This window comes from Pseudonocardia sp. ICBG1293 (assembly GCF_020131355.1).
In the GTDB taxonomy this organism is placed as follows: Bacteria; Actinomycetota; Actinomycetes; order Mycobacteriales; family Pseudonocardiaceae; genus Pseudonocardia.
Map to the genome: position 1 here is coordinate 227,217 of NZ_JAHLEL010000053.1, position 113,339 is coordinate 340,555.

Sequence of the window (113,339 nt, forward strand, 5' to 3'; positions counted from 1 at the left end):
CGGCGTCGCGGTCGGTGGCGCGGTCGGTGGCGCGGTCGGTGGCGCGGTCCCGCCGACGGGCAGCGGCTCCGCGGTCACCGGCGTCGAGGTCACCGGCGTCGAGGTCGTCGTCGGGGTCGTCGGCGTGGGTGAGGTCCCGGGCGGCCGGGCCGGTGTCGTCGTCGGTTCCGTCGTCGGCGCCGTCGTCGGGGTAGGGGAAGAACTCCTCGTCCCCCGCGACGTCGGCGCGACGGGCGGGTGCCCCGCCGGTGCGCCGGCGCTCGACCAGCTCCGCCACCGTCGACACCCGGCGGCGGTCCCGGGCGGCACGGGCCCGGGAGACCGCGTTCCGCGAGCGGTCGGTGCCGCCCACCGGAACGTGCCGGGCGAGCTCGGTCCCGGCACAGGTCAGCACCGCCGGTATCCCGACCAGCAGCAACGCGGACCCCAGCACCGCCCACGGGTGCAGCGACACCGGGTCGTAGGGCCCGCCCGCCAGCGCACCGCCTGCGAGCGCGGCGGGCACCGCCGCCCCGACCGCGACGACCACGGCGGCGGCCGCCGGTGCCGCGACCCGGTCCACGACCGGCGCGTCCTCGCCGAGCGCCCGGCGGCAGGCGATCCCGCCGAGCACCCCCGCGACGACGGGCAGCAGCACGACCAGCACCGCGGCCGTCGGGACGGTGGTGACGGGCAGCACCGCGGCGGGCGGGAACGGCGGGAGCGGTCCGGGCTCGGCACCGAAGGGACCGGACCGGGCGATCCCGACCGACACCCCCGCGCCCAGCGCCCAGGACAGCGCTCCGAGCAGGGCGTTCGGCAGGTACCCGACGCTCAGCACGAGCACCCCGACGCCCGCCCAGGCACCGGGTGCGATGCGCTCGGCCGTGTCGGCGACCTCCGAGGCGCTCACGAGCAGCCCCGTGGTCAGCACGAGCGCGGCGACCAGCAGCAGGGCGGCGGCCGCGACCCTGGCCCCGGCGAGCGCGGCGCCGGGCCATCCGGACAGGACCCGCTGCCAGGCCGCCGGGGCTCCGCAGGCGTGCACGACACCGATCCCGGCGGCCGTGCCGGCGACCAGCCCGGCCCCGACCATCGCCGCCCACGGTGCGGTGACGGCCATGTCCCGCGGCAGCAGGGCCCCGGCGAGCACGGCGACCGCCGCGGCGGCGCCGGCCTGGGACGCGACGACGGCGCCCGCGTCGTGCCGGACCCGCCCGCCCAGGCGGAGCACCGCCCAGCGGGAGCAGAAGGCCACCAGCGCGACGCCGACCAGCGTCGGCAGCAGCGGCAGCACCCCGAACGGCCGCCCCTCCACGGCGACCGGGATGAGGTGCGCGGCCAGCCACAGCGGGACGGCGGTGGCGAGCGCACCGTCCGCGGTCACCGCGACGCCGCCGGTGCCGGTCAGCAACGCCGCCACCGGGACGAGCATCGTGTACCCGGCGAGGACGGCGCCCATCGTGGCGACGAGCAGGATCCGCAGCCGGTCCAGCCCGGTACCCGACGCCCGGTCGCGGGACGGTGTCCGGGCGGGGCGGCGACGTCCCCGCTCCGCGACGGCGGCCGCGCGCCCACCGCGGGACCGCTCCGGGTCGGACCCGGTGTTCCGGGTCCGGGGGGCCGGGCGACCGCGGGCGGGACGGGGTGGTGCTCACCCGGTCAGCGTCGCAGCGAACGCCCCCGGACCGGGCAGGCACGCCGCGACGTGCCGGGGCCCACGCCCGACGGCAGCGCGGCCGCCGTGACGGGTGTCCGCCGTGGGTCCCGGTTCCGGCGTGCCCGGGTCAGGCGGGGCCCGGGTCAGGGGGCCCGGCTCAGGCGGGGCCGTCGCCGCCGGGTCGGAAGGTGCGGGTCGCCTCGTCGTCGCCGGAGGCCGGGGACGCGGGACGGTCGGTCCGCTCGCCGGAGGCCGGCACCGCGGAGGGACGGGTGGTCCCCGCGTCGTCCGGGGTGCCGGCCGGGTGTGCGCCGGCCGCGGGCGGGGCCTGTCCGGGGTCCGGCGTGCCGGTCACCGCGGCGGCGCGATCGCCGTAGGACACCCCGGAGAACGCACCGCCCGTGCCGGACGGGGCGTGCGGGTCGGCCGGCACGGGCGGCACGGGCGGCGCGGTGTGGCTGCCCACCGCGTGGCGGCCCACGTCGTCGCCGGTCCCGTCCGGTGTCCCGGGCACGCCGGCCGAGCCCGGCTGCCCGGACTGGTGCTGCCCGGCGGGCTGCGGCGTGGGGACCGCACCGGAGGCGCCTCCGTACGGGGCCGCACCCGCCTGGTCCGCGCCGGGCTGCGCCGCACCGTGGGCACCGGGCTGCTCGGCACCGGGGCCGCCGTACCGGCCCGCACCGTGGGGCCCCTGCCCCGCGCCGTACTGACCCGCACCGGGCTGCTCCGCGCCGTACTGACCGGCGCCGTACTGGCCCGCGCCGGACTGGCCGGCTCCGTACTGGCCCGCTCCGTACGGCTGCACCGCCGCGTACTGCGCCGCCCCCGGCTGCCCCGGGGCGTACGGGACGGCGCCGGGCTGGGCGCCGTAGGGGTTCGCGCCGTACTGGCCCTGGCCCTGTGCGTCCGCGCCGTGGGGCGTCGCCCCGGAGGCTGCCCCGTACGGGGCCCCGGCACCGGGCCTGCCCGCGCCGTAGGGCTGCTGCGGCGTCCAGGGCGGCTGCTGCCCGGGCGGGACCTGACCGGGTCCCCAGCCGGGCTGCGCGACGTGCGACGGGCGGGGCGCCCGCGGGGCGGGGGCCGCGACGACGCCGGACAGCAGGAGCTGGGCGTAGAGCAACGCGGCGGCGAGCAGCGCGACCACGAACACGACCCAGCCGAGCGTGCCGCCGACCGCCCCGGTGCCGGTGCCGGCCAGGAGCAGCAGCATCTCAGCGCGCCCGTCGTCGACAGGACCACGCCACCGACCAGGGTGCGCCCGGTACCGGGCAGCAGGGTGAGGGCACCCGCGACGCCGCCGGCGACGACCATCGCGACCGGGAACAGCCCGGTGGTGACGTCGAAGAAGGTCAGGACCAGCGTCAGCAGGGCCAGCACGGCCCCCGCCAGCACGGCGACCCGCACCGTCGGGGCAGGCGTGGCCTGCTCCGGAGCCGGGGCGGCCCCGGGCTCGTTGCTCGACATGACGACCACTCCCGTGTGACGGACGGACTCGCTGCACCGCACGCTAGCCGATGCCCCCGACCCGACCGGGTGAGGCGCTCGGGTGCACACAGCACGACGCGCGGGCACCCGGGAGGAGTTCCCGGGGCCCGCGCGTCGGACGTGCGGAGAGCGTCGCCGATCAGGCGGAGAGGATCTCCTTCATCAGGGCGGCGGTCTCGGACGGCGTCTTGCCGACCTTGACGCCGGCGGCCTCGAGGGCCTCCTTCTTCGCCTGCGCGGTGCCGGCCGAACCGGACACGATCGCGCCGGCGTGGCCCATCGTCTTGCCCTCGGGGGCGGTGAAGCCCGCGACGTAGCCGACGACCGGCTTGGTGACGTTGGCCTTGATGAAGTCCGCGGCGCGCTCCTCGGCGGCGCCACCGATCTCACCGATCATCACGATGGCCTCGGTCTCGGGGTCCGCCTCGAACGCCTCGAGGGCGTCGATGTGGGTGGTGCCGATGACCGGGTCACCGCCGATGCCGATGGCGGTGGAGAAGCCGAACTCCCGCAGCTCGTACATCATCTGGTAGGTCAGCGTGCCGGACTTCGACACCAGGCCGATGCGGCCCGCGCCGGCGATGTTCGCCGGGATGATGCCGGCGTTGGACTTGCCGGGCGAGATGATGCCGGGGCAGTTCGGGCCGATGATCCGGGTCTTGTTGCCGGTGGCGACGGCGTGCGCCCAGAAGTACGCCGAGTCGTGCACCGGGATGCCCTCGGTGATGACCACGGCCAGCGGGATCCCGGCGTCGATGGCCTCGATCACGGCGTCCTTGGCGAACTTCGGCGGGACGAAGATGACCGACACGTCGGCGCCGGTCTCCTTGATCGCCTCCTCCACCGTGCCGAACACCGTGACGTCCTTGTCGCCGATGGTGTGCGTGGTCCCGGCCTTGCGGGCGTTCGCACCACCCACGATGTTCGTCCCGGCGGCGAGCATCTTGGTGGCGTGCTTGGTGCCCTCGCCGCCCGTGATGCCCTGGACGATGACCTTGCTGTTCTCGTTGAGGAAGATCGACATGTCTCAGGCTCCAGCGTTCGCGAGCTCGGCGGCCTTGGCGGCCGCGTCGTCCATCGTGCCCACCACGGTGACGAGCGGGTGGTTCGCGTCGGCGAGGATCTGGCGACCCTCCTCGACGTTGTTGCCGTCCAGGCGCACGACCAGCGGCTTGGTCGCGTCGTCGCCCAGGATCTTGAGGGCCTCGACGATGCCGTTGGCGACCGCGTCGCACGCGGTGATGCCGCCGAAGACGTTGACGAAGACGCTCTTGACCTCGTCGTCGCCCAGGATGACGTCCAGGCCGTCGGCCATGACCTGCGCCGAGGCGCCGCCGCCGATGTCGAGGAAGTTGGCGGGCTTGACCCCGCCGTGTGCCTCACCGGCGTAGGCGACGACGTCGAGGGTGCTCATGACGAGCCCCGCGCCGTTGCCGATGATGCCGACCTGGCCGCCGTCGAGCTTGACGTAGTTGAGGCCCTTGGCCTTGGCCTTCGCCTCGAGCGGGTTCTCGGTGCGCTCGTCGACCAGGTCCGCGTGCTGCGGGTGCCGGAAGTCGGCGTTGGTGTCCAGGGTGACCTTGCCGTCGAGAGCGATCACCTTGTCCTGCGGGTCCCGGACCAGCGGGTTGACCTCGACCAGCGTCGCGTCCTCGGAGACGAAGGTCTCCCAGAGCTTCACGATCACGTCCGCGGTCTCGTCGGCGACGGCGACCGGGATCTTGCCCGCGGCGACGATCTCGTCGGCCTTGGCCTTGTCGACGCCGGCGATCGGGTCGATCGCGATCCGGGCGAGCGCGTCCGGGCGCTCGACGGCCAGCTGCTCGATCTCCATGCCGCCCTCGGCCGAGCACATGGCCAGGAAGGTGCGGTTGGACCGGTCGAGCAGGAAGGAGAAGTAGTACTCCTCGGCGATGTCGCTGGCCTCGGTGACCAGGACCTGGTGCACGGTGTGGCCCTTGATGTCCAGGCCCAGGATGGCCTCGGCCTTCTCCTTGGCCTCGTCGGCGTTCTCGGCCAGCTTCACGCCGCCGGCCTTGCCCCGACCACCGGTCTTGACCTGCGCCTTGACCACGACGGCGGTGCCCAGCTCGGCCGCCGCGGCCGCCGCGTCGGCGGCGTTGTCCACGGTCCGGCCCGGCAGCACCGGGACTCCGTGCGCGGCGAAGAGGTCCTTCGCCTGGTACTCGTAGAGGTCCACTCGGCTCTCCCGCTCCACTTCGCTCTCGCCGCGACCGGCACGTCCCCGGCTCGTTCTCCGGGCGCGCCCCGCACAGGTGGCGGGCGGCAGCGGTCGCGGACGTCGGTGATGCTGCGCCCGGGAGCCTAGCCACGCCGTGCGCACCGGTCCTGACCTGGGCCGGTGACCGCTGTCACCCCGTCGGCCCAGTGCTCGATTCAGATGGACCGTCCGAGTGATCGGGGCCACGCGCCGCCCCGTGGTGCAGCGGAATCCTGTGACCTGACTTACCTTTCGGACATGGCGACGTCGCTACCCGGAGGCGCTCGCCTGCGCGCGATCGCCGACGGGGCGCTGTCGACAGTGACGGCCGCGACGTCCGACCTCGGGCAGGCGGCGGGCTACGCCGCGCGGACGTTCACCTCGCGGGCCGGGCTGCGCGGGCTCGCGCTCGAGGGTGCGTGGCTGGCGGCGCACCTCGCGCTGTACCCGATCGGGCTGGCCGGGGAGACCGTCCGCCCGCAGGGCCACTGGCGCACCGACACCCTCCCCCCGGTCAAGCGGAGCCTGGTCGTCGCCGACCCCACCGCGGCCGGGACGCCGATCCTGCTGGTGCACGGGATCATGGACAACCGCTCGGTGTTCACGGTGTTCGCCCACGAGCTGCGGCGGCGCGGCTTCGGGGTGGTGCACGCCATCAACTACAGCCTGCTCACCGACGACGTCCGCACCGCGGCGCACGAGCTCCGCGGCCACGTCGAGCGCCTGCGCGAGGCCACCGGGTCGGACCGGGTGCACATCGTGGGGCACTCCCTCGGCGGGGTGATCGCCCGCTACTACGTGCAGCGGATGGGCGGCGACGCCGTCGTCGACACCCTGGCGACGCTGGGCAGTCCGCACTCGGGGAGCAACCTGGCCCGGATCGCGCCGCTCCCGCTGTGCCGCCAGCTGTGCCCGGGCTCGGCGATCCTGCGCGAGCTGGACGAGCCCGCCCCCGGCTGCCGGACCCGGTTCCTGGTGGTGTGGTCGCGGATGGACGAGATCATCGTCCCGCAGCGGAACTCCCGGCTGCGCCACCCGGACCTCGACGTACAGGAGCTGGAGCTGGACGACGTCGGCCACCTGGCACTGCCGGTGGACCGGCGCACCGTGCACTTCGTGGCGAGCACGCTGGCCCGCGGCGAGCAGGAGCGTCGCGAGCACGACCGGGTGCGCGACCGGAGGCTGCGGGGATCCCTGCCGCTCGTCGGCCGGCACACCGCCGAGGGCGCCTGAGCCCGGTCGGAGCCGCGGAACGCTCCTGGCCCGGACGGAGGAACGGGGCGCCCCCGTTCACCGCTCCCCGCGCGATCGCCCGACCGGTCGTCGACGAACGACGACCGTCCGCAACCACACAGCGGCCCGCCGTTGCCGCTCGGCGAGGCCCGGGTTAACGTCGCGTCGTCCACGTCACGGACCGGTCACGGTGATCGGTGTCGCCCCGAACGACGCCATCCCCCGACGGAGCCCCCACTCCGACGATCACCGCCGGTCGGCCCGCGGCGCCCTGAACACCAGAAGGGCAGTCTTGTCGCGCCACCGCTCCCCCAGCGGCGCCACGCGACCGGAGGCCCGGCCCGGCACGCTCCCCCCTGTGTCGCCGGCCGGTCACCGGCTCCCGGCGCTCCCGGCTCCCCCGCCGGCGGTCTCGCGTACCCGCATGACCGTCGCCGCGGCGGCCGGCGGTGCCCTCGTCGCGGCAGGCCAGACGGTCGCCGGAGCCCTCGGGGTGCCCGGCTGGGGCGGTGAGGCCTCGGTCGAGGAGTCCTACGCCCGGCTCGCCGCGTCGGCGATGCTGCCGGTGTCCGGCGACACCCGTCCGGCCGACACGACCGCCCCGATGGACACCTCCGCGATCGGTGGTGAGCAGCTCAGCGCGCAGGCCGCATCCCTGCCCGACCTGGACTCCACCTCGAAGGTCGACGTCGCCAACCTGACGAAGGCAGCCCGGATGGGCCGCGAGGCCGCCAAGCTGGAGCGGGCCGTGACGACCGCGATGTCGCACGGCGCCCCGAAGGCGGTCATGTACAACGGGGAGGCCCTGGTCATGCCGACGGCCGGACGGTTCACCTCCGGCTTCGGCGCCCGCTGGGGCGTGCAGCACAAGGGCATCGACCTCGCCGCCCCGATCGGGACCCCGATCTTCGCCCTGACCGACGGCGTCGTGGAGAAGTCCGGCCCCGCCAGCGGCTTCGGGATGTGGGTGGTGCTCAAGCACCCCGACGGCACGAGCACCGTCTACGGCCACATCAACCGGTCGTTCGTCCAGGAGGGCCAGCAGGTCAGGGCAGGCGACGAGATCGCCGAGGTCGGCAACCGCGGCCAGTCCACCGGTCCGCACCTGCACCTGGAGGTGTGGGAGTCCGACGGCACGAAGGTCGACCCGCTGCCGTGGCTGGCCGCACGCGGTCTCGACGTGACCGCCGCGACGGGCTCGCTCGACGCCTGACCGCGGGCACCACTGCCCCGCTCCGCCCGGAAGGTCCAGAATGGCCGGGTGGCGGACGATGCGGCATACCGGGTGGGGGACGGCGAGCGCCGGGCGGTCGACGCCCGGCTGCAGCGCGCGCACGGCGAGGGGCGGCTGTCCCTGCCCGAGTACGAGGAGCGCTCCGCGAAGGCCTGGTCCGCCCGTACCCGCGCCGACCTGGAGCCGCTGACCCGTGACCTGCCGGCCGACACCGCCGGGGCACCCACCACCGCCGTCGAGCGGACACCGTCCGCGGACGCCCCGGCCCCGGCCGGCGAGTTCGCCGCGGCCGCCGGGCGCCGGGCCGGCGGGATCCTCGCGACGGCCGCGCTCGTCGTCGCCGCCGTCTGGGGCGGGTCCCAGGTGCTGCCGGTGACCGACGGCGTCACGGTCTTCGGGTCCCGCACGATCGGGGTCCAGGCCGACACCCCGCGGGTGGGCGGGGTGCTGCTGTTCGGCTCGGTCGAGGTGGTGGTGCCCGACGGCGTCCGGGCGGACGTCTCCGGGTTCACGGTGTTCGGCTCGACGGAGTGTCCGACGGCGTGCGCCACGCCCGGGGACCGGACGGTCGACGTGCACGTCGCCGGGGCGTTCGGGTCGGTGAAGGTCCTGACCCCGGCTGAGGCCGCGACGCAGGACCGCGACGACGACTGAGGTCTACAGCTTCTGCATCGGGACGCCGCCGATCAGCATCAGCCGGACCGTCCCGCCCGAGCCGAAGTCGATCGTGACCGTCGCACGCGGACCGACGCCGTCGGCGGCGACGACCGTGCCCAGGCCGTACTTGTCGTGGTTGACCCGGTCCCCGACGTCGAGGTGCAGCGACTGGTTGTTCAGCGACCGCTCCGGGACCTTCCAGGACCCGCGGTCGGTGGCCTGCGGACGCTTCCCGAACCCGAAGCGCCCCACCGGCGCCGACGGTCGCTGCGCGGCCAGCTGCTCCTCGGTGCGCCGCCAGTCCACCAGCGACGGGGGCACCTCGTCGAGGAACCGCGACGCCGGGTTGGTGCTGGGCTGCCCGAACGCGGACCGCACGATCGCCCGGGACAGGTAGAGCCGCTTCTCGGCGCGGGTGATGCCGACGTAGGCCAGCCGGCGCTCCTCGGCGAGCTCCTTGGGGTCACCCAGGGTGCGCAGGTGCGGGAAGATCCCGTCCTCCCAGCCGGTCAGGAAGACCACCGGGAACTCCAGCCCCTTCGCGGTGTGCAGGGTCATCATCGTGACCACACCCGAGTCGTCGTCGGGGATGGAGTCCGCGTCCGCGACCAGCGCGACCCGCTCCAGGAAGGCGGCCAGCGAGCCGGGCTCCGGGACGCCGTCGGGGGTGTCGTCATAGGTGTCGGCCTCTCCCTCGGGGGCCGCGCCGTCGGGTGCCGCGCCGGATCCGATCGCGCACCCTCCGTCCGTGGCGAGGTCGGCGACCGCGGCGTCGCCCGCGAACTCCCGCGCCACCGTGACGAGCTCGGCGAGGTTGTCCATCCGGGTGCCGTCCTGCGGGTCCTCCGAGGCCTGGAGCTCCTCGAGGTAGCCGGTGCGCGCGTAGACGGCCTCGAGCACCTCGGCGGTGTCGTCGCCGCGCTCGACGAGCTCGCGCAGCTCGTCGAGCATCCGGACGAACCCGGCGATGTTCTTCTGCGAGCGGGTCGCCAGCGCCGGCAGCCGCTGCGGCTCCTCGGCGGCGGCGCGGAGTGCTCGGGCGAACGAGGTGCGCTCGCGCTCGGCGTACTCGGCGACGACCGCCTCGGCCCGGTCCCCGATGCCGCGCTTGGGCACGTTGAGGATCCGGCGCAGGCTGACCGTGTCCTCCGGATTGGACAGCACGCGCAGGTAGGCCAGCGCGTCCCGGATCTCGCGACGCTCGTAGAACCGGACCCCGCCGACGACCTTGTAGGGCAGGCCGACGCGCAGGAACACGTCCTCGAAGACACGGGACTGGTTGTTGGTCCGGTAGAACACCGCGATGTCGGAGTTGCGGTACTCCCCGGTGTCGACGAGCCGGTCGATCTCGCGGGCGACGAACGACGCCTCGTCGTGCTCGTTGTCCGCGACGTAGCCGACGACGCGCTCACCGTCGCCGGAGTCGGACCAGAGGCGCTTGTCGCGCCGCTCGGGGTTGCGGGCGATCACCGCGTTCGCCGCGGACAGGATGGTCTGGGTCGAGCGGTAGTTCTGCTCCAGCAGGATCGTCCGCGCGTCCGGGAAGTCCTGCTCGAACTCGATGATGTTGCGGATGTTCGCGCGGCGGAAGGCGTAGATCGACTGGTCCGAGTCCCCGACGACGCACAGCTCGCCGGGGCGGCCGTTCGCCGTGGCCGGGGCGACGAGCTGGCGGACCAGCTCGTACTGCGCGTGGTTGGTGTCCTGGTACTCGTCGACCATCACGTGCCGGAAGCGGCGCCGGTAGTACTCGGCGACGGCCGGCAGCCGGTCCAGCAGCGAGACCGTCTCCATGATCAGGTCGTCGAAGTCGAAGGCGTTGGCCTGGCGCAGCCGCGACTGGTAGACGCCGTAGACCTCGGCGATGCGCCGCTCGTGGTCGGTGGCGGCACGGTCGGCGGCCTCGTCCGGCGAGACCAGCTCGTTCTTCAGGTTGGAGATCTGCGCGGCGAGCGCCCGCGGCGCGAACTTCTTCGGGTCCAGCTCCAGGTCGCGCCCGACGATCCCGACCAGGCGACGGGTGTCGTCGGCGTCGTACACGGAGAAGGCGCTGCGCACCCCCAGGTGCTTGGCCTCGCGCCGCAGGATCCGTACGCACATGGAGTGGAAGGTGGACACCCACATCGGCCCGGAGCGACGCCCGACGAGGGCGTCGACGCGCTCCTTCATCTCCGCGGCGGCCTTGTTGGTGAAGGTGATCGCCATGACCTCGCCGGGGTGCACCCCGCGCTCGGCCAGCAGCCAGCCGATCCGGTGGGTCAGCACACGCGTCTTGCCCGACCCCGCGCCGGCGACGATGAGCAACGGCGAACCCGCATGGGTCACGGCCTCCCGCTGGCGGTCGTTGAGACCCTCCAGCAGTCGGCGGCCCTGGGCCGTCGTCGGCTCGGCAGCGGCGGCGGGGCCCGTCCCGGGGAGTTCGAACAGCGCACTCATCGTGTCGAACACGGTACGCCGGGGGTCCGACGATCCCGCTCCGGCGTCGCCGGGCGGCCTCCCCGGTCCGGGGGAAACGCGCCGGCGCCCCGCGCACGGTGGTCTACACTCGCCGCGTGGCTCACGACGGTCGATTTCGCTACGGGTACCGGACCCCGGTTCCCGCTGCGCCGCCCGTCTGAGCCCAGACGCCACCCGCACGCCCCGGAGTCCGACGGACCCGGGGCGTTCGTACGTCCTCGGTCCCGACGGCCCGTGACCGAGACGAGGAGACCATGACCGTGACCGACCCCGCCGCCCCGCAGCCGAGCTCCGGCACGAGCACCGAGGTGCGCACCGGAGCCGACCCCGAGATCGAGCAGCTGCGCCAGGAGATCGACCGGCTCGACTCCGAGATCCTCGACGCGATCCTGCGCCGCACCGAGGTCTCGAAGCGCATCGGCGCCGCGCGGATGGCCGCGGGCGGGCCGCGCATCGTCTACAGCCGCGAGATGGCGGTGCTGGACCGCTTCGCCGACCTCGGCCCCGAGGGGCGCGAGCTGGCGATGATGCTGCTGCGGCTGGGCCGCGGACGGCTCGGCGGTCGCTGACCCCCGGCGACACGCGGTCACACCCGGTGGGCGCCGCCGAGGTGACGACCGTTCGGCGATTCACGCGCAGTGCACAGGGCGGCACACCCGCAGGGGCCCGACCTGGGACTCCGACCCGGGGGTGGTCGCAGGATGGTTGCCTTGCGGGGCAACGAGCAGGGCGAGCGGTCGGATACGGCCGATGAACGGGAACCACCCGATCGGGTGATCTGCGACGAGCGGAGGGTGATCACTTGGGGATCGAGGGCACTTTCCGGTACATCTTCCCGGGTCGAAATGACTCGAAGGAGGACGTGCGGCCGTGACCGACACACCTGGCCGAGCCCCGCTCCCCGGCGCCCCCGGCGCCACCGGGCGCCGCGACGTGGTGAGCGTCGCCGAACTGCTGGCGCGTCACTCGCGTGCCTCCCACGCCTCCTCCGACGGGACCGGTCCGCTGACCGGGCCGGTGCTGTCCGTCGGTGACCTGCTGCGCCGCGAGGGTCGTCCCCCGGTGGCCGAGGGTGCGTCCGCCGAGGCCGCCTCGGCAGGGGACATCGCCGCCGCCGGCGCCCCGGGCGGCTGGCCGGACATCGACCTCCCGCAGCCCCGCACCGCCGAGGGCGCCGAGGGCTGGGCCGGTCGTCAGGGGTCCGGTCGTCGTCGCGCCGGTGCGGTCGCCGGCGCGCTGCTCGCCGCGGGCTCCGTGCTCGGCGCCGCCCTCTACAACGGCGTCGGCACCGAGAACTCCGACGCGCGTGCCGCCGCCGACGGCCTGTTCCCCGGCTTCGGGCTGCCCACCGCGGGCACCCCGGACACGCTGCCCGCCCAGTACCTCCCGGCCAACGTGGCGCTCAGCTCCCCGCTGCCCGACGTCCCTGCCACCGCCCCCGGTGCCACCGACTGGATGGCCGTCGCCTTCGGTCCCCGGCAGCCGGCGCAGGCGGTCGCCGCGGGCGTCGCCCCGGGTACCGCCACCGGGCCCACGGTCCCCGCGCCGCGTACGCCCGCCACCCCGCCCTCGACCGGCGACCCGGGCACCGGTTCCCCGTCGGTCCCGGCGCCGCGCGGACCCGGCGGGACGGGGTCCCCGCTCGCCCCGATCGTCGCGCCGATCAACAACCCGGACCGGCCGCCCGCGGGCAATCTCCTCGAGCCCGTGACCGGCACCCCGCCGTCGCGCGGCGGGACCAGCACCGGCCCGATCCAGGACGTCACCGAGAACGTCCGCCCGGTCGGCGACGCCGTCGGCGGCGTCGTCGGCGGCGTCGTCGCCCCGGTCGCGCAGGTCGCGGCACCGGTCGGGCGGACCCTCGGCGGTGCCGTGTCCCCCGTGACCGAGGCCGTCCGCCCGGTGACGGACGCGGTCAAGCCCGTCACCCGGCCCCTCACCGACACCCTCGAGCCGGTGACGACGCCGGTGCTCGGCGCGCTGTCGCCGGTCACCGAGCCCGTCCTGAAGGGCACCGAGCCGCTCACCGGCCCGGTCCTGAAGGCCGCCGAGCCGGTCACCGGACTCCTCGACACCTCGGCGAAGAAGGCCACCGGGAACACCGGCTCCTCGTCCTCCGAGGCCACCCAGCCGCTGCAGGCCGTCACCGAGCCCGTGGGCCAGGTGGTCGGCACGGTGACCGAACCGGTCGGGGCCGCCCTGTCCGGCGTGACCGAGCCGGTCGGCGGAGTGCTCGGCGGCGTCACGAAGAGCGCGGGCGGGCTGCTGGGCGGCTGACGCCCGGCACGAGCCTCCTGCGGTACCGACGCTCCCTCCGGCCCGCTCCGGTCGCCGGGGCGACCTACACGAGCCTCCTGTCGGAAGCCCAGCGGGACAGCTCGTGCCGGTTGGACGTCTGCGTCTTGCGCAGCACGCTCGACACGTGGGTCTCCACCGTCTTCACCGAGATGAACAGCTCCTTCGCGATCTCCTTGTAGGCGTAGCCGCGGGCCAGCAGCCGCAGGACGTCGCGCTCCCGCTTGGTCAGCTGGTCGATCTCGGGGTCCACCGGCGGGGCCGCCCCCGGACGGTCGGAGAACGCGTCCAGCACGAACCCGGCCAGCCGCGGCGAGAAGACCGCGTCGCCGGCCCGCACCCGTCGTACGGCGTCGGCCAGGTCCCGGCCGGAGATCGTCTTCGTGACGTAGCCGCGGGCACCGGACCGGATCACCGAGATGACGTCCTCGGCGGCGTCGGACACCGACAGCGCCAGGAACACCGACTCGGTGCCGGCCGCCCGCGCCCGGCGCAGGATCTCCGCGCCCCCGCCACCGGGCATGTGCACGTCGAGCAGCACCACGTCCGGGGCCAGGTGCCCGACGCCGGCGACCGCCTCGTCGACCGAGCCCGCCTCACCGACGACCTCCAGCACGGGGCTGCGTCCGTCGCCGCGGTCCAGCTCGGCGCGCACGCCGGACCGGAACAACGCGTGGTCGTCGACCAGGTAGACCCGGATGCCGGTGCCGTCCGGCCCGGCCGGGGTCCCCGGTGCGTCGGCGGTGGTCATGCCGTCTCCTTCTCCGTCAGCGGCATCGACAGCCGCACCTCCGTACCCTCTCCGGCCCCGGTGCGGATCCGCACCGTGCCGCCGTGGCGACGCATCCGGGCGTGCACCGAGTCCGCGAGACCGTGCCGGTCGTCGGAGACCGTGTCCGGGTCGAACCCGGTACCGCGGTCGCGCACGAACACCTCCGCCGCGCCCGGGCCCTCGTCCGAGGGGGGCTCGACCTCGACGTAGACGTCGACCTCGGAGGTCCCCGAGTGCTTCGCCGCGTTCACCATGGCCTCGCGCGCCGCCAGCACCAGGGCCCGCAGGTCGTCGTCGAGATCGACGTCACCGACCAGCACCGGGCCGACGGCCACCGCGTAGGTGTCCTCCACCTCACCCGCGACACGGGTGATCGCCACCGACAGCAGCGTCTCGACCGCGTCCGGCCCGCCGCTGCCGCCGCGGGCCCGCCCGTCGGGCCCGTAGAGCCACGCGCGCAGCTCCCGTTCCTGTCCGCGGGCCAGCCGTTGCACCTCACGCGGGTCACCGGACTGGCGCTGGATCAGCGCGAGGGTCTGCAGCACCGAGTCGTGCAGGTGCGCGGCGATCTCGGCGCGCTCGGCGGCGACCGCCCGGGCCCGGCGTTCCTCGCCCAGGTCACGCACCAGCCGCACCCACCAGGGGACGGTGAGGACCGCGACGCCGAGCAGCGTCGCGAACGCGGCCAGGACCCCGAACCGCACCTGTCCCAGGTCCAGGTTTCCGAGCAGGAACACCGCCAGCCCGGTCAGGACCAGGGCGGCGCCGAGCAGGGTGCGGGCCAGCGCCGCACGGCCGCCCACCACGCGGCTGCGTGCGTCGCGCGCCCACCGCCGCCGCTGCGCCTCGTCGGCCTCCCGCCACACGACGGCCGCACCGACCGTCGCCAGCCCCAACGGGCCGGCGATCCAGCCCAGCACCGCCGAGCCGGAGGTTGCCGCGACCAGCGACAGCCCCAGCCCGAGCGTCAGCAGACCGGCCGCCTGCAGCCGCTCGGACCGGGTGACGGTCCGCTCGACGCCCGTGGTCTCCTGCCGCACGAACACCCAGAGCAGGCCGTAGGCCAGCACTCCGGCCCAGCCGAGCAGGGTCAGGACGACGAAGGCCGCCCGGATCCACCGGACGTCGACACCGAGGTGGTCGGCCACGCCGCCCGCGACGCCACCCAGCAGACGTCCCGAGCGACGACGGGTCAGCGGGGCGGTGCGTGCTCCGGACCGCGGGGGCGCGGGGCCGCCCGGGCGCGGCGACGCGGGCGGGCCGGCCGGCACGGGCACCGGGCCGACCGGGACGGTCGGTCCCACCGCCCCGGCGGCGTCCCGCGGCTCGACGGCGGCGGGCACGGCGGCGGCGGGCACAGCAGCACCGGGCACAGCAGCACCGGGCACAGCAGCACCGGGCGGTGCCGCGTCGTGCGGCGCCGCGTCGTGCGCCGCGGCCGCCCGCGCGGCGGCGGGAGCGGCCGGTGGCGGGGCCGACACGGTCCCGGCGCGCCCACCGTCGGTGCCGGACCGGGGCGCGGTCGGCCGCGTCGGCGCGTCCGCCGACCACGGTGCGACGCCACCGGTCGAGGAGTCCGAGCTGTTCACGGGTCCATCGTCACACGAGGCGCGCCGGATCCCCTCCGGATCCGGACCGGGGTCGTCTCGGGGTTGTCCCCGAGACGCCGGGCCCGCCCGGACGGCAGGCTCTCCACCATGAACCAGACGCAGCTGCCCGGGCGCGGCAGACCGCCGACCACGTCGTCATCGACGGCCCGGGACACCCTGCGCGACATGTGGGACTCCCGGCCGCTGCGCCCGCGCGACGACCGCAAGCTCGCCGGTGTCTCCGCCGCGATCGCGCGCCGCTACGAGATCGACCCGACGCTGGTGCGGGTCGGGTTCGTCGTCGCGGCGGTCGTCGGTCCCGGCATCCCGCTCTACCTGGCGGGCTGCGCGGTGCTGCCGGACGCCGGCCCGGCCGGCAGCCCGGCCCCGCCGCGCAGCGGGCCGTCCTCCGCGCTGTCGGTCACGCTGCTGGTGCTGGCCGCGCTGCTCGCCGTACCCCTGGTGCTCTCCGCCGACCGCCTGATCCCCGCGGTCGTCACCCTCGCGCTGCTCGTCGCCCTGCACATGACCCGCGGGAACCGGCCCGGCGCCCGGGAGGCGGCCGCGACACCGACACCCGCGGTGCCGTGGGTCGCGGACCCGGCGCAGGCGCCCACCACCGCGCTGGGGACGCCCCCGGCCTGGGACCCGCTCGGCGCCGCACCGTTCGCGTGGGACCTCCCCGAACCGGGCCCGGAGCCGGCTCCGCCCCCGGCACCCCGGTCGAAGCTGACACCGGTCACGCTGGCCGTCTCGCTCGTCGTCGCCGGAATGGTCGGGGTGGTCGCCCTGGCCGCACCGGGCGCGGTACCGGCGTCGGCGGTCCCCGGGGCCGCCCTGGCCGTCGTCGGGATCGGGCTGGTCGTCGGCGCGCTGCGCCGGGCCGGGCGCTGGCTGGTGCCGTTCGCGGTGCTGCTCGCGCTCCTCACGGCCGCCACCATCCCGCTCAACGACGCCGTCGGCCCCGACGGCTGGGCCGTCCGCGGCGGCATCGGGGAGACCCTCGAGGCGCCCGCCACCGTCGCCCAGCTCGCCCCGGAGTACCGGCGCGGCACCGGAGCGGTCCAGCTCGACCTGACCCGCCTCGACCTCGCCGCGACGCCCGGTGCGGACGGGCCCGTCCGCACCCGCGCCGAGGTCGGCGCCGGGTCGGTGGAGATCCGGGTCCCGCGCGACGCCGACCTGCTCGTCCGCAGCTCGGTGGGCACCGGCGACCTGACCGTCGACGGACAGAGCCGCTCCGGGCGCGACGTCGACCTGACCGTGGACGACCCCGGCCCGGACGGACCCGGCGGCCGGGTGCTGGAGCTCGACCTGCGGGCCGAGCTGGGAACCGTGGAGGTCACCCGTGGATAGCTCGCTCGCCCGTCGCGCCGACCCGTTCGCCCTGGTCGCCGGGGTCCTGTCCCTGCTGGTGGCGGTGTGCGGGGTCCTCGGGATCGCCCCCTGGGAGGTCGTCGACCTGCGCTGGATGCTCGCCGGGACCGCCGTTGTGGCGGGGATCGCATTCCTGATGGCGAGTCTGCGTAACTCCCGGGCCACAGCGGACGACTGAACGGTCATCACGGGAGCCGGCGGGCTGGGGAGCACCGCCGGGCCCGCGCCGCCCGCGTGGCAGCGCTGTCCGACGGGGGTCGGACGGCGCGGGCCCGGGCCGGTGGGGGCGGGGCCGGGACATCGGCCCCGCCCCTGCGTGTCAGGCCCCGGTCACTCCCACTCGATGGTGCCCGGGGGCTTGCTCGTCACGTCGACGACGACCCGGTTGACCTCGGACACCTCGTTGGTGATCCGGGTCGAGATCCGCTCGACGACGTCGTAGGGCAGCCGGGTCCAGTCCGCGGTCATCGCGTCCTCGCTGGACACCGGCCGCAGGACGATCGGGTGGCCGTAGGTGCGGCCGTCGCCCTGCACACCGACGCTGCGGACGTCGGCCAGAAGCACCACCGGGCACTGCCAGATCTCGCGGTCCAGACCGGCCGCGGTGAGCTCCTCCCGGGCGATCGCATCCGCGGCGCGCAGGGTCTCCAGCCGGTCGCGGGTGACCTCGCCGATGATGCGGATGCCCAGGCCGGGGCCGGGGAAGGGCTGGCGGCCGACGATGACCTCGGGGAGTCCGAGCTCGGCGCCGACCATCCGGACCTCGTCCTTGAACAGCGCACGCAGCGGCTCGACGAGCGCGAACTCGATGTCGTCGGGCAGGCCGCCGACGTTGTGGTGGCTCTTGATGACCGCGGTGCCGTCGCCGCCCCCGGACTCCACGACGTCCGGGTAGAGGGTGCCCTGGACGAGGAACCCCACGTGGTGGTCGGCCACGACGTCGGCGGTGGCCGACTCGAAGACCCGGATGAACTCCCGGCCGATGATCTTGCGCTTCTGCTCGGGCTCGGTGACCCCGGCCAGCGCGTCGAGGAAGCGGTCGGCGGCCTCGGCGACGTGCAGGGTGGCGCCGGTGGCGGCGACGAAGTCCTTCTCGACCTGCTCGCGTTCCCCGGCCCGCATGAGCCCGTGGTCGACGAACACGCAGGTCAGGCGATCGCCGATGGCGCGCTGGACGAGTGCGGCGGCGACCGCGGAGTCCACCCCGCCGGACAGCCCGCAGAGGGCCCGGCCGTCGCCGACCTGGGCCCGGATCGCCTCGACGGTCTCGTCGATGATCGACGCCGTCGTCCAGGACGGACGGATGCCCGCGACGTCGTGCAGGAACCGGCGCAGCACCTCCTGGCCGTGCGGGGAGTGTCCGACCTCGGGGTGGTACTGCACGCCGGCGAGGCGCCGGTCGGTGTCCTCGAAGGCGGCGACCGCGACCCGGTCGGTGGAGGCGGTGACGGTGAAGCCGGCCGGCGCCGCCGTCACCGAGTCGCCGTGGCTCATCCACACCGGGTGCGTGCGCGGCAGGCCCTCGTGCAGGGTGCCGGGGGTGCCGGTCAGCTCGACCTCGGTGCGGCCGTACTCGCGGGTGCCGTCGTGGGCGACCTCGCCGCCCAGCGCCCGGGCCATCGCCTGGAAGCCGTAGCACATCCCGAACACCGGGATGCCGGCCTCGAACAGCGCCGGGTCGACCGCCGGGGCACCCTCGGCGTACACGCTCGCCGGGCCTCCGGAGAGGATCACCGCGGCGGGCTCGCGGGCCACGATCTCGGCGACGGGCAGGGACGCGGGCACGATCTCGGAGTAGACGTCCGCCTCGCGTACGCGACGGGCGATGAGCTGCGCGTACTGGGCGCCGTAGTCCACGACGAGGACGGTCGGGGTCTGCACACGACCAGGGTAAACGGGCGGCGCAGGTCACCCGCCGTCCGTACCGCCTCGTCGATCCTGATGATCCCGACCGGCCGCGGGCGGACCGGGGTAACGACGGGCACCGGCTGCTCCGATGGGGGGATGACGGCACCGCACGACCTGGAGGCACCCCCCGATGGCCACCACCCCGCCCGGCCGCACGACCGGCACCGGCGGCTCCCCCGCCGGCCCGGCCGTCGACGACGCCCCCACCACGACCGCCGTGCCGTTCGTCCCCGCCCAGCGCCCCGTCCCGGAGAAGGAGACCCGTCCGGCAGCCGGGGCGCTCGGCACCGACGCGCTCGGCGTGGACGCCCTGGGCCTCGGGGCGCTCGGCACCACCGGGCTGCTGGGCGGGACACCGGGCCCGGTCGCCCCGGCCCGGGCACCCGCCGCGTTCCCCGTCCCCGAGCCCGCGCTCGCGGAGCCGGTCCGGGACGCCGCGGGCCCGGTCGTCCCCCGCGCCCGCGCGTTCCGGGCCCGGATCCTGCCGGTGTTCCTCTGCGCCGCCGCCACCGGTACCGCCGCGATCGCCGCCGCCGGGCTGCTCATGACCCCCGCCGCGGTATCGCCGCTGCCGACCCCGACGACCGTGACCGCGTCCGGGGCGACGGTGCCGCAGGGCCCCGCGCAGCCGCCCACGGTCGTCGCGTCGCTGGTCGCCTCCGCCGCCGGGACCGGCATCCACGCCGGGGACCCGGTCGTCGCCATGACCGCGTGGCGCGACAACGGCGGCCTCACCCACCTGACCGCGATCGGCGACGGCTTCACCCGCGTCGCCGACGCCGCGGGTCGTCAGGACGCGGTCGCGCTCGCCGTCGCCTGCGGACGGCTGCAGGCCGCCGTCGATGCCGCACGGGCCCACGACGCCGTGCCCGACGCCGTCGCGCAGAGGTCGTGGGCCGCGCTGCTCGACCACGGCTCCGCCGCCGCCACCGCGGGGACCTCCGGGGCGCTCGCGCTGGACCCGTCGCAGCTGTCGGTCTTCACCACGCAGGCCGACCTGGTGCGCGAGGACCTGACCGCTGTCACCGACCGGGTCCGGACCGTCCTGGCGGGCTGAGCCCGCTCCTCGCGCCGCGACCCCGGCCGGTGTCCCGGCGGTGACGCCGTCGCCGCGGTCAGGCCCCGTCGACCGGTGCGCGGTCCAGGACGTGGATGCCGAAGTCCTCCAGCCGGTCCAGGTGGTCGAAGTCCTCCCGGCCCTCGGCGGGACCGACCCCGAGGAAGTAGTCCTCGCTGCGGGGCGGGCTCACCAGGACGGCGACCCGCCCGACCGGGTCGAGCACCTGGAAGGTGTGGGCCACGCCGCGGGGGCCGTAGACGATGCTGCCCGGGCCGACGTCGTGGGTGCCTGCGGTGTCCAGCGACGTGCCGCCGATCCAGAACCGGAAGGTGCCGGACTCGACGACCCAGATCTCGTCCTCGCGGGTGTGGACGTGCAGCGGGGGCGCGTCCGCCGCCGTGAGCTCCGCGACGTGCAGGTAGAACTGTCCGCCGGTCTGGACCGATCGCAGTGCGACGGCGAGCTCCGTCCCGTAGTAGCGGACGAGTTCGCGTTCACCGGGCCGGGAGATCACCGGGACGCCGTGGGTGGTCGTCGTGTCGTGCTGGGTCATGGTCGAACCCTCCGGTCGGGAGACATCGAGGTCCTCCCCACTGTCGGGTCGCGACGGTCGCGGCGTCCAAGTCCGGATCCGCGTCGCCCGATACGTTCCGGGCATCGGACCGGCCGGGACGGCCGTGGCCCTGGGTAGGGTCCGACCGGTGGCGGACGAGGTGACCCCGGTCGATCTGGACCTGCGGTTGGTGCGGTACTTCCTCTGTCTCGCCGAGCACGGTCACTTCGGCCGCGCGGCGGCGGAGCTCTACCTCGGCCAACCGGCCCTGAGCCGCAGCATCCGCCGGCTCGAGGAACAGCTCGGTGTGGCGCTGTTCCGTCGCACGTCCCGGGGCGCACGGCTCACCGCGGCGGGCGAGGCGTTCCGGCCGTTCGCCCGGGACCTGCACCGGGAGGCGTCCCGCGGGGTGGCCGCCGCACGGGCCGCCGCGCGGCCACGCCGGATCCGGGTCGGCTACACCACCAACCTGGTCGTGACGGCCGCACTGGTGCCGCTGCGCCGCCGCCACCCCGACGCCGAGGTGCAGACCCGGCACCTCGGCTGGGACGAGCCGGTACGGGCGCTGCACGAGGAGCTCGTCGACGTGGTCGTCGCCCGGCTGCCGCTGCCGACCGCCGGGCTGTCGGTGGCGCCCCTCCACCGGGAGGGCCGGGTGCTGATGGTGTCGACACGGCACCGGCTGGCCGGCCGGGCGAGCACGACCTTCGCGGAGATCGCCGACGACCCCGTCCCGGTGTTCCCCGACCCGCTGTGGAACGCGTTCTGGCGGGTCGACCCACGCCCCGGCGGCCGCCCCGCGCCCGGCGGCCCGCTCGTGGAGCGGACCGCGGACAGCAACGAGTGGGTGGCGTCGGGGACGTGCATCTCGTTCATCCCCGCGGGCGCCGTGCCGCACCAGGTACACCCCGGCTGCACGACCGTCGCGATCGACGGGGTGCCGCCCTGCGAGGTGGTCGCCCTCTGGCGGTCCGACGACGACTCCGAGCTCGTGGGCGACTTCGTGACGGCGGCCCGTGCCACCCTGACCGGCACCGGCAGTGCCGCCGCCCGGGAGGCGCACCCGCACAGCGACCCCGGTCCCTGAGCGACCGGTTCCGGACGAGGTGGCGGGACGGGGCTCAGTCCTCGTGCCGCCCACGGGACCGCAGCGGCGGCGGCTGAACCGACCCCAGCAGCGCACGCAGGTCCGCCGCACTCGCCGCGCGACGCCCCAGGTCGACCGCGACCGTCGGCGCGATGTCGCGCAGCCGCCCGAGCAGGGCCGGGTCGGCGAGGTCGTACCGGCCCCCGGCCGTCCCGGTGACGATCGCGTCCGGGCGCAGCGCCCGCACCGCCTGCGGGTCGGGGCTGCGCTCGTCGCCGACGGGCTCGACGCCCTCGAGCGTCCCCGCGCAGCCGACCAGCTGCGCGCCCAGCTCCTGCAGCAGCGCCCCCACCCCGGGGTCGGTCGCCACCACCCGGACGACCGGACCGCGCAGCGGCACCGGCGTCCCGGTCGCGTCGACGAAGGCACGTCCACCGCCCATGGCGGCTCCGGCGGTGGGGCGGCTCATCGGGTTCCTCCCGGCTGACGACGGCGTCGTCGTCGAACCTACCGCTGCGAAACCCGCTCGACCCGCGCCGCGGCGGGGCCTAGCGTGGCCCGCCGTGACCAGCCCGACCGAGACCCGGATCCGCAGCTCCCTGACCAACTGCTCGCAGGGGGAGGCGAAGCGGATGGTCCTGCCCGCGTGGGTCCGTGACCCGGACCCGGACCGGCTCGAGGACGTCCGCGGCTGGCGGGACCCGAAGGCCCCCGACCGCGGGGTGCTGCTCGTCCCGACCGACGACGGACCGGCCGGTGTCGTCCTGCGCGCGACCTCCGGCGGCGCCCGGTCCGCGGCGATGTGCGCGCTGTGTCGGACCACCCACACCGTCGGCGGGGTCGCGCTGTTCGCCGCACCCCGCCGCGGCGCGAAGGGGCGCCAGGGAGACACCGTCGGCACCTACATCTGCGCCGACCTGGCGTGCGCCGAGCACGTCCGGGTCGAGGCGGCGACGGCCGCGCTCCGACCCACCCCCGGCACGACCGTCGACGAGCGGCGGGCCGGGCTGCGGGAGCGGGCCGCGGAGTTCGTCTCCGCCGTCACCGGCTGACCTCCCCGCGCACGGGACCCGGGCCCCTCGCCACGCGCGAGCTCGCAACCCCCTCCACGCACGAACGGGCCCTTCGTACGAAAGGTTCGTACGAAGGGCCCGTTCGTGCGACGGAGGAGGGCTCAGGTCCGCAGGTTCAGCCCGACCCGCTGGAACTCCTTGAGGTCGGAGTAGCCGGTCTTCGCCATCGCCCGGCGCAGCGCTCCGAACAGGTTCGTGGTGCCGTACGGGCTGTCGGTCGGCCCGAACAGCACCTGCTCCAGGGTCCGTCCGGACCGCGCGAGCCCGGTCACCTCCGACCGCGGCAGCGACGGGTGCGCGGCCGAGGAGGTCCAGTAGAGCCCGCCGGCCGGGGACTCCGCGGCCTCGGCGAGCTGCTCGCCGAGCATGACCGCGTCGGCTCCGCAGGCCACGGCACGGGCGATGTCACCGGAGGTGCCGATGCCGCCGTCGGCGATCACGTGCACGTACCGGCCGCCGGTCTCGTCGAGGTAGTCGCGCCGCGCCGCCGCCGCGTCGACGATCGCGGTCGCCATCGGGACGCCGACCCCCAGCACCTCGTCGGTGGTGGTCGAGGTGGACTGCCCGTACCCGACGATCACGCCGGCGGCGCCGGTGCGCATCAGGTGCAGCGCGGTGCGGTAGTCCCCGACCCCGCCGGCGACGACCGGCACGTCCAGGTCGGCGATGAAGTCCTTGAGGTTCAGCGGCTCGCCGTCCGAGACGTGCTCGGCGGAGACGATCGTGCCCTGCACGACGAGGATCTCGACGCCCGCGGCGAGCAGCGCCGGGGTGAGCTCACGGGCGCGCTGCGGGCTGACCCGCGCCGCCACGGTGTGCGAGCTCTCCCGCAGCGGGCGCAGCGCCTCGGTGATGAGGTCGTGCTGGATCGGGGCCTGGTGCAGCTCCTGCAGCAGGGCGACCGCGGAGTCCGGCTCGTCGCCGGTGGCCGCCGCGACGACGCGCTCGAGTGCGCCCTTCGGGTCGGCGTGCCGGGCCCACAGACCCTCCGCGTTCAGCACCCCCAGCCCGCCGAGCTCGCTGATCCGCACCGCCGAGTCCGGCGACACCACCGCGTCGGTGGGGTGGGTCATCAGCGGGATGTCGAAGCGGTAGGCGTCGAGCTGCCAGGCCGTCGAGACGGCCTTCGAGCTGCGGGTCCGCCGCGACGGGACGATCTCGATCTGGTCGAGGTCGTAGGCACGACGGGCCTCCCGGCCCATCCCGATCTCCACGAGGTCACGCACGGGCACCACCCTAAGCGGCGCCACTCAGGGCGGTGCTGCGGCCCCCGTGACGAGCCGGCGGCGCCGACGGACGCTACCGCGCCGCGTAGTTGGGTGCCTCGACGGTCATCGTGATGTCGTGCGGGTGGCTCTCCTTCAGACCGGCCGCGGTGATCCGCACCAGGCGTGCCTGCTGCAGGTCCGGGATGGTCTGCGCACCGACGTAGCCCATGCCCGAGCGCAGCCCGCCGCCGAGCTGGTGCACGACCGAGGACAGCGGCCCGCGGAACGGGATCCGGCCCTCGATGCCCTCGGGGACGAGCTTGTCCTCGCTGAGCACGTCGTCCTGGGCGTAGCGGTCCTTGGAGTACGACCGGCCCGCGGCACCGGCACGGCCCTGCATGGCGCCGAGCGACCCCATCCCCCGGTAGGTCTTGAACTGCTTGCCACCGACGAGCACGACCTCACCGGGCGACTCCGCGGTACCGGCCAGCAGCGAGCCCAGCATGACCGTGGACGCGCCGGCCGCGATGGCCTTGGCGACGTCGCCGGAGTACTGGATGCCGCCGTCGCCGATGACCGGGACGCCGGCCGGGGCGCACGCCCGGGTGGCCTCGTAGATCGCGGTGATCTGCGGGGCGCCGACGCCGGCGACCACCCGGGTGGTGCAGATCGAGCCCGGGCCGACCCCGACCTTGACCGCGTCGGCACCGGCCTCGACGAGTGCCTTCGCACCCTCGTAGGTGGCCACGTTCCCGCCGACGACGTCGACGTGGTCGCCCACCTCGGCGCGCAGCTTGGCGACGGTCTCCAGCACCCGGCGGGAGTGGCCGTGCGCGGTGTCGACCATCAGCACGTCCACACCGGCCTCGACGAGCTGCATCGAGCGGGCGTAGGCGTCGTCGCCGACACCGACCGCGGCGGCGACGACGAGCCGTCCGTCCGGGTCCTTGGTCGCCAGCGGGTACTGCTCGGTCTTGTTGAAGTCCTTGATCGTGATGAGGCCGCGCAGCATGTCGTCGCCGTCGACGATCGGCAGCTTCTCCAGCTTGTGCCGGCGCAGCAGCCCCAGGGCCGCCTCCGCGGTGACGCCGACCTTGGCCGTCACCAGGGGCGCGCGGGTCATGACCTCGGACACGGGCCGGTCGGTGTCGACCTCGTAGCGCATGTCGCGGTTGGTGATGATCCCCACGAGGTGGCCGGTCTCGTCGGTCACCGGCACACCGGAGATCCGGAACTTCGCGCACAGGGCGTCGACGTCGGCCAGGGTCGCGTCGGGACTGCAGGTCACCGGGTCGGTCACCATGCCGGCCTCGGACCGCTTCACGACCTCGGCCTGGGCCGCCTGGGCGTCCGGGGACAGGTTGCGGTGCAGCACGCCGAGACCGCCGGCACGGGCCATCGCGATGGCCATCCGGGACTCGGTCACGGTGTCCATCGGGGACGACACCAGCGGCACCTGGACCCGCACCCGGCGGGTCACCTGGCTGGACGTGTCGGCCGAGCTGGGGATCACGTCCGACTCGGCGGGCAGCAGCAGCACGTCGTCGAAGGTCAGTCCGAGCATCGCGAACTTGTCCGGCAGACCGCCCATCTCGCTCGTCATCTCTCCCGGGCTCCTCTTGCGGTCGAAGCAGTGTTGTCGAGGCGGTGCGGTCGACGCTGACGGCGGGCTCCCGCCGCAGGCAGCCATCGTACGTCCACCACCCCGGGGTGGGCCGGGGCCCGACCCCCCTGCACCGGTAGCGTGTACGCCGTGTCACCAGAGGCGCTGCCACCGGACCCGTTCGCCGGAGACCCGGATGACCCTGCGCTCTCGATGCAGGCCTACGACGACCGTGGTGACGGCCCGTGGCCGGGTTCCGGTGACTCCGATGTCCCCCCGTTGGACGAGACCGACCGCGGCGAGATCCTGGCCGACCTGGCGGACCTGGCCGTGTACCAGGCGCTGCTGGCGGGCCGCGGGGTCCGCGGGATCGTCGTCGACTGCGCGGACTGCGGCGAGCAGCACTTCCACGAGTGGAACCTGCTGCGCGCCAGCCTGCAGCAGCTGCTCGACGAGGGCCGGATGCGACCGCACGAGCCGGCCTTCGACCCGGACCCGGCGCACTACGTCACGTGGGAGTACTGCCGCGGCTACGCCGACGCGACCCTCGCCGACTGAGCGCGGGGCGCCGCACACCGCACACCGACGACGGGCCCCGGAGGAGATCCTCCGGGGCCCGTCGTGCGTCCTGCCCTGCCGGGTCAGTTCGGCGTGCTGCTGACCGCGCCGGTCGTCGTCGAGGACGGCGGGTCGGTCTCGTCCGACGGGTCGCTCTGCCCCTCCCCGGCCGCCGTGGGCCGGGTCGAGGGCGTCGGCGTCGGGGTCGTCGGGTCCGCCTGGCCCTCCGTCGTCGGGGAGGTCTCCGACGGCGACGGCGGGGTCGTCGTGGGCGAGGACTCCCCCGGACCACGCAGCACCGACGGGTCGCCGGGCGTGCGCTCGGGCGAGGTCGAGCTCTCCGGGGAGGTCGGCCGCTCCGACGGACGTGGTTCCCGCGTGGGGGTGTCCTCGTCGCCCTCGGACACCGGCGGCGGCGGGGCCGGGGTCCCGTCGCGCAGCGGTGACCGCGGGTCGGTCGGTGTGCCCGGCGGGGTCTCGGCGACCTTCTGGCTCAGGAAGCGGTTCTGCTGCTCGAAGTCGTCGCGCAGGTCCGGTGCGGTGCGGTCCACCAGCGGACCGAGCGCGGCGAGCTCCTGCTGCGCACCGGCGGTGTCGCCGGCGGCGAGCTTGGCGTTGACCCGCTCGATGCCCTCGCGCAGCGTGGTCGCGGCCTGCACCTGGTCGGCGCGCTCGCTGTAGAGCACCCGGGAGACCCCCCACAGGGCGTCGCCCGGCTGCGCCTCGTGCGCGCTGATCGAGACGACGGCCAGCGCACAGGCCGCGACGGCGGCGGCGGCGATCAGCGGGCGCAGGAAGGAGACCTTCCGCGACGGCGTCGCCGGCTGCAGGATCTGCACGGCCTCGTCCACGTCGACGAGCTGCGGGACCGGGGCGCGGTCGACCTCGTCCTTCCAGGACGAGAGCATCGCGGCCAGGTGGTCGTCGACGTCGTAGCCGCGCCGCCCGGGGCCGGACACGCCGAGCCCGGAGGACAGTGCGTTGATCAGCTCGTCGTCGGCCTGGAGCTCGACGAGGTCGATCGGCCCGTCGTCCTCGAGGCCGTCCAGGTCGTCCCAGGCGTCGGCGCCCGCGGCGTACCGCGGCACGGCCGGCTGCGGGACGGTGCGCCCGTCGAACGGCATCGGGTGGCCCTGGTGGCCGAGCGGGCGGGAGTGGCCGTTGGTGCGGGGCGGGCGGGGCTCGCCGAAGCGGCCACGCGTCACCGGCGCGGGCGGACGCTCCCAGCCCTCACCGGGCGGTGGGGGGGTGCCCGGACCGTGCGGACCCTGGTCACGCATCCCGGACCACCTCCTCACTCATCATCTTCCTCAGCCTGCCCAGCGCCCGGTGCTGGGCGACACGGACGGCTCCCGGTGTGGAGCCGACGGCCGCCGCGGTCTCCTCCGCGGACAGGCCCACGACCACGCGCAACACGATGATCTCCCGATGCTTGTCCGGAAGGACCTCCAGGAGCGCGGACATCTCCTGCGACAGTTCCACCTGCAGGGCCCGGGACTCGGGGCCGTCGGACGACTCGATGCGGTCCGGCACGTCGGCCATCGGCTCGGAGCGGTTCCGGGACGCAGCCCGGTGCGCGTCGATGACCTTGTGGGACGCGATGCCGTAGACGAAGGCGAGGAACGGGCGACCCTGCACCCGATACCCCGGCAACGCCGTGAGCACGGCCACGCAGACCTCCTGGGCGACATCGTCCGCCGAGACGGACCCTCGGTCGGTCCCGAGCCGGGCGCGGCAGTAGCGCACGACGAGGGGCCGAATCATGGCGAGAACGCGCTCGACCGCGGACCGATCGCCGGCCATGGCCGCTTCGATCCACTCGTCGGGAACGTCTCTTGATTCACTCATCGTGGGGAACCGCCCAGGCGTTACGAGCATCCAGCAGCGTCATCCGATCGTGGAGGCAACCCACGTTCTCGCAGGTGGGATCGGCTCGGATCCACCGTATCCGAGTGGGGCTCGCCTGCGGGAGTCGCTCCATGCGGGGTCAGACGATCGTGCACGGTCCCGGGTTGCGCGGTGCCGCACCGCGAACCGCCCACGGGGCGACCACGGTCGGCGAGCGGTTCGTCACCCACCGCAGAACGCGACCACCGGACGGAGTGGAGATCATCGGTGTCCGATCACCGGCGGTGGACCGCCCGGCGCGGGTCGCACCCGGTTCGGCGCGGGACCCGGACGGGTCGCCGTCGGCGCCGTGGGGCGGCGGTGACGGATGTGGAGCCCGGGACGCGAGGGACACGGGGTGACGACTCCCGGCGCCCTGACGACCGTTCGTCGGCCGTGGTCCGATCGGGGGCGGGCGTACCGACGTCCGGCGGATCGGATGGCCGCGGCGGGCACGGCCCCGGCGGGGTCCGGTCGCGGGGAGCACGACCGGCGTCCCGGGCCGGGGCGCCGTACCGGCCCGGGACCGGTCGGGGCGGGAGGGCGGGCGTGACGCCCGGACGGGCGCCGCGGGTCCGCGGCGCCGGAGGAGTTCGGGGGTGCGGACACGGGGTGTCCGGAGCGTGGAGCCGGACCGCGGGGGTCGGTCCGGCTCACGATGCCCACCGCGTGCGGGTGGGGGGTGGAGCGGCCGGTTCGGGGTCGGTCGCTCGCCGGGGTACTCGTGTCGTTCCGGGTGGTGACCCGGTCAGGACACCAGGCCGCGACGGAAGCCGTGGGCCACGGCCTGCGCGCGGTCACGGACGCCGAGCTTGCGGAACAGCCGGCGGGCGTGGGTCTTCACGGTGTCCTCGGACAGGTAGAGCTCGCGGCCGATCTGGCCGTTGCTCTTGCCCTGGCTCATCCCGCGCAGCACCTGGAGCTCCCGCTCGGTGAGCTGGACCCCCGGGTCGGTGGGGACGCGCGGGGTCGGCACCGAGGTGCTGGCCAGGGTGTGTGCCAGCGCGGCGACCAGCTCGGGACGCGAGGCGTCCCAGCGCAGGTAGCCACGTGCCCCACCGGCGATGGCGGCGGCGATGCTGCCGGCGTCGTCCGGGGCTCCGAAGACGATGACGTTGGCCTGCGGGTGGGCGGCCACCAGTCGCCGGGTGGCCTCCACCCCGGTGGGCACAGCACGCTGCGTCCCGACCAGGACGACGTCGACGGACTGGCGGGCGTAGCGGGCGAGGAGCTCGTCCCCGTGGGCGACGCAGTCGATGCGCTGGACCCCCGGGACCGCGGACATGACGCGAGTCAGTCCCTCGCGGACGCTGCGACGATCGTCGCAGATGAGTACCGTCGTCACGACGATTCCTTCCTGCAGCTTCCTGCAGCCGGGTGATGCTTCACCCTCCGAATCGGCGGGTGACACTCTCACCTTGACACGGTCGGGGCGATTTTGTGCCCTCCGTTCGGCGCTCTGACCCACGTGCCTCAGCGTCATGTGGGTGAAGTGTCGCCGAATGGAGTAGTCCATACGGTACATCGTCGGGCGCGGACTCCGGGCACTACTCCCGCAGCAGGTCCCGCCCACTACGGTCACTTCGCGTAGAGAGGACGCTCACCGTGTGCAACACCGCATGTCGGCGACCCTCCGCATCCGCTCGGCGACTGCGCGTATCGAATGGTGACGCTCCGGCGTGTCGCGCTCCGACGACCGGTCCGGAACCGGCGTCCGGCGTCCCCCGATCGGCCCCTGGACGCCCGTGACGCGGGCGATCGGGTACGACATCCGGGCCACCCCCGTCGCACACCGGCACGTCCTGCGGCCCGGCGAGATCGGCCCGGGCCAGCAGGGCGGGGCGGTGCAACGGCAACAGGCCGTGTGCAAGCGCGTCCGCGGCGACCGCGTCGAGCTCCGCGCCGACGGCCGTCCGGTCCGCGCCCGCGACCCCGGCGGCGACCGCCCGGACCAGGCGGCTCTTCAGCACGTGCCGGGCCGAGCCGAGTGCCACGGCGCCCGCGAGGGCCGCGTCGGCGGCGGCGAGCGCCCCGGCCACGTCCCTCGCCACCAGCGCCGTCTCGGCGGCCACCCAGCCGTACCGCACCCGGGTCCGGTGCCCCGGCGGCCCGCACCACGGCTCGGCCCGGCCCAGCAACAGGGCCGCCGTCCCGGCGTCGAGGCGGCCGAGCGCGTCCGCGGCGAGCCCGGTCAGCGCGTCGGCGACGGCCGCGGCGCGGTGCAGGCCCCACGGCCCGGGATCGGCCGGGTGCCCGGCACCGGGCAGCATGAGCCGGAGCGCGTCGCCGTCGAGTGCCGCCGCGGCGCGGTGCCCGCCGAGCTGGCGCAGGTGCGACGCCCGGGTGAGCGTCGCGTGCGCCCGCACCACGACCCCGGCCGCGGGGTCCCGTCGCACGCCGTCGAGCAGCGACGCCGCGGCCGCGTAGTACCCGGAGCCACCCCACGCGACCGCGGCTGCCCACCGCAGCTCCGGGGGTCCACCCGCGCCGGCCGCCGCGGCGACCTCCCCGGCCGCCGCCGTCCCGGCGAGCAGGGCCCGGACCCGCGCTGACGGTGCGTGGCATGCGCCACCCTGTCGGACGTGCACCATCGTTCACCTCGAATCAGGTTTGCGGCCGCCATGGCCAGGGAATCTGAGCGACGTCAGGTTCGATAGCGAAGGCAGGTGACGAACATGGCGGACATCCGGAGGCTTCCCGGCCCGGTCGCCGACATCTACGACTGGCAGATGGAGGGAGCCTGCCGGGGGATGGACAGCGCGTTCTTCTTCCATCCCGAGGGTGAGCGCGGTCCCGCCCGGGCCCGTCGTGAGACCCGAGCCAAGCAGGTCTGTTCCGAGTGCCCGGTGGTGCAGCAGTGCCGCGAGCACGCACTGAAGGTGCACGAGCCCTACGGCATCTGGGGCGGCCTGTCCGAGTCCGAGCGGGACGCGATCATCCGCGGTCCGCGCCGCACGCTCAAGGTCGCCGCCGAGGCGACCGTCCAGCCGGTGGAGATTCCCGTCCACACCGCCTGAGAGAGCCCCGACCGGCGGGGGGCTCCCATCTCCCACCGGACGGTACGTCCTCCACCTGCCCCGCAACGCACCACGGCGGGCGACCCTCGGGTCGCCCGCCGTCGTCGTGCTCGGGGTGGCTCGGTCCCGGGTCCCGGTGTCGGGTCCCGGTCCCGAGCCTCGGTGCCGGGTCTCAGTGCCCGTGACCGTGCCCGTGGCCACCGGCCGGAGCCGGCTCCTCCTTCTCGGGCTTGTCCACCACGGCGCTCTCGGTGGTCAGCACCATGCGCGCGATGGACGCGGCGTTCTCCACGGCCGACCGGGTCACCTTGACCGGGTCGATGACGCCGTCGGCGATCAGGTCGCCGTAGGAGCGGGTGGCCGAGTTGTACCCGGTCCCCCAGCCGCCCTCGGCGACCTTGGACACGACGATCGCGCCCTCGTCGCCACCGTTCTCGGCGATCCAGTACAGCGGCGCCGAGAGCGCCTTGCGGACGATCGCGACACCGGTCGCGGCGTCACCGGTCAGGCCGAGGCCGCCGTCGAGTTCGGCCGCGGCGTGCACCAGCGCGGAGCCGCCGCCGGGGACGATGCCCTCCTCGACCGCCGCACGGGTCGCCGCGACGGCGTCCTCGATGCGGTGCTTGCGCTCCTTGAGCGCGGTCTCGGTGGCGGCACCGGCCTTGATGACCGCGACGCCGCCGGAGAGCTTGGCCAGGCGCTCCTGGAGCTTCTCCTTGTCCCAGTCGGAGTCGGACTCCTCGATCTCGCGCTTGAGCTGCGCGATACGACCCTCGACGTCGGCCTTGGAGCCGGCGCCCTCGACGATCGTGGTGGCGTCCTTGGTGACGACGACGCGGCGCGCGCGACCCAGCAGCTCGAGCCCGGCCTCGTTCAGCTTCAGGCCGACCTCGGGGTTGATGACCTGACCGCCGGTGGCGACCGCGAGGTCGTCCATGAACGCCTTGCGGCGGTCACCGAAGAACGGCGACTTGACCGCGGCGACCTTGACCGTCTTGCGGATCGAGTTGACGACCAGGGTGGACAGCGCCTCGCCCTCGACGTCCTCGGCGATGATCAGCAGCGGCTTGCCCTCGCCGAGCACCTTCTCCAGCAGCGGCAGCAGGTCCTGGATGGACCCGACCTTGTCGCGGTGCAGCAGGATGTACGGGTCGTCGAGCGCCGCCTCCATCGACTCGGAGTCGGTGACGAAGTACGGCGACAGGTAGCCCTTGTCGAACTGCAGACCCTCGGTGATCTCCAGCTCGGTCGAGAGGGTGGAGCCCTCCTCGACGGTGATCACGCCGTCGTTGCCGACGGTGTTGATCGCCTGGGCGATCAGGTCGCCGATCTCCTGCTCGCGCGAGGCGATGGCGCCCACCTGCGCGATGTGGCTCTTCGCGTCGACCGGGGTGGCCTTGGACAGCAGCACCTCGGACACCTTCGCCGAGGCGGCGGCGATGCCCTGGCCCAGCGCGAACGGCGCCGCACCGGCGGCCACGTTGCGCAGGCCCTCCTTGACCAGCGCCTGGGCCAGCACGGTGGCGGTGGTGGTGCCGTCACCCGCGACGTCGTTGGTCTTGGTCGCCACGGTCTTCGCCAGCTGGGCGCCGAGGTTCTCGTACGGGTCCTCGAGGTCGACCTCGCGGGCGATCGTGACGCCGTCGTTGGTGACGGTCGGACCGCCGAACTTCTTGTCGATGACGACGTGACGGCCGCGCGGGCCGAGCGTCACCTTCACCGCGTCGGCGAGCTGGTTCACGCCGCGCTCGAGCGCGCGACGGGTCTCCTCGTCGAAGCTGATCTGCTTCGCCATGTCTTGTTCTCGCTACCTCTCGGGATCTCGCTCTGGTTCTCGGGGGAGAAACGCGACCGCCCCGGCGCGGACCACCGTGGGGTGGACCACCCGGGGCGGTACGTCAGGCGATGCCTCGCGTCAGTTGACGACGGCCAGCACGTCGCGCGCGGAGAGGATCAGGTACTCCTCGCCGTTGTACTTGACCTCGGTGCCACCGTACTTCGAGTAGATGACGACGTCGCCCACGGCCACGTCGAGCGGGACGCGGTTCCCGTTGTCGTCCACCCGGCCCGGGCCGACGGCCAGGACCTTGCCCTCCTGGGGCTTCTCCTTGGCGGTGTCCGGGATGACGATGCCGGAGGCGGTGGTGGTCTCCGCATCGCTGGCCTGGACGACGAGCTTGTCCTCGAGCGGCTTGATGTTCGCCACGACGATGACCTCCCCTTCCTGGGGTGAATCCGGTGTCACGGGTTCTGTAGCGGTGTCACACAGCACGCACGTGGCGATCCCGCCCCGCCGTCGCGGGTGCCGGAGCGGACTCGTCCGCCGCGCGCGTTGGCACTCTATCCATGAGAGTGCCAGAAGCCGAGCGGGGGCTCAACCGTGCCACCGGGGTGTGTCCGGAGTACCCGGTCGTCGCCGGTTGTTCACCCGGGCGCCGCCCGGAGGTCCGGTGTCACTCGATCGGGACCGTTGCACTGCACATCGTGGTCACCTCCCGCCGTTCGCTGCTGCGCGCCGGACTCACCGCCGCCGCCGTCACCGCCACCGCACCGCTGCTCCCCGCGACCGCCGGGTCCGCTCCGGCACCCGCCCGGCCGCCCGGCGACCCGTTCGGGCTGGGCGTCGCCTCCGGCGAGCCCGCACCCACCTCGGTCGTGCTCTGGACCCGGCTGGCGACCGACCCGGTCGCCGAGGACGGTCTGGGCGGGATCGGGAACCGGTCCACCGACGTCGAGTGGGAGCTCGCCGAGGACGAGCGGTTCACCCGCGTGGTACGCCGGGGCCGCGAGCGCACCGGCCCGGACCTGGGCCACAGCGTGCACGTCGAGGTCGGCGGCCTGCGCCCGGGCCGCGACTACCACTACCGTTTCCGCGTCGGCAGCGCCGTCTCCGAGGCGGGCCGCACCCGTACCGCGCCCCCACCCGCCGCGATGACCCCGGTGCACATGGCCTTCACCTCGTGCTCGCAGTTCGAGCACGGCTTCTTCACCGCGTACCGGCGGATGGCCGAGGAGCGCCCGGACGTCCTGCTGCACCTGGGCGACTACGTCTACGAGTACCCGGCGGAGGACTACGTCGCGCCCGGCGGGAACGTGCGCGACCACGCAGGCCCGGAGACGACCACGCTGGCCGGCTACCGGCAGCGCCTGGCCCAGTACCACGCCGACACCGACCTGCAGGCCGCGCACGCCGCCGCGCCGTGGCTGGTGGTGTTCGACGACCACGAGGTCGAGAACAACTGGGCGGGCGACGTCCGGGAGCTGCCGATCGACCCACCCGGCGACTTCACCGCCCGCAGGACCGCCGCGTTCCGCGCGTACTGGGAGAACATGCCGCTGCGCGCCGCCCAGCGCCCGCGCGGTGCGGCCATGCGGCTGTACCGGCGCGTCGGCTACGGCGGACTGGTCACCTTCCACATGCTCGACACCCGCCAGTACCGCGGCGACCAGCCGTGCGGGGACACCTTCCGCAGCGACTGCGCGGAACGGACCGACCCCGCCCGCTCGCTGCCCGGCTCGGCTCAGGAGCGCTGGATCGCCGACGGCTTCGCCCGCTCCCGCGCCCGCTGGGACGTGCTCGGCCAGCAGGTGTTCTTCTCCCAGGTCGACTTCACCCCCGGCGCCGGGCGCGGCTTCAACCCCGACGCCTGGGACGGCTACCCGGGCTCACGCGACCGCGTCGTCGACTCCTGGGTCGCGGCGACCCGGCACGGCCGGGCCCGCAACCTCGTCGTGCTCACCGGCGACGTGCACGCCCACTGGGGCGCCGACGTCAAGCGCCGCTTCGACGACCCGGCCGCGCCGGTCGTCGGCACCGAGCTGGTGTCGAGCTCGATCACCTCCGGCGGCGACGGCTCGGAGGCGCAGGCCGGCTCCGCCGCCGTCCTCGCCGAGAACCCGCACGTGCGCTTCCACAACAACCGCCGCGGCTACGTGAGCACCCGGTTCACCGCGGAGCGGATGGAGGCGGAGTTCCGGGTCGTGCCGTTCGTGCGGCAGCCGGGCGCCCCGGTGCAGACCCGTGGCCGCTTCGTCACCGAGGACCGGCGGCCCGGCCTGCAGCCCGCCTGAGGGGTAGGTTCGGGCACGTGGCTGACCTGGTTCTCGGCGCGAACGTGTTCGGCTGGACGGCAGACAGGGAGACCTCGTTCGCGATCCTCGACGCGTTCGTCGCCGCCGGCGGACGGAAGATCGACACCGCGGACTCCTACACGTGGCGGGCACCGGGCAACTCCGGCGGCGAGTCCGAGACGCTGCTCGGGGAGTGGATGGCCGCCCGCGGCAACCGCGACGCGCTGCACCTCGCCACCAAGGTCGGGGCGCTGCCCGGCCGCGAGGGGCTGTCGGCGGAGAACATCGCGGCCGCGGCCCGGGACTCGCTGCGCCGGCTGCGCACCGACCGGATCGATCTCTACCACGCCCACCGCGACGACGAGGCGACCGCGCAGGAGGAGACCCTCGACGCCTTCGACGCACTGGTCCGCGAGGGCCTGGTCCGCGAGATCGGCGCGTCGAACTTCTCCGCCGAGCGGCTGCGCCCGGCGCTGGAGATCTCCGAACGCGACGGGCTGACCGCGTTCACCGCGATCCAGCCGCACTACAACCTGATGGAGCGCGACGACTTCGAGGCCGCACTCGCCCCGCTCGCCGAGTCCGCGACGCTGGCGGTCTACCCGTACTTCGGTCTGGCGAAGGGCTTCCTGACCGGCAAGTACCGGCCGGACTCCCCCGCACCGGAGGGCCCGCGGGCCGAGGGGGCGGCGGCGTACCTGGACTCGCGCGGCCGGGCGGTGCTGGCCGGGCTGGACGAGATCTCCGCCGGGTACGGGGTGCCGGTCCCGGCCGTCGCGCTGGCGTGGCTGGCCGCCCAGCCCACGGTGACCGCGCCGCTGGCCAGCGCGCGCACCCCCGAGCAGCTGGCCCAGCTGCTGCCGATGCTCACCCTCGAGCTCACCCACGACGAGCTGCGCCTGCTGTCCTACCTGTCCGCCACGTCCTGACGCCCGGCCCGCTCGCGGCGCATCGTGTACGCGTCGGCCATCGAGGGCCGGTAGTAGCGCTTGCGCACCCCGACGACGGTGAACCCGGTGCTCTCGTAGAGCGTGCGCGCCGGCTCGTTGTCCGTGCGCACCTCCAGGAACACCGTCGCCCGCAGCTCGTCGGCGACGGCGAGCAGGCCGTCCAGCAGGGCCCGACCGATGCCGTGGCCCTGCCAGGCCGGGTCGACGCCGATCGTGTGCACCTCCGCCTCGGCCATCGGCAGCCCGGCGACGACGGCCAGCCCGGCGTAGCCGACCAGCTCGTCCCCGGCGCGGGCGGCGAGGTAGAGCTGCCCGGAGGTGACGGCGTCGCGGAACGCCTGGGCGCTCCACGGGTCGTCGCCGGGGAACAGCAGCCGCTCCAGCTCGGCACACCGCGGGGCGTCGGCGCGGTAGAGCGGGCCCAGCGCGACCGTGGCGGTCATGCGGTGACGCGCTTGCGCCCGGTCGGCTCGACGGCGTCCGGGCGGCGCAGGTAGAGCGGCTCGACCGGGGCCGGGGACCGGCCGGCGAGCAGGTCCGCCGCGGCGACGCCGACCAGCCCGTCGACGGTCGGGGCGCCGGGTCCGCCGATCTCGCGGCCGAGCCGCTGCGCGAACGCCGGATCGCCCACCACGGTGCCGATCGCCAGCGCGTCCAGGCGGGCGGCCAGCGCCTCCGGGGCCTCGACGGCCGGGCCGGTCAGCCTGCGGACCGAGTGGGCGTCGGCGGGGTCTGAGGCGTCGTAGGCGGCCCAGTAGACCTCCTTGCGCCGGGCGTCGGTGACGACCAGCAGGTTCCCGCCGGTGTGCAGCCCCCACGCGAGCGCGTCGTGGGTGACGACGCCGTGCACCGGCACGCCGAGGGCGTGCCCGAGCGCGGCGGCCGAGGCGATCCCGACCCGCAGGCCGGTGAACGGGCCCGGCCCGGCGCCGACGACGACCGCGCCGACCTCGCCGAGGCCGTGCCCGGCCTCGGCGCACAGCGCACGCACGGCGGGCATCAGCAGCTCGCCGTGCCGGCGGCCGTCGTGCGCGCGGGCGGCGAGGGTCCGCGGCCCGCCGTCGGGACCGAGATCGACGAGACCGGCGGTGACGACGGTCGTCGCGGTGTCCAGGGCCAGTACCAGCACGACCGCGAGCCTACGGACGCGCCGTGCGGCGCAGCGTCGCGACCCGGGTGTCGTCGTCGCGGCGCTCCAGCGCGATGGTCACCGCGGACCCGGAGAGCCGCTCCGCGACACCGACCCCCCACTCGACGGCGACGACCGCGCGCGCCAGCTCGGTGTCCAGGTCCAGGTCGTCCAGCTCGGCCGCCACGTCCACGCTCCCGTCGGGGCCGCCCAGCCGGTACGCGTCGACGTGCACCAGCGCCGGGCCGTCCCCCGCGGACGGGTGCTCGCGGGCGATCACGAACGTCGGCGAGGCCACCGCGCCGGTCACCCCGAGCCCGCGGGCCAGGCCGCGGACCAGCGCGGTCTTGCCCGCCCCGAGCGGGCCGGCCAGCAGCACGACGTCACCGGCCACCAGCTCGCGCCCGACCGCCTCGCCGAAGGACTCGGTGTCGGCGACGGTCGGCAGCTCCCGGACGACGCCGTCCGCGCCGGGGGCGGGGATCACGGACGGTCCTTCCTGCGGGACCGGCCTGCGCGGGCGGGGGCGCGGCCGCCCCGGCGGACCCGGCCCGCGCTGCGCAGCAGCCCCTGCAGCGCGCCGCCAGCCGCCGCGGCCTGCTCCTCGTCGACCGCGCCGGAGTGCTGCGGCGGACGCTTGGCCCGCAGCTCGCCGCCCGCGGTGCGCTCGGTGGTGCGGGCGATCAGCGCGTCCAGCTCGGCGTCGACGACCTCGGGCTGCTCCAGCATCGGCATGTGCCCGACGCCGGGCAGCCGGACCAGCCGGGCGGTCGGCACCGCCTCGGCGATGACCTCGCTGTGCCGCCACGGGATGATCCGGTCGCCGTCGCCTGCCAGGACGAGCACCTCGCAGCCGGACAGGCCGGGCAGCGCGGCGAGCCGGTCGTGGGTGCCGAGGGTGTCGACGAAGTCGGTGAGCGCACCGACGGCGTTCGAGTCGATCATCGTGTCGACGAGGTCGACCATCCGCGGGTCGACCTGGCGGTCACCGTAGGCGAAGCGCTTGGTGAACACCCAGATGATGTCCCCCAGCGCCCGCCGGCCCGTCTCGACCAGACCGGGCTGCCACGCGGCCAGCCCGCCGAGGGTGCGGATGATCGGGTTGCGCCGGGACAGGAACGTGCCCGGCAGGCCCGAGGACGCCATCTCCCCCGCCGAGGTGGACACCAGTGCCACCCCCGCGACCCGGTCGTGGAACAGCTCCGGGTGCTGCTCGGCCAGCGCCATCACCGTCATGCCGCCCATCGAGTGCGACACCAGCACCAGCGGTCCCTCGGGCGCCAGCGCGCGGATGACGGCGTCGAGGTCGCGACCGAGCTGGTCGATCGTGCAGGACTCGGCGGGTGCCCGCTCGGACCGGCCGTGGCTGCGCTGGTCGTAGAGCACCATCCGCACCGCCGGGCCGGTCAGCCCGGCCAGGTGCGGCCGCTGTTCCTGCCAGGTGCGCCGGTCGAGGGCGAAGCCGTGCACGAGCACGACCGTCAGGGCGGGCTCGGAGCCGTCGGCCGGGGCGACCACCTCGCAGGCGATCCGGACGCCGTCGTCGGCCGTCACCGACATCTCCTCGCCGACGGTGCCCGGCGGCGTCCCGGTGTGCGCGGACATCTCGGTCGCCAGGCTGCGACGGGTGGCGGCGATCTTGCGTCGCTGTGCGGCGACGCCGACCCCGGCCGCGGCTCCCGCCGCGCCGACCACACCGCCCGCGATCCCGGCGACGGTCCATCCCCTGCGGCTCATGCGACTCCCCCGCGCCCGTCGGTGACCGTGCGGCGCACCCGCCCCCGGACACCCGTGACGATCTCGTAGTGGATGGTGCCCAGCTCGTCGGCCCACTCGCGGACGGTCGGTCCGCCGTCCGCCCCGGTGCCGAAGAGCTCGACCGGGTCGCCGATCGCGACCGGCAGCGCCCCCGGCCGCCCGCAGTCGACGACGAACTGGTCCATGCAGACCCGCCCGGCGACCGGCCGGACGGTGCCGCCGACCCGCACGCGCATCCGGCCGCCGTCGTTGAGCCGGCGCGGGACGCCGTCGGCGTAGCCCAGTGGCACCAGGGCGAGGGTGCGCGGCTCGCGGGCGACCCACTCGTGGCCGTAGGACACGCCCTCGCCCGCCTCGACGGTCTTGGTGAGCGCCACCCGGCCGCGCAGCGTCATCGCGGGGCGCAGCGGGCTGTCGGCGGGCCGGGCGATCGGGTCGAGGCCGTAGACGGCGATCCCCGGCCGGACGAGGTCCAGGTGCAGGTCGGGGCGGGTCATCAGGCCCGCGGAGTTGCACAGGTGCAGCTGCGGGGTGAACCCGCGGTCGCGGACGAGCGCGGCGGCGGCGTGCAGCCGGGCGGCCTGGCTGTCGACGGCGGGCTGGCCCGGCTCGTCGGCGGCGGCCAGGTGCGACCACACCGCCGCGACCTCGCAGGTGCCGTCGGCGACACCGTCCGCGACGTCGTCGAGCAGGTCGGGCCACTGTCCGGGCGGGCAGCCGTTGCGCGACAGGCCGGTGTCGGCCTTGAGGTGCAGCCGGACCGGGCGGCCCGCGGCGCGGGCCCCGGCCAGCACCGCGGCGAGGTGCTCGCGGCCCGACACCGACAGCTCCACCCCCGCGGCGACGGCGGCGGCGAAGTTCTCGTCGGGCAGGTGCAGCCAGGACAGCAGCGGCGCGTCGACGCCCTCGGCACGCAGCGCGAGCGCCTCGTCCAGGGTGGCGACGCCGAGACGGGTCGCCCCGGCCGACAGCGCCGCCCGGGCGACCGCGGCGGCGCCGTGGCCGTAGCCGTCGGCCTTGACCACGACCATCGTCTCCGCGCCGGACGCGAGACCGGACAGGTACCGGGTGTTGTGCCGAACGGCGTCGAGGTCGACCACCGCTTCGGCCGCCGGTGCGGCCGGTCCGGGCCGGGGCCGCGGGCCGGGAGCGGGTTCGGTCGTCGGTAACACGGCCCCGATCATCGCATCCCGTCCCGGCGCCCCCGGTCCCTCGACCCGGCTCAGTCGGTACCGGCCTCCATCGCGGCGCGGTCGAGGGACTCCTCTGCCTGCTCGGCGTCGGGGTCCGACGGCGTCGCGGTGATCTCCGCCGCACGCCCGGCCTCGACCTCGCCGACGAAGGTGCCGAACTCGCCGCCCAGCATCCCGGTGGCCGAGTACTGCTCCAGCTTCGCGCGGGAGTCGGCCAGGTCCAGGTTCCGCAGGGTGAGCTGGCCGATCCGGTCACCCGGGGTGAACGGGGCGTCCTCGACGCGCTCCATCGACAGCCGGTCCTCGGCGTAGGCCAGGGCGGGGCCGCGGGTGTCGAGCACCGACCAGTCGTTGCCGCGGCGCAGCCGCAGGGTGACCGACCCGGTGACCGCGTTGCCGACCCAGCGGGTCAGGGACTCGCGCAGCATCAGCGACTGCGGCTCCAGCCAGCGGCCCTCGTAGAGCAGCCGGCCGAGGCGACGGCCCTGCTCCTCGTAGGCCGACAGCGAGTCGTGGTTGTGGATCGCCGACACCAGCCGCTCGTAGGTGACGAACAGCAGCGCCATCGCCGGGGCCTCGTAGATGCCGCGGCTCTTGGCCTCGATGATCCGGTTCTCGATCTGGTCGGTCATGCCCAGGCCGTGCCGGCCGCCGATCCGGTTGGCCTCGGCGACCAGCGCGACCGGGTCGTCGTAGCGGACACCGTTGATCGCGACGGGGCGTCCGGCCTCCCACTCGACGGTGACGTCCTCGGTGTCGACGGTGACCGCCGGGTCCCAGAACCGCACACCCATGATCGGCTCGACGATCTCGATCGAGGTGTCGAGGTGCTCGAGGCGCTTGGCCTCGTGGGTGGCGCCCCAGATGTTCGCGTCGGTCGAGTACGCCTTCTCCGCGGAGTCCCGGTAGGGCAGCTCGCGCTCGCCGAGCCAGGCGCTCATCTCCGCGCGGCCGCCGAGCTGGTCGACGAACGCCTCGTCCAGCCACGGCTTGTAGATGCGCAGCGCGGGGTTGGCGAGCAGGCCGTAGCGGTAGAACCGCTCGATGTCGTTGCCCTTGAAGGTGGACCCGTCGCCCCAGATCGAGACGCCGTCGTCGGCCATGGCGCGGACCAGCAGCGTGCCGGTGACCGCGCGGCCGATCGGTGTGGTGTTGAAGTAGGGCATCCCGCCGGCGCGGATGTGGAACGCGCCGCAGGCGATCGCGGCGATGCCCTCGTCGACCAGCGCGCGGCGGCAGTCGACGACGCGGGCGGCCTCGGCGCCGTACTCCAGCGCGCGCTCGCGGACGGCCACGAGGTCGGGCTCGTCGGGCTGCCCCAGGTCGGCGGTGTAGGCGTAGGGCACCGCGCCGTTCTCGCGCATCCACGCGACCGCGACGGAGGTGTCGAGGCCACCGGAGAAGGCGATGCCGACGCGCTCGCCGACGGGGAGGCTGGTCAGGATCTTCGGCACGCGCGGAACGCTAACAACCCGCTGCCGGTGCCGCCGACGCCGCCGCCCGGACCGCCCGCAGCGCGACCGGGATCGCCGCCTGCATGGCCGACGCCGGGGCCGGCACCGGTGGCAGCCCGTGCTCGCGGGCGGCCTCGGTCGCGGCGCGGGCGTGCACCAGCGTGGCGCAGCCCGCCGCCCACCACGGGTCGAGCCCGGCGGCCAGCAGGGCTCCGATCATGCCGGTGAGCACGTCGCCGGAGCCCGCGGTCGCGGCCCAGGAGTCCGCGGCCGGGTCGACCAGCACCCGTCCGTCCGGGGCGGCGACGACGGTCGCGTTCCCCTTGAGCAGCACCGTCACCCCGAGGTCGGCGGCGGCCCGGCGGGCGGCGCCGATCCGGTCGGCGCCGACCTCGCCCGCGACCCGGGCGAACTCCCCCGCGTGCGGGGTGAGCACGACGGGCTCGCCGTGGATCCGCATCCGCAGGTGCGCGTGCTGCGCGAGCAGGGTGATCGCGTCGGCGTCGAGGCAGAGCGGCACCTCCCGGCCCAGTGCCTCCTCCAGCACGGCCAGACCCTGCCCGCCGGTGCCCAGCCCCGGCCCGACCGCCCAGGCCTGGGTGCGGCCCGCGTCGGTGATGTCGCCGGTGGCGACGATCTCCGGCCAGTGCCTGCGGACCTCGTCGGCGGCGGACCCGGCGAAGCGCACCATCCCGGAGGTCGCCAGGGCCGCGGCGCCCGCGGCGAGGACGGCGGCGCCCGGGTAGGTGGCCGACCCGGCCGCGATCCCGACGACGCCCTGGCTGTACTTGTCGTCGTCCGGCCCCGGGACGGGCCACCGGTCGCCGACGTCGGCGTCGGACAGCACCCGGGCGTGCGGCTCGACCCCCTCCAGGAAGGGCCCGAGCCCGAAGTCCACCAGCCGCACCGGCCCGCACAGCGGCGCGGCGAGGGCGTGCACCGGTTTGCGGGTGCCGAAGGTGACCGTCAGCGCGGCGCGCACGTGCGGCCCGTCGGTCGCCCCGGTGTCGCCGTCGACCCCCGAGGGCAGGTCGCAGGCCACGATCGGCACGCCGGCCCCGTCGGCGGCGGCGACCAGCTCCGGCGCCGGGTCGCGCAGCGCACCGCGCCCGGAGATCCCGACGATCCCGTCCACGACGACGTCGGCGCCGGCCACCAGCGCCCGCGCCGCGTCGAGCCCGCCGGCACCGGCGGCGACCGGGGTCCCCGCCCCGGTGCCCCCGGGGTCGGCGGCCGGGGCGGAGGGGGTCAGGGCCAGTACCCGCCCGCGGGCCCGGCGCAGCGCGGCCAGACCCTCCGGGTGCGCGCGGTCCGGGGCCAGCAGCACCGCGGTGACGTGCGCGCCCCGGCGGCGCAGCCCGGCGCCGGCCCACAGCGCGTCGCCGCCGTTGTCACCCGCCCCGACGAGCAGCACCACCCGGCGGCCGTAGGTGGAGCCGAGGAACTCGCCGACGTGGTGGGCGAGCCCGGCCGCGGCCCGGCGCATCAGCACCCCGTCGCCGACGGTGCGCATCATGGCCGCCTCGGCCGCCCGTACCTGGTCCGCGGTGTGGAGCGCGTGCATGGCCGCGAGACTAGCGCCGGGCGCCCGTGACCGACGGTCGTGGAGCGGGGCGCCCGCGTCGCGAGCGCTCCGCTCCCCGAGCGGTGATCACTCGACGGTGACCGACTTCGCCAGGTTGCGGGGCTTGTCGACGTCGTAGCCGCGGGCCCGGGCGATCTCGGCCGCGATGACCTGCAGCGGGATCGTGGCGACCAGCGGCTGCAGCAGCGTCGGTACCGCGGGCAGCTCGAAGAGGTGGTCGGCGAAGGGCCGCACCGTCTCGTCGCCGGCCTCGGCGAGCACCACGGTGCGGGCACCGCGCGCCTTGATCTCCTGGATGTTGGACAGCAGCTTGGAGTGCAGCACCGCGCGCCCCTTCGGCGACGGCATCACCACCACGACCGGCAGCCCGTCCTCGATCAGCGCGATCGGGCCGTGCTTGAGCTCGCCGGCGGCGAACGCCTCGGCGTGCATGTAGGCGAGCTCCTTGAGCTTGAGCGCACCCTCCAGGGCCACCGGGTAGCCGACGTGACGCCCCAGGAACAGCACCGCCTTCGACGGCGCCAGCTCCTGCCCGAGCGCGCGCGCCTCGCCGAGGGACTCCAGCACCTCGGCGACGGCGGCCGGGATCGCCTCCAGCGCCTCGTACTCGCGGACGACCTCGTCCGGGTACTTGGTGCCGCGGGCCTGGGCCAGGGCCAGACCGACCAGGTAGTTCGCCGCGACCTGCGCGGTGAACGTCTTGGTCGCGGCGACGCCGATCTCCGGGCCGGCGTGGGTGTAGATGACCGCGTCGGACTCGCGCGGGATCTGCGCCCCGTTGGTGTTGCAGATGGCCAGCACCCGGGCCTTCTGCTCCTTGGCGTGGCGCAGCGCCTCCAGGGTGTCGGCGGTCTCGCCGGACTGGGAGATCGCGACCACCAGCGTGGAGCGGTCCAGCACCGGGTCGCGGTAGCGGAACTCGCTGGCCAGCTCGATCTCGACGGGGATCCGGGTCCAGTGCTCGATCGCGTACTTGGCCAGCAGCCCCGAGTGGTAGGCGGTGCCGCAGGCCACGACGAACACCTTGTCGACGTCGCGCAGGTCCTGGTCGGTCAGGCGCTGCTCGTCGAGGACGATCCGGCCGTCGACGAGGTGCCCGCGCAGGGTGTCGGCGATCGCGGTCGGCTGCTCCTCGATCTCCTTGAGCATGAAGTAGTCGTGGCCGCCCTTCTCGGCGGCGGCGAGGTCCCAGGTCACCTCGAACGGGTTGACCCCGACCGGCTCCCCGTGGAAGTCGGTGACGTCGTAGCCGTCGCGGGTGATCGTCACGACCTGGTCCTGCCCCAGCTCGACCGCGTCACGGGTGAACTCGATGAACGCCGCGACGTCGGAGGCCAGGAAGGTCTCGCCGTCGCCGATGCCGAGAACCAGCGGGGAGTTGCGGCGGGCCGCCACGATCCGGTCCGGCTCGTCGGCGTGCGTCACGACGAGGGTGAACGCGCCCTCCAGCCGGCGCGCGACGGCCCGCACCGATGCCGGGAGGTCGCCGGCGGTGTCGCCGTGCGCGTGGGCGAGCGCGACCAGGTGCGCGGCGGTCTCGGTGTCGGTGTCGGACTCCGCCCAGATGCCCTGGGCCTCGAGCTCGGCGCGCAGCTCCACGAAGTTCTCGATGATGCCGTTGTGGACGACGGCCACCCGGCCGTCGCTGCTGCGGTGCGGGTGGGCGTTGCGGTCGGTGGGCGGGCCGTGTGTGGCCCAGCGGGTGTGCCCGATGCCCGAGGTCCCGGTGAAGTGGTCCCGGCCGATCTCGTCGAGCCGGGCCTCCAGGTTGGCCAGGGCGCCCGCCTTGCGTTCGACCAGCAGCTCACCGTCGTGGGGCAGCGCGACGCCGGCGGAGTCGTAACCGCGGTACTCCAGCCGTCGCAGGCCGCCCAGGACGACGTCGAGTGCGGACCGATGACCGACGTAACCGACGATGCCACACATACCGGGGAGCGTATCGACGCCCGGTCGGCGGCCTCCCGGCGACGGGTGCGACCGGCGCCACGCCGGTGGTCCGTGCGAGGCGGGCAGGCGGTGACCTGCACCGGTACCGTGCCGTCCGTGGCCCGGACCAGCGTGACCCGCCCCCCGTCGATGAAGGGGGCCAAGGACGCCCTCGGTGTGCTGTCGCGTCCGGGTCCGAACCCGGTCAAGCACGGCGACCTGGGCCTGATCGGGCTGCCGGGCATCGTCTACACCCCCGCGGAGGGCTACCAGCTGCCCGCGGTGGTCCTCGGACACGCGTGGCTGCAGCCCGTGCACCGCTACCACGAGCTGCTGCGCCACCTCGCGACCTGGGGGTTCGTCGCCGCGGCGCCGGACACCCAGCGTGGTCCGGTGCCCAGCGTCGCCCGGTTCGCCTCGGACCTGAACACCGTCCTGGACGTGTGCGTCGGCGTCCGCCTGGGCGACGGCCACGTCTCCGTCGACGCGCGCAAGACCGCCCTGGTCGGGCACGGCACCGGCGGCGGCGCCGCCGTCCTCGCCGCGGCCCGCCGCGAGCGCCTCGGCGCGCTGGTCACCCTCGCGGCCTCGGAGGTCAAGCCGTCGGCGATCGAGGCGGCCCCCGCCGTGGGTGTCCCCACGCTGCACCTGGCCGCGTCGCTGGACTCGCTGGCCCCGATGGAGGGACACGCGCAGCGCATCGCCGCCGCCGGGCACGAGGCCGGCGGCGACGTGACGCTGCGCGAGATCGAGAAGGCCGGTCACCTCGGGTTCTGCGAGGGCAGGCACTGGACGAGCCTCCTGCTGCAGAACCGCCCGCAGCACCGCACCCGGAAGATCGCCCGCGCGCTGGTGACCGCGTTCCTCATGCAGGAGCTGCAGGGCGAGAAGCGGGTGTCCTCGCTGACCTCGGGGAACGTGCCCGGGGCGCCGCTGGTGGACCTCACCCCGGAGCCCCAGGACGAGCAGGAGCAGCAGTCGTCGTCGGGGCTGCTGGGCATCAACGGCTGATCCGGGCACGGCCGCACCGCCCGGCGCGGCGAGCCGCGGTCCGCGCGGTGATCCCCCGCCCGCGCGGTGATCCTCCGCTCGCGCGGTGATCCTCCGCCCGCACTGTGATCCGTTCTCCGCGTGTGTCCGGACGCGCGCGGACCGCGGATCACCGCGCGGACGCGGGCCGTGCCGGCGGGGTCAGGGAGCCAGCCAGACCTTCCGGTCGGCGGCGGTGACGGCGTCGAACGCGGCGGCGGCCCGGTCGAGTCCGAACGGCTCGGGCTCCATCAGCCCCACCAGGGCCTCGGCGACGGCGGGGAGGTCCGCGAGCGCCGAGGCGAAGTCGTCCGGGTGGTCGTAGATCAGCGATCCGGTGACCGTGACCTGCCGCTGCACCAGGTCGTGGGTGTTCACCGGGGAGGGGCCGTCGTGCCGGCCGATGAGCAGCAGCGTCCCGGCCCGGTCGACGGCGCCGGTCGACGTCGACCAGGCGGCGGGCGCGCCGGAGGTCTCGAACACCGTGCCGAACACCTCCCCGGGGACGAGTTCCTCGGCTCCGAGCTCCCGGGCACGGCGCCGTCGCCCGGTGATCGCGGCGGTGAACGTGTCGACCCACGTGGGCGTGGCCTCGCGCGAGGAGCTGACCGGGCGCCATCTCCCGCGGCTGCTGCAGGCCGCGGCGGAGATCGAGGCGGACCTGGTGACCCCGGACCTCTGACACGCCGGCCCGGGACACCCGGCTCACCGGACGGGCGGGTCCACGGGTGCGGGCGCCAGGGGACCACGACGGTCGCCCACGCGCGTCCCGGTCAGCCCGGGCAGGCGCATACCGGTGCCGTCCGGCCGCACCGGGTCGTCGCCGCCGGGACCGGTCCCGCCGGGCCGTGCCGAGCCGGGGCACTCCGCGGTGTCCCGGTGCGTCGCCACCGGTCCGGCGGGTACGGCGTCCTCGGCGCGGGCCGCGTCCCGGGCGGCCTCGTCGGCCAGCCGGTGCACCTCGCGGCCGACGAGGTCGAGCCGGGCGGCCACCGCCTCCCCGGCCGGGTCGTCCCACGCGTCGGCGACGGCGGCGCGGATCCCCGCCAGCAGTCCGGCGGTGTCGTCGAGCCGGTCCACCAGCGCACGCAGGGCCCCGGCGTGGTCCGCGACAGCGTCGCCCGTCCCGTCGATCAGCACGGTGGCTCCCCGTCGACGGCGGGACCGTGCCGATCGGCGCCGCGGAGCGCCGCGGCCGCGCCGGCGTCGGCGGTCCTCGCCGCGGTCGCGGCGCGCCGGGCCGCGTCGGCCAGCACCGTCAGCTCGTCCACGACCCGCCGCAGCCGGACCGCACGGGCCCCGTCACCGTCCCCGGTCGCCGGGGCGCCGGTCAGCCCGGCCGCCAGGTCGTCCAGCCCACGGGCCACACGCTCCAGCCCGTCGGGGTCCCGCCGCACGTCCGGTCGCATCGTCCCAGCGTGCGGGCCGTCCCGGGCGGGCGGGCCCGGACCCGCGAACCGGTTCGCGATCGCGAACGGTCGCCGCGACGACCCCCGGGAACGACGTCGGGGCCGCCACCCCCGCAGGGATGGCGGCCCCGGTCCGCGCGAACGATCAGCGTGCGGCGGCGACGATGTCGGCCAGCCGGCCCGCGACGGCGTCGGCCTCGCCCTCGGTGGGCGCCTCGACCATCACCCGCACGAGCTGCTCGGTACCCGAGGGGCGCAGCAGCACCCGCCCGGTCTCGCCCAGCTCGGCCTCGGCCTTCGCGACGGCCTCGGCCACGTCGGAGGACGCGGCGACCGCATCCTTGTCGGCGACGGGCACGTTGCGCAGGACCTGCGGCAGCACGGTGACCACCGAGGCCAGCTCGGCCAGCGGGGTACCGGTCTGCGCCACCCGCGCCATGAGCCGCAGGGCCGTCAGGAGGCCGTCGCCGGTGGTGGCGTGGCCCGGCAGCACCACGTGCCCGGACTGCTCACCGCCCAGGGTGAACCCGCCCTCGCGCAGCCGCTCCAGCACGTAGCGGTCACCGACCCTGGTCGTGTCCAGGCCGATCCCGGCCTCGCGCATGGCGAGGTGCAGACCCAGGTTGCTCATCACCGTGGCGACCAGGGTGTCGTGGGCGAGCTCGCCGGCGTCGCGCATGGCGAGCGCCAGCACGGCCATGATCCGGTCACCGTCGACGACGGCGCCGGTCTCGTCCACCGCCAGGCAGCGGTCGGCGTCGCCGTCGTGGGCGATGCCGAGGTCGGCGCCGTGCTCGCGCACCGCGGACCGCAGCGGGTCCAGGTGGGTCGAGCCGACACCGTCGTTGATGTTGAGACCGTCCGGCTCGGCGTGCAGCGCGATGACGTCCGCGCCCGCCTGCCGGTAGGCCTCCGGCGCGGCCAGCGCCGCGGCGCCGTGCGCGCAGTCGACGACCACGCGCAGCCCGGTCAGCGAACCGGGCGTGGCGGACAGCAGGTGCTCGACGTAGACGTCGGTGGCGTCCGGGGCGTCCCAGACCCTGCCGATGTCCGCACCGGTCGGACGGGCGCCGAGGCCCTCGGCGAACTGCCGCTCGATCGCGTCCTCGACGTCGTCGGGCAGCTTGTGGCCGCCCGCGGCGAAGAGCTTGATGCCGTTGTCGGGCATCGGGTTGTGCGAGGCGGAGATCATCACGCCGAGATCGGCACCGGTCTGGGCGACCAGGTGCGCGACGCCCGGGGTCGGCAGCACGCCGACCCGGATCGCGTCCGCACCGGCCGAGGTGAGCCCGGCGACGACCGCGGCCTCGAGCATCTCGCCGCTCGCGCGCGGATCGCGCCCGACGACCGCGAGGGGCCGGCGGCCGGAGCCGTCCGAGAGCGTGCGGGCGGCCGAGGCACAGACGCCAACGGCGAACTCCGGAGTGAGGAGTTCGCCGTTGGCCAGGCCCCGGACGCCGTCGGTTCCGAAGAGACGAGGCATCCGGTGTGCGATCAGCGCTTGGAGTACTGGGGCGCCTTGCGGGCCTTCTTGAGGCCGTACTTCTTGCGCTCGACGGCGCGGGCGTCCCGGGTCAGCCAGCCGGCCTTCTTCAGCGGCGGGCGGTCCTCGGAGTCCAGCTCGACCAGCGCACGGGCGATGGCCAGGCGCAGCGCGCCGGCCTGGCCCGCGGTGCCGCCACCCTTGAGGTTGGCGAAGATGTCGAAGCGCTCGGTCTTCTCGACGAGGACCAGCGGCTCCTTGACGATCTGCTGGTGCAGCTTGTTCGGGAAGTACACCTCGAGCGGCTTGCCGTTCAGGGTGAACCCACCGGTGCCCGGCAGCAGCCGCACGCGGACGACGGCCTCCTTGCGGCGGCCGACGGTCTGGACCGGGCGGTCGCCCAGCACGGGGGCCTCGGCGGCGAACTCGTCGGCGTCGAAGTCGGCGGCGTCACCGATGGTGTAGTCGACGTCGGCGACCTCGGTCTCGGCGACCTCGGTGGCCTCGGCCTCGGTCGCCTCGGCGGCCGCACCCTCGGTCTCGACCGCGTCGACGACCTCGTCGGGTCCGTTCTCGGGGCTGGTCACGGGCTGTCCCTCTTCGTTGCTCGGGGTGGTCACTGGGTGACCTGCTTGATCTCGAACGGCTGCGGCTTCTGGGCCTCGTGCGGGTGCGCCGGGCCGGCGTAGACCTTCAGCTTCTTGGCCATGGCGCGGCCGAGACGGTTCTTCGGCAGCATGCCCTTGATCGCCTTCTCGACGAGGCGGTCGGGCTGGCTGTCGATCATCTCGCCGACGGAGCGCTGGCGGAGGCCACCCGGGAAGCCGGAGTGGCGGTAGACGAACTTGTCGGTGCGCTTGTTGCCCGACACCGAGATCTTCTCCGCGTTCACGATGACCACGAAGTCGCCGTTGTCGACGTGCGGGGCGTAGGTCGGCTTGTGCTTCCCGCGCAGCAGCGTGGCGGCGTGGGTGGCGAGCCGACCGAGGCGCACGTCCTCGGCGTCGATCACGTGCCAGGCGTGCTGGATGTCGCCGGGCTTGGGGCTGTACGTGGGCACGGATCTACCTCGTCGTCGTTCTCGGCTGGTGGGCCGTCCGCACGGGTTCCGGCCCACTCTCTAGTCTCTGGTTCCTCAGCGTGCTGCTGGTGGACGCCGGAGGGACGCTCGATCCCGCCGCTGTCGCCGGAGGACGGCGCCCGCGGGTCTCCACCGCTGCACAACGAGAGCCAAGCGTACCCGCCGGTCCCGGGGGCGGACGCAGGGGGTCGTCCGGCCCCGGACCGGGGGTCAGGCGAACCGGGCCCGGTTCGCCTGCTCGGTGGCCCGGTAGTTCTGGCCGGCCTGGCCGACCAGCCTCCCGATGGCGCCCAGGGTGGTGGTCAGCTCGGCGGCCGAGGTGTCCCACTTCTGCTGCGACGCCCGGTAGGTGGTCGCCGCGTCGCCGGTCCAGGCCGCGACCATCGGTGCCAGGTGGCGCCGGAGGTCCTCGAGCTGGGAGTTGATGCGCGCGGTCGTGGCGACGGTGTCGGCCGACGCCTGGTCGAGCGCGCTGAACGTGACCTTGATCTCGGATCCCACGGTGTCGCTCCCCCTCACCCGAGCACCGACGTGATGGCGGTGCGGTTCTGGTCCTCCTGCTGCTGGTACGTCGTCGCCGTGCCGCCGAGCTGCTCCCCGATCGCGCCCAGCGCCTCGTTCAGCCGACGCGCCTCGGTGTCCCACTTGGCCATGAGCTGGGCGAACGCGGTCGCCGCGGTGCCCGACCACTGGCCCTGCAGCGGTCCCAGCTGGCTGCGCAACCGGCCGAGCTCGCCGTTGACGGCGTCGCTCACCGCCCGCACCCGGTCCGCCGCGCGGACCATCTCCTCGGTCGTCGTGCCGAACCCGTCGGCCATGAGCCCACCTCGTCCCCGTCTCGGTGCCCGGACGGCCGCGTGCGCGGCGTCCGGGCCCGGGGACGCGGTGCCCCCGGCCCGCGCACAGTGACAGGGCGGCCCGGTCCACCACGGCCGATCGGCCGGGATCGTTCGCGACCGGGAACGCGCCGGGTACGACCCACCCGGTGCCGCGCACCGCACCCGGTGCAGCGACGCCACGACCTCGGCGCAGGCCGGGGCGACCGGGGCGGCGACGGCCCGGCGGCACCCGGAGACGAGCTGGTCGGCACCGTCGAACACCACGTGCCAGTCGACGACGGTCCCGTCACCCGGTTCCTCGCTCCAGCGCAGGACCGCGCGCCCGCCGACGGTCGCGGGCACCGGACCCGCCCCGCCGACCAGCGCGGCGAGCTCGCGGCGGGCCCGGTCGGGCTCGCGCCCGGCGTCGTAACCGAGGGGGCTGCGTTCCAGCACGAGCAGGTCCGCCCCGTCCGGGCCGCCGACGGGGGTCAGCAGCACCCGTCGACGCTGCGGGTCGCCACCGGTGTGCTCCCAGCCCGCCGGGAGCGTGGCGGCGTAGCCGTACTGGACGACCGTGCTCCCGTCCGGTGCGGCCGGGCGGGAGACACCGCCGAACAGCAGCCCGGTGGCGAGCAGCACCGCACCCAGCACGGCGACGACCGGGAGCACCGTCCGGGCGCGGTCCGGGCGGTCGGCGGGTGGCCCGGCGGGGTCGGGTGCGCCGGGCCACGGCGGGACCGGCCCGGGTGGTCCGGCGACCGGTCCGGCCCCGGGCCCGGGGGCCGCCGGGGCGAGCGGCGCGGCCCCCGGCACGGCGGCCCCCGGCACGGCGGTCCCCAGCACGGCGGCCCCGACGACCGCGGCCGTCTCCGGCCCCCGGGACCCGCCACCGGCCGGCCGCGTCCCGGCGACGCGCACCGGGCACGGGAGCCGGTACCCGGCCGGAGCACCGGGCCCCGCGGGCCCCCGGGTGCCCGCGGTCCCGCACCGCTGCGGGAGCGGGCCCGGTGTCCGGGCGACGACGACCAGCTCCGTCCCGGTCGCCCGGACGAGCGCGGCGAGGTCCGCGCCCGGCTCCCCGACCCGTTCGGGCACGCCGTCGCGCACGAGCGTCACGTCGTCGTCGTCGACGACCAGCACCGGTCCGTCGGGCAGCTCCGGTTCCGCCGCGAGCACCGCGACCGCGGACGGGACCACCAGCACCCGCGGGCGCCCCGGGAAGGGACCGCCCGCCGTCGTCCCGACCCGGACGACGACGCCGGGCGGGTCGTCGACGAAGAAGTCCGCGACGGCCGTCGCCGGGGGTGTGCCGGGTGGGGCGGCGGCGAGCAGGCGCAGCCCGTCCCCGTCGGCGGCGGCGAGCAGCACCGCGTGGCGGCGGTCGTGGACGGCGACCGCGAGGGTGCTCACCCCGGCTCGGTCCAGGCCAGCTGCACCCGTCGCGCCCCGGCCCGCCGGTCGACGAGCACCCCGCGCCCCGGCGGCATCGGCCCGGGACGGACCTTCTCCAGCAACGCACCCTCGTCGGGGCTTCCGGAGCCGACCAGCCCGGGGGCGCCGAGCTCGCGCAGCCGTCCGAGGACCGGGTCGAACAGGGCCCGTCCCGCGCCGCCGGTCCGCCGCGCGAGGACGACGTGCAGCCCGACGTCGCGGGCCTGCGGCAGGTACTCGGCGAGCGCGAGCAGCGGGTGCGGGCCGGTCGACCCGGCGGCGGGGACGACGAGGTCGTAGTCGTCGACCAGCAGCCACACGTCCGGGCCGGTCCACCACGACCGTTCCCGCAGCTGGGCCGGGGTGACGTCCGGGCCGGGCAGCCGCCGTCCCAGGGAGCCCGCGACCTCGGCGCAGACCTCGGCGGTGGCCTGCGCGGTCGAGGCGTGCGCGAGCAGGTGGTCCTGCGGGATCCCGCCGAGCAGCGTCCGCCGGTGGTCGACGACGACGATCCGCGCCTGGTCGGGCGTCCACCGCGCGGCGATACCGTGGGCGAGGGTCCGGAGCAGGGTGGTCTTGCCACCGCCGGAGTCGGCGAAGCACAGCAGGTGCGGCTCGTCCGGGTCCAGCTCGACGGCGCCGAGCCGGTCCTCGTCGATGCTGAGCGCGGGCCCCCGGCCCGGACCGGGCGGGAGCTCGGCGACCTCGATCCGGTCGGGCAGCAGCCGCACCGGGCCGACCGGGGGGCCGTCCCACGCGTCGGCGATCTCCCGGGCCGGGTCGGCGCCGGGGGTCAGGCAGGGTGCGGCCAGGACCGTGGCCTCGCCGTCGGCGGACAGGCCGTGCCCAGGCAGCGGGGGCACCGCGGCGGCCCGGCGCCGGTCCACCTCGGAGTCCGACGGGTCGCCCAGACGCAGCTCGACCCGGCTGCCGAGCTGGTCCTTGAGCGCCGGACGGATCTCGGCCCAGCGGGCCGCGGAGAGCGCGAGGTGCACGCCGTAGGCCAGCCCGCGGGCGGCGAGCGCGGTCAGCTTCTCGTCCAGGTCCTCGAAGCCGGCCCGCAGGGCCGCGTAGCCGTCCACGACCAGCAGCAGGTCCGTGGCGGCCACCTCGTCGAGGTCGCCGGCGGCACGGCGGGACCGGAACTCCTCGATCCCGGTGACGCCGTGCGCGGCGAACAGCCGTTCGCGCTCGTCGACGGCGGCGACGGTCTCGGCCACCACCCGTCGCACCAGGTCGCCGGACCGGCGGTCGGCGACGGTCCCGACGTGCGGCAGCGCGGCCAGCGGCGCGAGCGTGCCGCCGCCGAGGTCGAGCACGTGCACGCCCAGCTCGGTCGGTGTGTGGGTGAGCGCGAGCGCGGTGACGACGGTCCGCAGGGCGGTCGACTTGCCCGACCGCGGCCCGCCGACGACGGCGAGGTGCCCGGCCGCGCCGGACAGGTCCAGCACCAGCGGGTCACGTCGCTGGGCGTACGGCCGGTCGATGAGCCCGATCGGCGCGGCGAGCCGCCCGACCGGTCCCGGCGCGCACCACCCGCGTCCGGCACGCAGCAGCGGTTCTCCGAGCACCACCGGCAGCGGAGGGGGCTCCGCCAGCGGGGGCAGCCACACCCGGTGCGCACGCGGACCGGGCCCGGACACCGCGTCGGCGATCCGTTCGCCCACGGTGCCGGTGGGGGCGGGTCCGGGGTCCGGGGCCGGGAGCCGGGCGGACGCGGGCAGCGCGACCGGACCCGCGCGGAACGGCAGCGCGACCCGCGGTGCCCCGGGTGCGTGGCGGCTGGTGACGCGCGGGGTGTCCGGGCCGGAGACGTAGGCGGCGCGGAAGCGGACCAGCTCGTCGGTGCCCGCGGACAGGTACGCGGCGCCGGGCGCCGGCGGGAGCAGGTGGGCGTCGGGCACGCCCAGCACCGCGCGGGACTCCGCGGCGGAGAACGTCCGCAGCGCGATCCGGTAGGACAGGTGCGACTCCAGGCCGCGCAGCCGCCCCTCCTCCAGCCGCTGCGAGGCGAGCAGCAGGTGGATGCCGAGCGAGCGGCCGAGCCGTCCCACGGTCACCATCAGGTCGATCATCTCCGGCCGCTGGGCGAGCAGCTCGGAGAACTCGTCGACCACGACCAGCAGCGACGGCAGTGCCGCGAGCGGCGCCCCGCCCCGGCGGAGCGCGTCGTGCTCGGCCAGCGACGACAGGTTCCCCGCGGCGCGCAGCACCTCCTGGCGGCGGGTGATCTCGCCGGCCAGCGCGTCGGCCATCCGGTCGACCAGGGTCAGCTCCTCGGCCAGGTTGGTGATCACCGCGGAGGTGTGCGGGAGGCCGGCGAGCCCGAGGAACGTCGCGCCGCCCTTGAAGTCGACGAGCACGAGGTTGAGCTCCTCGGCGGTGTGCGTCGCGACCAGCCCGAGGACGAGCGTGCGCAGCAGCTCGCTCTTCCCGGACCCGGTCGCACCGATGCACAGGCCGTGCGGCCCGGCGCCGCCCTGCGCGGACTCCTTGAGGTCGAGCAGCACCGCCCGGCCCGCGGTGTCGGTGCCGAGCGGGACGCGCAGCCGCTCCCCCGCCGCGCGCCGCGACCGCAGCGCCGCGATCCCGGCCGGGTCCGTCCCGGACAGTCCGAGCAGCGACGGCAGCCCGGTCGACCGGGTGTCCACACCGGACACCACGACGTCGGGACCGCCGTCCGGGCGGTAGCGCGCGAGCCGCCGCGCCAGCGCCAGCGCCTCGGCGACGACGAGCCCGTCGGGGACGCCGACCTCCCGCCCACCGGGCCCGCCGCGACGCAGCGTGCGGACGCCGTCCGGCCCGGTCCCCGCGGCCAGGCGCAGCACCGACGCCGCGGGCCTGCGCCCGCCTGCGGGACCCAGCCGCCGCACGGTGACGCCGGGCAGACCGGCCCACGCACCGGGGGTGTCGGCCCGCCCCGTCGAGCACGACGAGCAGGTGCTGCTGGGCCGCGGACGGCTCGTCGACCCACCACCGCCGCACCCGGTCCGGGTCGTCGGTGATCATCCGGACGGGCCCGACGGCGTCGCGGAGCCGTGGGTGCGCCACGTGCGGCAGCCACTTCGCCCACTCCCAGCGCGCGGCAGCACCCCCCGGCGCGACGACGGCGAGACGCGCGTCGTCGGGCCCGTGCCAGGTCACGTACTGGGCGACCAGGGCCCTGGCGAGATCGAGCACCGGAGCGGCGTCGGGGTCGGGTTCGAGCCAGATCGTCGCCGAGGCGCGGGTGTCCACGGCAACCGGCAGGTCGTCCACGGTGGACCAGCGGCGCAGGAACCGGCGCAACGCCAGCGCGGACAGCGGCTCCAGTGTCTCCATCGGACCGGTGTGCGGGGCGGTGAGCCGGGTGGCGAGCAGCTGGGTGCCGCGCCCGGCGCGCAGCCGGCCGAAGTCGTCGTCGCCCGGGCGGCGCTCCCACAGCCGGTCCGCGGCGAGCACGTCCGGCCAGGCGGCCGGGTCGGGGTGGACGGTCTCCAGGGCGTGCCGCTGCTCGTCCGCGACCGCACGGGCGCGGTGGCCCAGCACGTCGAGGTAGCGCAGGTAGTCGCGGCGGTCCTCGTCCATCGTCGCGGTGCGCGCACCGGCACCGCGGCCGCCCCCGGCCAGCATGCCCAACGCGGACAGCGCGAACATCCCGCCGAACAGCCAGGTGCTCGTGTCCCCCCGGCCGAGCACGACGAACAGCAGCGCCCCGCCGACCATCGCCAGCGGCAGCAGCCGCGCCACGAGGCCGCCGGGGACCGGACGCTCCGGTTCCGGTGGTGGTTCGAGCACGAGCTCGCCGCCGGGCAGCTCGGGCACCGAGCGCCGCGGACGCCGCATCCCGACCGTTCCCGCCATCGCCGCGCCTCCCGTTCACGCTTCTCCCGAACGCCCACGGCGGCACCGGGGCCGTCGGATACTCGCAGCCGCCCCGGGCCCGCCGGGGCCGTTCGGAGAGATCTGTCAGGGAGCCGCTCGTGACCTCCGTCCTGCCCGCACCGTCCGCGACCGGCCCCGACGACGCGACGTCCGGTGCCGCCCCCGGACCGTTGCCCGGCCGCTGGACCCGGGTCGGGGTGCACACCCCGCGCGGGCGCCTCGACGTGGCCCTGCCCGCCGACGTCGCCGTCGCCGAGCTGGTCCCGATGGTGCGCGAGCTGCTGGGCCGCGCCGCCACCGACACCCCTCGGGCCTGGCGGTTCACCGGCCCGGCGGGCGGTCCGCTCCCGGCCGACGCCACCCTCGACGAGCTCGGCGTGCGCGAGGGCGAGCTGCTGCACCTGGGCCCACCGCGGCCGACACCCGCGCCACCGGTCCTCGACGACGCCGCCGAGACCGTCGCCGGTGTGGTGCGCGGGGCGGCCGACGCCTCCCCGCGGTGCGCTGGTCCGGCGCGGCGGCCGCGGTGACGGCGACCGCCGCCGCGGGCGCGATCCTGTCCACCGTGGACGGACCGTGGCGGCCGTGGGCGGGTGCGCTGGCCGCCGCCGGTGCCGCCGGTGCGCTGCTGGTCGCCCACCGGGCCCGCCACGACGACCGGCTCACGACCGGCGCCGCACTCTGCGCGGTCCCCGCCGCGGCGACGGCCGGACTCACCGCGCTGCCGGCACCCCCCGGGGCGGGGGCGCTGCTGCTCGCCGCGGCCGGTGCCGGGCTGGCCGCGGCGGCGGGCCAGGCCGTCGCGCGCGCGGCGTCCCCGGTCCTGCTGGCCGTCGCGCTGGCCGCGTCCGGGGCGGCGGCCGCGGCGCTGGCCCGGCTCCTGCTGGAGGCCCCGGTGACGGCGGTCGCCGCCGGTCTCGCCGCCCCCGCGCTGGCCGCCGGGACCCTGCTGCCCCGGCTGGCGCTGCGCCTGGCCGGCGTCCCGGCCCCGGCCGTCCCGACCGACGCCGGGTCCGTCGCGGGCGCCGAGCGGGTGCTGCCCGGCGCGGAGCTCACCGCCCGGGCCGGTCTGGCCCGGGGCCTGTACGCCGGGACGCTGGCCGGCACCGCCGTCACGGCCGCCGGGGCCGCCGCCGTCGCCGCGACCGGGGGCTGGACCGGCGGGCTGCTGCTGGTGGTGACGGCGGCGGTGCTGCTCCTGCGGGCCCGCGCCCTCGTCGAGCCCGCGGCGGCCCGGATCCTGGCCGGCGCCGCGGTCGTCGCCGTCGCCGTCGCCGCCGTCCCGGCCGCGCTCGCCCTCGACCCCGCGCCGCGCCTGGCCGTCGCGGCCGGGCTGCTGCTCGCGGTCGGCGCGGGTGCCGCGGCGGCCCGCGCGACGCCGTCACCGCCCGCCCGCCGGGCGCTCGACGTGTGCGAGCTGGTCCTCACCGCCGCCGCGGTGCCCGCCGCGCTGGCCGCGATGGGCCTGTTCGCCCTGGTCCGCACCCTGTGACCGGCCCGGCCCGGCGGGCGGTGCCGTTGCTGGCGGCGTCCCTGCTCGCGCTCCCCCTCCCCACCGCGCCCCCGTCCCCCGCACCCACCGCCGTGACCCCCGCCGCGGCCTGCGGCGTCCACACCCCCTGTGGGGTCGCCACACCCCCGCACCGGGTGTGGCAGCAGGCGAAGGGGTGTGGACGCGGCCGGTCGTCGCGGCGGCCGAGCCCGGGCCGCCGGGGCCCGCCGACGGGTTGCGGCAGACCGCGGCGTGCACCCCGCCCGGCGACGACGGTCCGGGCGCCGCCCGCGGCGCGGTCCCGCAGCCGCCGCCGGGGCTCGCCACCGGTGCGGGCCAGCTGGTCGCCGTCGTCGACACCGGGGTCGCGCCGATGCCCCGGCTGGCCGGGCGGCTGAGCGGCGGTGGGGACTACCTCACCGGCGACGACGGCCTCACCGACTGCGACGGCCACGGCTCCGACGTCGCGTTGCTCCTCGCCGGAGCCGCCGACCCCGTCACCGGGCTCGGGGCGGGCATCGCCCCGGGCGCCCGCATCCTGTCGCTGCGCCAGTCCTCGGGACGCTTCGCCGTGCGCGGTCCCGACGGCGCCGAGCGGCCCGCCGGGGAGATCCGGACGCTCGCCGCGGCCATCGACCGGGCCGTCGCGCTCGGCGCGAGCGTGGTCAACGTGTCCGAGGTGGTGTGCGTGCCGTCCGCGCTCGTCGACGCCGCGGGGGCCGCGCTGCGCGAGGCCGTGGACGGTGCCGAGCGGGCCGGGGTGCTCGTCGTCGCCGCGGCCGGGAACGTCGACGGGAGCGGGACCTGCACCGGCGACCCCGACCTGCGGCCGCTGCCCGCGTCCTACGACACGGTCGTCGCGGTCGGCGCGGTCGACGGCGACGACGTCCCCGGCGACTTCTCCGTCCCGGGGCCGTGGGTCGACCTCGCCGCGCCCGGGCAGGACCTGCCCCGGCCGTCCGGGCCGGCCGGTGCGGTGGTCCGCGGCACCTCGTACTCGGCACCGCTCGTCGCCGGGACCGCGGCGCTGCTGCGGGAACGGTTCCCGATGCTCACCCCGCGCCAGGTCGCCGACCGGCTGCGCGCCACCGCCCGACCCACCGCGGGCGACGGCCGGACCGGCCACGGCGTCCTCGACCCCGAGGCCGCGCTGACCGCCGAGCCGCTGCTCCTGGTCCCGGACGAGCCCGGCGGCCGCGCCGGCGTACCCGGGGCCGGGCGGGCACCGCTGCCCCTCGCCCCGGCCACACCTCCGGACCTCCCGGTGGTGGCCGGGGTCGGCGCGGTCGCCGCGGCCGGCGGGGCCCTCGTCGCGGCGCTGGCGGGACTCCGCCGCCGGGCCCGCCGGTCCTGAGCCACGACGAGGTCGATCCGGGCCGGCACCGGGTGTCGCCGGTGCCCTGCCGGACGGTCAGCGCGGCAGGTCAGCCACCTCCCGCGCGGCGGCCACGCCCAGCACCCCGGCCCGCGGCAGCAGTCGCACCATCTCCGCCGGTGCGGCCCCGGCCGCCGTGATCCCCAGTGCCCGCACGGTGTCGGCGAGCAGCCAGCGCGTCCCGCCGTCGCCGTCGCCGGTGTCCGCCGACCCGGTCCGCAGCGGTCCCGGCCCGGTCCCCGGCAGCACCACGGCGTCCAGGGCGGGCCCGGAGTCGTCGGCACCGGCGAGGCGCACCCGCACCGCGCCGGGCACGACCGGCTCCTCGGCCCCCGTGACGAGTTCGCGCCGCCCCTCGCGCCAGGTCGCGCACAGCGCCGGCGGCACCTCGGCGACCTCGGCCCGGGCGACGGGCCAGGCCTCGGCACCGGGCACCTGTGTCTGCGGTACGTCGTCGACCCGGCCCGGCGGCAGCGTCGCCGGCTCGGCCTGCCCGGTCCGGGAACGGACGGCGTCGGCGAGGGTGACCGGGATCCGGGCGAGCCCGCCGTCGGCCACCAGGAAGTAGGTCGCCCCGGCACCGAGCGACTGGCTGCGTACGACGTCCCCGTTCCGTCCCAGCCCCGCGACGGGTGTCGGCTCGGGCGTGGGGACCCGCAGCGGCGCGCCCTCCGGGACCGCGGAGAGCAGCCCGTCGCCGACCCGGCGGACGGGCGCGCCGAGCAGGCCGAGCCCGTCGAGGGCGTCGCGGTCGGCCGGGTCGAGCCGGTGCCGCGCACCGTCGTGGACGAGGTAGGTGGCGCCGCCCTCGGCGGTCAGCAGGACAGCCGGTCGGGGGCCGGCCGGGACGGGGCCCAGCGAGCCGGCCAGCACGGTCGTGGTCCCGGTGCCGGGCCCCTCGCCACGGGTGTCGCAGACCGCCCACGCGGGCGGGACGGGGACCCCGTCGAGCAGGACCCCGACGGTCCCGGGGACGGCGGCGGGCGCGGTGCGCGGGGCGGCGGCCAGCGCGTCGTCGGGCACCGGGACCGGGACGGCGGCCGCCCCGTCGTCGCGTCCGTGCGCGGCGAGGACCAGCCGGCCGGCGACCGGGTCGGGCACCGGCACCAGCAGCGCGGCCGAGGCGGGGTCGCGGACCACGGCGTAGAGCACGCCGCTGCGCTGCCCCTGCACCAGCGCCCGGGAGCGCCAGTCGGTGGCCGGGTCGACCCGGGCCAGCAACGCGGCCACGCCGAGCGCGAGCAGCCCGACGAGCACCCCGGCGAACACCGCGCGGCGCTGCGAGCGGATCTGCTCGTGCAGCGGTACCGGGTCGGCCCGCACCAGCGCCGCCTCCATCCGCCGCACACCGAACCGGTGGGCGTCGACCTGGTCGCGGGTGGCCGGGGCGCGCTGCACGCGCGCGGGGGCGGGATCGGTGCGCACCGCCCGGACGGTAGGAGCGCCGCGGCCGGGGCGGGGGCGGTCCGCGGACGCTGCGTAGAACTACCCCACCTGACCGATCGGCCCGGTTCGTTGCCATCGTCACGCTGTTGCCCATAACGTGCCGTTGCGTGATCACCCTCCGGAACATCGTCGTCCCGTTGGTGGCCGTCGCCGTCGTGGCCGGCTGCTCGGCGCCCACCGCCGCCCCGGGGGAGGCCGCCCCGGCCGGGGACGGCACCACCATGACCCTCGCCGACGGCTACGAGCCCGACGACCTCAACCCGCTGCTCGGGTACGGGACGGAGGGCGCGAGCAAGTTCTACGACGGTCTCTACGCCCGCGACGCGCAGCGCGCCCTGGTCCCGGCGCTCGCGTCCGGCCCCGCGGCCCCGTCGCCGGACCGGACGTCCTGGACGGTGCCGCTGCGCCCCGGCGTCACCTTCCACGACGGGTCGGCCTTCGGGCCCGAGGACGTCGTGGCCACCTACGCCGCGGTCCTCGACCCGGCCCGCGCCGCGACGATCCGCTCCGGCGTCCCGATGCTCGCCGGGGTCGAGGCCGTCGGCGCCGACGCCGTCCGGTTCCGGCTGTCCTACCCCTACGGCGCGTTCCCGGACCGGCTGACCTCGGGGATCCTGCCGTCGGAGGTCCTCGACGACGGTGGGCCCGTCTCCGACCTGCCGGTGAACACCCGGGCCGTGGGCACCGGCCCGTACCGGCTCGCCGAGTGGCGGCGCGGCGACACGATGGTCATGGAGGCCCACACCGGGTACTGGGGTGGTGCGCCCACCGTGGACCGGGTCACGATCGTGTTCGCTACCGACGACAACACCCGCGCCCAGCGCACCGCCGCCGGTGAGTTCGACGGGACCGTGCTCCCCCCGGCGCTGGCCCGCGCCGTCGCACAGCAGAGCGGGCTGGCGCTGCGCGAGCACGCCAGCGCCGACTACCGCACGGTCGCGCTGCCGTTCGCGAACCCGGTCACCGCGGACCCGGCGATCCGCGCGGCGCTGAACCGGTCGGTGAACCGCCAGGGCATGATCGACGCGTTCCTCGCGGGCCAGGGCGAACCGGCCCACCACCCGATCCCGGGCGTGCTGCCCGAGCAGGTCGAGCCCGCGGCGACGTTCGCCTTCGACCCCGCGGAGGCGGGCCGGATCCTGGACCGGGCGGGCTGGACCGCCGGACCCGACGGCGTCCGGACCCGCGCCGGGCAGGCCGCCCGGTTCACCCTGATGTACCCGGCCACCGACACCGTCCGCCGCGACCTCGCCCAGGCGTTCGCCTCCGACGTGCGCGCCGCCGGGATCGACGTCCGGCTGGAGGGGCTCGGCTGGGAGGCCATCGAGCCGCGGATGGGCGCCGACGCGCTGGTGCTCGGCGGCGGCGACCCGTTCGACCCCGGGTTCAAGGCCTGGCAGCTGCTGCACTCCTCGAACGCCGCCGACGGGTTCAACAACCCCGGCTCCTACCGCAACGCCGCGGTCGACGCGGCCCTGGACACCGCGCTGCGGGCACCCGACGAGGCCACCCGCACCGCGGCCGTCCGGGAGTTCCAGCGGGCCTACGTCGCCGATCCCGGCATGGTGTTCCTGGCCTTCCTCGGCCACAGCTACGTCACCCGCGACGCCTGGGACGGCTACACCCCCGTCGTCGAGCCGCACACCCACGGCACCACCTGGGGCCCGTGGTGGAACCTCCAGGACTGGACGCCCCGCTCGTGACGGCCGCACTCGCCGGCCGGCACCGCGGCCGTGCGGTGGCCCGGCTGGCCGGGCTGCGGCTGCTGCTCGGCGTCCCGACGGTGCTGCTGGTCGCGGTCGGGGTGTTCCTGCTGGCCGCGGCGTCGCCGTTCCGGCCGGTGTACCAGTACTTCGGGGTCGGGATCTTCTCCGCGAGCGACGCCGACATCGCCGCCACCGAACGCGCGCTCGGCCTCGACGGCACCGTGGGCGAGCAGCTGCTGCGCTGGCTGGGCGGGCTGCTCGGCGGGGACCTCGGGCAGAGCCTGTCGATGCGCCAGCCGGTCGCCCAGGTCGTCGCCGAGCGGCTGCCGTGGACGCTGCTGCTGGTCACCCTGGCCCTGCTGGTGTCGCTGGTGCTCGCCCTGGCCGCCGGGACCCTCGCGGCCTGGTGGCAGGGCGGCTGGTTCGACCGGGCCGTCACCGCGGTCGGACACACCCTGGAGGGGCTGCCGCCGTTCGTACTGGCCCTGGGGGCGATCGCGGTGTTCGCCGTCGCCTGGCCGGTGCTGCCGGTCGCCGGGCTCACCGACGCCGGGGCGGCGCCGACGCCCGAGCAGGTGGGCAGGCACCTCGTGCTGCCGGTGCTGGTGCTGGGCGTCTCGCAGACGCCGTGGCTGGTGCTGCACGTGCGGGCCTCGCTGCTGGCCTCGCTCGACGACGACCACGTCGCCGGCGCCCGTGCGCGCGGGCTGCCCGAGCGCGTCGTCGTGCTGCGGCACGCGCTGCCGACCGCGCTCCTGCCGTTCGTGACGGTGCTGGGCAACCGGCTGCCGGAGCTGGTCACCGGCGCGGTGCTGGTGGAGACGGTGTTCTCCTGGCCGGGGATCGCGGCAGCCGTCGTCACCGCGGCGCTGGCCGTGGACTTCCCGCTGCTCGCCGCGCTGACCCTGCTCTCGGCGGTGGCGGTGCTGGCCGGGTCGCTCGTCGCCGACCTCACCGTGCTGCTGCTCGACCCGCGGGTGGACGCCGATGTCTGAGGTCACCGTCGCGCCCCGCGGTGGGCACACACCCGGTCCCTGGCACCCGGCCGGGCGCCCGCGTCCCGGCTCGCCACGCGGGCGACGCCGGTCCGGCCGGGCCGGGCTGGTCGTCGGTGCCGGCGGGCTGGGCCTGCTCGTCGCGGCCGCGGTGGGCGTGCCGTGGCTCGGCGGGCTCGACCAGGGTGCGGTGGACTACACGGCGATCCGGCTGCCGCCCTCGCCCGCCCACCCGTTCGGCACCGACTCGGTGGGCCGCGACGTGCTGCTGCGCAGCTTCGCCGGTCTGTGGGTCTCACTGCAGGTCGCCGCGGCCTGCGCCGTGCTCTCCACCGTGATCGGCACCCTGTTCGGGGCCCTGTCGGGACTGCTCGGCGGCTGGTGGGACCGGATCGCGATGCGCCTGGTCGACGCCGTCAACGCCGTCCCGCACCTGCTGCTCGGGATCGTGATTGTCGCGCTCTACCGGGGGAGCGTGCTCGCGGTCGTCGCCTCGATCGGGCTCACCCACTGGACGACCGTCGCCCGCGTCGTGCGCGCGGAGATCCTCACCCTGCGCACCCGCCCGTTCGTCGACGCCGCGATCTCCGGCGGCGCGTCCCGGCGCCGGGTCCTGCGCAGGCACCTGCTGCCCGCGGTCGCCCCGCAGGCGGTGCTCTCGGCGGTGCTGATCCTGCCGCACGCGGTGTGGCACGAGACCGCACTGAGCTTCCTCGGCCTCGGCCTGCCCCCACACCTGGCGAGCCTGGGCACCATCCTCGGCGAGGGGAGACAGGCCGTGTTGCTCGGCTCCTGGTGGATCGTGGTGTTCCCGAGCGTGCTGCTCGCCGCGACGACGCTGTGCGTCGCCGGTGTCGCCGCGTGGTGGCGGGACCGCACCCTGCCCCGCCGCCGCTCGGAGCAGGCGCTGTGACCGGCCCCGGCCCGTCCGGCCCGGCCACGGTGCTCGCGGTCCGCGGCCTCGACGTCGCCTTCCGGGTCGGGCGCGGGCGCCGGGCCCGCACCGTCCGGGCGGTCACCGGCGCCGACCTGGACCTGCGCGCCGGGAGGCTGACCGCACTCGTCGGGGAGTCCGGCTGCGGGAAGTCCGTGCTCACCGAGGCCCTGACCGGGTTGCTGCCGGGCACCGCGTCGGTCCGCGGGTCGGCCGTGCTGACCCCACCGGCGGGCCCCCGGGAGCGTTCCACCGGACACGACCCGGTGGGGCTCATCACCGCACCCGAGTCCGTGCTGCGCGACCGCGTCCGCGGACGGCTGATCGGGCTGGTCCCCCAGTCCGCCGCCACCCATCTCACCCCCACCCGCACCGTCGGTGCCCAGCTGCGCGAGACCCTGGCCCGGCTCGGCGCGACGGCCACCGTGGCCGACCTGCTCGACCGCGCCGCGCTGCCCGGCCACGTCGCCGACCGGTACCCGCACGAGCTCTCCGGCGGGCAGGCCCAGCGGGCCGGGCTCGCCGCCGCACTCGCCGGCGACCCACCGGTGCTGCTCGCCGACGAGCCGACCGCCGGTCTGGACCGGCCGCTGGTCGACCACGTCACGGCGCTGCTGGCCGGGCTCGCCGCGGAGGGCCGCGCCGTCCTGCTGATCACCCACGACCTGCGGGCGGCCCGCGCCGTCGCCGACGACGTCGCCGTCATGTACGCCTCACGGCTGGTCGAGACCGGGCCCGCCGCGGAGGTCTTCACCGAGCCGTGGCACCCCTACACCGCGGGCCTGCTGGCCGCGCTCCCCGACGCCGGGTTCACCCCCGTCCCCGGGCACCCGCCGGAGCTGTCCGCCCTGCCCGACGGCTGCGCGTTCGCCCCGCGCTGCCCGGTCACCGCCGACTGCACCGGAGACCCCGCCCCGGTCCACCGGGACGGGCGCAGCGTGTCCTGCCACCCGCCGACCGCACCCGCGCTCCCCGCGACGGCCCGTTCCGGGGCGGGGTCGCGGTGAGCCTGCGCGCGGAGGGGGTGCGGGCCGGGTGGCGGGCCGGACACGCCGTCGTCGACGGGGTGGACCTGCGCGTGGAGCGGGGGACGGTGCTCGGACTGGCCGGCCCCTCGGGCTGCGGGAAGTCGACACTGACCCGGGTGCTGGCCCTGCTGCACGCCCCGTGGTCGGGCCGGGTGACCGTCGACGACGAGCCGGTCCGCCGGTTCCGCTTCGACGCGCCCGCGCCGCTGCGCCGCCGGATCGGGGTCGTGTTCCAGTCCCCGCGGGCCGCGACCGACCCGCGGCTGACCTGCGAGGAGATCGTGGCCGAGCCGCTGCGCGCCGCCCGGGTGCCCGGGGTCGCCGCACGCGTCGACGAGGTGTGCGCGCAGGTCGGGCTGACCGCCGAGCTGCGCGGACGCCGGCCGCACGAGGTGTCCGACGGCCAGCTCCAGCGCGCCTGCCTGGCCCGCGCGCTGGCGCCCCGGCCGGACTACCTGCTGTGCGACGAGATGACCGCGGTGCTCGACGCGTCGAGCACCGCGGCCCTGGTCTCGGTGGTGTCCGCCGAGGTCGGCGGCCGCGGGCTCGGCGTCCTCGCCGTGAGCCACGACGAGCCGCTGCTCGCGGCCTGGGCCGCGCGGGTGGAGCGGCCCTGGAGCTGAGTCAGGCCTCGCGGACGGGCCGGCGCAGCTGCTCGGCCAGTGCGCCGGTGTCGCCGAACAAGATCTCGCGCCAGTGCTGCTCCAGCTCCCGGGTGTCGTGCCGGTCCGGGTGGAAGCGCGGGTGCCCGAACACCGGCATCCGGCCCAGGACCCGGCGCAGGAACTGGCCCCGCCCGAACAGCAGCCGGTAGCCCTCCCGCAGGTCCCGCGGCCGACGCCAGACGCCCTGCTGCACGAGCAGGTACACCCATCCGAAGACGACCGCGGGCAGCACAGTGGCCACCACGAGCGGTGCGGCTCGGCCGCGCTCGGGACCGTCGGTGCCGATGAGCTCGTAGACGTCCCAGGTCACCGACTTGTGCTCGAGCTCCTCGAGCGCGTGCCAGTGCCACAGCTCCCGGATGTCGGCGTGCACGCGCTCGGCGAACTCGTCGCTGCCCAGCGATGTCCTCGGCCATCACCGCGGTGAAGTGCTCCATCAGCGCGGTGCAGGCGAGCTGCTGGCGCGGCGAGGTGCGGTCGAGGACCTCCAGCGCGAGCGCGACCGCGGACTCCGGCACGTGCACCGGGAAGCCGCGGGAGCGGAAGGCCTCGTTGAGCCGGTCGTGCTCGCGGCTGTGGATGACCTCCTGCGCGGTGAACCCGGACACCCGGGCACGCAGCTCCGGATCGGTCACCCGATCCCGGAAGTGGATCACCGAGCGGACGAAGAAGTCCTCCCCCGGCGGGAAGATGGCCGAGAGCATCGCGAGGAACAGCGTCGCGGTCGCGTTGTCGGCGTAGGCCCAGCGGACCATCTGCTCGGGCAGCCGGAAGTCGAGGTGGCGCGGCGGGATGCCCACGTCGCCGCCGGTCAGCCTGCGCGGACGCGGGCCGCTCCCGTTGCTGGTCGCCGTCTCGGTCACGGTCGGTCCTCCGGTCGTCGTCGACGGACGGGCCGCGCCTGTGACAGACAGTATCCCGTACAGCGCGTACCCCTTAGTGCGAGATCATGGGGTGGCGCCGGGCACGGTGTCAACCAGGGGCGGGATGATGGCCGGGTGAGCGGATCCGCGACCCCCGGCGACGGCCGCGCCCGCCGCTGGGCGGGGCAGCGGGCCGCCCGCCGGGCCGAGGTCGTCGCGGCGGCGATGGCCGCGATCGCCGAGCACGGGCCGGAGGCCACGACCGAGCAGATCGCCGGTCGCGCCGGGGTCCCCCGGCCCGCGCTCTACCGGCACTTCGACGGCCTGGAGGACCTGCAGGGCGCGATCGCCGAGGCCGCGCTCGGGCTGTACTCCGAGGCGCTCGCGCCGGTGTGGAGCCCGCGCGGGACGCCGCGCGAGATGCTCGTCGCCGCCATCGCCGCGCACGTCCGGTGGCTCGCCGCGCACACCGACCTCTACCGCTACGTGCTGCGCGCCGCCGGGGTCACCACCGCCGTCACCGACATCCGGCACCGGATCGCCGACCGGATGACCGGCCTGCTGACCGGCGGCTACCCCGGGCTGCCCGCGGCCGTCGCGGCGCCGCTGGCGGCCGGCGCGGTCGGGCTGGTCGACGCGGCGACCGAGCGGTGGCTCTCCTCGGCGGACCCGCTGCCCCTCGACGAGCTCGCCGAGCACCTGGCCCGGTGGGTCTGGGCGGTGCTCGACGCGGCGCTGCGCGACGTCGCGATCGAGCTGGACCCGGACGTCCCGCTCACCGCGGGCTGAGCGCTACTCGGCGACGCCGATGTCCTCGTTCCACAGGTCGGGGCGCTCGGTGACGAACGCGGTCATCATGTCGAGGCACCGCGCGTCGTCGAGGACCTCCACGCGCACCCCGTGCTCGGCCAGCCAGTCGTGGCCGCCGTGGAAGGTCCGGGCCTCCCCGACCAGCACGGCGCCGATCCCGAACTGACGGATCAGTCCGGAGCAGTACCAGCAGGGCGAGAGCGTGGTGACCATGGTGGTCGTCCGGTAGTCGCGCCGGCGGCCCGCGTCGCGGAACGCCGCGGTCTCCCCGTGCACCGTCGGGTCGCCGTCCTGCACCCGACGGTTGTGCCCGCGCCCGAGCACCTCCCCGTCCGGCCCGACGAGCGCGGCACCGATCGGGATGCCGCCCGAGGCCAGCCCGGCCCGGGCCTGCTCCACCGCCACGTCCAGCCAGCTCGGATCCATGCGCGCGAACCTATACCGAGATCGCGTCGAGGCGTTCACGCAGGAACGGCGCGGACACCACCGGCTCCCGCACCCGCCTGCCCAGCGGCGGTGCCAGCGGTCGGACGACGGCGTCGTGGTCGAGCTCGAAGAAGAACACCAGCGACACGAGGTCCTCCGCCGGGGCGTGGGCCTGCGGCGGGAGCACCCGGTGCCGTCCGGCCCGCCAACGGTCCCCGGTCCAGTGCGCCAGCAGGTCCCCGACGTTCACCGTCAGCGCGCCCGGGGTGTACGGCGCGTCCGTCCAGCCGTGCCCCTCGACGTCGACCTGCAGCCCACCCGCCCCGGGCTCGCGGTCGAGCAGGGTGACGGTGCCGAAGTCGGTGTGCGGACCGATCCGGAACTGTCCGGGCAGCGGCGTCCCGGTCTCGGTCATCGGCGGGTAGCGGTTGATGTTGAACGTCCACGTCGGGTGCGTCGCGAGGTCACGCAGCGTCGACGGGGTCTGCCCGAGCGCTCCCGCGCACAGCTCCAGCAGCGCCCCCGCGACACGGGTCATCGCCGTGCAGTAGGCCGTCACCGCCTCCTGCAGCGCCGGGACCTGCGCCGGCCAGACGTTCGGCGGGAACCACACCGCGTCGACATCGACGTCCCCGGTGGGGACGAACGGCCCCACCGCGAAGGACTCCTTGAGGTCCGGCGGCGAGTCGCCGCCCTCCACGCGGTCGTTGGCCTCGACCCCGGGTGGCAGCCAGCCCCGCCCGCCGACGCCGACCGCGAAGCCGCGCTTGACCGGGTCGGGCAGCGCGAAGAACTCCCGCGCGGCGGCCCGCACCGCCCGCGCCGCGTCGTCGGGCACCCCGTGCCCGACGACCTGCAGGAACCCAGCCCGCTGCAACGCGGTGTCCACCACGACCGGGTCCGGCGCGGCCAGGTCCACGGTCGGGATCAGCGCGTTCACCGCGTCCCCCCGGGCGGCGCGACGGCGGTGCGGCGCACCAGGACGGCGTAGAGCCCGGCCGAGAGCAGCAGACCCACCAGGAACGTCACGTCCCCGATCCCGGGCAGCAGCCGCGGCACGAGGCCGGTGAACAGCTCCTGGTTCGCGAACAGCAGCACCGACACGACGATGCCGACGACGAGCGCGATCGGGCCCGCGTGGTTGCGGTACGTGCGGTCGTAGAGCAGATCGGGGTCGGTCGGGCGCAGCCACTGGTCGGTGAGCACCACGCCGAGCCACGGCCCGACCCAGTAGACGACGACCAGCAGGAACGCCTCGTACCCCGCCGCGGCGTCGCCGAGGGCGACCAGCGCGATCGCGAACCCGACCGACCCGAACGCCAGCGCGACGACGGCCCGTGCCCGGGCCAGCGGCACGTCGATGCCGAGCGCGAGGAACGCCATCGCCCCGGAGTAGACGTTCAGCACGTTCGCCGCGACCGCCCCCACCGCGATGGCGACCAGGGTCAGCACGGCCAGCCATCCGGGCAGCAGACCGGTGTAGTTCGCGACCGGGTTGTCCGAGCCGAGGCCGGCCGCGGTCGCCGCACCGACCGACGCCGCACCGACCGTCATGAGCACCGTGGTGGACAGGAACAGACCGCCGCCCGCGGCGAGCCCGGTGGCCCGGGCCGACACCGACCGGGGCAGATAGCGGGAGTAGTCCGCGGCGTACGGGCTCCAGCCCGCCGAGTACCCGACGACGGCGCCGACGGTCAGCAGGAACCCGCCGACCCCGCCCACCCCGTCCGGCGACGCCGGAGCGCCCGGGTCCGACGCGGCGAGGACCAGCACCGCGCCGACCCCGAGCACCAGCGCGAGCAGGGGGAAGGCGAGCCGCTCGAACGCCTGCACCAGGTTGTGCCCGAAGAACGCGACGGCGACCTGGACCACGACCACCACCACCAGCCACGCCACGGTCCCGCCGCCGGTGATCGCCGAGAGGGCGAAGGCGGCGCTGACGCTGTTCACCGCGAACCAGCCGAAGCCCGAGGTGATCGTCATCAGCGCGGCGGGCAACGCGTTGCCGCGGTGGCCGAAGGCGAGCCGTCCCAGCACCATCTGCGGCACCCCGGTCGACGGCCCCCGGGCGGACAGCACCCCGTGGGCGACCGCGGCGAGCAGGTTCCCGACGACGATCGCCCCGACGGCCGCGGGCACCGTCTGCCCGAACGCCGTCACCGACAGCACGCCGACGAAGATCGTCGCGAACTCCAGGTTGGGTGAGGTCCACGTCCAGAACAGCTGGCGTGGCCTCCCGTGCCGCTCGCTGTCCGGTACGGGCTCGGTGGAGCCGGGTTCGACGGCGACGATGCGGTCGCCGTACCCGCGGTCCGCTGCCGCGCCGACGGTGTCCTCGGTGGTCACCGCGTCACTGTGACCCGCGGAGCGGGCCCGGCGGAACCTCGGTAACCGACTGTTGACACGGGTTGCTCCGTCCGGCCCGTAGTCCTGCGGATCCCGCGGACGGACGGGGTCCGCCACGATCGACCCATGCGGACGAACCTGAACGTGGCCCTGCAGGCCGGCAGTCTCCTGGCCTTCGTGGGCCTGCGGTTCACCGCGCCGGGCTGGTTCCTGATCATCCTGATCATCACCCTGGTCGGCCCGGTGCTCCTGACGGTGCCGTCGATCCTGGCGCTGACGGTGCTGCGCCGCCGGGTGCTCGCACCGGCGGTGACCGCCCCGTTCGTCGCCTGCGCCAGTTTCCTGCTCGCCGCGGGCCTGCTGATGCCCGACTTCGGCGACACGCAGGACTCGGTGCGCGCCCCGCTGTCGGTGCTGATGGAGTCCGCCGGGCTGGCCGCCGGTCCGTCCGGACCGCTGTACGTGCTCGGGTCGCTGGCCGTGGCCGGCTGGTCGGTCTCGATGCTCTGGCTCGGGGTGGCGCTGGCGCTCGACGCCCGCCGGACCCACCGGGTCGCCGGGCCGCCGCACCCGGCGTGGGTACGGCCGAGCGCCTGAGGCCCGTCCGGCGCGCGGTCCGGGAGTCGCTCAGCTCGCGCCCGGCACCCGGATCCGCCGGGTCCGCTCGGCGCGGGTGGCCAGCTCGTCGTCGCGGGGGTAGTCGACCCCGGTCAGCGACAGCCCGTGCGGCGGCGCGACCGTCACCTCGGAGGCGCGCAGCTCGCGGCGCAGCAGCCCCGCCGGCCAGTCGACGGGGCGGCGCCCCCGGCCGACCTCGAACACCGCACCGACCAGGCTACGGACCATCGAGTGGCAGAACGCGTCCGCCGACACCGCGGCGACCAGCACGTCCGGCTCCCCCGGCACGGCCGACCAGTCGAAGCGCAGCAGCGCGCGGACGGTCGTCGCGCCCTCGCGGCGCTTGCAGAACGCCGCGAAGTCGTGCTCCCCCAGCAGCAGGGCCGATGCGGCGTTCATCGGGCCCGGGTCCAGCGGGTACGGCCAGGCGACCGTCTCGCGGGCGCGCAGCGGCTCGGCACCGAACGGCGCGGTGGTCACCCGGTACCGGTAGTGCCGACGCAGTGCGGAGAAGCGGGCGTCGAACGCGTCGGGCACCCGGGAGACCTCGTGTACCCGCACGTCGGGGGGCAGGAAGCGGTTGAGCCGCCGCAGCAGCCCGTCGGTCCGCGCCGCGAGCCGCTCCGGGACGTCCACGTGGCAGACCTGGCCGGACGCGTGCACCCCGGCGTCGGTGCGCCCGGCGACGGTCAGCCGCAGCGGGGTGCGCAGCACGGTCGACAGTGCCTCGGTGAGCACACCCTGGACCGTCCGCCGGGTCGGCTGCTGGGCCCACCCGGAGAAGTCGGTGCCGTCGTAGGCGAGGTCCAGCCGCAGCCGCACGGTACCGGGGTCCGGGACGGGGCCGCCGGAAACGCCGACGAGCCCGCCGTCGGTGACGGCGGGCTCGTCGGTGTGGTGCGGTCGGCTCAGGAGCCGGACTCCTTCTTGCCGGTGGAGCCCTCGGCGGCCTCCTCCGCGGCGGCAGCGGCGTCGACGGCCTTGTCGGCGGCCTCGGAACCCGGGGCCACCTCCTCGGCCTCGACCGCGGCGTCGACCGCCTTCTCGGCGGCCTCCTGGGCCTCGTCGGCCGCGGTGACCTCGGCCTCGGTGGCCTCGGTCGACTCGACCGTGGTGTCCTCGTCCGAGGACGCGGCGGCCGGAGCGGCGGCAGCGGCCTGGGACGCGGCCGAACGACGGGCACGGTTCGCCTCGTCGGTCACCGTCTTCTGCTGGACCAGCTCGATGACCGCCATCGGGGCGTTGTCGCCCTTGCGCGGCATCGTCTTGGTGATCCGGGTGTAGCCACCGTTGCGGTCCGCGAAGAACGGGCCGATCTCGGTGACCAGGCGGTGCACGACCGACTTGTCGCGGATCACCTTCATGATCTCGCGCCGGTTGTGCAGATCCCCGGCCTTGGCCTTGGTGATCAGCCGCTCCGCGTACGGACGCAGCCGCCGGGCCTTGGCCTCGGTGGTGGTGATCCGGCCGTGTTCGAACAGCGAGGTCGCCAGGTTGGCCAGGATCAGCCGCTGGTGCGCGGGCGACCCGCCGAGGCGGGTTCCCTTGGTGGGCTGGGGCATGGCTACAACTGCTCCGTTTCTGCGTAGTCCTGACCGTCGTCACCGAAGGTGTCCGGGTCGAACCCGCTCCCACCGTCGACGCCGTAGTCGCTCGCCGCCGCCGACGGGTCGAACCCGGGCGGGCTGTCCTTGAGGGCCAGGCCGAGACCGACGAGCTTCATCTTGACCTCGTCGATCGACTTGGCGCCGAAGTTGCGGATGTCGAGCAGGTCCGCCTCGCTGCGACCGACGAGCTCGCCGACCGTGTGGATGCCCTCGCGCTTGAGGCAGTTGTACGACCGGACCGTGAGGTCCAGCTCCTCGATCGGCATCGCGAACGCCGCGATGGTGTCCGCCTCCTGCGGGGAGGGGCCGATCTCGATGCCCTCGGCGTCCACGTTCAGCTCGCGGGCCAGGCCGAACAGCTCGACCAGGGTCTTGCCGGCCGAGGCCAGCGCGTCCCGCGGGGTGATGGAGGGCTTCGACTCGACGTCGAGGATGAGCTTGTCGAAGTCGGTGCGCTGCTCGACTCGCGTGGCCTCGACCTTGTAGGTCACCTTCAGCACCGGCGAGTAGATCGAGTCGACCGGGATACGGCCGATCTCGGCACCGGTGGCCTTGTTCTGCATCGCCGGGACGTACCCGCGACCACGCTCGACGACGAGCTCGACCTCGAGCCGGCCCTTGTCGTTGAGCGAGGCGATGTGCAGGTCCGGGTTGTGCACGGTGACACCGGCGGGCGGGACGATGTCCCCCGCGGTGACCGCACCCGGGCCCTGCTTGCGCAGGTACATCGTCACCGGCTCGTCCTCCTCGGAGCTCACGACGAGCTCCTTGAGGTTGAGGATGATGTCGGTGACGTCCGCCTTGACCCCCGGCACGGTGGTGAACTCGTGCAGGACGCCGTCGATCCGGATGGACGTGACGGCGGCACCGGGGATGGACGACAGCAGCGTCCGGCGCAGGGAGTTGCCGAGGGTGTAGCCGAAGCCCGGCTCCAGCGGCTCGATGACGAACCGCGACCGGGTCTCGGTGACGACGTCCTCGGCGAGTGAGGGTCGCTGAGAGATCAGCATGGGTGAGTGCCTCCTAAGCACCTGCGACAACCGCTATTTGATGTCGCAGAGAGAACCCGCCGCCCCTCCCTGCGGGGCGGCGGAGTGTCGAGCTACTTCGAGTAGAACTCGACGATGAGCTGCTCGGTGACCTGGGTGTCGATCTGAGCGCGCTCGGGCAGCTGGTGGACCAGGATGCGCAGGGTCGACGGGACGACCTGCAGCCACGCCGGGACCGGGCGGTCGCCCTGGGTCTCCTTGGCGATGACGAACGGGTCGGTGTTCCGCGACTTGTCCTTGACGTCGATGATGTCGTAGCGCGACACCCGGAAGCTGGGGATGTCGACCTTCTTCCCGTTGACCAGGAAGTGGCCGTGGTTCACCAGCTGACGGGCCATGCGCCGGGTGCGGGCGAGGCCCGCGCGGTACACGACGTTGTCCAGACGCGACTCGAGGATCTGCAGCAGCTCGTCGCCGGTCTTGCCCTCGCGACCGTGCGCCTCCTCGTAGTAGGCGCGGAGCTGCTTCTCCTGCAGGCCGTAGCCGAAGCGGGCCTTCTGCTTCTCCTGCAGCTGCAGGAGGTACTCCGTCTCCTTGATCCGGATCCGGCCGTGCTGGCCGGGCGGGTAGGGACGGCGCTCGAACGCCTGGTCGCCGCCGACGAGGTCGGTCTTCAATCGGCGGGACTTGCGGGTCATGGGGCCGGTGTAGCGAGCCATGGTGGTTCTCCCTTCCCCTAGATCCGGCGCCGCTTGGGCGGACGGCAGCCGTTGTGCGGCTGCGGGGTCACGTCGGAGATCGTGCCGACCTCGAGGCCGGCCGCCTGCAGCGAACGGATCGCCGTCTCACGTCCCGAGCCGGGGCCCTTGACGAAGACGTCGCACTTCTTCATGCCGTGATCCATCGCCTTGCGGGCGGCGTTCTCGGCGGCGAGCTGCGCGGCGAACGGCGTCGACTTCCGGGAGCCCTTCAGGCCGACGTGCCCGGACGAGGCCCAGGCGATGACGGCACCGGTCGGGTCGGTGATCGACACGATCGTGTTGTTGAACGTGGACTTGATGTGGGCGTGACCGTGCGCGACGTTCTTCTTCTCGCGACGGCGGACCTTCTTGGGTCCGGCACCCTGACGTGCGCGGGGCGGCATTACTTCTTACCTGCCTTCTTCTTACCGGCGACGGTCTTCTTCGGGCCCTTGCGGCCGCGCGCGTTGGTCTTCGTGCGCTGGCCGCGGACCGGAAGGCCGCGACGGTGACGGATGCCCTGGTACGAACCGATCTCGATCTTCCGGCGGATGTCCGCCTGGATCTCACGGCGCAGGTCACCCTCGACCTGCAGGTTCGCCTCGATGTACTCGCGGAGCTTGCTGACGTCCTCGTCGGTCAGGTCCTTCGACCGGAGGTCGGGGCTCAGCGCCGTGGCCTCGAGGATCTCCTTGGACCGGGTCCGTCCGACCCCGAAGATGTAGGTGAGCGCGATCTCCAACCGCTTTTCGCGGGGGAGGTCGACGCCGGCAACACGTGCCATGCGGCGTTGTCTCCTTGTTGTCGTCCCAGGTCTTCCCGATGCCCGTCCCGTTCCGCCGCTGAGCTGAACGGGCCCCGGCCTGGTTCCGGGGGTACTACCGGGCCCGTGTGGCCCGGCAGGTGCATCGGGGGCTTCTGCTGCGCGATCAGAGGATCGCGACCGGTACCGCTCTGCTCAGCCCTGGCGCTGCTTGTGGCGCAGGTTCGAGCAGATCACGATGATCCGGCCGTGACGGCGGATCACCTGGCACTTGTCGCAGATCTTCTTGACGCTCGGCTTGACCTTCACGTCGTCTGCCTCTGTGTGTCGTTCGTGTGGGTCTTGCGACCGACCGTGGTGGAGCTGGTCGTCACTTGTAGCGGTAGACGATGCGGCCGCGGCTCAGGTCGTAGGGCGACAGCTCGACGACCACCCGGTCCTCCGGAAGGATCCGGATGTAGTGCTGGCGCATCTTCCCGCTGATGTGTGCGAGAACCCGGTGGCCGTTCTCCAGCTCCACCCGGAACATCGCGTTCGGCAGGGGTTCGACGACCCGGCCCTCGACCTCGATCGCCCCGTCCTTCTTGGCCATGTCCTCCGCTATCCGTGACAGGTGTCGGTTGCCCCGGTCGACAGCGGTGCCGACGACCGGTTCGGCGCGCACGTGCGGAGCCGGACCGGGAACACTGTGGGATACACGGAGCACACGGAGCGGACGTCACAGGACGCGCCGAGGGTCCAGTGTACGGAGGCCGTGCGAGGCCGGTGCAGGCGGGGGTGACGGGCGTGGTAGTCGCCCGGGACGACGACGGTAACGGACCGAGCCGCCCGCCGACCAGTACCCGCGCCGAGCGCGTCGGTACCGGTGACGTCGGGGCTCAGGACCCCGGGCGGTCCGGTGCGCCGGCGGGCGCGGTCAGCAGCCAGGGCCCGTCCTCGGTCACGGCGACGGTGTGCTCCCAGTGCACGGCCCGACCGCCGCCCGCGGTCACCACCGTCCAGCCGTCCTCCAGCTCCAGGGTGTCCGGGTCCCCCGCGACGAGCATCGGCTCGACGGCCAGGGCCATCCCCGGGCGCAGCCGCGGGCCCTTGCCCGGCTCGCCGTGGTTGGGCAGGAACGGGTCCATGTGCATCGAGGTGCCGATGCCGTGCCCGCCGTACTCGGCGACGATGCCGTAGTCGGCACGGTCGGCCAGCGCCGCCGACCGGCACGCCTCCTGGATCGCGTGCGAGACGTCGGTCAGCCGGGCCCCGTCACGGACGGCCAGGATCCCCGCCTCCATCGCGCCGCGGCAGGCCGCGGACAGCGCCAGGTCACCGGGCGACACGTCCCCCACGGCGATGGTCACCGCGGAGTCGCCGTGCCAGCCCTCGACGATCGCACCGCAGTCCACCGAGATCAGGTCGCCCTCGGCGAGCACCTGCTTCGGCGACGGGATGCCGTGCACGATCTGCTCGTTCACCGAGGCGCAGATGCTCGCGGGGAAGCCGTGGTAGCCGAGGAACGAGGGGACGCCGCCGCCGTCGCGGATCGTCTGCTCGGCGAGGGCGTCGAGCTCGGCCGTGCTGACGCCCGGCTTCGCACGTTCGGTCACGGCGGACAGGGTGGCCGCGACCAGTGCGCCCGCCACCCGCATCGCCTCGAGCTGGCCGTGGGTCTTGAGCTCGATGTCCCGACCCCGGTAGCGGGCGATGGCTCCGCGGATGCCGCCGCGACCGTTCATGTGTCCGTCCCTCGGTTCCCGCCGTCGGCACCGGGGCCACCGGTGCCGACGGGTCTCAGCCCCGGCGCTCGTCCAGCGCCGCGAAGACCCGGTCGGTGATCTCGTCGATCTCGCCGACGGCGTCGATCGTGACCAGCCGGTCACGGTAGTGGTCCAGCAGCGGAGCGGTCTCCTCGCGGTAGACCCGCTGCCGGTTGCGGATGGTGTCCTCGTTGTCGTCGCTGCGGCCACGGCCGAGCAGGCGCTGCACGACGACCTCGTCGTCGACGTCGAACTGCACGACCGCGTCGAGCTCGAGGCCCTTGTCGGACAGGATCTCGGCGAGCGAGCCCGCCTGGGCCACGTTGCGCGGGAAGCCGTCGAGGATGAAGCCGTTCCCGGCGTCCGGGTCGCCGAGCCGGTCGCGCACCATGCCGACGGTCACCTCGTCGGGGACGAGGTCCCCGGCGTCCATGTAGCGCTTCGCCTCGCGCCCGAGCTCGGTCTCGTCCCGCAGGTTCGCCCGGAACAGATCCCCGGTCGAGATGTGCGGGACGTCCAGCCGCTTGGCCATCTGCTCAGCCTGGGTCCCCTTGCCGGCACCGGGCGGTCCCACCAGAACGAGTCGCACGAACCCGACCTCCTGAAGTCTTGTCCTCCACTGCGCCGGCGTCCTCGCCGGCGCACGATGCCCGCGGCACCACGACCGGGGCCCGGGGCCCCGCACCGGGTTCCCGCACGGCCACGTGCCGGCGAGCCTAACGCAGGAAACCTTCGTAGTTCCGCTGCATGAGCTGGCTCTCGATCTGCTTCAGGGTGTCGAGGCCCACGGTCACCATGATCAGCACCGCGGTGCCGCCGAACGGGAAGTTCTGGTTCTGCCCGCTGCCGGTGATGCCGAGGAAGAAGTTCGGGAGCACCGCGATCAGGCCGAGGTAGAGCGATCCGGGCAGCGTGATGCGGCTGAGCACGAAGTTCAGGTACTCCGCGGTGGGCCGGCCGGGGCGGATACCCGGGATGAAGCCGCCGTACTTCTTCATGTCCTCGGCACGCTCGTCGGGGTTGAACGTGATGCCGACGTAGAAGTACGTGAAGAAGATGATCAGTGCTACGTACAACACGATGTGCACGGGATTGGACTGATCGACGAGATAGGTCTGCACGAACTGCTGGAACCAGCCACCGTCGTTCCCGGCGAGCCGGGCGACCAGGTCGGGCAGGTACAGCAGCGAGCTACCGAAGATCACCGGCACGACACCGGCCTGGTTGACCTTCAGCGGCAGGTACGTCGACGTGCCGCCGTACATGCGACGGCCGACCATCCGCTTGGCGTACTGCACGGGGATGCGGCGCTGCCCGTTCTCCACGAACACGACGCTCGCGATGATCGCCAGCCCGAAGACGCAGACACCGGCGAAGACCAGACCACCGGAGTTCTCCAGGATCAGCCGGCCCTCGGCGGGGATGCGGTGCGCAATCGAGGCGAAGATCAGCAGCGACATGCCGTTGCCGATGCCGCGCTCGGTGACCTGCTCGCCGAGCCACATCACCAGGGTGGTGCCGGCGACCATCACGGTCACGATCACGACCAGGGTGAAGACCGACGAGTCCGGGATGATCGGCAGCGCGCAGCCCTGGAACAGCTGACCGCGCTCGGCCAGCGCCACGAAGCCGGTGGCCTGCAGCACCGCGATGCCGATGGTCAGGTACCGCGTGTACTGCGTGAGCTTCGCCTGGCCGGACTGGCCTTCCTTCTTCAGCTGCTCGAACCGCGGGATGACGACCTGCAGCAGCTGCACGATGATGCTCGCGGTGATGTAGGGCATGATGCCCAACGCGAAGATCGACAGCTGGAGCAGCGCCCCGCCGGAGAACAGGTTGATCAGGGAGTAGACGCTGGCGTTGTCGCCACCCTCGACCTGACGGACACACTCCTGGATGTTCGGGTACGACACCCCCGGCGAGGGGATGTTCGCCCCGAGCCGGTACACCGCCACGATCGCCAGCGTGAAGAGGATCTTCTTGCGGAGATCCGGCGTGGTCAGGGCCGCCCGGACTGCGCTGAGCACTCGGTGATCCTCCTACGACGTCGGCGGCCCGACACCGCCTGCGCCGGCCCCTGAAGGGGTCGGCCGGGTTGGTCGACGCGCATCCCGCGCCTCGCGTGACACCCGGGCCGGTGTGTACCGGCGGGGGCTGCGCGCCCACGGGGCGCGCCAGGTATTCGGTGGACACTCGGTCCGGAAGTGACTGTAACAGCGGCCCGGAAACGCCTCGGCGCCGCCCACGGGCCCGCTCCGCCGGGGGCGGAACAGGCACCGGGGACGGCGCCGGGGGACGTGCGGTGAGACCTACAGCTCGGAGACGGACCCGCCCGCCGCCGAGATCTTCTCGCGCGCGGACGCGGAGAACTTGTGGGCCTTCACGGTCAGGGCGACGCCCGAGAGCTCGCCCTCGCCGAGGACCTTCACGAGCTGGTTCCTGCGGACCGCGCCCGCCTCGACCAGCTCGGCCGGGCCGACCTCGCCGCCCTGCGGGAACAGGGTGGCCAGGTCGCCGACGTTCACGACCTGGTACTCGACCTTGAAGCGGTTCTTGAAGCCCTTGAGCTTCGGCAGCCGCATGTGCAGCGGCATCTGCCCGCCCTCGAAGCGCGGGGACACCGTCTTGCGGGCCTTCGTGCCCTTGGTACCGCGACCGGCGGTCTTGCCCTTGGAGCCCTCACCGCGACCCACACGGGTGCGCGCCTTCTTCGAGCCCGGGGCCGGCCGCAGGTCGTGCAGCTTGATCACGGAGTTCTCGTTCTCGCTCACTGCTGCACCTCCTCCACCGTCACGAGGTGGCGCACGGTGTGGACGTAGCCGCGGGTCTGCGGGTCCGCCTCACGCACCACCGACTGCCGGATCTTGCGCAGACCGAGCGAACGCAGCGTGTCGCGCTGGTTCTGCTTGGTCCCGATCCGGCTCTTCACCTGGGTGATCTTCCACGTGGCCATGTCGCTCACACCTTCGCCGCGTCGGCCTCGGCGCGCTGGCGCATCATGCTGGCCGGGGCCACGTCCTCCAGCGGCAGACCGCGGCGGGCCGCGACCTCCTCCGGACGCTGCACCGACTGGAGCGCCGCCACCGTGGCGTGCACGATGTTGATGGCGTTGTCGGAGCCCAGGGACTTGGACAGGATGTCCGAGATCCCCGCGCACTCCAGCACCGCGCGGACCGGGCCGCCGGCGATGACACCGGTACCCGGGGAGGCCGGGCGCAGCATGACGACGCCCGCGGCGGCCTCACCCTGCACGCGGTGCACGATCGTGCCGCCGATGCGGGGGACGCGGAAGAAGTTCTTCTTCGCCTCCTCCACGCCCTTGGCGATCGCGGCCGGCACCTCCTTGGCCTTGCCGTAGCCTACGCCCACCAGGCCGTCACCGTCGCCGACGATCATCAGCGCGGTGAAGCTGAACCGGCGGCCGCCCTTGACGACCTTGGCCACGCGGTTGATCGTGACCAGCCGCTCGATGTACGGGGTCTTGTCCTGGGCCGCCCCGCCACGGCCACCGTCCCGGCGGTCCCGGTTGTTGCGGTTGTCGTTCCCACCGCTGCCGCCCGGGGCTCCGCCGTCACGCCGCGTACGTCCCGGCATCAGACAGTCCCTTCGATCTTCTCGGTCTGGTTCATCAGAACTCCAGGCCTCCCTCGCGGGCGGCGTCGGCCAGGGCCGCGATGCGGCCGTGGTAGGCTAGCCCGCCGCGGTCGAACACGACCGTGGAGATGCCCGCCTCCTTGGCCTTGGCGGCGATGAGCTCGCCGACCTTGGCCGCCTTGGCCTTCTTGTCGCCGTCGAGCCCGCGGACCTCGGCGTCCAGCGAGGACGCGAAGGCCAGCGTGTGGCCCGCCAGGTCGTCGATCAGCTGGACGGTGATGTGCCGCGAGGAGCGGTTGACCGCCAGCCGCGGACGCACCGGCGTCCCGGAGATCTTCTTCCGGAGCCGGGCGTGCCGGCGGATGCGCGAGTCGCGGCGCTTGCGCGCCACCTGGGACGCCATCCGGCGGCGGGCGGAACCCGACACCGTCTCGTTCGTCTCGGCCATCACTTACCCGTCTTTCCGACCTTGCGGCGGACCTGCTCGCCGGCGTACCGCACACCCTTGCCCTTGTACGGGTCGGGGCGGCGCAGCTTCCGGATGTTGGCAGCGGTCTCGCCGACCAGCTGCTTGTCGATGCCGGAGACCGAGAACCGGGTGGGCGACTCGACCGCGAAGGTGATGCCCTCCGCCGGCTCGACGACGACCGGGTGCGAGTAGCCCAGGGCGAACTCGAGGTTCTGGCCCTTCAGCTGCACGCGGTAACCCACGCCGTGGATCTCCAGCTTCTTCTCGTAGCCGGCGCTGACGCCGACCACGATGTTGTTGACGAGGGAGCGGGTCAGGCCGTGGTAGGCCCGCACCTCGCGCTCCTCGTTCGGGCGCTTCACCAGCACCGTGCCGTCGTCGTCACGCTCGATCGTGATCGGCTCGACAGCGGTGTGCGACAGGGTGCCCTTGGGGCCCTTCGCGGTGACCGTGCGGCCGTCGATGGTGATCTCCACGCCGGACGGGACGGTGATGGGCAGCTTTCCGATGCGCGACATCGTTCGTTACCCCTCTCTCACCAGACGTAGGCGAGGACTTCCCCGCCCACGCCGCTCCGGTAGGCCTGCTGGTCGGTCATCAGACCCTGAGAGGTCGAGATGATCGCGATGCCGAGGCCACCCAGGACCCGCGGCAGGTTCGTCGACTTCGCGTACACACGCAGGCCGGGCTTGGAGACCCGGCGCAGACCGGCGACGCTGCGCTCACGGTTGCGGCCGTACTTCAGCTCGACGACGAGGGACTTGCCGACCTCGGCGTCCTCGGTGTGGTGCGCGGCGATGTAGCCCTCCTTCTGCAGGATCTCCGCGATGGAGACCTTCAGCTTGGAGTGGGGCATCACGACGCGGTCGTGGTAGGCCGAGTTCGCGTTCCGCAGACGGGTCAGCATGTCTGCGATCGGATCGGTCATCGTCATGTGTCTGTCTCTTTCCCGCCGTGGTTCCTCGTACCGACGCGGCGCCCCTGCTCGGGGCGCCGCGCCGGTGCGGGCCTGCGGCGATCGGATCCGCTGCCCCGCGGACGCGGGGCGGTCGGATCACCAGCTGGACTTGCTCACACCCGGCAGCTCGCCGGCGTGCGCCATGTCTCGCAGGCACACGCGGCAGAGGCCGAACTTGCGGAACACGGCACGCGGCCGACCGCACTTGTTGCAGCGGGTGTAACCCCGCACGGCGAACTTCGGCTTCGCGTTCGCCTTGTTGATGAGCGCCTTCTTCGCCATTCGCTCAGCTCTCCTTGAACGGGAAGCCCAGGTGGCGCAGCAGCGCCCGGCCCTCGGCGTTCGTGGTCGCGGTGGTCACGACCGTGATGTCCATGCCCCGCGGCCGGTCGATGGAGTCCGGGTCGATCTCGTGGAACATCGACTGCTCGTTCAGGCCGAACGTGTAGTTGCCACGCCCGTCGAACTGGTTGCCCTCGAGACCGCGGAAGTCGCGGATACGGGGCAGCGCGATGGTCAGCAGACGGTCGAGGAACTCCCACATCCGGTCGTTGCGGAGGGTCACCTTCGCACCGATCGGCATGCCCTCACGCAGCTTGAACTGCGCGATGGACTTGGTGGCGCGACGCAGCTGCGGCTTCTGGCCGGTGATGGTGGCCAGGTCCCGCAGCGCACCGTCGATCAGCTTCGAGTCGCGGGCGGCGTCACCGACACCCATGTTCACCACGACCTTGGTCAGGCCGGGGATCTGCATGACGTTGGTGTAGCCGAACTCCTCGCGGAGCTTGTCGAGGATCTCGTCGCGGTAACGCTGCTTGAGCCTCGGCAGGGTCTTCTCAGCCGTGGTCATCTCAGATCTCCTTCCCGTTGCGCCTGGAGATCCGGACGCGGCGGGTGGTGCCGTCCTCGCCCTCGACGGCCTTCTTGCCGATCCGGGTCGGCTTGCCGTCGGAGTCGCACACCATCACGTTCGAGACGTGGATGGCGGCCTCCTGGGTGACGATCCCGCCGCTCTCGGCCCCGCGCTGGTTCTGGCTGATCCGGGTGTGCTTCTTGATCCGGTTCACGCCCTCGACCAGCACGCGCTGACGCTCCGGGTAGGCCGCGATGACCTTGCCCCGGGCACCCTTGTCCTTGCCGGCGATCACCAGAACGGTGTCGCCCTTCTTGACCTTCATCTTCGCCTTCATGTCAGAGCACCTCCGGGGCCAGGGAGATGATCCTCATGAACTTGCGGTCGCGCAGCTCGCGCCCGACCGGGCCGAAGATACGGGTCCCCCGAGGTCCGTTGTCCGCCTTGATCAGGACGGCGGCGTTCTCGTCGAAACGGATGTAGCTGCCGTCGGGACGGCGCTTCTCCTTCTTGGTGCGCACGATGACCGCCTTGACGACGTCACCACGCTTCACGCCGGCGCCGGGGATGGCCTCCTTGACCGTGGCGACGATGACGTCGCCGATCCCGGCGTAGCGCCGCGCGGAGCCGCCCAGCACCCGGATGCACAGGATCTCCTTGGCACCGGTGTTGTCGGCGACGCGCAGCCGCGACTCCTGCTGGATCACTTCGACTCCTACTTGGCCTTCTCGAGGATCTCCACCAGCCGCCAGCGCTTGGTCGCCGACAGCGGACGGGTCTCCATGAGGCGGACACGGTCGCCGATACCGGCGGTGTTCCCCTCGTCGTGCGCCTTGACCTTGCTGGTCCGGCGGATGACCTTGCCGTACAGGGGGTGCTTCACCCGGTCCTCGAGGGAGACGACGATCGTCTTCTCCATCTTGTCGGACACGACCAGGCCCTCGCGGACCTTGCGCTCCCCGCGCTCGTCGTTCTTCAGCTCGTCGCTCACGCCGCGCCCTCGCTCTCGGTCGGTGCGGCGGAAAGGCCGAGCTCACGCTCGCGCATCACGGTGTAGCACCGCGCGATGTCGTGACGGACGGCCCGCAGCCGCCGGTTGTTGTCCAGCTGCCCGGTGGCCATCTGGAAGCGGAGGTTGAACAGCTCCTCCTTGGCCTCCCGGACACGCACGACCAGCTCCTCGTCGGAGAGCTCGCGCAGCTCGGCGGCCTTGGTGTTGCCATTGCTCGCCATCAGATGTCACCACCCTCACGGGACACGATCCGGCACTTCATGGGCAGCTTGTGGATCGCACGGGTCAGAGCCTCGTGCGCCACCTCGCGGTTCGGGAAGCTCATCTCGAAGAGCACCCGGCCCGGCTTGACGTTCGTGACCCACTTCTCGGGCGAACCCTTACCGGAACCCATGCGGACCTCGGCCGGCTTCTTGGTCATCGGGATGTCCGGGAAGACGTTGATCCAGATCTTCCCGCCACGACGGATGTGCCGGTTGATCGCGATACGTGCCGACTCGATCTGCCGGTTGGACACGTAGGCCGGCTCCAGCGCCTGGATGCCCCAGTCGCCGAAGGTGACCGCGGTACCACCGCTGGCCATGCCCTTGCGCTTGGGACGGTGCTGCTTGCGGTGCTTGACCTTGCGTGGGATCAGCATCGGTCAGCTCTCCCCACCGTTGCTCTGGTTCTCACCGGAGGCCGGGGCCTCGGCGGTCGCCGTCGCGGCGCCGCCGGCCTGGCCCGCGCTCTGCGCGGCACGCCCGGCCTCGGTGCTGGTCGCAGTGGTGCCCGAGGCACCCGAACGGCGCCGGGCCGGACGCTCGCGGCGCGGACCGCGGCCCGGGGCCTCGGCAGCAGCCGGGACGCCCTCGCGGCGGCCGCCGACGACGTCGCCCTTGTAGATCCAGACCTTCACGCCGATGCGGCCGAAGGAGGTCCGGGCCTCGAACAGGCCGTAGTCGATGTCCGCGCGCAGCGTGTGCAGCGGGACCCGACCCTCGCGGTAGAACTCCGACCGCGACATCTCGGCACCGCCGAGGCGGCCCGAGCACTGGACCCGGATGCCCTTGACCTGCGGGCTGCGCATGGCCGACTGGATGGCCTTGCGCATGGCCCGCCGGAAGGCGACCCGGTTCGACAGCTGCTCGGCGACGCCCTGGGCGACGAGCTGGGCGTCGGACTCGGAGTTCTTGACCTCGAGGATGTTCAGCTGGACCTGCTTCTTGGTCAGCTTCTCGAGGTTGCCCCGGATCCGGTCGGCCTCGGCGCCACGGCGGCCGATCACGATGCCCGGACGCGCGGTGTGGATGTCCACCCGCACGCGGTCCCGGGTGCGCTCGATCTCGACCTTGGAGATGCCGGCCCGCTCCATGCCCTTGGAGAGCATGCGGCGGATCTCGACGTCCTCCTTGACGTACTCGGAGTACTGCTTGTCCGCGTACCAGCGCGACTTCCAGTCCGTGGTGATGCCCAGGCGGAAGCCGTGCGGGTTGATCTTCTGCCCCATCAGCGGGCCCTCCCCTTCGCACCACGACGGCCGGCCTTCTGCGGAACCGACTCGACCTCGATGGTGATGTGGCTCGTCCGCTTGCGGATGCGATACGCACGCCCCTGGGCGCGCGGCCGGATCCGCTTCAGCGTCGGGCCCTCGTCGACCATCGCCACGGCGACCACGAGGGTCTCCGGGTCCAGGTCCAGGTTGTTCTCGGCGTTGGCCGCGGCGCTGGCCACGACCTTCGCGACGGGCTCGGCCGCAGCCTGCGGCGAGAACCGCAGGATCGCCAACGCCTCGTCGACCGGCAGGCCGCGGACCAGGTCCACGACGCGGCGGGTCTTCATCGGCGAGCTACGGACGAACCGTGCCACGGCGCGCGCACGAGTCGGCTCGAGCGCAGCGCCGGTGGTCTCGGCAGTGTCTGCCATCTTCTCCACCTCTCCTTGTCGCTACTCGGGCCGGCTTCTAGCGCCGACGCGCCTTGCGGTCGTCCTTGATGTGACCCCGGAACGTGCGGGTCGGGGCGAACTCGCCAAGCTTGTGCCCGACCATCGAGTCGGAGACGAAGACCGGGACGTGCTTGCGGCCGTCGTGCACCGCGATGGTGTGACCGATCATGTCCGGGATGATCGTGGACCGACGGGACCACGTGCGGATCACGGTCTTCTTGCCGGACTCGTTGAGGGCGTCCACCTTCTTGAGCAGGTGGTCGTCCACGAAGGGGCCCTTCTTCAGGCTGCGCGGCATGTCTTACCTCCCTGCTCAGCGCTTCTTGCCGGTGCGACGCCGGCGGACGATCAACTTGTCGGACGGCTTGTTCTTGCGGGTACGGCCCTCGGGCGTACCGGCGGGGTTCACCGGGTGGCGTCCACCGGAGGTCTTGCCCTCACCACCACCGTGCGGGTGGTCCACCGGGTTCATGACGACACCACGGACGGTCGGGCGCTTGCCCTTCCACCGCATGCGGCCTGCCTTGCCCCAGTTGATGTTGGCGTGCTCCGAGTTGCCCACCTCGCCGACGGTGGCGCGGCAGCGCACGTCGACGTTGCGGATCTCGCCGGAGGGCATCCGCAGCTGCGCGTAGGGCCCGTCCTTGGCGACCAGCTGGACGCCGGCACCGGCCGAGCGCGCGATCTTGGCCCCGCCACCGGGGCGGAGCTCGATCGCGTGCACCACGGTGCCCGTCGGGATGTTGCGCAGCGGCAGGTTGTTACCCACCTTGATGTCGGCCCTCGGACCGTTCTCGATCTTGTCGCCCTGCTTGAGCTTCGCCGGCGCGATGATGTAACGCTTCTCGCCGTCGGCGTAGTGCAGCAGTGCGATCCGCGAGGTGCGGTTCGGGTCGTACTCGATGTGCGCGACCTTCGCCGGCACGCCGTCCTTGTCGTTACGACGGAAGTCGATCAGACGGTAGGCGCGCTTGTGCCCGCCACCCTGGTGACGGGTGGTGATCCGCCCGTGCGCGTTGCGGCCGCCCTTGTTGTGCAGCGGGCGCAGCAGCGACTTCTCGGGGGTGTCGCGGGTGATCTCGGCGAAGTCCGCCACGCTCGAGCCACGACGGCCCGGGGTGGTCGGCTTGTACTTACGAATGGCCATGGGTCAGCTCGCTCCCTCAGCTCGCCGGGCCACCGAAGACGTCGATCGCCTTGCTCTCCTCGGAGAGCGTGACGATCGCGCGCTTGGTGTCCTTGCGCTTGCCGTAGCCGGTGCGGGAGCGCTTGCGCTTGCCCGGGCGGTTCAGCGTGTTCACGCTGGTCACCTTGACCCCGAACACCTTCTCCACGGCGATCTTGATCTGGGTCTTGTTCGCGTCCGGTGCCACGACGAAGGTGTACTGGCGCTCGTCGAGCAGCCCGTAGCTCTTCTCCGAGACGACCGGCGCGAGCAGCACGTCCCGCGGGTCCGTGATCACTTGTCGGCCTCCTCAGCGCGGCGGCCGGCAGCCTTCGGCTTCGCGATCGGGCCGGCCAGGAACTCGTCCAGCGCCGCCTGCGTGAACAGCACGACGTCGTTGACGAGCACGTCGTGGGTGTTCAGCTGGTCCGGCGCGATCAGGTGGACCTGCGGCAGGTTGCGCAGGCTCAGCAGGGCGTTCTCCGCGGAACGCTCGACGACCGCGAGCACCCGGCGGGCGTCGGGCACGACGGCCTCGAGCGCCTTGCGGGCGGCCTTGGTCGACGGCGCGTCACCCTCGGAGAAGGCGGACACGACGTGCACGGCGCCGGCGCGGGCCCGGTCGGAGAGGGCGCCACGCAGGGCGGCGGCCTTCATCTTCTTCGGGGTCCGCTGCGAGTAGTCGCGCGGGGTCGGGCCGTGGACGATGCCACCACCGGCGAACTGCGGCGCGCGGATCGAGCCCTGACGGGCGCGACCGGTGCCCTTCTGCCGGTACGGCTTCTTGCCACCGCCGCGGACCTCGCCGCGACCCTTCACGTCGTGCGTGCCCTGCCGCGCGGCGGCGAGCTGCGCGGTCACCACCTGGTGCATGAGGGCGATGTTCGCCGTCACGTCGAAGACGTGGTCGGGCAGCTCGACGCTGCCGCCGGCGGAACCCTCGGGGGTCTTGATCTGCACGGTGCTCACTTGCCATCACCCTTCGCGGGGGTCTTCACCACGACGAGGCCACCGCGCGGACCGGGGACGGCGCCCTTGACGAGCAGCAGCCCGCGCTCGGCGTCCACCCGGTGGACCTTCAGGTTCTGCGTGGTCTGGCGGTCGGAACCCATCCGGCCGGCCATCCGCACACCCTTGAACACGCGGCCCGGGGTGGCGCAGCCGCCGATGGAGCCCGGCGAACGGTGCTTGCGCTGCGTGCCGTGCGAGGCGCCCAGGCCCTTGAACCCGTGGCGCTTCATGACACCGGCGAAGCCCTTGCCCTTGGTCACGCCCACCACGTCGACCTCGGCCACCTCGGCGAACGCCTCGACGGTGACTTCCTGACCGGTGGTGTACTCGGCGGCGTCGGAGGTGCGGAGCTCCAGGACGTGGCGACGGGGGGTGACGCCGGCCTTGGCGAAGTGGCCGGACTCCGGCTTGTTCACCTTGCGCGGGTCGATGGCCCCGTAGGCCAGCTGGACGGCGGTGTAGCCGTCGCTCTCCTGCGAGCGCACCTGGGTCACGACGTTCGGTCCGAGCTGGACCACGGTGACCGGCACGATGCGGTTGTTCTCGTCGAACAACTGGGTCATCCCGAGCTTGGTGCCCAGGAGGCCGGTGACCTTCTTCGTCTGCTTGGTGGCAGTCGTCTTCTTGAATGCAGCAGTCATCGTCTCCACCCCGCCGTCACTGAATGTTGACGTCGACGCTCGCCGGCAGGTCGATGCGCATGAGCGCGTCGACCGTCTTGGGCGTCGGGTCGAGGATGTCGATGAGTCGCTTGTGCGTGCGCATCTCGAAGTGCTCGCGCGAGTCCTTGTACTTGTGCGGCGAGCGGATGACGCAGTACACGTTCTTCTCGGTGGGCAGCGGCACGGGGCCGACGACCCGGGCACCGGTACGCGTCACGGTCTCCACGATCTTGCGAGCAGACGCGTCGATTGCCTCGTGGTCATAGGCCTTGAGCCTGATGCGGATCTTCTGTCCCGCCATGGTCGTCGGTCGTCCTCTTCTTCCTGCCGCGGGGGTGTCGCGGTTCGGCCCCGTAAGAACTCGCGCCGTGCTGCCACCGGATGTCCGGCGGGCCGGCTGCGGCCCGTGCTCTGTTCAGGTCTGAATTCGGTCCGGAGTCGTGCGCCCAGTTCCCTGGTGCACTGGTCCGGCCGGGGCTCTCCAGTCCACGAGGTCGGGCGTGTCGCGCCCTACCCGCATGGTTCTGCCCGGGTCACCGCGTCCCACCCCCCGTCTGGGGCGGGCATGTCGCTGGAATGTCCCCGATCCCACGGACGAACCGCGGAGCGGGGCCTCACAACGAACATGGCGCGTGGTACGCGACCCCTGGACTACCGGAGACCGGGAACAGGAGCGGTGCTCCCACGCGCCATGCTCGTCGTGCAACCCGTCAAGGATGACACACCGCTGTGCGGCACCCTCGACCGGGGGGTGCGTCACGGGGCCGCCCTCGTCGGGACGGCCCCGTCACGTCACGCGTTGATCTTGGTGACCTGGCCGGCGCCCACGGTGCGGCCACCCTCACGGATGGCGAACTGCAGGCCCTCCTCCATGGCGATCGGCTGGATCAGCTGAACGCTCATGGTGGTGTTGTCACCCGGCATGACCATCTCGGTGCCCTGCGGAAGGGTCACGACGCCGGTCACGTCGGTCGTCCGGAAGTAGAACTGCGGACGGTAGTTGTTGAAGAACGGGGTGTGACGACCGCCCTCGTCCTTGCCCAGGATGTACACCTGGCCCTCGAACTCGGTGTGCGGGGTGATCGAACCCGGCTTCACGACGACCTGGCCGCGCTCCACGTCCTCACGCTTGATGCCGCGCAGGAGCAGACCGACGTTCTCGCCGGCGCGACCCTCGTCGAGGATCTTGCGGAACATCTCGACACCGGTGACGGTGGTCGAGGTCTTGTTCGGCCGGATCCCGACGATGTCGACGGTCTCGTTGACCTTGACGATGCCGCGCTCGATACGGCCGGTCACGACGGTGCCGCGACCGGTGATCGTGAAGACGTCCTCGACGGGCATGAGGAACGGCTTCTCGATGTCGCGCTCGGGCTCGGGGATCGCCTCGTCGACGGCGTCCATGAGCTCGACGATGGCCTCGGCCCACTTGTCGTCGCCCTCGAGCGCCTTCAGCGCCGAGACGCGCACGATCGGGAGGTCGTCGCCCGGGTAGTCCTGAGCCGACAGCAGCTCGCGGACCTCCATCTCGACGAGCTCCATGATCTCCTCGTCGTCGACCATGTCCGCCTTGTTCAGGGCGACGACGATGTACGGCACGCCGACCTGACGCGCGAGCAGCACGTGCTCACGGGTCTGGGGCATCGGGCCGTCGGTCGCGGCGACCACCAGGATCGCGCCGTCCATCTGGGCGGCACCGGTGATCATGTTCTTCACGTAGTCGGCGTGCCCGGGGCAGTCGACGTGCGCGTAGTGCCGCTTCTCGGTCTGGTACTCGACGTGCGCGATGGAGATCGTGATACCGCGCTGGCGCTCTTCCGGCGCCTTGTCGATCATGTCGAACGCCGAAGCCTCGTTGAGGTTCGGGAACTTGTCGTGCAGAACCTTGGTGATGGCCGCCGTCAGCGTGGTCTTGCCGTGGTCGATGTGACCGATGGTGCCGATGTTGACGTGCGGCTTGGTCCGCTCGAACTTCGCCTTCGCCACTGCTGGGTCCTCCTGGACTCGTGTCTGTACTCCGCCGTGCTGACGGCAGGTCTGTGGGTGTCGGGTGGTGCGGGCCGCGGACCTTACCGATCCGCGGACCGCACCCTCCGAGCAGGTCGGGCACGGGGGCCCGCCCCGGGGAGCTCTTACTCGCCCGTGGCCTTCGCGATGATCTCCTTCGCCACGTTCGCCGGAACCTCGGCGTAGGAGTCGAAGACCATCGTGTAGTTCGCCCGGCCCTGGGTCCGCGACCGCAGGTCGCCGACGTAGCCGAACATCTCGGACAGCGGCACGGTCGCCTTGACGACGCGGGCACCGGCCCGCTCCTCCATGGCCTGGATCTGGCCGCGGCGGGAGTTCAGGTCGCCGATGACGTCGCCCATGTAGTCCTCGGGCGTCATCACCTCGACGGCCATCATGGGCTCGAGGATGGCGGGGCTCGCCTTGCGGGCCGCCTCCTTGAACGCCATGGAACCGGCGACCTTGAAGGCCATCTCCGAGGAGTCGACCTCGTGGTACTGACCGTCCAGCAGCGTGAGCTTCACGCTGACGACGGGGTAGCCGGCCTGGATGCCGTACTGCATGGCGTCCTGGGCACCGGCGTCGACCGACGGGATGTACTCCCGCGGGACACGGCCACCGGTGACCTTGTTCTCGAACTCGTACAGCGCACCGTCGCCGCTGGTGAGCGGCTCGAGCTTGATGATGACGCGGGCGAACTGGCCCGAACCACCGGTCTGCTTCTTGTGCGTGTACTCGAACTTCTCGACGGCCTTCTTGATGGTCTCCCGGTAGGCCACCTGCGGCTTACCGATGTTGGCCTCGACCTTGTAGTCGGACTTCATCCGGTTGACCAGCACCTCGAGGTGCAGCTCGCCCATGCCGGCGATGATGGTCTGGCCGGTCTCGTCGTCCAGGGAGACCTGGAACGTCGGGTCCTCCTCCGCCAGCTTCTGGATCGCCAGCGAGAGCTTCTCCTGGTCCGCCTTCGACTTGGGCTCGACGGCGACCTGGATGACCGGGTCCGGGAAGGTCATCGACTCGAGGACGATCGGGTTCTGCGGGTCGCAGAGCGTGTCCCCGGTGGTCGTGTCCTTCAGACCGATGACCGCGTAGATGTGGCCGGCCACGGCCTCGTCGACCGGGTTCTCCTTGTTGGAGTGCATCTGGAAGAGCTTCCCGATGCGCTCCTTCCGGTCCTTGGTCGAGTTGATGACCTGGGCGCCGGCGGCGACCTGACCCGAGTAGACCCGGATGTAGGTCAGCTTGCCGAAGAACGGGTGCGCGGCGATCTTGAAGGCGAGAGCCGAGAACGGCTCCTCCTTCGACGGCTTGCGGCTCGCCGGCGTCTCACCGTCGGTGAGGAAACCCTCGACCGGCGGCACGTCGTACGGCGACGGCAGGTAGTCGATGACCGCGTCCAGCATCGGCTGGACACCCTTGTTCTTGAAGGCCGAGCCGCAGAGGACCGGGTAGGCGGCGCGGTTGGTCACCAGCGCGCGGACACCGGTCTTGATCTGCTCGGTCGTCAGCTCCTCGCCACCGAGGTAGAGCTCCATGAGGTCGTCGTCGGTCTCGGCTACGGCCTCGACGAGCGCCGTGCGGTACTCCTCGGCCTTGGCCTGGAGGTCCGCCGGGATCTCCTCGACGGTGTAGTCCTCGCCCTTGGCCACCTCGCCGCGCCACGTGAGCGCGCGCATCTCGACCAGGTCGATGACACCGATGAAGTCGTTCTCGGAGCCGATCGGGATCTGCAGCGGCAGCGGGGTCGCGTTCAGGCGGTCCTTGATCGTCTGAACGGTGAAGTAGAAGTCCGCGCCCAGCTTGTCCATCTTGTTGACGAAGCAGATGCGGGGGACGTCGTACTTGGTGGCCTGCCGCCAGACCTGCTCGGACTGCGGCTCGACCCCCTCCTTGCCGTCGAAGACCGCGACCGCGCCGTCGAGCACCCGCAGCGAACGCTCCACCTCGACGGTGAAGTCGACGTGCCCGGGGGTGTCGATGATGTTGATCTGGTGGTTCTTCCAGAAGCAGGTCGTCGCGGCCGACGTGATCGTGATGCCGCGCTTCTGCTCCTCCTCCATCCAGTCCATGGTGGCGGCGCCGTCGTGCACCTCACCGAGCTTGTAGTTGATCCCGGTGTAGTACAGGATCCGCTCGGTCGTGGTCGTCTTACCGGCGTCGATGTGGGCCATGATGCCGATGTTGCGGACCTTGGTCAGGTCCGTCAGCACGTCCTGTGCTGCCACTGCTCAGCTCTCCCTGGATCGCGAGTTGGCGCCCGACGGTCGGCCGGTCACCAGCGGTAGTGGGCGAAGGCGCGGTTCGACTCCGCCATCTTGTGCATGTCCTCGCGCCGCTTGACGCTGGCGCCGAGGCCGTTGCTGGCGTCGAGCAGCTCGTTCATGAGGCGCTCGACCATGGTCTTCTCGCGACGCTGGCCGGAGTAGGTGACCAGCCACCGCAGTCCCAGGGTGGTCTGCCGGACGGCACGGACCTCGACGGGGACCTGGTAGGTCGCGCCACCGACACGGCGGCTGCGGACCTCGAGGGCCGGCTTGACGTTGTCCAGAGCGCGCTTCAGCGTGACGACCGGGTCGGTGCCGGTCTTGTCCCGGGTGCCCTCGAGGGCGGCGTAGACGATGCGCTCGGCGAGCGACCGCTTTCCGTCCTTGAGGACCTTGTTCACCAGCTGGGTGACCAGCGGCGAGCCGTAGACCGGGTCCGAGACCAGCGGACGCTTCGGGGCGGGGCCCTTGCGGGGCATCAGCTCTTCTCCTTCTTCGCGCCGTAGCGGCTGCGGGACTGCTTGCGGTTCTTCACGCCCTGGGTGTCCAGCGACCCACGGATGACCTTGTAGCGCACGCCGGGGAGGTCCTTCACACGACCACCGCGCACGAGCACGATGCTGTGCTCCTGCAGGTTGTGGCCCTCACCGGGGATGTACGCGGTGACCTCGATGCCGCTGGACAGCCGCACACGAGCGACCTTGCGCAGCGCCGAGTTCGGCTTCTTGGGCGTGGTGGTGTACACGCGGGTGCAGACCCCGCGGCGCTGAGGACTTCCCTTCAGCGCGGCGGTCTTGGTCTTGGAGACCTTGTCCTCGCGGCCCTTGCGGACCAGCTGCTGGATCGTGGGCATGAACCGTCTACTTCTTCCCGTCGACGTGGCTCGACTGTCTCGCTCGCCGTGACACTGGTGATCTTGGTTCGGGTCCCGGGCCCCGGGCGCCGGCGTGGCGGCCGGCTCTCGCCGGACCCCGCCACCGTCGCGCCGGACCCCGAGGTCGGGCGTGTCGTCCCGGGCACGCTCGGGGCCGGAAGGGCCCCGCGGAGGCTGTCGGGACGTCCGGCGTGCCCTGCTCCGGGGTGCAACCACAGACCTGACGGTCGGAACCGGCGGATCGGTGCACACCACGGGACACGCGGACCTGCCCAACCGGAGCCGAGCACAGGACATGAGAATACCCGGCCCTCTTCGACACGGTCAAAGCGGGTCCGTTCCGGGCGTCCGCCTCGGACCTGCCTTCGGGACCATCGGGGGCTTCGGTGGTCCGCGGATCCTCCGGGACGACGCCCGGAGGAGACCTGTGGTGACTCGACGATGCCGCACGACGCCGCCGCTGGCAAGCGGACTCACCCGCTCGTCGCAGATCGGCGGCCGCTCGTCGCGGCCGGATCGGTGGTGGGCGATGACTGCGCCCCAGCGGGATCCACCGTGTCGTCACGGTGTGGATCGCCCTGTGGACAGTGGCGGAGGAGGGACGGTTACGGTCCGGTATGCACCTGCCGACGGCCGTCAACCGCCTCGCCACACGAGCACTCATCGCACCCTTGCTGGGACCCACACTACCCGTCGGTCTGCGACGGCGTGGACTCGACCTCGTCGGCGCCTCGCTCCCGCTGCCCCGCGGCACCCGCCGGGCGTTCGGGACGCTCGGCGGGGTGCCCACCGCGGTGGTGGCACCGCCCGGGCCGCTCGCCCCGCACCGGGTGCTCTACCTGCACGGAGGCGGCTACCTCGTGGGGTCCTCGGCGTCGCACCGGCCGCTGCTGGCCGGCCTCGCGCACGCGACGGGGAGCGCGGTGCTCGCGCCCCACTACCGGCTCGCTCCGGAGCACCCGTTCCCGGCCGCCCTCGACGACGCCCACGCCGCCTGGACCGCGCTGCGGACCGCGGGGATCCCGGCGCGGCACATCGCGGTGGCGGGCGACTCCGCGGGCGGGGGGCTCACCCTGTCGCTGCTGCTGCGACTGCGCGCGGCCGGCGAGGACCTGCCGGGATCGATCGGGCTGATCTCGCCCTGGCTGGACCTGTCCTGCACCGCCGACGCCCTCACCCGCAACGCCGCCTCCGACGCGATGCTGGCCGCGTCGTGGCTGCCGGACGCCGTCGCCGACTACGCGGGCCCGCACACCGGTGCGCCCGAGCTGAACCCGCTGGACGCCGACCTGGCGGGACTGCCGCCGCTGCACGTCGTCGCGGGGGCCGAGGAGATCCTGGTCGACGACGCCGACACCCTGGTCGAGCGCGCCCGGTCGGCGGGCACCCCGGTCACCCACGACCGGGTGCCCGGCATGTGGCACGCGTTCCCCACCCTGGCCGGGGTCCTGGCCGAGGCCGACGCCTCGCTGCACACCCTGGGCGCCGCGCTGCGCGCGGACTGCCTGCGCTGAGACCGCGCCCCGGGACGGCCCCGGACGCACGGACGGGGCCGGGCACCACCACGGGAGCGTGGTGCCCGGCCCCGTCCGGGACCTCCCTCGGTCACCACGGGCCCGCCGTCGCGGGCCCGTGGTGGGCGACGACCTAGCGGTAGTCGCGACCGAAGTCGTAGTCGTCCAGCGGCACCGCGGCGCCGGTGCCCGTGCCGAAGACGTCCGGGCTGTAGTAGCCGTCGTCGTAGCTCGGCAGCGCGTAGGCGGCCGCGCGGGCCTCCTCGGTCGGCTGGACCTGGATGTTGCGGTACCGGTTGATGCCGGTGCCGGCCGGGATCAGCTTACCGATGATCACGTTCTCCTTGAGCCCGACGAGCTTGTCGCGCTTCCCGTTGATCGCGGCATCGGTGAGGATGCGGGTGGTCTCCTGGAACGAGGCCGCGGACAGCCACGACTCCGTCGCCAGCGAGGCCTTGGTGATCCCCATCAGGACCGGACGGCCCGACGCCGGCTCCAGACCCTCGGCGACGACCCGGCGGTTCTCGGACTCGAACTCGCCCCGCTCGGCCAGTGCGCCGGGCAGGAACTCGGTCGCGCCCGAGTCGATGATCGTGACCCGGCGCAGCATCTGCCGGACGATGACCTCGATGTGCTTGTCGTGGATGTCCACGCTCTGCGTGCGGTACACCTTCTGCACCTCACGCGTGAGGTGCAGCTGCACCTCACGCGGGCCCATGACACGCAGCACCTCGTGCGGGTCCGCCATGCCCTCGAGGAGCAGCTGGCCGACCGTCACGTGGTCGCCGTCGGCGAGCGGACGCTCGACACCGTCGACGGTGGTCATCCCGAGCCACTGCCGCTTGGACAGCTTCTCGTAGACGATCTCCTCGCCGCCGTCGTCGGGGATCAGCGTGATCTTCCAGAACCGGTCGCCGTCCTCGATGCGGATGCGGCCGTCGACGTCGGCGATCGGCGCCTTGCCGCGCGGGACCCGGGCCTCGAACAGCTCGGTGACACGCGGCAGACCGGTCGTGATGTCGTCACCCGCGACGCCACCCTGCTTGAACGTACGCATCGTCAGCTGCGTGCCGGGCTCACCGATGGACTGCGCCGCGACGATACCGACCGCCTCGCCGACGTCCACCAGCTTGCCGGTGGCCATCGAGCGGCCGTAGCACATGCCGCAGATACCGGTGGCCGAGGCACAGGTCAGCGCGGAGCGGACCCGTACCGTCTTCACACCGGCCGCGACGAGCGCGTCGAGCACGGCGTCGCCGAGGTCGTCGCCCTTGCGGACCAGCACGGTGCCGTCCGGTCCGGTGATCTCCTCGCCGGAGGTCCGTGCGTAGACCGAGGTGCGCAGGTAACGGTGCGGGATGAACCGGCCGGCGCTCGTCTCCTCGGTGACCGCCATCGGGATGGCGCGCTCGGTGCCGCAGTCGACCTCGCGGACGATGACGTCCTGCGACACGTCGACCAGACGACGGGTCAGGTACCCGGAGTCCGCGGTCCGCAGCGCGGTGTCCGCCAGACCCTTACGGGTGCCGTGGGTGGAGATGAAGTACTCCAGCACCGACAGGCCCTCGCGGTAGGAGGCCTTGATCGGACGCGGGATGAACTCACCCTTGGGGTTCGCGACCAGACCCTTCATACCCGCCAGCTGGCGGATCTGGGTCATGTTGCCCGCGGCCCCGGACTGCACGATCGTCGGGATCGGGTTGTCCTCGGGGAAGTTCTGCTCCATCGCCTTGGCGACCTCCTCGGTCGCCCGGCTCCAGATCTTGACCATCTCGTCGTTGCGCTCCTGGTGCGACAGGGCACCACGCTGGTAGCGCTTGTTGATCTGGTCGGCCTTCGCCTCGTACTCCTCGAGGATGCCCGCCTTGGCCGGCGGGACCAGCACGTCCGCGATCGAGATCGTGACGCCGGAGCGCGTGGCCCAGTAGAAGCCCGCGTCCTTCAGCCGGTCCAGGACCTGCGCGACCTCGGTCATCGAGTAGCGCTCGGCCAGCTCGTTGACGATCGTGGCCTGGCGCTTCTTCGGCAGCGGCTCGTTGACGAACGGGTAGTCCGCCGGCAGGAGCTCGTTGAACAGCACCCGCCCGAGCGTGGTCTCCGCGGTCCAGACGCCGTCCTCGGTCACGGTCTCGGCCGCGGCACCGGGGGTCGGCGTGACCTGCGGGAGCCGGATCTTGATCGGCGCCTGCAGGTGGAGGACCTTGCGGTCGTAGGCCATGATCGCCTCGGCCGCGGAGCCGTAGTGGTTCCCGGCGCCGTGGGCCTCCTCGCGGAGACGGGTCAGGTGGTACAGACCCGTGACCATGTCCAGACGCGGCATCGCCAGCGGGCGACCCGACGCCGGGGACAGGATGTTGTTCGACGACAGCATCAGCACGCGGGCCTCGGACTGCGCCTCGGCCGACAGCGGCAGGTGCACCGCCATCTGGTCACCGTCGAAGTCCGCGTTGAACGCCTCGCAGACCAGCGGGTGCAGCTGGATGGCCTTGCCCTCCACCAGCTGCGGCTCGAAGGCCTGGATGCCGAGACGGTGCAGCGTCGGCGCACGGTTCAGCAGCACGGGGTGCTCGGAGATGACCTCCTCGAGCACGTCCCACACCTGCGAGCGGCCGCGCTCGACCATCCGCTTGGCCGACTTGATGTTCTGCGCGTGGTTGAGGTCCACCAGGCGCTTCATCACGAACGGCTTGAACAGCTCCAGCGCCATCTGCTTGGGCAGACCGCACTGGTGCAGCTTCAGCTGCGGGCCGACGACGATGACCGAACGGCCCGAGTAGTCGACGCGCTTGCCGAGCAGGTTCTGGCGGAACCGGCCCTGCTTGCCCTTCAGCAGGTCGGACAGCGACTTGAGCGGGCGGTTGCCCGGCCCGGTCACCGGCCGGCCGCGACGGCCGTTGTCGAACAGCGCGTCGACGGACTCCTGGAGCATCCGCTTCTCGTTGTTGACGATGATCTCGGGCGCGCCGAGGTCGATCAGTCGCTTGAGGCGGTTGTTCCGGTTGATGACCCGGCGGTACAGGTCGTTCAGGTCCGAGGTCGCGAAGCGGCCACCGTCGAGCTGCACCATCGGGCGCAGGTCCGGCGGGATGACCGGGACGCAGTCGAGCACCATGCCCATCGGCGAGTTGCCGGTGGTCTGGAACGCCGCGACGACCTTCAGCCGCTTGAGCGCGCGCAGCTTCTTCTGGCCCTTGCCGGACCGGATGATCTCGCGCAGCTTCTCGGCCTCGGCCGGGATGTCGAAGTTCTCCAGCAGCTTCTGGATCGCCTCGGCACCCATGGCGCCGGTGAAGTAGTCGCCGTAGCGGTCGTACAGCTCGCGGTAGATGGACTCGTCCGCGATGAGCTGCTGGACGTCGAGCTTGGTGAACGTCGTCCAGATCTCGTCGAGCCGGTCCAGCTCGCGCTGGGCGCGGTCGCGCAGCTGACGCATCTCGCGCTCGCCGCCGTCCTTCACCTTGCGGCGGACGTCGCCCTTGGCCCCCTCGGCCTCGAGCTCGGCGATGTCGGCCTCGAGCTTCTGGGCGCGGGCCTCCAGGTCGGCGTCGCGGGTCTGCTCGACCCGGCGGCGCTCCACGCTCATCTCGTTCTCGAGCGTGGACATGTCGTTGTGCCGCAGCTCGGTGTTCACCGAGGTGATCACGTACGCCGCGAAGTAGATGATCTTCTCGAGGTCCTTGGGAGCCAGGTCGAGCAGGTAGCCCAGCCGGCTCGGGACGCCCTTGAAGTACCAGATGTGCGTGACCGGAGCGGCCAGCTCGATGTGGCCCATCCGCTCACGACGCACCTTGGCGCGCGTGACCTCCACGCCGCAGCGCTCGCAGATGATGCCCTTGAACCGGACGCGCTTGTACTTGCCGCAGTAGCACTCCCAGTCCCGGGTCGGACCGAAGATCTTCTCGCAGAAGAGCCCGTCCTTCTCCGGCTTCAGGGTGCGGTAGTTGATGGTCTCGGGCTTCTTGACCTCACCGTGCGACCACTGGCGGATGCCCTCGGCGGTGGCCAGGCCGATGCGCAGTTCGTCGAAGAAGTTGACGTCGAGCACGTATGTCCTCTGTTTCTTCGTTTAAAGGGCGGCTGGTCGGACGGGGGTCAGTTGACGACGTCGTCGACGGTCATCGACTCCGAGCCCGGGCGGCTGGACAGGTTGATGCCCAGGTTCGCCGCGGCACGCTCGAGGTCCTCGTCGTCGGCGTCCCGCATCTCGATCGCCGCACCGTCGCTGGAGAGCACCTCGACGTTCAGGCAGAGCGACTGCAGCTCCTTGAGGAGCACCTTGAACGACTCGGGGATCCCCGGCTCCGGGATGTTCTCGCCCTTGACGATCGCCTCGTAGACCTTCACGCGGCCCACGACGTCGTCGGACTTGATCGTCAGCAGCTCCTGCAGGGTGTAGGCCGCGCCGTAGGCCTGCATCGCCCAGCACTCCATCTCACCGAAGCGCTGGCCACCGAACTGCGCCTTACCGCCCAGCGGCTGCTGGGTGATCATCGAGTAGGGGCCGGTCGACCGGGCGTGGATCTTGTCGTCCACCAGGTGGGCCAGCTTCAGGATGTACATGTAGCCGACCGCTACCGGGAACGGGTACGGCTCACCGGAGCGGCCGTCGAGCAGCTGCGCCTTGCCGTCCGGACCGACCATCCGCTCGCCGTCCCGGTTGGGGCGGGTCGAGGCGAGCAGACCCGTGATCTCGTGCTCGCGCGCACCGTCGAACACCGGCGTCGCGGTGTTCGTGTCGGCGGGCACCGAGTAGAGCTCCTCGGGCATCTGTGCCGCCCACTCGGGCGTGCCCTCGATCTCCCAGCCGGACTTGGCGATCCACCCGAGGTGGGTCTCCAGGATCTGGCCGATGTTCATCCGTCGCGGCACACCGTGGGTGTTCAGGATGATGTCGACCGGCGTGCCGTCCGGGAGGAACGGCATGTCCTCCTGCGGGAGGATCTTGCCGATGACACCCTTGTTGCCGTGCCGGCCGGCGAGCTTGTCGCCGTCGGAGATCTTGCGCTTCTGGGCCACGTAGACGCGGACCAGCTCGTTGACGCCCGGGGCCAGCTCGTCGTCGTCGTCGCGGGAGAAGACCCGGATGCCGATGACCTTGCCGTTCTCGCCGTGCGGCACCTTCAGCGAGGTGTCGCGGACCTCGCGCGCCTTCTCGCCGAAGATCGCGCGGAGCAGGCGCTCCTCCGGGGTCAGCTCGGTCTCGCCCTTGGGCGTGACCTTGCCGACCAGGATGTCGCCGGGCTGGACCTCGGCGCCGATCCGGATGATGCCGCGCTCGTCGAGGTCGGCCAGCACGTCCTCGGAGACGTTCGGGATGTCCCGGGTGATCTCCTCGGCGCCCAGCTTCGTGTCGCGCGCGTCGATCTCGTGCTCCTCGATGTGGATCGAGGTGAGCACGTCGTCCTGCACGAGGCGCTGCGACAGGATGATCGCGTCCTCGTAGTTGTGACCCTCCCACGGCATGATCGCCACGAGCAGGTTCTTGCCCAGCGCCATCTCGCCGTTCTCGGTGCAGGGACCGTCGGCGAGCACCTGGCCCACCTCGACCCGCGCGCCCTCGTCGACGATGGGCTTCTGGTTGTTGCAGGTGCCCTGGTTCGAGCGGCGGAACTTGTTCAGACGGTAGGTCTGACGCTGCCCCTCGTCGTCCATGACGGTGATGTAGTCGGCGCACAGCTCCTCGACCACACCGGCGGACTCGGCGGTGACGACGTCACCGGCGTCGACGGCGGCACGCAGCTCCATGCCGGTACCGACCAGCGGCGACTCCGAGCGCAGCAGCGGCACCGACTGGCGCTGCATGTTCGCGCCCATCAGCGCGCGGTTCGCGTCGTCGTGCTCGAGGAACGGGATCATCGCCGTCGCGACCGACACCATCTGGCGCGGCGAGACGTCGATGTACTCCACGCCCGAGGGCGAGATCAGGTCGACCTCGCCGCCCTTGCGGCGGACCAGGACGCGCTCCTCGGCGAACGAGCCGTCCTCGTTGAGCTGGGCGTTGGCCTGGGCGACGACGAAGCGGTCCTCCTCGTCGGCGGTCAGGTAGTCGATCTGCGAGGTGACGACGCCGTCGACGACCTTGCGGTACGGCGTCTCGATGAAGCCGAACGGGTTGACCCGAGCGAACGAGGCCAGCGAGCCGATCAGACCGATGTTCGGACCCTCGGGGGTCTCGATCGGGCACATACGGCCGTAGTGCGACGGGTGGACGTCGCGGACCTCCATGCCGGCACGCTCACGGGACAGACCGCCCGGGCCGAGCGCCGACAGGCGGCGCTTGTGGGTCAGTCCGGCCAGCGGGTTGTGCTGGTCCATGAACTGCGACAGCTGCGAGGTGCCGAAGAACTCCCGGATCGCGGCCGTGATCGGCCGGGTGTTGATCAGGGTCTGCGGCGTGATGGCCTCGGCGTCCTGGGTGGTCATCCGCTCGCGGACGACCCGCTCGGTGCGGGACAGACCGACCCGGACCTGGTTCTGGATCAGCTCGCCGACGGTACGCAGGCGCCGGTTGCCGAAGTGGTCGATGTCGTCGGTCTCGACCGGGATCTCCCGCGCGGAGTCACCGGAGCCGACCGCCATCGTGGTCTCGCCGGCGTGCAGCCGGACGAGGTACTCGATGGTGGTGGCGACATCCTCCTCGGTCAGCGTGCCGACCGAGTTCTCGATGTCGAGGCCGAGCTTCTTGTTGGCCTTGTAGCGCCCGACCTTGGCCATGTCGTAGCGCTTGTCCTTGAAGAACAGGTTCTCTAGCAGCGCCTGGGCCGACTCGCGCGTCGGCGGCTCGCCGGGGCGCAGCTTGCGGTAGATGTCGAGCAGCGCCTCGTCCTGGCCCGCGGTGTTGTCCTTCTCGAGCGTCGTCATGATCGTCTCGGAGAACCCGAAACGCTCACCGATCTGCTCGGCGGTCCAGCCGAGGGCCTTCAGCAGCACGGTGACCGGCTGCCGGCGCTTGCGGTCGATGCGGACACCGACGGTGTCGCGCTTGTCGACGTCGAACTCCAGCCACGCACCCCGGCTCGGGATGATCTTGACCGAGTAGACGTCCTTCTCGGTCGTCTTGTCGATCGCGTGGTCGAAGTAGACACCCGGCGAACGGACGAGCTGCGACACGACGACGCGCTCGGTGCCGTTGATGATGAAGGTGCCCTTGTCGGTCATCACGGGGAACTCGCCCATGAAGACCGTCTGGGACTTGATCTCACCGGTGGTGTTGTTCGTGAACTCCGCCGTGACGAACAGCGGGGCGCCGTAGGTCATGTCCTTGTCGCGGCACTCCTCGACCGAGGCCTTGACCTCGTCGAAGCGCGGGTCGGAGAACGACAGCGACATCGAGCCGGAGAAGTCCTCGATCGGCGAGATCTCGGTGAGGATCTCCTCCAGACCGCTGACCGGCATCTCGTCACCGGCCTCGATCCGGCGCTGGAACCAGGCCTCGCTGCCGACCAGCCACTCGTAGGACTGGATCTGCAGGTCGAGGAGGTCGGGGACCTCCAACGGCTGGGCGATCTTCGCGAAGGTGACCCGGGTCGGTGCGCCGGGGTAGTTCGGGTTCGCCGAAGCGGAGAGGGTCGAGGTGGTCGCGGCGGCGCGGGAGACAGCCAAGATGCGTCCTTCCGAGAACTGCGCTTCTCGTCTGGCGTGCGCCGGTGGCGGGCGCTACCGTCTCCCTCGATCCGATCGGGGTCCCCCCGGATCGCGGGCCGGTAGCCGGCCACGTCGCACGCCGTCTGTTGTCGGGCACTGACGGACGAACGAACCCCCGCACCCACATCCGCCGAACCCTCTCCGGCGGCCGACGGATCGGTCCGGAAGTCTTCCCCGGTCGTGAGCGCGTGAGTCTGGACGCAGACAGCGCAAAGAATGACTATAGACGCTGCGAGCGCAGCTGTCGAGACAGGTCGCCGATTCCAGCATCCAGGCAACCACCGTTGCCCAAGGGTGACCTGCACGCCGCACCGAGTCAAGTCCCACTTCGTCGACGAACGGTCACTCCGCCGGGACGACCGGTCCTCCGACGCCCGTTCAGGTCGATCCGGGTGACGGTTGACACGGTGTTGTCGGGACGACAACGATCGGTCACAGGTCGGTGACGGCCGACGGCGACGAAAGGACGACGATGTCCGACAGCACTCCTGCCATGCGCGAGCTCCTCGGTGACGACGCCCCGAGCAACTGGGGCAGGTGGGGCCCCGACGACGAGCTGGGCTGCCTCAACTACCTGGACGCCGGCGAGGTCCTGCGCGGCGTGCAGCACGTCCGCTCCGGCGAGGTGTTCACCCTGCAGATCCACATGGGACGGACCGAGGCGCCGGGCGACCCGCTGTGGCCGGGCCGGGAGGGCATCAAGCGCCAGAACGTCATGGACGAGGGCACCTGGGACTCCGAGGGCGCACCGCAGTTCCCCGGCGGCCTGCACTACGCCGACGACACCGCGCTCATCTTCCTGCAGGGCTCCACGCAGTACGACGCGCTCGGGCACGTCTGGTACGACGGCAAGCTCTGGAACGGCTACGACGCGCGGTCCACCGTCGGTGCGATGGACCGGGCCTCGGTGCTGCCGATCGCGGAGAAGGGCGTGGTCGGCCGCGGCGTGCTGATCGACATGGCCCGGCACCGCGGCAAGGAGTGGCTGGACAAGGGAGAGACCTTCGACCACACCGATCTCGAAGCCGCCGCGCAGGCGCAGGGCGTCACGATCGAGCCGCACGACGTGCTCGTCGTCCGCACCGGATGGATGAAGTACTGGTACGAGCTCAACGACCCGGCCACCTTCTACACCGACTTCACCGAGCCCGGCCTCACCTACTCCCGCGAGCTCGTGGAGTGGTTCCAGCGCAAGGAGATCCCGAACCTGGTCACCGACACGATCGCCAACGAGGTGACCAGCGAGCCGCACACCGGCGTCGCGCTGCCGCTGCACTGCGCGCTCATGCGCAACCTCGGTGTCGCCCTCACCGAGATCGCCTGGCTCGACGACCTCGCCGACGCCTGCGCCGCCGACGGCCGGTGGAGCTTCCTCTACGCCGCGGCGCCGCTGAAGGTCGTCAACGGCACGGGGGCGCCGGTCAACCCGATCGTGATCCGCTGATGTCCTACGCCGACCGCCCGTGGCTGGCCCGCTACGCCGACGGCCAGCCGCACGACCTCACCCCGGACCACCCGGACGCGCTGTCGATGTTCCGGGCCGCGGTGGCGCGCAACCCCGACGGCGACGCGGTCCGCTACTTCGACGGTGCGCTCACCTACCGCGAGCTCGACGAGCGCACCGACGCCTTCGCCGCCGGGCTGCTGGCCGGCGGGTTCACCGCGGGCGAGCGGGTCGCGATGTACCTGCAGAACGTGCCGCAGTTCGTGATCGGGCTGGTCGGGACGTGGAAGGCCGGTGGCATCGCGGTCTCGATCAACCCGATGAACCGCGAGCGCGAGCTGGAGCTGCTGCTGCGCGACTCCGGCTCGGCGGTGCTGGTCTGCCTGGAGTCGCTCTACGCCGAGGTCGCCGCCGCGGTGCTGCCGGGCACCGACGTCCGGCTGGTGCTGACGACCTCCGAGCGCGACCTGCAGACCCGTGACGACCCGCGTGCGTTCCCGGGGTCCCGACGACCGGACCTGTCCGGGGCCGACGTCACCGACCTGACGGCGTTCCTCGACCGGCACCGCGGGACCACTCCCCCACCGGTGTCGTTCGACCCCGGTGACACCGCGTTCCTCACCTACACCTCCGGGACGACCGGTCCGCCGAAGGGCGCGATGAACACCCACCGCAACGTGGTGTTCAACAGCCGGGCCTACGCGGTCTGGTGCGGGCTCGGCGACGACGAGGTCGTCCTGGGCATCGCGCCGCTGTTCCACATCACCGGACTGATCGCGCACGTCACGGTGGCCCAGTACCTGGCGGCGCCGCTCGTGCTGTTCCACCGGTTCGAGCCCTCGCTCGGCGTCGACGTGATCCGCGAGCAGCGGCCGACGTTCACCGTCGGGGCGATCACCGTGTTCATCGCACTGATGAACGCGCCGAACGCCGACCGCTCCGCGCTGGAGTCGCTGCGCACGATCTGCTCGGGCGGCGCCCCGATCCCGCCGTCGACGGTGACCGCGTTCCACGACTTCTACGGACACTGGATCCACAACGTCTACGGGCTCACCGAGACGACGTCGCCGTCGCACGGCACGCCGATCGGCACGCAGGGGCCGGTGGACCCGGCGTCCGGGGCGCTGTCGGTGGGGGTGCCGATCTACAGCACCGTCGTGCGGATCGTCGGCGACGACGGCACGGAGCTCCCGCCCGGCGAGGTCGGCGAGATCTGCACGACCGGGCCGCAGGTGGTGTCGGGCTACTGGAACAAGCCGGAGGAGACGGCGAACGCGCTGCCCGGGGGCGAGCTGCACACCGGCGACGTCGGCTACATGGACGACCAGGGCTGGTTCTACATCGTCGACCGGAAGAAGGACCAGATCAACGCGGGCGGCTACAAGGTCTGGCCGCGGGAGGTGGAGGACGTCCTCTACGAGCATCCCGCGGTGCGCGAGGCGGCCGTCGTCGGTGTCCCCGACGAGTACCGCGGTGAGACGGTGAAGGCGTTCGTGTCGCTGCGCGAGGGCGCGAGCGCCACCCCGGAGGAGATCATCGCCTTCACCAGGGAGAGGATGGCCGCCTACAAGTACCCGCGACAGCTGGAGCTGCTCGACGAGGTCCCGAAGACGGTCACCGGCAAGGTCCTGCGCCGGGAGCTGCGGGCGCGCGAACGACAGGGCTGACCCCACGGACGACGAAGGGGCGCCGATCCGTCCGGATCGGCGCCCCTTCGTGCGAGCGGTGCTCAGGTCACTTGAGCGAGACCTTCGCGCCGGCCTCCTCGAGCTTCGTCTTGGCGGCCTCGGCGGCCTCCTTGGCGACACCCTCGAGCAGCGGCTTCGGCGCGGACTCGACGAGGTCCTTCGCCTCCTTCAGGCCCAGGCCCGAGACGACCTCGCGGACGACCTTGATGACCTGGATCTTCTTGTCGCCGGCGGCCTCGAGGACGACGTCGAACTCGTCCTTCTCCTCCTCGGCCGGAGCGGCGGCGCCGCCCGCAGCGGCACCCGGGGCGGCGACGGCGACCGGGGCGGCCGCGGTGACCTCGAAGGTGTCCTCGAACTTCTTCACGAAGTCCGAGAGCTCGAGCAGGGTGAGCTCCTTGAAGGCGTCGAGCAGCTCGTCGGTGGACAGCTTCGCCATGGTGGCGGTCCTTTCTCTACGAAAGACAGATGGGGGTGGTGGTCAGCTCTCGGCGGAGTCGCCGTCGGCCTCGGCCGGAGCGGCGGACTCGGCCTTCTTGTCGGCCAGCGCCTGCGCGAGGCGGGCGACCTGCGAGGCCGGGGCGTTGAACAGCCCGGCGGCCTTGGACAGGTTGGCCTTCATCGCGCCGGCCAGCTTGGCCAGCAGGACCTCACGGGTCTCGAGGTCCGCCAGCTGCTCGACCTCGGCGGTGGACAGGGCGCGCCCGTCCATGTACCCGCCCTTGATCGTCAGACCGGGGTTGTCCTTCGCGAACTGCTTGATCGCCTTGGCGGCCTCGACGGGCTCACCCTTGATGAAGGTGATGGCCGTCGGGCCGGCGAGCAGGTCGTCCAGGCCCTGGACCCCGGCCTCCGCCGCCGCGCGCTTGACCAGGGTGTTCTTCGCGACGCGGAAGTTCGCGTCCGAACCCAGGTCCCGGCGCAGCTGGGTCAGCTTGGCGACGCTGAGCCCGCGGTACTCGGTCACGACCGAGGCGTCCGACTCGCGGAAGCGGTTGGTGATCTCCTCGACCGCTGCGACCTTCTCAGGTGCTGCCATCGCTGCCCTCCTCTCGGGGGTCGGTCTCGTGCACGTGGGACGTGCTTGGGGGTGCCACCGACGCAGTTCCCACTCCGACCCCGGAGACGACGAACGCCCCGTGCGCAGCAGCACGGGGCGTCGGAAGTTCGTGGGGCGCTCTCGCGCCCGATGTCGCCTCGTCCTCCTGCGCGGGCCGCCCGGACGTTCCCGGAACCTTCGTACGCCCTTCGGGAAGGACGCGGACCTGCGGTCTTCGGTGGATCGGGGGTAACTGTAGCTCCTCGCCGTACCCCCGGTTCACCCGGGGGTACGGCGACGGGTGGGCCTGCTCAGGCCGGGGTCATCGCGGAGATCTTCCAGCGGCCGTCGACGAACTGGGCGTCGACCCGGAGCCGGGCCGCCGCGGCGCCCTCCTGCGGGGCACCCCCGTCGGCCTGGCGGCGGATGACCTGGTTGACGAAGGCGTAGACGGTCGCGCGGTCGCCGTCGATGCTCGCCACGGCGAGCTTCGGGATCGTCGCGGTGACCACGGCCTTCTGCTGCGGCGCGAGGTCCTTCACGCTGCCGAAGATCTTGTCGAACTCCGGCTGGAACCCGGGGGTGATGACGCCGCGGGCGTCGTCCTCGGCCTGCTGGAGGCGGGCGTAGTCGAAGGAGTAGACCTTCGTGATCGCCTCACCGACCTGCTCGCCGACCTGTGCGGTGGCGCCGACGTCGGTCAACGCGGTGTTCGACGCCGAGCCGGTGAAGGTCGTGCGGTACCACTCGGCACCGAAGAACGCGGCGGCCGCGACGAGCAGCACCGTGACCGCGAGCAGCAGCCCGGTGGCCCGGCGGGTGGTCGGCGCGGCGAGCAGCGACCGCCGGCGCGGGGTGGACGGGTCGTCGCCGGCCCCGGACCCGGCGTCGTCCGCGGCACCGGCGTCGGGGTCGGTGTCACCGGCGGTGTCGGTCCCGCCGGAGCGCACCGGAGCGGCGGCCGGGGTCTCGGGGAGGGTGCCGGCGGAACGCTCGTCGACGGCGACGCCGCCGGTGCCGGTCGTCTCCTCGTCGGGCTCGTCGGCGCGGGTGCGCGGGCGGCCCGCGACCTGGGGCCTGCGGATGCCGCCCGCGGGGCGGCGGCGGGGGCTGGACATGCGGTGACCTCCTGGGGTGGTCGACCTGGGAGCGAGGGCGGTGCGGGGCACCGCCGGGTGGGCCGGGGGTCGGGCCGGACGGTCAGCCCGTACCCGGGGTGACCAGCGGCTCCAGTGCGTCGACCTTCCAGCCGTCGTCGGTGCGGACCATGCCGAGCTCGATCCGCTGGCGGGTCACGGCGGGCTGCCCGCCCTCCGGGGTGACGGTGACGTCGACGCCGGCCAGCACCCGGGCGGTCCCGGCGCGCGGGTCCACCTCGGTCACCGCGGCGTCGGTGACGGTCGCGGCGGTGGTGCGCTTCTGGTCGGTGACCAGCTTGGCGTAGGCGTCGCGGTTGGACACGAACTCGTCGCGGACCGAGCCTGCCGAGGACTGGATCCACAGGTCCAGGCCCTTCTGGGCGTCGGAGTGGTCCAGGGTGTTCAGGTTGATCACGGCCTGGCGGGCGTCCCGGAGCGCCTCGTCGCGGGCCTGAGCGACCTGGGTGGCGTCGCTGTTCAGCGCGAACAGCCACAGCCCGCCCAGGACGAGGGCCAGCACCGCCGCGACGACGGCGGCCACCGGCAGTCCCCTGGCGAGCGGTCCGGGCGGGGTCCGGCCGCCGTCCGGAGCGGTGTCGGGCTCCACGGGCGCGGCACCGTCCTGGGTGTCGGCCGTCGGGTCGGCCTTCGTGTCGGCGTCGGAGCCGGCAACGTCGGTGTTCATCGGGGAGCGTTCCTCCTCCCGGCTGCGGGGGCACAGCCGCTCGGCGACCGCACCGGGCGGTGCGTGGAATCGCCCGTGGGGTCCGCGCCGTCCGGCGGACGGCGCTCCCCCGCGGTGGTCGTGCCGGCCGGGCCCGGGTGTGACACGGCCGTCGTGCCGGTCGCGCCCCGGTGGGACGCGGCCGTCGTGCTCACCCGCCCAGGATCTGGGCGAAGCTCGTCACCAGACCCGGCGTCGCGACCCGCTCGGCACGGTCGGCGCCGAGCGACCCGGCGTTCGGCCGCGGGGCCGGTCCGTCGGCGGTGTCGCCGCCGCGGGGACCGTCACCGTGGCCGCCGAACCCCGAGTTGCCGGAGTAGTCCGGCACCTCGAGCGGCTGGGGCCTCGGGACATTCTGCATTCCGCGCACGGCGGTGGGGCTGCCGGGGGGCTCGGTGCAGCCGGCGTCCTCGTTCACCGGTCGCTCGGACACGTCGAGGCCACCACGGTTGGGCGTCCCCTCGTAACCGCGGGTGCAGACCGGCGGGTCGGCGATGTTCACGACCAGACCGAGGTGCGCGGTCCCGTCGCCGGGGACGACCTTCGGCGCCACGGCGACCAGACCCGGGTAGGTCACGAGCAGCTGGCGCAGGCCCTCCTGGCGCGGGGCCAGCAGCTCGGTCACCGTCCGCAGGTTCGCGATCGACTCCCCGAGGCCGGGGCCGCTCTCCCGGAGCAGCCCGGTGACCTGATCGCCCAGTCGTGGACCGTCGTCGATGATCCGGCGCAGGTCCGGGTCGGACTGCCTGAGCTGCTCGGTGACCTCACGCAGGCCGCGGCTGAACTCCTGGAACTGCGGGGCCACCTCGTTCTGCGTGGTGAGCACCGGGCGGGCGTCGCGGATCAGGGCCGTCGTCTGCGGCAGCGCGTCGGTGGCGGCGCGGGTGAACTCCCCGGTGGTGTCGAGCAGCTGCTGCAGCGGCTGCGCGGTGCCCTCGAAGCCCTGACCGAGCTCCCGGACGACGGTCTGCAGCGAGTCCTTCGGCACCGTCGAGACCAGCTGGTCCAGCTCGGTCAGGAAGGTGTTGATCTGGACCGGGGTCCGGGTGCGGTCCTGGGTGATGACCGAGCCGGAGACCAGCGCCACCCCGCCGTCGGCCACCGGCTGGAGGTCGACGTACTGCTCGCCGATCGGGGAGAGGTTCCCGACCACGGCCTGGGCGTCGGCCGGGATGGCCGGCGCGGAGTTCTCGATGTCGAGCTGGACGTCGACGCCGCGGTCGGTCAGCGACAGCTGGCCGACCCGGCCGACGCTCACGCCGCGGTAGGTGACGTCGGCGCCGCTGAAGATCCCGCCGGAGTTGGCGAGCTCCACCGTGACGGGGTAGGTCGTCGCCCCGAAGACGCGGTCGAGGCCTGCGTAACGGAAGCCCGCGTAACCGACCGCGACCACGGTGACGAGCACCAGGGCGATCAGCTGCCAGCGGACGGTCTTGGTGATCACGATCCGCCTCCGAAGAGTCCGCCGAGCAGGCCGCCGCGGCCGGAGTCCTGCTCCGGCGTCGGGCTCGGTGCCGGGGTCGCCGACGGTGCCGGGGTGGTCGGCGCCGTGCCCGGTGCGGGCGGCGCCGGCTCGGTGGTGGGCTGCTCGGCCCCGAGCAGCGGCAGCGCGGGTGCACCGGGGACCGCCGGGGCGGGCTCCCGTGGGGTCGCGCCGAGCAGCGGCGTCAGCAGCTGCGCGGTGGGCGGCAGCTGCGCCAGCTGCGTCGGGTCGAGCGGCAGCCCGAGCTGGTTGGAGTTCAGGATGTTGCGCAGGATCGAACCGAGGTCCAGGTCCAGCTTCACGTACAGGTTGGCGTAGTCACCGGCGACGGCGTCGGTGGCCGCGTCGGTGAACGGGATCGACAGCAGCAGCTGCAGCGAGTCCGGCAGGTTCTGGCCGGAGTCGGCCAGGTTCCGCAGCACCGGGCGCAGCGCCTCGAGGTCGGCCAGCAGGTCGTCGCGGGACCGGTTGACGACGTTCGTCGCCACCCCGGACAGCCGGTCGAGGGCCTGCAGCATGCCGACCAGCTGGGTGCGCTGGGACTCCAGTTCGCGCAGTCCCGGGCTGATGTTCTGCAGGGCGTTCTCGATCTGGGGGCGACGCTCGGCGAGCGTGGCCGACAGGCGGTTGAGCCCGTCCAGCGCCCGGTTGATGTCGTCCTTGGAGCTGTCGAGGGAGCCGACCAGGCGGTCCAGGTTGTCCAGCAGCGCCCGCACCTGCGGCTCGCGCCCGGACAGCGCGTTGTTCAGCTCGGTGGAGATGGTCCGGATCTGGGCCACACCGCCGCCGTTGAGCAGCAGCGACAGGGCCCCGAGGACCTCCTCGACCTCGGCCGCGCGACCGGTGGCCTGCAGGCCGATCCGCCCGCTCCGTGCGAGGTCGCCCTCGGCGGGGACGGTCGGCCGGGCCAGCTCGACGAACTTCTCGCCGAGCAGCGAGGTCGTGCGGACCCGCGCCGTGGCGTTCGCCGGGAGCGCGACGTCGCGGTTCACCGCGACGGTGACGAGCGCGTTCCACGACCCGGGCTCGACGGCGACGGACTCGACCGCCCCGACCGGCACGTCACCGACACGCACGATCGACTGCGGGACGAGGTCGACGACGTCGGCGAACTCGATCTGCACCGAGTACGGGTCGTCGCCCAGGTTGGCACCGCCGGGCAGCGGGATGCCCCGCAGCCCGCCGTCCACCGCGCCGCAACCGCCCGCGACTAGCGCGACCGCCGTCAGCAGCGCCGACACCCGGCCGACACGGCCGCTGGAGCCGATCACGATCCACCTCCGAACAGGCCGAACAGTCCGCCGCCCCCGCGCTCCTCGGTCTCGGGTACCGGGGTGGGAGTGGCCTGGGGAGCCGTCGTGGCCGACGGCCCCGGGGTGGCCGGGGCACCGGTGGCACCCGGTGCCGGCTGCGCGCCGGGCGCCGGCTGCGCGCCGGGCGCCGGCTGCGCGCCGGGTGCGGGAGCCTGCGGGTCGGCCGGGGCACGCAGCTGCGAACCCGGGTCGGTCAGCGACAGCGGTGAGCCCGGCATCAGCTGCGGCACCGCCGGGTTGACGCCGGAGCCGCCGGCCTGCAGCTGTTCGAGGACCTGCTGCGGGGTCGGCAGCGGCACCGCGCCGTCGAGGATCGGGGCCAGGCCGTCGCAGAGCGCGGCGGTGGGCTGGTCGAGACCGCCCGGGATCTGGCCCGCACCGCGGCGGAGGATCTCGCAGATCGCGACCGGCAGCGGGTAGGCCAGCTCGTTGATGTTGGCCCGGGTGTCGAGGGTCTCCGACGAGCCGTTGTAGATGTTCGTGAGGTTGCCCAGCGCCGCCGGGGCGAGGTCGGCGATCTCGGACAGCGCCCGCTGGTGGTCGACGACCTCCTGCGAGACGCTCGCGAGCTTGTCGACGTTCGACCGCAGGGTCGCCCGGTTGTCCTGCACGAAGTCCGCGACCTCGCCGAGGGCGTAGGACAGCTGGTTCAGCGCGCCACCGAGCTCGCCCCGCTGGCTCGCGAGGAAGCCGGTCACGTCGGCCAGCTTCCCGTTGAGCTCACGGATGCCGGGGTCGTTCTCCCGCAGCGTCCCGACGAACTTCTGCAGCTCGGTGATGGTGCCGAACAGGTCGCCGCTGGACCCGTTCAGGGTCGCCGACAACCCGCCGAGGTTGCGGATGGTGTCGTTGAGCGCGCGGCCGTTGCCGTCCAGGTTCTGTGCCGTGACGTCCAGGACGTCGTTCAGCGCCCCGTCCTTGTTGGCCCCCTGCGGGCCGAGCGCCCGGGAGAGCTCGGTGGCGGTCCGGGTGAGGTCGTCGACGCCGAGCGGGAACGCGGTGCGCTCCAGCGGGATCGGCTCGCCGTTCCACTCCGGGCCACCGGTCCACACCGGGGTCAGCTGCACGTAGCGGCCGGTGACCAGGCTCGGCGACACGACCGCGGCCTTGACGTCGGCGGGCAGGCGGACCTCGTCGTCGGTGATGGTCATGTCGACCCGCACCCGGTCGCCCTCCGGCGTGATCCGGTCGATCTTGCCGACCGGGACGCCGAGCACCCGCACGTCGTTGTCCTGGAACAGCGCGGCGGAGCTGGTGAAGTAGGCGGTGACCGGACGGCCGCCGCCGGAGGTGATCAGCCAGATCGCGCTCGCCACCAGGACGGCGACGACCGCGACCAGGGCGCCGAACTGGATCTGGCGCCGGTCGTTGGCCCAGGACCCCATCAGCAGTCACCCCCGAGCGGCACAACCGGCGGCAGCAGGCCGCACAGGTAGTTGTCGAACCAACGGCCGTTGCCGAGGGCGTTGCCGAACACGCGGATGAACACCGCTTCCTTGTCGAGGATCTCGCCGAGGTTGTCGCGGTTCTCCTCGAGCACCGCCAGCACCCGGTCGAGGGTCTCCAGCGCCGGGCGCAGCTGCGCCTGGTTGTCGTCCACGAGTCCACGCAGCTGGATCGACAGGCGCTGCACGCCGTCGAGCAGGTTGGCGATCGCGTCCTTGCGCCGCTGCAGCTCGCCGAGCAGCAGGTTGCCGTCGTTCACCAGCTTCACGACGTCGCCACGGCGGTCGGCCAGCGTGGTCGAGAGCTGGCGGGTGTTGGCGAGCAGCTTCTTCAGCTCGCCGTCCCGGCTGGAGATCGTGTTCGACAGGCGGGACAGCCCGTCGAGGGCCCCGCGGATCTCCGGCGGGGTGTCGCGGAAGGTGTCCGAGAGCGTGGTCAGGCTCGACGCGAGCTGCGTCGTGT

The 113,339-nt window shown here is 73.7% G+C and carries 114 protein-coding genes and 1 pseudogene (2 of these 115 cut by a window edge); 28 read left to right on the forward strand and 87 right to left on the reverse strand.

The window, feature by feature from the left end; genetic code table 11:
- The 4 genes from KPF47_RS29915 to sucC form a co-directional block, all read right to left on the reverse strand.
- Positions 1-1,441: the 5' portion of a DUF6350 family protein gene (locus tag KPF47_RS29915; RefSeq protein ID WP_224392144.1), read on the reverse strand. 113 nt of this gene lie to the left of the window's left edge; the window shows 1,441 of its 1,554 coding nt (coding positions 1-1,441); its start codon is at positions 1,439-1,441; its stop codon lies beyond the left edge, outside the window.
- Between the two features lie 355 nt (positions 1,442-1,796).
- Positions 1,797-2,849, reverse strand: a complete 1,053-nt coding sequence (locus tag KPF47_RS29920) for a hypothetical protein (protein WP_224392285.1) — start codon at positions 2,847-2,849, stop codon at positions 1,797-1,799.
- A gap of 414 nt (positions 2,850-3,263) precedes the next feature.
- The gene (sucD, locus tag KPF47_RS29925) at positions 3,264-4,148 is read right to left on the reverse strand and encodes a succinate--CoA ligase subunit alpha (protein WP_224392145.1); all 885 of its coding nucleotides are present in this window, start codon (positions 4,146-4,148) and stop codon (positions 3,264-3,266) included.
- A 3-nt stretch (positions 4,149-4,151) separates the two neighbouring features.
- The gene (gene sucC / locus KPF47_RS29930; protein ID WP_308015530.1) at positions 4,152-5,342 is read right to left on the reverse strand and encodes an ADP-forming succinate--CoA ligase subunit beta; all 1,191 of its coding nucleotides are present in this window, start codon (positions 5,340-5,342) and stop codon (positions 4,152-4,154) included.
- A gap of 261 nt (positions 5,343-5,603) precedes the next feature.
- Here sucC and KPF47_RS29935 point away from each other — a divergent pair, with 261 nt between their 5' ends.
- From KPF47_RS29935 to KPF47_RS29945, 3 genes are all read left to right on the forward strand, one after another.
- Positions 5,604-6,578 carry a triacylglycerol lipase gene (locus KPF47_RS29935; protein ID WP_224392147.1) on the forward strand — a complete coding sequence of 325 codons (975 nt, stop codon included), beginning with the start codon at positions 5,604-5,606 and terminating at the stop codon, positions 6,576-6,578.
- Between the two features lie 424 nt (positions 6,579-7,002).
- Positions 7,003-7,791, forward strand: a complete 789-nt coding sequence (locus KPF47_RS29940) for a M23 family metallopeptidase (protein ID WP_224392148.1) — start codon at positions 7,003-7,005, stop codon at positions 7,789-7,791.
- A 48-nt stretch (positions 7,792-7,839) separates the two neighbouring features.
- Positions 7,840-8,466 carry a DUF1707 domain-containing protein gene (locus KPF47_RS29945; RefSeq protein ID WP_224392149.1) on the forward strand — a complete coding sequence of 209 codons (627 nt, stop codon included), beginning with the start codon at positions 7,840-7,842 and terminating at the stop codon, positions 8,464-8,466.
- A 3-nt stretch (positions 8,467-8,469) separates the two neighbouring features.
- On the opposite strand, the gene KPF47_RS29950 is transcribed toward KPF47_RS29945, so the two are convergent.
- Complete coding sequence (locus KPF47_RS29950) at positions 8,470-10,905, reverse strand: UvrD-helicase domain-containing protein (protein ID WP_224392150.1); 2,436 nt, start codon at positions 10,903-10,905, stop codon at positions 8,470-8,472.
- 275 nt (positions 10,906-11,180) lie between these two features.
- Here KPF47_RS29950 and KPF47_RS29955 point away from each other — a divergent pair, with 275 nt between their 5' ends.
- Both KPF47_RS29955 and KPF47_RS29960 read left to right on the forward strand, forming a co-directional pair.
- Positions 11,181-11,495, forward strand: coding sequence for a chorismate mutase (locus KPF47_RS29955; RefSeq protein WP_374108916.1), 315 nt, complete (start codon positions 11,181-11,183; stop codon positions 11,493-11,495).
- Positions 11,496-11,796: 301 nt separating this feature from the next.
- The gene (locus KPF47_RS29960) at positions 11,797-13,203 is read left to right on the forward strand and encodes a hypothetical protein (protein ID WP_224392151.1); all 1,407 of its coding nucleotides are present in this window, start codon (positions 11,797-11,799) and stop codon (positions 13,201-13,203) included.
- A 64-nt stretch (positions 13,204-13,267) separates the two neighbouring features.
- On the opposite strand, the gene KPF47_RS29965 is transcribed toward KPF47_RS29960, so the two are convergent.
- Together KPF47_RS29965 and KPF47_RS29970 are read right to left on the reverse strand one after the other, a co-directional pair.
- Positions 13,268-13,972, reverse strand: coding sequence for a response regulator transcription factor (locus KPF47_RS29965; protein WP_224392152.1), 705 nt, complete (start codon positions 13,970-13,972; stop codon positions 13,268-13,270).
- Positions 13,969-15,264, reverse strand: a complete 1,296-nt coding sequence (locus tag KPF47_RS29970) for a PspC domain-containing protein (protein ID WP_374108920.1) — start codon at positions 15,262-15,264, stop codon at positions 13,969-13,971. Before KPF47_RS29970 ends, KPF47_RS29965 begins: the two co-directional genes overlap by 4 nt.
- 426 nt (positions 15,265-15,690) lie before the next feature.
- Here KPF47_RS29970 and KPF47_RS29975 point away from each other — a divergent pair, with 426 nt between their 5' ends.
- Both KPF47_RS29975 and KPF47_RS29980 read left to right on the forward strand, forming a co-directional pair.
- Complete coding sequence (locus tag KPF47_RS29975) at positions 15,691-16,938, forward strand: PspC domain-containing protein (RefSeq protein ID WP_224392154.1); 1,248 nt, start codon at positions 15,691-15,693, stop codon at positions 16,936-16,938.
- Positions 16,931-17,137: a hypothetical protein gene (locus KPF47_RS29980; RefSeq protein WP_224392155.1), complete on the forward strand. Its 207-nt coding sequence runs from the start codon at positions 16,931-16,933 to the stop codon at positions 17,135-17,137. Before KPF47_RS29975 ends, KPF47_RS29980 begins: the two co-directional genes overlap by 8 nt.
- Before the next feature lie 152 nt (positions 17,138-17,289).
- Here the strand turns inward: KPF47_RS29980 and guaA are convergent, their stop codons facing one another.
- Positions 17,290-18,840 (reverse strand): glutamine-hydrolyzing GMP synthase, encoded by a 1,551-nt coding sequence (gene guaA, locus KPF47_RS29985; protein WP_224392156.1) that lies wholly within the window; start codon positions 18,838-18,840, stop codon positions 17,290-17,292.
- Between the two features lie 157 nt (positions 18,841-18,997).
- Here guaA and KPF47_RS29990 point away from each other — a divergent pair, with 157 nt between their 5' ends.
- Positions 18,998-19,924 (forward strand): hypothetical protein, encoded by a 927-nt coding sequence (locus KPF47_RS29990; protein WP_224392157.1) that lies wholly within the window; start codon positions 18,998-19,000, stop codon positions 19,922-19,924.
- Between the two features lie 58 nt (positions 19,925-19,982).
- Here the strand turns inward: KPF47_RS29990 and KPF47_RS29995 are convergent, their stop codons facing one another.
- Entirely contained in the window at positions 19,983-20,480 is a 498-nt protein-coding gene (locus KPF47_RS29995; protein WP_224392158.1) for a cupin domain-containing protein, read from the reverse strand.
- A gap of 148 nt (positions 20,481-20,628) precedes the next feature.
- Here KPF47_RS29995 and KPF47_RS30000 point away from each other — a divergent pair, with 148 nt between their 5' ends.
- Entirely contained in the window at positions 20,629-21,567 is a 939-nt protein-coding gene (locus tag KPF47_RS30000) for a LysR family transcriptional regulator (RefSeq protein ID WP_224392159.1), read from the forward strand.
- A gap of 34 nt (positions 21,568-21,601) precedes the next feature.
- Here KPF47_RS30000 and KPF47_RS30005 read toward each other — a convergent pair whose 3' ends face one another.
- Positions 21,602-22,036 carry a hypothetical protein gene (locus KPF47_RS30005; protein WP_224392160.1) on the reverse strand — a complete coding sequence of 145 codons (435 nt, stop codon included), beginning with the start codon at positions 22,034-22,036 and terminating at the stop codon, positions 21,602-21,604.
- A gap of 94 nt (positions 22,037-22,130) precedes the next feature.
- Between KPF47_RS30005 and KPF47_RS30010 the strand changes: the two genes are divergently transcribed.
- Entirely contained in the window at positions 22,131-22,619 is a 489-nt protein-coding gene (locus KPF47_RS30010) for an FBP domain-containing protein (RefSeq protein ID WP_224392161.1), read from the forward strand.
- Between the two features lie 122 nt (positions 22,620-22,741).
- Here KPF47_RS30010 and KPF47_RS30015 read toward each other — a convergent pair whose 3' ends face one another.
- Together KPF47_RS30015 and guaB are read right to left on the reverse strand one after the other, a co-directional pair.
- On the reverse strand, positions 22,742-23,866 hold the full coding sequence (locus KPF47_RS30015; protein ID WP_224392162.1) for a GuaB3 family IMP dehydrogenase-related protein: 1,125 nt from the start codon (positions 23,864-23,866) through the stop codon (positions 22,742-22,744).
- A gap of 73 nt (positions 23,867-23,939) precedes the next feature.
- On the reverse strand, positions 23,940-25,451 hold the full coding sequence (gene guaB, locus KPF47_RS30020) for an IMP dehydrogenase (RefSeq protein ID WP_224392163.1): 1,512 nt from the start codon (positions 25,449-25,451) through the stop codon (positions 23,940-23,942).
- 150 nt (positions 25,452-25,601) lie between these two features.
- Between guaB and KPF47_RS30025 the strand changes: the two genes are divergently transcribed.
- Positions 25,602-26,009: a DUF5319 domain-containing protein gene (locus KPF47_RS30025; protein ID WP_224392164.1), complete on the forward strand. Its 408-nt coding sequence runs from the start codon at positions 25,602-25,604 to the stop codon at positions 26,007-26,009.
- A gap of 83 nt (positions 26,010-26,092) precedes the next feature.
- Here the strand turns inward: KPF47_RS30025 and KPF47_RS30030 are convergent, their stop codons facing one another.
- The 4 genes from KPF47_RS30030 to KPF47_RS30045 all read right to left on the reverse strand — a co-directional run bounded on the left by KPF47_RS30030 (position 26,093) and on the right by KPF47_RS30045 (position 30,487).
- Positions 26,093-27,289 (reverse strand): anti-sigma-D factor RsdA, encoded by a 1,197-nt coding sequence (locus KPF47_RS30030; protein ID WP_224392165.1) that lies wholly within the window; start codon positions 27,287-27,289, stop codon positions 26,093-26,095.
- Entirely contained in the window at positions 27,282-27,857 is a 576-nt protein-coding gene (locus KPF47_RS30035; RefSeq protein ID WP_224392166.1) for a sigma-70 family RNA polymerase sigma factor, read from the reverse strand. The genes KPF47_RS30030 and KPF47_RS30035 overlap by 8 nt, the downstream gene beginning before the upstream one ends.
- A gap of 787 nt (positions 27,858-28,644) precedes the next feature.
- Positions 28,645-29,241 (reverse strand): response regulator transcription factor, encoded by a 597-nt coding sequence (locus KPF47_RS30040; protein WP_010225624.1) that lies wholly within the window; start codon positions 29,239-29,241, stop codon positions 28,645-28,647.
- Positions 29,242-29,443: 202 nt separating this feature from the next.
- The gene (locus tag KPF47_RS30045) at positions 29,444-30,487 is read right to left on the reverse strand and encodes a hypothetical protein (protein WP_224392167.1); all 1,044 of its coding nucleotides are present in this window, start codon (positions 30,485-30,487) and stop codon (positions 29,444-29,446) included.
- 84 nt (positions 30,488-30,571) lie between these two features.
- Here KPF47_RS30045 and KPF47_RS30050 point away from each other — a divergent pair, with 84 nt between their 5' ends.
- The gene (locus KPF47_RS30050) at positions 30,572-30,913 is read left to right on the forward strand and encodes a WhiB family transcriptional regulator (protein WP_073576856.1); all 342 of its coding nucleotides are present in this window, start codon (positions 30,572-30,574) and stop codon (positions 30,911-30,913) included.
- 172 nt (positions 30,914-31,085) lie between these two features.
- On the opposite strand, the gene groL is transcribed toward KPF47_RS30050, so the two are convergent.
- Positions 31,086-32,708 (reverse strand): chaperonin GroEL, encoded by a 1,623-nt coding sequence (gene groL, locus KPF47_RS30055; protein WP_224392168.1) that lies wholly within the window; start codon positions 32,706-32,708, stop codon positions 31,086-31,088.
- 120 nt (positions 32,709-32,828) lie between these two features.
- Entirely contained in the window at positions 32,829-33,119 is a 291-nt protein-coding gene (gene groES / locus KPF47_RS30060) for a co-chaperone GroES (RefSeq protein ID WP_224392169.1), read from the reverse strand.
- A gap of 278 nt (positions 33,120-33,397) precedes the next feature.
- On the opposite strand from groES, the gene KPF47_RS30065 reads away from it, so the two are divergent.
- Positions 33,398-34,984, forward strand: coding sequence for an alkaline phosphatase (locus tag KPF47_RS30065; protein WP_224392170.1), 1,587 nt, complete (start codon positions 33,398-33,400; stop codon positions 34,982-34,984).
- Positions 34,985-35,001: 17 nt separating this feature from the next.
- Positions 35,002-35,913, forward strand: coding sequence for an aldo/keto reductase (locus tag KPF47_RS30070; RefSeq protein ID WP_224392171.1), 912 nt, complete (start codon positions 35,002-35,004; stop codon positions 35,911-35,913).
- Here KPF47_RS30070 and rimI read toward each other — a convergent pair.
- From rimI to glmS, 8 genes are all read right to left on the reverse strand, one after another.
- A complete protein-coding gene (gene rimI / locus KPF47_RS30075; protein ID WP_224392172.1) occupies positions 35,892-36,377 on the reverse strand; it encodes a ribosomal protein S18-alanine N-acetyltransferase in 486 nt (161 codons plus the stop codon). The two genes, KPF47_RS30070 and rimI, sit on opposite strands and share 22 nt — an antisense overlap.
- Positions 36,374-37,063, reverse strand: a complete 690-nt coding sequence (gene tsaB / locus KPF47_RS30080; protein WP_224392173.1) for a tRNA (adenosine(37)-N6)-threonylcarbamoyltransferase complex dimerization subunit type 1 TsaB — start codon at positions 37,061-37,063, stop codon at positions 36,374-36,376. The genes rimI and tsaB overlap by 4 nt, the downstream gene beginning before the upstream one ends.
- Before the next feature lie 10 nt (positions 37,064-37,073).
- A complete protein-coding gene (tsaE, locus tag KPF47_RS30085) occupies positions 37,074-37,550 on the reverse strand; it encodes a tRNA (adenosine(37)-N6)-threonylcarbamoyltransferase complex ATPase subunit type 1 TsaE (protein WP_224392174.1) in 477 nt (158 codons plus the stop codon).
- Positions 37,547-38,800, reverse strand: a complete 1,254-nt coding sequence (locus KPF47_RS30090; protein ID WP_224392175.1) for an alpha/beta fold hydrolase — start codon at positions 38,798-38,800, stop codon at positions 37,547-37,549. The genes tsaE and KPF47_RS30090 overlap by 4 nt, the downstream gene beginning before the upstream one ends.
- Positions 38,797-40,005, reverse strand: coding sequence for an alanine racemase (gene alr / locus KPF47_RS30095; protein WP_374108917.1), 1,209 nt, complete (start codon positions 40,003-40,005; stop codon positions 38,797-38,799). Before alr ends, KPF47_RS30090 begins: the two co-directional genes overlap by 4 nt.
- Before the next feature lie 38 nt (positions 40,006-40,043).
- Positions 40,044-41,468 (reverse strand): argininosuccinate synthase, encoded by a 1,425-nt coding sequence (gene argG, locus KPF47_RS30100; RefSeq protein WP_224392177.1) that lies wholly within the window; start codon positions 41,466-41,468, stop codon positions 40,044-40,046.
- A gap of 10 nt (positions 41,469-41,478) precedes the next feature.
- On the reverse strand, positions 41,479-43,032 hold the full coding sequence (locus KPF47_RS30105) for an NAD(P)H-hydrate dehydratase (protein ID WP_224392178.1): 1,554 nt from the start codon (positions 43,030-43,032) through the stop codon (positions 41,479-41,481).
- Positions 43,033-43,119: 87 nt separating this feature from the next.
- Positions 43,120-44,979: a glutamine--fructose-6-phosphate transaminase (isomerizing) gene (glmS, locus tag KPF47_RS30110; protein WP_224392179.1), complete on the reverse strand. Its 1,860-nt coding sequence runs from the start codon at positions 44,977-44,979 to the stop codon at positions 43,120-43,122.
- Between the two features lie 117 nt (positions 44,980-45,096).
- Here glmS and KPF47_RS30115 point away from each other — a divergent pair, with 117 nt between their 5' ends.
- The gene (locus KPF47_RS30115; RefSeq protein WP_224392180.1) at positions 45,097-45,990 is read left to right on the forward strand and encodes a dienelactone hydrolase family protein; all 894 of its coding nucleotides are present in this window, start codon (positions 45,097-45,099) and stop codon (positions 45,988-45,990) included.
- A gap of 180 nt (positions 45,991-46,170) precedes the next feature.
- On the opposite strand, the gene KPF47_RS30120 is transcribed toward KPF47_RS30115, so the two are convergent.
- The 9 genes from KPF47_RS30120 to eccCb all read right to left on the reverse strand — a co-directional run bounded on the left by KPF47_RS30120 (position 46,171) and on the right by eccCb (position 55,106).
- Complete coding sequence (locus KPF47_RS30120; RefSeq protein WP_224392279.1) at positions 46,171-46,563, reverse strand: zinc-binding dehydrogenase; 393 nt, start codon at positions 46,561-46,563, stop codon at positions 46,171-46,173.
- Positions 46,564-46,713: 150 nt separating this feature from the next.
- Positions 46,714-47,148 (reverse strand): hypothetical protein, encoded by a 435-nt coding sequence (locus tag KPF47_RS30125; RefSeq protein WP_224392181.1) that lies wholly within the window; start codon positions 47,146-47,148, stop codon positions 46,714-46,716.
- Complete coding sequence (locus KPF47_RS30130) at positions 47,142-47,417, reverse strand: hypothetical protein (protein ID WP_224392182.1); 276 nt, start codon at positions 47,415-47,417, stop codon at positions 47,142-47,144. Before KPF47_RS30130 ends, KPF47_RS30125 begins: the two co-directional genes overlap by 7 nt.
- Positions 47,418-47,562: 145 nt before the next feature.
- On the reverse strand, positions 47,563-48,900 hold the full coding sequence (gene glmM / locus KPF47_RS30135) for a phosphoglucosamine mutase (protein ID WP_224392183.1): 1,338 nt from the start codon (positions 48,898-48,900) through the stop codon (positions 47,563-47,565).
- Positions 48,901-48,911: 11 nt separating this feature from the next.
- Positions 48,912-49,487, reverse strand: coding sequence for a 30S ribosomal protein S9 (gene rpsI, locus KPF47_RS30140; protein WP_224392184.1), 576 nt, complete (start codon positions 49,485-49,487; stop codon positions 48,912-48,914).
- A 29-nt stretch (positions 49,488-49,516) separates the two neighbouring features.
- Positions 49,517-49,960, reverse strand: a complete 444-nt coding sequence (gene rplM / locus KPF47_RS30145; protein WP_224392185.1) for a 50S ribosomal protein L13 — start codon at positions 49,958-49,960, stop codon at positions 49,517-49,519.
- Positions 49,961-50,191: 231 nt separating this feature from the next.
- A complete protein-coding gene (locus KPF47_RS30150) occupies positions 50,192-50,482 on the reverse strand; it encodes a WXG100 family type VII secretion target (protein WP_224392186.1) in 291 nt (96 codons plus the stop codon).
- Positions 50,483-50,496: 14 nt separating this feature from the next.
- On the reverse strand, positions 50,497-52,212 hold the full coding sequence (locus KPF47_RS40510; RefSeq protein WP_224392187.1) for a type VII secretion-associated protein: 1,716 nt from the start codon (positions 52,210-52,212) through the stop codon (positions 50,497-50,499).
- A complete protein-coding gene (eccCb, locus tag KPF47_RS30160) occupies positions 52,209-55,106 on the reverse strand; it encodes a type VII secretion protein EccCb (protein ID WP_308015533.1) in 2,898 nt (965 codons plus the stop codon). The genes KPF47_RS40510 and eccCb overlap by 4 nt, the downstream gene beginning before the upstream one ends.
- A 1,089-nt stretch (positions 55,107-56,195) precedes the next feature.
- On the opposite strand from eccCb, the gene KPF47_RS30165 reads away from it, so the two are divergent.
- The 3 genes from KPF47_RS30165 (at position 56,196) to KPF47_RS30175 (ending at position 58,943) form a co-directional block, all read left to right on the forward strand.
- Entirely contained in the window at positions 56,196-56,627 is a 432-nt protein-coding gene (locus tag KPF47_RS30165; protein WP_224392188.1) for an EsaB/YukD family protein, read from the forward strand.
- Positions 56,597-57,589, forward strand: a complete 993-nt coding sequence (locus KPF47_RS30170; protein WP_224392189.1) for a hypothetical protein — start codon at positions 56,597-56,599, stop codon at positions 57,587-57,589. Before KPF47_RS30165 ends, KPF47_RS30170 begins: the two co-directional genes overlap by 31 nt.
- 157 nt (positions 57,590-57,746) lie before the next feature.
- Positions 57,747-58,943: a S8 family serine peptidase gene (locus tag KPF47_RS30175; protein WP_224392190.1), complete on the forward strand. Its 1,197-nt coding sequence runs from the start codon at positions 57,747-57,749 to the stop codon at positions 58,941-58,943.
- A gap of 57 nt (positions 58,944-59,000) precedes the next feature.
- On the opposite strand, the gene eccB is transcribed toward KPF47_RS30175, so the two are convergent.
- The gene (eccB, locus tag KPF47_RS30180) at positions 59,001-60,389 is read right to left on the reverse strand and encodes a type VII secretion protein EccB (protein WP_224392191.1); all 1,389 of its coding nucleotides are present in this window, start codon (positions 60,387-60,389) and stop codon (positions 59,001-59,003) included.
- 128 nt (positions 60,390-60,517) lie between these two features.
- On the opposite strand from eccB, the gene KPF47_RS30185 reads away from it, so the two are divergent.
- From KPF47_RS30185 to KPF47_RS30205, 5 genes are read left to right on the forward strand one after another with little or no spacing between them, the layout of a single operon-like run.
- Positions 60,518-62,113: an ABC transporter substrate-binding protein gene (locus KPF47_RS30185; RefSeq protein ID WP_224392192.1), complete on the forward strand. Its 1,596-nt coding sequence runs from the start codon at positions 60,518-60,520 to the stop codon at positions 62,111-62,113.
- Positions 62,077-63,111 carry an ABC transporter permease gene (locus KPF47_RS30190; RefSeq protein WP_224392193.1) on the forward strand — a complete coding sequence of 345 codons (1,035 nt, stop codon included), beginning with the start codon at positions 62,077-62,079 and terminating at the stop codon, positions 63,109-63,111. The genes KPF47_RS30185 and KPF47_RS30190 overlap by 37 nt, the downstream gene beginning before the upstream one ends.
- A complete protein-coding gene (locus KPF47_RS30195) occupies positions 63,104-64,024 on the forward strand; it encodes an ABC transporter permease (protein ID WP_224392194.1) in 921 nt (306 codons plus the stop codon). Before KPF47_RS30190 ends, KPF47_RS30195 begins: the two co-directional genes overlap by 8 nt.
- Entirely contained in the window at positions 64,021-65,052 is a 1,032-nt protein-coding gene (locus tag KPF47_RS30200) for an ABC transporter ATP-binding protein (RefSeq protein WP_224392195.1), read from the forward strand. Before KPF47_RS30195 ends, KPF47_RS30200 begins: the two co-directional genes overlap by 4 nt.
- Positions 65,049-65,696 carry an ABC transporter ATP-binding protein gene (locus tag KPF47_RS30205; RefSeq protein ID WP_224392196.1) on the forward strand — a complete coding sequence of 216 codons (648 nt, stop codon included), beginning with the start codon at positions 65,049-65,051 and terminating at the stop codon, positions 65,694-65,696. The genes KPF47_RS30200 and KPF47_RS30205 overlap by 4 nt, the downstream gene beginning before the upstream one ends.
- A 1-nt stretch (position 65,697) precedes the next feature.
- Here KPF47_RS30205 and KPF47_RS39300 read toward each other — a convergent pair whose 3' ends face one another.
- Together KPF47_RS39300 and KPF47_RS41160 are read right to left on the reverse strand one after the other, a co-directional pair.
- Complete coding sequence (locus tag KPF47_RS39300; protein WP_374108918.1) at positions 65,698-66,111, reverse strand: metal-dependent hydrolase; 414 nt, start codon at positions 66,109-66,111, stop codon at positions 65,698-65,700.
- A 67-nt stretch (positions 66,112-66,178) separates the two neighbouring features.
- Positions 66,179-66,493, reverse strand: a pseudogene (locus tag KPF47_RS41160) (metal-dependent hydrolase); the annotation flags it as partial.
- Between the two features lie 243 nt (positions 66,494-66,736).
- On the opposite strand from KPF47_RS41160, the gene KPF47_RS30215 reads away from it, so the two are divergent.
- Positions 66,737-67,390: a TetR/AcrR family transcriptional regulator gene (locus tag KPF47_RS30215; protein ID WP_224392197.1), complete on the forward strand. Its 654-nt coding sequence runs from the start codon at positions 66,737-66,739 to the stop codon at positions 67,388-67,390.
- A gap of 3 nt (positions 67,391-67,393) precedes the next feature.
- Here the strand turns inward: KPF47_RS30215 and KPF47_RS30220 are convergent, their stop codons facing one another.
- From KPF47_RS30220 to KPF47_RS30230, 3 genes are read right to left on the reverse strand one after another with little or no spacing between them, the layout of a single operon-like run.
- Entirely contained in the window at positions 67,394-67,837 is a 444-nt protein-coding gene (locus KPF47_RS30220; protein WP_224392198.1) for a nucleoside deaminase, read from the reverse strand.
- Between the two features lie 10 nt (positions 67,838-67,847).
- Positions 67,848-68,777: an isopenicillin N synthase family oxygenase gene (locus tag KPF47_RS30225; protein WP_224392199.1), complete on the reverse strand. Its 930-nt coding sequence runs from the start codon at positions 68,775-68,777 to the stop codon at positions 67,848-67,850.
- A complete protein-coding gene (locus KPF47_RS30230; protein ID WP_224392200.1) occupies positions 68,774-70,183 on the reverse strand; it encodes a cytosine permease in 1,410 nt (469 codons plus the stop codon). The genes KPF47_RS30225 and KPF47_RS30230 overlap by 4 nt, the downstream gene beginning before the upstream one ends.
- 126 nt (positions 70,184-70,309) lie before the next feature.
- Between KPF47_RS30230 and KPF47_RS30235 the strand changes: the two genes are divergently transcribed.
- Positions 70,310-70,780: a hypothetical protein gene (locus KPF47_RS30235; protein ID WP_224392201.1), complete on the forward strand. Its 471-nt coding sequence runs from the start codon at positions 70,310-70,312 to the stop codon at positions 70,778-70,780.
- Between the two features lie 30 nt (positions 70,781-70,810).
- Here the strand turns inward: KPF47_RS30235 and truA are convergent, their stop codons facing one another.
- From truA to rpsL, 36 genes are all read right to left on the reverse strand, one after another.
- Positions 70,811-71,617, reverse strand: a complete 807-nt coding sequence (gene truA, locus KPF47_RS30240) for a tRNA pseudouridine(38-40) synthase TruA (protein ID WP_224392280.1) — start codon at positions 71,615-71,617, stop codon at positions 70,811-70,813.
- A gap of 92 nt (positions 71,618-71,709) precedes the next feature.
- Positions 71,710-72,363 carry a 50S ribosomal protein L17 gene (rplQ, locus tag KPF47_RS30245; RefSeq protein ID WP_224392202.1) on the reverse strand — a complete coding sequence of 218 codons (654 nt, stop codon included), beginning with the start codon at positions 72,361-72,363 and terminating at the stop codon, positions 71,710-71,712.
- Between the two features lie 2 nt (positions 72,364-72,365).
- Positions 72,366-73,418, reverse strand: a complete 1,053-nt coding sequence (locus KPF47_RS30250) for a DNA-directed RNA polymerase subunit alpha (RefSeq protein WP_224392203.1) — start codon at positions 73,416-73,418, stop codon at positions 72,366-72,368.
- A 92-nt stretch (positions 73,419-73,510) separates the two neighbouring features.
- Positions 73,511-74,116 (reverse strand): 30S ribosomal protein S4, encoded by a 606-nt coding sequence (gene rpsD, locus KPF47_RS30255; protein WP_224392204.1) that lies wholly within the window; start codon positions 74,114-74,116, stop codon positions 73,511-73,513.
- Positions 74,117-74,133: 17 nt separating this feature from the next.
- On the reverse strand, positions 74,134-74,541 hold the full coding sequence (rpsK, locus tag KPF47_RS30260) for a 30S ribosomal protein S11 (RefSeq protein ID WP_224392205.1): 408 nt from the start codon (positions 74,539-74,541) through the stop codon (positions 74,134-74,136).
- Positions 74,541-74,921: a 30S ribosomal protein S13 gene (gene rpsM, locus KPF47_RS30265; RefSeq protein WP_020622916.1), complete on the reverse strand. Its 381-nt coding sequence runs from the start codon at positions 74,919-74,921 to the stop codon at positions 74,541-74,543. Before rpsM ends, rpsK begins: the two co-directional genes overlap by 1 nt.
- Positions 74,922-75,095: 174 nt before the next feature.
- Positions 75,096-75,209 carry a 50S ribosomal protein L36 gene (rpmJ, locus tag KPF47_RS30270; RefSeq protein WP_020622917.1) on the reverse strand — a complete coding sequence of 38 codons (114 nt, stop codon included), beginning with the start codon at positions 75,207-75,209 and terminating at the stop codon, positions 75,096-75,098.
- Positions 75,210-75,270: 61 nt separating this feature from the next.
- A complete protein-coding gene (infA, locus tag KPF47_RS30275; RefSeq protein WP_010228514.1) occupies positions 75,271-75,492 on the reverse strand; it encodes a translation initiation factor IF-1 in 222 nt (73 codons plus the stop codon).
- A 286-nt stretch (positions 75,493-75,778) separates the two neighbouring features.
- Positions 75,779-76,624 carry a type I methionyl aminopeptidase gene (map, locus tag KPF47_RS30280; protein ID WP_224392206.1) on the reverse strand — a complete coding sequence of 282 codons (846 nt, stop codon included), beginning with the start codon at positions 76,622-76,624 and terminating at the stop codon, positions 75,779-75,781.
- 55 nt (positions 76,625-76,679) lie between these two features.
- A complete protein-coding gene (locus KPF47_RS30285; RefSeq protein ID WP_224392207.1) occupies positions 76,680-77,234 on the reverse strand; it encodes an adenylate kinase in 555 nt (184 codons plus the stop codon).
- A 127-nt stretch (positions 77,235-77,361) separates the two neighbouring features.
- Positions 77,362-78,672: a preprotein translocase subunit SecY gene (secY, locus tag KPF47_RS30290; protein WP_224392208.1), complete on the reverse strand. Its 1,311-nt coding sequence runs from the start codon at positions 78,670-78,672 to the stop codon at positions 77,362-77,364.
- 282 nt (positions 78,673-78,954) lie between these two features.
- Positions 78,955-79,395, reverse strand: a complete 441-nt coding sequence (gene rplO, locus KPF47_RS30295) for a 50S ribosomal protein L15 (protein WP_374108921.1) — start codon at positions 79,393-79,395, stop codon at positions 78,955-78,957.
- 17 nt (positions 79,396-79,412) lie between these two features.
- A complete protein-coding gene (gene rpmD, locus KPF47_RS30300) occupies positions 79,413-79,598 on the reverse strand; it encodes a 50S ribosomal protein L30 (RefSeq protein ID WP_224392210.1) in 186 nt (61 codons plus the stop codon).
- A 5-nt stretch (positions 79,599-79,603) separates the two neighbouring features.
- Positions 79,604-80,239 (reverse strand): 30S ribosomal protein S5, encoded by a 636-nt coding sequence (gene rpsE, locus KPF47_RS30305; RefSeq protein WP_020622923.1) that lies wholly within the window; start codon positions 80,237-80,239, stop codon positions 79,604-79,606.
- A 34-nt stretch (positions 80,240-80,273) separates the two neighbouring features.
- On the reverse strand, positions 80,274-80,687 hold the full coding sequence (gene rplR, locus KPF47_RS30310) for a 50S ribosomal protein L18 (protein WP_305080483.1): 414 nt from the start codon (positions 80,685-80,687) through the stop codon (positions 80,274-80,276).
- The gene (gene rplF, locus KPF47_RS30315) at positions 80,687-81,226 is read right to left on the reverse strand and encodes a 50S ribosomal protein L6 (RefSeq protein WP_224392211.1); all 540 of its coding nucleotides are present in this window, start codon (positions 81,224-81,226) and stop codon (positions 80,687-80,689) included. Before rplF ends, rplR begins: the two co-directional genes overlap by 1 nt.
- Before the next feature lie 17 nt (positions 81,227-81,243).
- Positions 81,244-81,642: a 30S ribosomal protein S8 gene (rpsH, locus tag KPF47_RS30320; RefSeq protein WP_224392212.1), complete on the reverse strand. Its 399-nt coding sequence runs from the start codon at positions 81,640-81,642 to the stop codon at positions 81,244-81,246.
- A gap of 120 nt (positions 81,643-81,762) precedes the next feature.
- Complete coding sequence (locus tag KPF47_RS30325; protein WP_020622927.1) at positions 81,763-81,948, reverse strand: type Z 30S ribosomal protein S14; 186 nt, start codon at positions 81,946-81,948, stop codon at positions 81,763-81,765.
- Positions 81,949-81,952: 4 nt separating this feature from the next.
- A complete protein-coding gene (gene rplE, locus KPF47_RS30330; RefSeq protein WP_224392213.1) occupies positions 81,953-82,516 on the reverse strand; it encodes a 50S ribosomal protein L5 in 564 nt (187 codons plus the stop codon).
- A gap of 1 nt (position 82,517) precedes the next feature.
- On the reverse strand, positions 82,518-82,844 hold the full coding sequence (gene rplX, locus KPF47_RS30335) for a 50S ribosomal protein L24 (protein ID WP_062403788.1): 327 nt from the start codon (positions 82,842-82,844) through the stop codon (positions 82,518-82,520).
- 13 nt (positions 82,845-82,857) lie between these two features.
- Positions 82,858-83,226, reverse strand: coding sequence for a 50S ribosomal protein L14 (rplN, locus tag KPF47_RS30340; RefSeq protein ID WP_010228481.1), 369 nt, complete (start codon positions 83,224-83,226; stop codon positions 82,858-82,860).
- A gap of 8 nt (positions 83,227-83,234) precedes the next feature.
- A complete protein-coding gene (rpsQ, locus tag KPF47_RS30345; RefSeq protein WP_224392214.1) occupies positions 83,235-83,510 on the reverse strand; it encodes a 30S ribosomal protein S17 in 276 nt (91 codons plus the stop codon).
- Entirely contained in the window at positions 83,507-83,752 is a 246-nt protein-coding gene (gene rpmC, locus KPF47_RS30350; RefSeq protein WP_224392215.1) for a 50S ribosomal protein L29, read from the reverse strand. The genes rpsQ and rpmC overlap by 4 nt, the downstream gene beginning before the upstream one ends.
- Positions 83,752-84,171 (reverse strand): 50S ribosomal protein L16, encoded by a 420-nt coding sequence (gene rplP / locus KPF47_RS30355; RefSeq protein WP_020622932.1) that lies wholly within the window; start codon positions 84,169-84,171, stop codon positions 83,752-83,754. Before rplP ends, rpmC begins: the two co-directional genes overlap by 1 nt.
- Before the next feature lie 3 nt (positions 84,172-84,174).
- The gene (gene rpsC, locus KPF47_RS30360; RefSeq protein WP_020622933.1) at positions 84,175-85,020 is read right to left on the reverse strand and encodes a 30S ribosomal protein S3; all 846 of its coding nucleotides are present in this window, start codon (positions 85,018-85,020) and stop codon (positions 84,175-84,177) included.
- On the reverse strand, positions 85,020-85,436 hold the full coding sequence (gene rplV / locus KPF47_RS30365) for a 50S ribosomal protein L22 (RefSeq protein WP_043277206.1): 417 nt from the start codon (positions 85,434-85,436) through the stop codon (positions 85,020-85,022). Before rplV ends, rpsC begins: the two co-directional genes overlap by 1 nt.
- A 37-nt stretch (positions 85,437-85,473) precedes the next feature.
- A complete protein-coding gene (rpsS, locus tag KPF47_RS30370; RefSeq protein ID WP_020622935.1) occupies positions 85,474-85,755 on the reverse strand; it encodes a 30S ribosomal protein S19 in 282 nt (93 codons plus the stop codon).
- A gap of 15 nt (positions 85,756-85,770) precedes the next feature.
- The gene (gene rplB, locus KPF47_RS30375; protein WP_224392216.1) at positions 85,771-86,604 is read right to left on the reverse strand and encodes a 50S ribosomal protein L2; all 834 of its coding nucleotides are present in this window, start codon (positions 86,602-86,604) and stop codon (positions 85,771-85,773) included.
- Positions 86,605-86,620: 16 nt separating this feature from the next.
- Positions 86,621-86,920, reverse strand: coding sequence for a 50S ribosomal protein L23 (gene rplW, locus KPF47_RS30380; protein ID WP_020622937.1), 300 nt, complete (start codon positions 86,918-86,920; stop codon positions 86,621-86,623).
- The gene (gene rplD, locus KPF47_RS30385) at positions 86,917-87,591 is read right to left on the reverse strand and encodes a 50S ribosomal protein L4 (protein WP_224392217.1); all 675 of its coding nucleotides are present in this window, start codon (positions 87,589-87,591) and stop codon (positions 86,917-86,919) included. Before rplD ends, rplW begins: the two co-directional genes overlap by 4 nt.
- A complete protein-coding gene (rplC, locus tag KPF47_RS30390; protein ID WP_073576866.1) occupies positions 87,588-88,274 on the reverse strand; it encodes a 50S ribosomal protein L3 in 687 nt (228 codons plus the stop codon). Before rplC ends, rplD begins: the two co-directional genes overlap by 4 nt.
- A 16-nt stretch (positions 88,275-88,290) precedes the next feature.
- Positions 88,291-88,596, reverse strand: coding sequence for a 30S ribosomal protein S10 (rpsJ, locus tag KPF47_RS30395; protein WP_003938093.1), 306 nt, complete (start codon positions 88,594-88,596; stop codon positions 88,291-88,293).
- Between the two features lie 491 nt (positions 88,597-89,087).
- The gene (tuf, locus tag KPF47_RS30400; protein WP_062397848.1) at positions 89,088-90,281 is read right to left on the reverse strand and encodes an elongation factor Tu; all 1,194 of its coding nucleotides are present in this window, start codon (positions 90,279-90,281) and stop codon (positions 89,088-89,090) included.
- 146 nt (positions 90,282-90,427) lie between these two features.
- Entirely contained in the window at positions 90,428-92,530 is a 2,103-nt protein-coding gene (fusA, locus tag KPF47_RS30405) for an elongation factor G (protein ID WP_308015536.1), read from the reverse strand.
- A gap of 47 nt (positions 92,531-92,577) precedes the next feature.
- The gene (gene rpsG, locus KPF47_RS30410) at positions 92,578-93,048 is read right to left on the reverse strand and encodes a 30S ribosomal protein S7 (protein ID WP_020622942.1); all 471 of its coding nucleotides are present in this window, start codon (positions 93,046-93,048) and stop codon (positions 92,578-92,580) included.
- The gene (gene rpsL, locus KPF47_RS30415) at positions 93,048-93,422 is read right to left on the reverse strand and encodes a 30S ribosomal protein S12 (RefSeq protein ID WP_020622943.1); all 375 of its coding nucleotides are present in this window, start codon (positions 93,420-93,422) and stop codon (positions 93,048-93,050) included. Before rpsL ends, rpsG begins: the two co-directional genes overlap by 1 nt.
- Before the next feature lie 692 nt (positions 93,423-94,114).
- Here rpsL and KPF47_RS30420 point away from each other — a divergent pair.
- Positions 94,115-94,957, forward strand: coding sequence for an alpha/beta hydrolase fold domain-containing protein (locus tag KPF47_RS30420; protein WP_224392218.1), 843 nt, complete (start codon positions 94,115-94,117; stop codon positions 94,955-94,957).
- Positions 94,958-95,090: 133 nt separating this feature from the next.
- Here the strand turns inward: KPF47_RS30420 and KPF47_RS30425 are convergent, their stop codons facing one another.
- Positions 95,091-99,002, reverse strand: a complete 3,912-nt coding sequence (locus KPF47_RS30425; RefSeq protein WP_224392219.1) for a DNA-directed RNA polymerase subunit beta' — start codon at positions 99,000-99,002, stop codon at positions 95,091-95,093.
- Between the two features lie 47 nt (positions 99,003-99,049).
- A complete protein-coding gene (locus tag KPF47_RS30430) occupies positions 99,050-102,559 on the reverse strand; it encodes a DNA-directed RNA polymerase subunit beta (protein ID WP_224392220.1) in 3,510 nt (1,169 codons plus the stop codon).
- 514 nt (positions 102,560-103,073) lie between these two features.
- On the opposite strand from KPF47_RS30430, the gene KPF47_RS30435 reads away from it, so the two are divergent.
- Both KPF47_RS30435 and KPF47_RS30440 read left to right on the forward strand, forming a co-directional pair.
- Positions 103,074-104,045 carry a cyclase family protein gene (locus tag KPF47_RS30435; protein WP_224392221.1) on the forward strand — a complete coding sequence of 324 codons (972 nt, stop codon included), beginning with the start codon at positions 103,074-103,076 and terminating at the stop codon, positions 104,043-104,045.
- Positions 104,045-105,712, forward strand: coding sequence for an AMP-binding protein (locus KPF47_RS30440; RefSeq protein ID WP_224392222.1), 1,668 nt, complete (start codon positions 104,045-104,047; stop codon positions 105,710-105,712). The genes KPF47_RS30435 and KPF47_RS30440 overlap by 1 nt, the downstream gene beginning before the upstream one ends.
- Before the next feature lie 67 nt (positions 105,713-105,779).
- On the opposite strand, the gene rplL is transcribed toward KPF47_RS30440, so the two are convergent.
- The 8 genes from rplL to KPF47_RS30480 all read right to left on the reverse strand — a co-directional run.
- On the reverse strand, positions 105,780-106,172 hold the full coding sequence (rplL, locus tag KPF47_RS30445; RefSeq protein ID WP_224392223.1) for a 50S ribosomal protein L7/L12: 393 nt from the start codon (positions 106,170-106,172) through the stop codon (positions 105,780-105,782).
- 42 nt (positions 106,173-106,214) lie between these two features.
- Positions 106,215-106,772, reverse strand: a complete 558-nt coding sequence (rplJ, locus tag KPF47_RS30450; RefSeq protein ID WP_224392224.1) for a 50S ribosomal protein L10 — start codon at positions 106,770-106,772, stop codon at positions 106,215-106,217.
- Between the two features lie 311 nt (positions 106,773-107,083).
- Entirely contained in the window at positions 107,084-107,890 is an 807-nt protein-coding gene (locus KPF47_RS30455; RefSeq protein ID WP_224392225.1) for a nuclear transport factor 2 family protein, read from the reverse strand.
- Positions 107,891-107,972: 82 nt separating this feature from the next.
- Positions 107,973-108,596, reverse strand: coding sequence for a hypothetical protein (locus tag KPF47_RS30460; protein ID WP_224392226.1), 624 nt, complete (start codon positions 108,594-108,596; stop codon positions 107,973-107,975).
- 190 nt (positions 108,597-108,786) lie between these two features.
- Positions 108,787-110,079, reverse strand: coding sequence for an MCE family protein (locus KPF47_RS30465; RefSeq protein ID WP_224392227.1), 1,293 nt, complete (start codon positions 110,077-110,079; stop codon positions 108,787-108,789).
- Entirely contained in the window at positions 110,076-111,389 is a 1,314-nt protein-coding gene (locus KPF47_RS30470; RefSeq protein WP_308015537.1) for an MCE family protein, read from the reverse strand. The genes KPF47_RS30465 and KPF47_RS30470 overlap by 4 nt, the downstream gene beginning before the upstream one ends.
- Positions 111,386-112,816: an MCE family protein gene (locus KPF47_RS30475; protein ID WP_224392228.1), complete on the reverse strand. Its 1,431-nt coding sequence runs from the start codon at positions 112,814-112,816 to the stop codon at positions 111,386-111,388. The genes KPF47_RS30470 and KPF47_RS30475 overlap by 4 nt, the downstream gene beginning before the upstream one ends.
- Positions 112,816-113,339: the 3' portion of an MCE family protein gene (locus tag KPF47_RS30480; protein ID WP_224392229.1), read on the reverse strand. 442 nt of this gene lie beyond the right edge of the window; only the last 524 of its 966 coding nucleotides appear in the window; the start codon falls outside the window, past its right edge; it ends in the stop codon at positions 112,816-112,818. Before KPF47_RS30480 ends, KPF47_RS30475 begins: the two co-directional genes overlap by 1 nt.

Bases quoted from the DNA above. Each gene is read 5' to 3' on its own strand.
- KPF47_RS30235 (WP_224392201.1), top strand. From the start codon at position 70,310: ATGCGGACGAACCTGAACGTGGCCCTGCAGGCCGGCAGTCTCCTGGCC.
- rpsL (WP_020622943.1), bottom strand. From the start codon at position 93,422: ATGCCCACGATCCAGCAGCTGGTCCGCAAGGGCCGCGAGGACAAGGTC.
- KPF47_RS30460 (WP_224392226.1), bottom strand. From the start codon at position 108,596: ATGAACACCGACGTTGCCGGCTCCGACGCCGACACGAAGGCCGACCCG.
- rpsJ (WP_003938093.1), bottom strand. From the start codon at position 88,596: ATGGCGGGACAGAAGATCCGCATCAGGCTCAAGGCCTATGACCACGAG.
- rplV (WP_043277206.1), bottom strand. From the start codon at position 85,436: ATGGCAGACACTGCCGAGACCACCGGCGCTGCGCTCGAGCCGACTCGT.
- KPF47_RS29950 (WP_224392150.1), bottom strand. From the start codon at position 10,905: ATGAGTGCGCTGTTCGAACTCCCCGGGACGGGCCCCGCCGCCGCTGCC.
- rplP (WP_020622932.1), bottom strand. From the start codon at position 84,171: ATGCTGATCCCACGCAAGGTCAAGCACCGCAAGCAGCACCGTCCCAAG.
- rpsD (WP_224392204.1), bottom strand. From the start codon at position 74,116: ATGGCTCGCTACACCGGCCCCATGACCCGCAAGTCCCGCCGATTGAAG.
- KPF47_RS29935 (WP_224392147.1), top strand. From the start codon at position 5,604: ATGGCGACGTCGCTACCCGGAGGCGCTCGCCTGCGCGCGATCGCCGAC.
- KPF47_RS30220 (WP_224392198.1), bottom strand. From the start codon at position 67,837: ATGGATCCGAGCTGGCTGGACGTGGCGGTGGAGCAGGCCCGGGCCGGG.
- rimI (WP_224392172.1), bottom strand. From the start codon at position 36,377: ATGACCGCCACGGTCGCGCTGGGCCCGCTCTACCGCGCCGACGCCCCG.
- rplL (WP_224392223.1), bottom strand. From the start codon at position 106,172: ATGGCGAAGCTGTCCACCGACGAGCTGCTCGACGCCTTCAAGGAGCTC.
- rpmC (WP_224392215.1), bottom strand. From the start codon at position 83,752: ATGGCGAGCAATGGCAACACCAAGGCCGCCGAGCTGCGCGAGCTCTCC.
- KPF47_RS30035 (WP_224392166.1), bottom strand. From the start codon at position 27,857: ATGAGTGAATCAAGAGACGTTCCCGACGAGTGGATCGAAGCGGCCATG.
- KPF47_RS30045 (WP_224392167.1), bottom strand. From the start codon at position 30,487: ATGGTGCACGTCCGACAGGGTGGCGCATGCCACGCACCGTCAGCGCGG.
- rplJ (WP_224392224.1), bottom strand. From the start codon at position 106,772: ATGGCAGCACCTGAGAAGGTCGCAGCGGTCGAGGAGATCACCAACCGC.
- rpsC (WP_020622933.1), bottom strand. From the start codon at position 85,020: ATGGGGCAGAAGATCAACCCGCACGGCTTCCGCCTGGGCATCACCACG.
- rpsK (WP_224392205.1), bottom strand. From the start codon at position 74,541: ATGCCGCCCCGCGCACGTCAGGGTGCCGGACCCAAGAAGGTCCGCCGT.
- map (WP_224392206.1), bottom strand. From the start codon at position 76,624: ATGAACGGTCGCGGCGGCATCCGCGGAGCCATCGCCCGCTACCGGGGT.
- rpsE (WP_020622923.1), bottom strand. From the start codon at position 80,239: ATGCCGGGACGTACGCGGCGTGACGGCGGAGCCCCGGGCGGCAGCGGT.
- glmM (WP_224392183.1), bottom strand. From the start codon at position 48,900: ATGCCTCGTCTCTTCGGAACCGACGGCGTCCGGGGCCTGGCCAACGGC.
- KPF47_RS30030 (WP_224392165.1), bottom strand. From the start codon at position 27,289: ATGCGTGACCAGGGTCCGCACGGTCCGGGCACCCCCCCACCGCCCGGT.
- rpsM (WP_020622916.1), bottom strand. From the start codon at position 74,921: ATGGCACGTGTTGCCGGCGTCGACCTCCCCCGCGAAAAGCGGTTGGAG.
- glmS (WP_224392179.1), bottom strand. From the start codon at position 44,979: ATGTGTGGCATCGTCGGTTACGTCGGTCATCGGTCCGCACTCGACGTC.
- rplQ (WP_224392202.1), bottom strand. From the start codon at position 72,363: ATGCCCCAGCCCACCAAGGGAACCCGCCTCGGCGGGTCGCCCGCGCAC.
- alr (WP_374108917.1), bottom strand. From the start codon at position 40,005: ATGATCGGGGCCGTGTTACCGACGACCGAACCCGCTCCCGGCCCGCGG.
- rpsG (WP_020622942.1), bottom strand. From the start codon at position 93,048: ATGCCCCGCAAGGGCCCCGCCCCGAAGCGTCCGCTGGTCTCGGACCCG.
- KPF47_RS29955 (WP_374108916.1), top strand. From the start codon at position 11,181: ATGACCGTGACCGACCCCGCCGCCCCGCAGCCGAGCTCCGGCACGAGC.
- rpsS (WP_020622935.1), bottom strand. From the start codon at position 85,755: ATGCCGCGCAGCCTGAAGAAGGGCCCCTTCGTGGACGACCACCTGCTC.
- KPF47_RS29920 (WP_224392285.1), bottom strand. From the start codon at position 2,849: ATGCTGCTGCTCCTGGCCGGCACCGGCACCGGGGCGGTCGGCGGCACG.
- rplR (WP_305080483.1), bottom strand. From the start codon at position 80,687: ATGGCCGAGACGAACGAGACGGTGTCGGGTTCCGCCCGCCGCCGGATG.
- KPF47_RS30440 (WP_224392222.1), top strand. From the start codon at position 104,045: ATGTCCTACGCCGACCGCCCGTGGCTGGCCCGCTACGCCGACGGCCAG.
- KPF47_RS30250 (WP_224392203.1), bottom strand. From the start codon at position 73,418: ATGCTGATCTCTCAGCGACCCTCACTCGCCGAGGACGTCGTCACCGAG.
- infA (WP_010228514.1), bottom strand. From the start codon at position 75,492: ATGGCCAAGAAGGACGGGGCGATCGAGGTCGAGGGCCGGGTCGTCGAA.
- rplB (WP_224392216.1), bottom strand. From the start codon at position 86,604: ATGGCCATTCGTAAGTACAAGCCGACCACCCCGGGCCGTCGTGGCTCG.
- KPF47_RS30195 (WP_224392194.1), top strand. From the start codon at position 63,104: ATGTCTGAGGTCACCGTCGCGCCCCGCGGTGGGCACACACCCGGTCCC.
- rplC (WP_073576866.1), bottom strand. From the start codon at position 88,274: ATGACTGCTGCATTCAAGAAGACGACTGCCACCAAGCAGACGAAGAAG.
- KPF47_RS30005 (WP_224392160.1), bottom strand. From the start codon at position 22,036: ATGAGCCGCCCCACCGCCGGAGCCGCCATGGGCGGTGGACGTGCCTTC.
- KPF47_RS30325 (WP_020622927.1), bottom strand. From the start codon at position 81,948: ATGGCGAAGAAGGCGCTCATCAACAAGGCGAACGCGAAGCCGAAGTTC.
- KPF47_RS30455 (WP_224392225.1), bottom strand. From the start codon at position 107,890: ATGTCCAGCCCCCGCCGCCGCCCCGCGGGCGGCATCCGCAGGCCCCAG.
- KPF47_RS30090 (WP_224392175.1), bottom strand. From the start codon at position 38,800: ATGAGCCGCAGGGGATGGACCGTCGCCGGGATCGCGGGCGGTGTGGTC.
- KPF47_RS29975 (WP_224392154.1), top strand. From the start codon at position 15,691: ATGAACCAGACGCAGCTGCCCGGGCGCGGCAGACCGCCGACCACGTCG.
- KPF47_RS29990 (WP_224392157.1), top strand. From the start codon at position 18,998: ATGGCCACCACCCCGCCCGGCCGCACGACCGGCACCGGCGGCTCCCCC.
- rplF (WP_224392211.1), bottom strand. From the start codon at position 81,226: ATGTCGCGCATCGGAAAGCTGCCCATCACCGTCCCGTCCGGCGTGGAG.
- guaB (WP_224392163.1), bottom strand. From the start codon at position 25,451: ATGACGAGCGAGATGGGCGGTCTGCCGGACAAGTTCGCGATGCTCGGA.
- rplX (WP_062403788.1), bottom strand. From the start codon at position 82,844: ATGAAGGTCAAGAAGGGCGACACCGTTCTGGTGATCGCCGGCAAGGAC.
- KPF47_RS30435 (WP_224392221.1), top strand. From the start codon at position 103,074: ATGTCCGACAGCACTCCTGCCATGCGCGAGCTCCTCGGTGACGACGCC.
- KPF47_RS29965 (WP_224392152.1), bottom strand. From the start codon at position 13,972: ATGACCACCGCCGACGCACCGGGGACCCCGGCCGGGCCGGACGGCACC.
- KPF47_RS30050 (WP_073576856.1), top strand. From the start codon at position 30,572: ATGGCGGACATCCGGAGGCTTCCCGGCCCGGTCGCCGACATCTACGAC.
- rplE (WP_224392213.1), bottom strand. From the start codon at position 82,516: ATGACCACGGCTGAGAAGACCCTGCCGAGGCTCAAGCAGCGTTACCGC.
- rpmD (WP_224392210.1), bottom strand. From the start codon at position 79,598: ATGGCCACGTGGAAGATCACCCAGGTGAAGAGCCGGATCGGGACCAAG.
- KPF47_RS30130 (WP_224392182.1), bottom strand. From the start codon at position 47,417: ATGCGACCGGACGTGCGGCGGGACCCCGACGGGCTGGAGCGTGTGGCC.
- KPF47_RS29995 (WP_224392158.1), bottom strand. From the start codon at position 20,480: ATGACCCAGCACGACACGACGACCACCCACGGCGTCCCGGTGATCTCC.
- rpsH (WP_224392212.1), bottom strand. From the start codon at position 81,642: ATGACGATGACCGATCCGATCGCAGACATGCTGACCCGTCTGCGGAAC.
- KPF47_RS30105 (WP_224392178.1), bottom strand. From the start codon at position 43,032: ATGCACGCGCTCCACACCGCGGACCAGGTACGGGCGGCCGAGGCGGCC.
- KPF47_RS29940 (WP_224392148.1), top strand. From the start codon at position 7,003: ATGACCGTCGCCGCGGCGGCCGGCGGTGCCCTCGTCGCGGCAGGCCAG.
- KPF47_RS30475 (WP_224392228.1), bottom strand. From the start codon at position 112,816: ATGGGGTCCTGGGCCAACGACCGGCGCCAGATCCAGTTCGGCGCCCTG.
- groL (WP_224392168.1), bottom strand. From the start codon at position 32,708: ATGGCGAAGCAGATCAGCTTCGACGAGGAGACCCGTCGCGCGCTCGAG.
- sucD (WP_224392145.1), bottom strand. From the start codon at position 4,148: ATGTCGATCTTCCTCAACGAGAACAGCAAGGTCATCGTCCAGGGCATC.